Origin of the sequence: Streptomyces sp. enrichment culture, from assembly GCF_964272895.1 — a bacterium.
In the GTDB taxonomy this organism is placed as follows: domain Bacteria; phylum Actinomycetota; class Actinomycetes; order Streptomycetales; family Streptomycetaceae; genus Streptomyces.
Genome location: NZ_OZ186832.1, coordinates 5,723,645 through 5,838,987 on the forward strand (window position 1 = coordinate 5,723,645; position 115,343 = coordinate 5,838,987).

A 115,343-nucleotide genomic window follows, 5' to 3' on the forward strand; every position below is an offset into this window, starting at 1 on the left:
CTTGACCGGGATGCCCTCCGGGGTCTCCCACAGCAGGTCGTCCCCGCCGGCCGCCTTCTTCACCGCCGTACGCCACTCGTCGGCGCTGCCGTGCGCGGCGGGCGTGCCCAGCTCGATCCGGGAGAAGTCGGGGATGCTCATCGGGACACTCCCATGCGGTCGAGGGTGGCGGACAGGACGGCGACCGCGTCACAGCCCGCGAAGACGTAGGAGTCGACGCCCGCGTACGGGCCGGGACGGCCCGCCAGGAACACGTGCGAGGCGCCCGCCGACCGCAGTTCGGCCGCGACGGCCTCCGCCTGCTCCTCGTACAGCGTGTCGCTGGAGCACAGGCACACCTCGGTGGCCCCGCTGTCCTCGAACGCGCCCTCGGTGACGGGCTCGATGCCGCCCGCCTGGAAGAGGTTGGCGGCGAAGGTGAGCCGGGCCGTGTGCGCGGCGGCCGGGCCGAGCGCGGCCAGGTAGATCCGCGGCCGGGCGCCGGTCGCGGCCAGATGCGCGTCGGAGCGGGCGCGCAGCTCCTCGTACGCCTCGTCGCGGCGCACGCGCGGCAGGCCGCCGGTGCGCGCCTCGGGCACCGGCTGCCGCTGCACGGGCTTCTCCGCCAGGTGCGGGAACTCGCTGACGCCGGTGACGGGTTCGCGCCGCTTGGCGAGCTTGCTGCTGCGGGCCGCCCAGGTGTTGGCGAGGTCCTGCGCGAGGCGGCCCGAGCGCAGGGCGGCCGCCTGTCCGCCGATCCGCTCGATCCACTGGAAGAACTCCCAGCCCGCGCGGGCGAGTTCGTCGGTGAGCCGCTCCACGTACCAGGAGCCGCCCGCCGGGTCGATGACCCGCGCCAGATGCGACTCCTCGATGAGGATCGTGGAGGTGTTGCGGGCGATCCGGCGGGCGAACGCGTCCGGCAGGCCCAGCGCGTGGTCGAACGGCAGCACGGTGACCGCGTCGGCGCCGCCCGCGCCCGCGGCCAGCGTGGCGATGGTCGCGCGCAGCATGTTCACCCACGGGTCGCGGCGCGTCATCATCACCGGCGAGGTCACCACGTGCTGGAGCTGCGCTCCCGCCGCCGGAGCCCCGCACGCCTCGGCGACGCGCGCCCACAGCCTGCGGGCGGCCCGCAGCTTGGCGATCGTCAGGAACTGGTCGGCGGTCGCCGCGTACCGGAACTCCAGCTGCGCGCAGCCCTGTTCGACACTCAGCCCGGCCTCGGTCAGCCGACGCAGATACGCCACACCGGTGGCCAGGGAGCAGCCCAGCTCCTGGGCGGCCGAGCCGCCGGCCTCGTGATAGGGCAGCGCGTCCACGGTCAGGGCGCGCAAGCGCGGGTACCGCTCGGCGCACAGCCGGGCGAGCGCGGCCACCGGGGCGGTGTCGTACGGCTGTCCGGTGCGGGCCTCGTGGCCCAGCGGGTCGGCGCCCAGGTTGCCGCGCACGGCGTCGTCGGCGACGCCCCGCTCCGCGTACACCCGCAGCAGCTCCCGTGCGGCCGGCTCGGTCTCGTCACCGGCGTCCAGGACGACCGGCGCCAGGTCGAGGTAGACGCCCTGAAGGGCCGCGCCGAGCGACGGCACCGGGATGCCGCCCTCGCCGGCGACCAGCCACAGGGAGGTGACGCCGTTCTCCAGGTCGGTGAGGACCGCGTCGCCGTCGGCCGTCGTGTGCCGCTGGCGCACGTCCCAGCCGCCCACGGTGTTGCCCTCGGCCCGGCCGCCGCGCACAAAGGGCGCGAACCCCGGGAGACCCGGCTCGGGCGCGGCATCGCGCGCGGTGTACAGAGGGCGGGTGCGCAGCCCGTCCTCCAGCGCGGTGGACAGGGCTTCCTCGGCGGCCTCGTCCTCGACGTCCTTGCCCGACTTGCGCAGGACACCCGCCACGAGGCGCTGCCACTGCTCGTGGGTCACGTCAGGGAACTCGGCGGCCAGCTCAAGCCCGTCGTCAGGCAGGACCGTCATGCTCGGATGCTAGGCCAGAGCCGCGCGGGAGCAGCAGAGGGTGCGGCTGTGACCTTGCCCTCGCCGAAGCTGTGACCCCGCTCTCGCCGCCGGTCAGACCGGACAGCCGGAGTCGGCGATCACATAGTGGCCCGGCGCGGACTGCCGGAGCGTATGCGTGACGGACGTGTTCCAGAGTCCCATGGCCTGCCCCGAACCGCGGGCGTAGGTCTGCCCGCCGCTGTGGTAGGCGCGTCCGGCGACCGTGTGGCCGTAGTTGCTCGCCGTGTGGCAGGTGGGCGTGAAGCCGGTGGTGGTCGCGGTCACCGCCGAGGAGACCGCACCCGCCGCACCGGCCGCGTCCACGGCCGCCACGGTGTAGCGGTACGCCGTGCCGGTCGCCAGGCCCGTGTCGGTGTACGAGGCCGACGTCGTGCCGCCGGCCTTCGTACCGTCGCGGCGGACCTCGTAGGCGACCGCGCCGGGCACCGGGTCCCAGCGCAGGGCGACCGTGGTGTCGGTGGTGCCGGTGACCGTCAGCCCCGTGGGTGCGGGCAGGGTACCGGTGTCCTGGCCACCGATGCCCCAGAAGCGGACGCTGTGGTGGGCGGAGCAGAGGGCGGCCAGGTAGTAGGTGCCGGTGCTGCCGCACCGGTCCGGGCCGTCGCCCGGGTCCACGGCGAGGCCGTGGCCCATGCCGGAGACGGAGTACACCTCGACCGCGGGCCGTCCGGAGGCGTCGTCGTAGACGCTGCGGGTGGTGGTGCCCCCGAGGGTCTCGGTGCGGGAGGGCGTCTGGCCGATGCCCCACACATCGGTCCACTGGTCGCGCAGTTCGGCCGCGTTGGCGGGCCGGACCGTGGTGTCGGCGGTGCCCTGCCAGATCGCGACGCGGGGCCAGGCGGCGGTGCCCGCGGGGGCGGCGGAGCGCACCAGGTCGCCCCACTGGTCCGGGGTCCGGTCCGGTGGGCTGTACATGCAGGTGTGGGCGGCCGGGAGGCTGGTCGCGCAGTGCGCGGGCAGTCCGGAGTGGACGGCGCCGCCCGCGAAGACGTCGGGGTAGGCGGCGAGCAGGTTCGCGGTCATGGCGCCGCCGGCGGACAGGCCGGTGACGTAGATCCGGCGGGCGTCGCTGCCGTACCGCGCGACGGCCGCGTCGACCATCTGCCGGACGGACAGCGCCTCGCCGCGGCCGCGGGTGCTGTCGCCCGGCTCGTACCAGGTGAAGCAGGAGTTGGGGTTGTTGGCGCCGCTCGTCTGCGGATACACCACGGCGAAGCCGTGGCGGTCGGCGAGCTCCGGCCAGCCGGAGTGGGCGTGGTAGTCGCTCGCGCTCTGGGTGCAGCCGTGCAGGGCGACCACCAGCGGGGCGCCGGGCGGGAGGGTGCCGGGCGCGTAGGTGTACATGGCCAGGTTGCCGGGGTTGGTGCCGAAGCCGGTGACCTGGGTGAGGCCGGCGGCAGAGGTCTGCGGGGCGGTGGTGCGGGTGGGGGTGGGGGTTGTTGCGGTGGTGGTGCCGGTGGGGGTGGGGGCTGCTGTGGTGGGGGTGAGGGCTGTTGCTGTGGGGGTGAGGGCCGCCGCTGCGGTGGTGGTGACGCTGGTCAGGGCGAGGGCCGCCGCCGTGGCGGTGATCCAGCGGTGGGCCCGGGCGAAGCGGTGCCGAGCGCGAAGGCGCGGGTGCGAGCGTGCCATGGGGCTGCCTTTCGAGGGGGGGGCGACTCGTCGTCCACCGACGCCGGGCCGGGCCGCCCGCGCATCGGTGTGGCGGCATCATCGGGCGGTTGGCGCCCGCGTCGTCATAGGTGCGGCAACCAGACCGGGCGGCGGTCCTGTGGTGGCCCGACCCATACAAAGGGGCCGAGGGGCGCCATAGCCTCCCGCGCATCGGTGCACACGATCCCGGAGGCACACAGATGCGCCCCAGCCCGACTCGCTTCCCCCGCGCGGTCCTCGCCCACGCCCTCGCCCTCGCCGCCCTCACCCTCACCGTCACCCCCGCCACGGCCGCACCCGCGGCCCCCGCCGACCGCTGCACCCAGGTGCGCGTACCCGGCGCCGAACACCAACAGACCTCCTGCCTGGCCGAGTTGACCACGGCGGGCACGGTCGCCTCCGGGCACACCGACCCGGCCGACTGGGCCGGTCTGACCCCCCAGGACCTGCCCGTGCCCACGGGCGTCCCCGGTGTCCAGATCGACGGCTACTTCCCCGACACCTCCACCACCAACACCAACCACGGCTGGCGGCACGACGCCCAGTTCGTCATCCGCCTGCCCGACCGGTGGAACGGCTCCCTGGTGGTCGCGGGCACCCCCGGCAACCGCGAGCAGTACGCGAACGACCGGGCCGTCGCCGACTGGGTGCTCTCCCGCGGCTACGCCTACGCCGCCACCGACAAGGGCAACACCGGTCTCGCCTTCCACCGGGACGGCACCGCACCCGGCGACGCCATCGCCGAGTGGCACGACCGGCTCACCCAGCTCACCCGCGCCGCCCGCGCCACGGTCGCCCGGCACTACCACCGCGCCCCGGCCCGCACCCTGGTGACCGGCATCTCGAACGGCGGCTACCTGGTGCGCTGGCAGCTGGAGAACCACCCCGAGCTCTACGACGGCGGCGTCGACTGGGAAGGCACCCTGTGGCGGGCCGACGGCCCCACCCTGCTGGACTTCCTCCCGCAGGCCCTGCGCCACCACCCGGTGCACGCGGCCGGCGGCGAGGGCGCCGGGCGGGCCCGCGAGGCGCTGCACGCCGCCGGGTTCCCGGCCGGGTCGGAGTTCCTGTGGCCGTACCACTACCAGGTCTACTGGGACCTCACCCAGCGCCTCTACCGCGAGGAGCTGGACCCCGGCTACGACGGGCCGACCGAGGCGGGCACCCCGTTCTGCGCGACCGGGACCCCCGGCTGCGACACCGACTACGACTACGCGACCCGCCCCGAGGAGGTCCGGCGGGCCGTGCAGAGGATCGCGCTGACCGGGCGCATCGGCAAACCGCTGATCACCCTGCACGGCACCCTGGACGTGCTGCTGCCCATCGGCCGGGACTCCGACGTCTACGCCCGTATGGTCCGCGAGGCCGGCCGCGGCGCCCTGCACCGCTACTACCGCATCGAGGGCGGCACCCACACCGACGCCCTGGCCGACGCCTTCCCGGACCGGCTGCGCCCGCTCACCCCCTGCCACCGCACGGCGTTCACGGCGCTGGAGGCATGGCTCGGGGCCGGCCGGCGCCCGCCCGCCTCCCACACCGTCGCCCGGCCCACCGGGACGGACCCCGCCACGCTCCGGGACACCTGCCCGCTCGGCGACCGATCCGGGTGAACCGCGCCACGGGGGGCAGGAGCATGCCGTCGGGCGCCAAGCCGTCGCGGACCGTGTCGCTGTTGGGCCGAACGGGTGACTTGGCGTAAGAATTGGCTGGTGCAGGCGATGAGTGCGAGTCAGATCGGGGGGAGCCGGTGAACAGCCACGACGTCACCGATGAACAGTGGGAAGGGCTCGCCCAGGTCGTGCCGCTCCGCGGGCGTGACGCCTGGCCGTCGTCCGTGGGCCATCGGGCGCTGCCCGAGGCGGAGACCGAGACGCGGCGCCGGTTCGTGGTCCTGCGGGTCAATGTCTTCGCCGACGCCCGCGAGGTCGCCGAGACCCTGATGGCGGGCATCCCGGTCCTGCTCGACCTGACCGGCGCGGAGGGCGAGGTCGCCAAGCGCGTCCTCGACTTCAGCACCGGCGTCGTCTTCGGCCTCTCCAGCGGTATGCACCGCGTCGACCGCAATGTCTTCCTGCTCACGCCCCCGGGCACGGAGGTCCAGGGCCTGATGGCGAGCGCGGGCGTTCCGGGCGTCTGAGGCGGGGCCGTCGGCGCCGGGTGCCGCGGGGTCGCCCGTTCGTAGGAAAGGTGTCCGGAGGGAACGGTTCGCCCGAGGACCGGAGTCCTACGGTCCGCCTATGGCCGTACCACCCGGGTCCTCCGCCCCGACGTCCCGCAGGGCACGTCCCGAATCCGTCCCGCCCCCGCGCGAGCCGCACGGCGAGCCGGAGCGGGCCCCTGTGCCCTCTCCCGGCTTCGTCCCGTTTCCCGCGTCCGCCCCGCACCCCGGCTCCGCCCCGCCGTCCGCCGGTCCGGACCGGCCGACCGGTGCCGGGCGGCCCCGGATCACCGAGCTGAGGCTGTCCGCGTTCGCCCGGCACCGGTCCGTCGCACTGCCGCTCGCCCCGGTCACGCTGCTGGCGGGGCCCAGCGGCAGCGGGAAGACCACCGCGCTGCGCGCGTACGAGGCGCTGGTGCGGCTCGGCGGCGGGGCGGGGCTGTACGAGGTGTTCCCGGAGCCGGAGGCGTACGTGCCCGAGGGTGCCCGGCCCGACGCCCAGCGGCGCCGCGGCTTCCGGATCGGGTGCACCGCCGACGGCCCCCGCGGTCCCGTGCGCCTCGACGTCGCCGTACAGGCCGAACCGGAGCTGCGCATCGTGGGCGAGCGGCTCACCGCCGACGGGGTGGTGCTGCTGGAGACCGCCCTGCGCGACCCGGCCCGGCCCGTGGTGGACGCCGCCTGGCACACCGCGGGCAGCGCGCCCGTCACCCGCGCCCCGCTGCCCGACGACCGGCTCGGCACCGCCCTGCTGCCGTTGCGCGTGGCCGGCAAGACCGACGGGCAGCGGCAGGTGCTGGCCGCCGCCGAACAGATGGTCGTCGCCCTGCGTTCGGTCTTCGCCTGCGATCCCGAGCCCGGCCGGATGCGCGAGCCCGTGCCCACCGGTTCCGGCCGGCTGCTCCCCGGCTGCGACAACCTCGCCGATGTGCTGTGGCGCACCCGCGCCGAATGCGGCCGACGGCACGCCCGGTTCGTCGCGGCGGTGCGCGCCGCCGGCACCGGACCGGTCCTGGACGTCGTCGCCCGGCCCGACGGCCGCGGCGGTGTGCGGGGGCTGATCGACCGGGGCGGCGGGCTGCGCACGGAGTTCGGCCGGCTCGGTGACGGCGAGCTGCGCCACCTCGCTCTCGCCCTGGTGCTGCTCACCGGGCCCGGTGTGCTGGACATCGACGTGCCCGGCGAGGTGCCCTCCGCGATGCGGGCGCTCACCGTGCTCGCCGACGGCCTCGACCGGTCGCTCGATCCCCGGCAGCGCCGCGAACTGATCCGGCTGGCCGCAGACATGGCCGACCACGGGCACATCCGCTGCGTCGGCACGGTGAGCGACGCGTCGTGGGCGGCGGGGACGCCCGGAGTCACCGTGGTACACCTGGACGGATGACAGAAGATCCGCGGCCGCTGGACGTGGCCGGACTCCAGCGCAGGCTCGCCGCGTTCGCGGCCGCCCGCGACTGGCAGCCGTACCACACCCCCAAGAACCTCGCCTCCGCGCTCAGCGTCGAGGCGTCCGAACTGGTGGAGATCTTCCAGTGGTTGACGCCGGAGGAGTCGGCGCGGGTGATGGACGACCCCGACACCGCGCACCGCGTCACCGACGAGGTGGCGGACGTGCTGGCGTATCTCCTGCAGCTGTGCGAGGTGCTCGGCATCGACGCGCTGGCGGCCCTGGACGCGAAGATCGACCGCAACGAGCGCCGTTTCCCGGCCCCTTGAGCCGTCACGGGGCCGTCGCGAGCCTCACCGCGGGGTGCTCCGGGCAGCTGAAGCCGGGAGTCCGTTATTACTCTCCGCAGTCGAAATCGGGCCCGAATCCGAATTGTTGTCCACAGATTTCCGTCTTCCTCTAGCTTTTCGTCGCAGAGAGCTTCACTCTGGGTAGTGGACAAGGGAGTTCGGGAGACGGGGGCAGCGCATGGACGCGGTGCGGCTCATCCTGACGAGCAGGCGAGCCCTGGCGGGCAGCGGCGAGGTGCCGCAGATCATGGCGGAGGTATGGCAGGCGCAGTCGCTCGCGCAGGCCATCGGCAGCAGACTCGCGGTCTTCGGCCCGCCCCAGCTGCGCGGCGAGGCCCTGGGTCTCACCGAGCTGGCCGGCCGCGGCTGCGGTGTCCTCGACGAGCCCGACCTCGGCCCCGGCGAGCTGCGCGCCGCCCAGCTCACCGAACTGGGCGACGCCCGCCAGGCCCTCCTCGGCCTCGGCGGCCTCCTCGGCGAGGTCGGCATCGCCCTCGTCGGCGTCGCCAGCGCCGCCGACGACGAAGGCACCTACTGGCAGTGCATGGAGGCCATCGACGCGGCCGACGAGTCGAGGGACAGGGTCCTGGAGATGCTCAGACGCCTGGCCGACGGAGAAGGGGCGCTGGCCGCAGCGCTCGAAGGAGCGTGAGGGCACCCCCAGGGGCTCAATCCACCGACGCCGGACCCTCCTCGGACGAGCCCCGCCCCAAGACCCCCGAACCCTGAAGATCCGCATCCAGCGCGGAAAGGTCCGCGTTCAACGCCGCCATCAGCTCCTCCATCTGCTGGAGCAACCCCTTGGGCGCGGTTTCCTCGGACATGGACGACCCTCCTAGACCAGGCGCGGACGCCGGACGCACGCGCTCCGCCCGAGCCAACGATCATCACCGGTGCCGGTCACGGTGCAGGATGGACGTATGGATCTCCGCATCTTCACCGAACCGCAGCAAGGCGCCACCTACGACACCCTCCTCACCGTGGCCAAGGCCACGGAAGACCTCGGCTTCGACGCCTTCTTCCGCTCCGACCACTATCTGAAGATGGGCTCCGTCGACGGCCTCCCCGGCCCCACCGACGCCTGGATCACCCTCGCCGGTCTGGCCCGCGAGACCCGGCGGATCCGCCTGGGCACCCTGATGACCGCCGCCACCTTCCGGCTCCCCGGCGTCCTCGCCATCCAGGTCGCCCAGGTCGACCAGATGTCCGGCGGCCGCGTGGAACTCGGCCTCGGTGCGGGCTGGTTCGAGCAGGAGCACACGGCCTACGGCATCCCCTTCCCGAAGGAGAAGTTCGGCCGTCTGGAGGAGCAGCTGGAGATCGTCACCGGGCTGTGGGCCACCGAGCCCGGCAAGACGTACGACTTCCGCGGCACCCACTACGAACTCACCGACTCGCCCGCCCTGCCCAAGCCCGCCCAGCAGAAGATCCCGGTCCTCATCGGCGGCCACGGGGCCACCCGCACTCCGCGTCTGGCCGCCCGATACGCGGACGAGTTCAACATGCCGTTCTCCTCGGTCGAGGACACCGCACGCCAGTTCGGCCGGGTCCGCGCCGCCGCCGAGGCCGCCGGGCGCGCGGCCGACGACCTCGTCTACTCCAACGCCCTCGTCGTCTGCGTCGGCAGGGACGACCAGGAGGTCGCACGCCGCGCCGCCGCCATCGGCCGCGAGGTCGAGGAGCTGAAGACCAACGGACTGGCCGGCTCCCCGGCGGAGGTCGTCGACAAGATCGGCCGGTACGCCGAGATCGGCACCAGCCGCATCTACCTCCAGGTGCTCGACCTGCACGACCTGGACCACCTGGAGCTCATCTCCGCGCAGGTCCAGTCCCAGCTGGGCTGACGCACCGCCTCACACGATGTGCCGGCCGCCGTCCACCGTGAGGACGTCGCCGGTCGTGTACGCCGCCCGGGTCAGGTGGACGACGGCCTCGGCCACGTCCTCGGGGGTGCCGACCCGGCGCAGCGGCGTGTGCTCGCTCACCCAGTCGCGCGAGCTCTCCCAGACGGCGTCGGCCTCGTCGTACCAGGGAGTGTCGATCAGGCCCGGAGCGACGGCGTTCACCCGGATCTCCGGGCCGAGCTGGGCGGCCAGCAGCCGGGTCATGTGGTTGAGCGCGGCCTTGCTCACCGCGTAGGGCACGGAGCTGCCGAGGGCGCGGGTGGCGGAGACGGACGAGATGTTGACCACCGAGGCCGACCCGGCCGCGCGCAGATGCGGGACCGCGGCGACGGTGGTCTGCCAGGCGCCGATGACATTGACGTCGAAGATCTCCCGCCACACCGCGGCGCTCGCGGCCTCCAGGTCGCTCATCGGGATGAAGCGGGTGACGCCCGCGTTGTTCACGAGGATGTCGAGGCGGCCGCAGGCGTCGACGGCCGCCTGGACGATCCGGCGGGCGTCACCGGGATCGGCCACGTCACCCCGTACATAGACGGCGTCCGGCAGCTGAGCCGCCAGCCGGCGGCCCGCCTCCTCGCTGCGGGCGGAGTTGACCACCACCCGCGCGCCCTCCGCGGCCAGCCGCCGCGCGACCGCGGCGCCGATCCCGGACGACGAACCGGTGATCAGTGCGACACGTCCCTTGCTCATCCCATCCCCTGTCCGGCCGGCCTATGGAGAGGGGACCATACTTTATCGAGTAGCGGAATGTGTATTCCGCAATGCGGAATCAAGGTCCGAAAAATCGAACGCGCTGGTCATACGCCGTGTGGGAAAGTGAGGCATGTTCCTGACGATCACGACCACCGGCACGACCGAACGCCCCGCCACCGACCTCGGCTTCCTGCTGCACAAGCATCCGGACAAGGCGCAGGCGTTCTCCACCTCCTACGGCACGGCCCACGTCCTCTACCCCGAGGCGGAGCCTCAGCGCTGCACGGCGGCGCTGCTGCTGGAGGTCGACGCGGTGGCACTGGTCCGCAGGGGCAAGGGCCGCGGCGGCGCACCGGACGCCGCGCTCGCGCAGTACGTCAACGACCGCCCCTACGCGGCCTCCTCGCTGCTCGCGGTCGCGCTGAGCGCCGTCTTCTCCAGCGCCCTGCGGGGCGTCTGCAAGGCCCGCCCCGACCTGCCGGAGCAGCCGCGCCCGCTGCGGATCGAGGTGCCCGCGCTGCCCGCCCGGGGCGGCCCCGACCTCGTACGCCGGCTCTTCGAACCGCTCGGCTGGGCGGTGACCGCCGAACCCGTGCCGCTGGACAGCGAGTTCCCGGAGTGGGGCGACTCGCGGTACGTGCGTCTCGTGCTGGAGGCGGACACGCTCACCGTCGCCGAGGCCCTGCGCCACCTCTACGTCCTGCTGCCGGTCCTGGACGACGCCAAGCACTACTGGGTCGCCCCGGACGAGGTGGACAAGCTGCTGCGCGTCGGCGAGGGCTGGCTGCCCGGGCACCCCGAGCAGAAGCTGATCACCAGCCGCTACCTCTCCCGCCGCTGGTCGCTGACCCGGCAGGCGCTGGAGCGGCTGGAACTGGTCCGGCTGGCCGAGGCCGACGACAGCGAGGTCGAGGAGCTCGACAACGCGGTCGAGGCCGAGACGGAGACCGAGGAGAAGCCGACCCCGCTGGCCGTGCAGCGGCGGGACGCGATCCTCGCCGCGCTCCGCGAGTCCGGCGCCGCGCGAGTGCTCGACCTCGGGTGCGGGCAGGGCCAGTTGGTCCAGGCGCTGCACAAGGACGTGCGCTTCACCGAGATCGTCGGCGTGGACGTGTCCCTGCGCGCGCTGGCCATCGCCGCCCGCCGGCTGAAGCTGGACCGCATGGGGGAGCGGCAGGCATCGCGCGTACGGCTCGTCCAGGGCTCGCTCGCCTACACCGACAAGCGGCTGGCGGGCTACGACGCCGCCGTGCTCAGCGAGGTCGTCGAACACCTCGACCTGCCGCGGCTGCCCGCCCTGGAGTACGCGGTGTTCGGCGCCGCCCGCCCCCGGACGGTGCTCGTGACCACCCCGAACGTGGAGTACAACGTCCGCTGGGAGTCCCTCCCGGCCGGACACGTCCGGCACAGCGACCACCGCTTCGAGTGGACCCGCGCGGAGTTCCGCGCCTGGGCCGGCGAGGTCGCCGAACGGCACGGCTACAGCGTGGAGTTCAGACCCGTGGGACCCGACGACCCCGAGGTGGGCCCGCCCACCCAGATGGCCGTCTTCGTACGCGCCGACAAGGAGGAGAAGGCCGCATGACCGAGACCACCGGCACCCCGGCACTGGGGCGCACCCTGCCCGTCACCGACCTCTCCCTCGTGGTCCTCGTCGGTGCCACCGGCTCGGGCAAGTCCACCTTCGCCCGCCGCCACTTCAAGCCCACCGAGGTCATCTCCTCGGACTTCTGCCGCGGCCTGGTCAGCGACGACGAGAACGACCAGAGCGCCACCAAGGACGCCTTCGACGTCCTGCACTACATCGCGGGCAAGCGGCTCGCCGCCGGCCGCCGTACGGTGATCGACGCCACCAGCGTCCAGTCGGACGCCCGCAAGCAGCTGATCGCCCTGGCCCGGCAGCACGACGTGCTGCCCATCGCGATCGTGCTCGACATACCCGAGGAGGTGTGCGCCGAGCGCAACGCCGCCCGCACCGACCGGGCCGACCTGCCCCGCCGGGTCATCCAGCGGCACATACGCGAGCTCCGCCGCTCGCTCCGGCACCTGGAGCGCGAGGGCTTCCGCAAGGTGCACGTGCTGCGGGGCGTGCAGGAGGTCGACAACGCCACCGTCGTCACCGAGAAGCGCTTCAACGACCTGACCCACCTCACCGGACCCTTCGACATCATCGGCGACATCCACGGCTGCTCGTCCGAACTGGAGTCCCTGCTCGGCAAGCTGGGCTACGTCGACGGCGTGCACCCCGAGGGCCGGACCGCCGTCTTCGTCGGCGACCTCGTCGACCGCGGCCCCGACAGCCCCGGCGTGCTGCGCCGCGTGATGGCGATGGTGAAGTCGGGCAACGCGCTGTGCGTGCCGGGCAACCACGAGAACAAGTACGGCCGCTTCCTCAAGGGCCGCAACGTCCAGCACACGCACGGGCTCGCCGAGACCATCGAGCAGATGGAGGGCGAGAGCGAGGAGTTCAAGGCCGAGGTACGGGAGTTCATCGACGGACTGGTCAGCCACTACGTCCTCGACGGCGGACGCCTGGTCGTCTGCCACGCCGGTCTGCCGGAGAAGTACCACGGCCGCACCTCCGGCCGGGTGCGCTCGCACGCCCTGTACGGCGAGACCACCGGCGAGACCGACGAGTTCGGGCTGCCGGTGCGCTACCCCTGGGCCGAGGACTACCGGGGCCGCGCGGCCGTGGTCTACGGCCACACCCCGGTCCCGGAGGCCACCTGGCTCAACAACACCATCTGCCTGGACACCGGCGCCGTCTTCGGCGGCAAGCTCACCGCGCTGCGCTGGCCGGAGCGGGAACTGGTCGACGTACCGGCCGAGAAGGTCTGGTACGAGCCGGCGAAGCCGCTGCGCTCCGAGGCGCCCGGCGGGCACGACGGGCGGCCGCTGGACCTGGCGGACGTGCACGGCCGGCGGGTCGTGGAGACCCGGCACCACGGGCGGATCGCCGTCCGCGAGGAGAACGCGGCCGCGGCCCTGGAGGTCATGAGCCGGTTCGCGGTCGACCCGCGGCTGCTGCCGTACCTGCCGCCGACGATGGCGCCCACGGCGACCTCGACGGTGGACGGCTACCTGGAGCACCCGGCGGAGGCATTCGCCCAGTACGCCGGGGACGGCGTCGAGCGGGTCGTGTGCGAGGAGAAGCACATGGGCTCGCGCGCGGTCGCGCTGGTGTGCCGGGACGCGCAGGCCGCGCGCAAGCGGTTCGGCGTCGACGGGCCGACCGGGTCCCTCTACACCCGCACCGGACGGCCGTTCCTGGACGACGAGACGGTGACCGAGGAGATCCTCGACCGGGTGCGCACGGCGATCACCGGGGCCGGTCTGTGGGACGAACTCGACACGGACTGGCTGCTGCTGGACGCCGAGCTGATGCCCTGGTCGCTGAAGGCGTCGTCGCTGCTGCGCTCGCAGTACGCGGCCGTCGGCGCCGCCTCCGGGGCCTCCTTCCCCGGTGCGCTCGCCGCGCTGGAGGGCGCCGCCGCGCGGGGCGTCGACGTGACCGGCCTGCTGGACCGGCAGCGGCAGCGCGCCTCGGACGCGGCCGCGTTCACGGCGGCGTACCGGCGCTACTGCTGGAGCACCGACGGCCTGGACGGCGTCCGCCTGGCACCGTTCCAGATCCTGGCCGCCCAGGGCCGCAGCCTGGCCGCACTGCCGCACGACGAGCAGCTCGCCCTGCTGGACCGGCTGGTGGAGCACGACGCCACCGGCCTGCTCCAGACCACCCGGCGCCTCTATGTCGACACCGGGGACCCGGAGTCGGTGCGGGCGGGCGTCGACTGGTGGCTGGAGATGACCGGGCGCGGCGGCGAGGGCATGGTCGTCAAGCCGGTCGGCGCCCTCGTCCGCGACGGCAAGGGGCGGCTGGTGCAGCCCGGCATCAAGTGCCGGGGCCGCGAGTACCTGCGGATCATCTACGGTCCGGAGTACACGCGCCCCGACAACCTCGCCCGGCTGCGGCAGCGGTTCCTGAACCACAAGCGTTCCCTGGCGGTCCGCGAGTACGCGCTCGGGCTGGAGGCCCTGGACCGGCTGGCCGAGGGCGAGCCGCTGTGGCGGGTGCACGAGGCCGTGTTCGGCGTGCTGGCCCTGGAGTCGGAGCCGGTCGACCCCCGGCTGTGAGCCGGCGGACCCGTCAATTCCGGCCAGGTTCGTCCCCCGCGGGGCGAACCTGGCCGACAGGGCCATGACGTTCCCGTTCGTCCCTGGTTAACCGCTGGTTGCCGTGCTAACTTCGCTGGTCGGTCAGGCAGGCGTACCGACTCAGGGGGAAAGTCGGTGGAGACAGGTGCGGTGTTAGGCGAGCCCGAGGGCGGCATCGGGCAGAGCAGGGGCCTTGAGCTGCTGTTACAGCTGACCGACGCACTGTCCCTGCTGGGCTGCATGGAAGACGCCCCCGGCCGGGCGCAGTTCGCCGCGATGCTCGCGGACCAGTTGCAGCGGCCGGTCGACCTGCGCGGCGTCAGACTCCGCGAGGACGTGGCGGCCCTGGTGCGCGCCGCGCTGAACGTGGCGGGCGGCGAGCGCGTACTGGTCGGCGTGGTCCGCGTCCTCGAAGGCAGCGCCGCCGGTGACGAACTCGACCGTCTGCTCGAACCGTCGGTGGTTCCCGAGGCCGCCTCCGGCATCCCGCTGGGCCCGCTGTCCCCGGGCGAGGAGGCCGACGCCCGCGCCCTCCTCGCCGGAGGGGAACTGCCCGCCGCCCGGCTGCGGGACGACCTCGTCGAGGAGCTCAACGGCCTCGACCTGCCCGCCGGACTCTCCCCCGAACAGCTCTTCGCGCACGTCCTCGAATGGAACACCCAGCCCGACGGCCTGCCGCCCGCCGTCCTCCTCCTCGACCGCGCCGCCCGCCTCGCCGCCACCCGCACCCACCGTGCCGCACTCACCGACTGGGTCGACGACTGGGCGCAGCGCTCCGGCCTCACCCGCGAACTCAAGGAACGCCGCAGCGCGGCCGTCGAACCGGCGTCCGACCCCGACATCCCCCGCTGTCTGATCGTCGCCGTGGAACCCGCCCGCGACGGCACCGGCGAGGTCGTCGTACGCCCCTGGCTGAACACCACGCACGGCCACTGGGACCCCCTGCCGGGCGACCCGGTCACCACCACCCTGGACGGCCTCGGCCCGGCCGTCGAGAGCGCCCTGCGCCAGGGCGCCCGGCTGTGGTCGGTGCCGCGCGAGCCGGATCCGGGAGGCCGCCTGCAGCCCCCGCCGTACATCGAGTTCGTCCTTCCGTACGACCTCCTCAACCACGACGTGGCGGGGCTGACGTACCAGATCGGCGACGGCCGTCCGCTGCCGCTCGGACTGAAGTACGGGGTGCATCTGCGCAGCCTGGAACGCATGCGCACGGACGACGCCGTGGTACAGGAGCAATGGCGGGAGCGCTGGCTCGCGCTGCGGCGGCACGGGGTCACCGTGCACGGCTGGAGCGAGGGGGACGGCTGCAACCTCGACGCGTGGCAGGCCGCGCTCGCCGGGGAGAGAAGGAGTACGGCCGTGGTGCTCGACGCGCCGGACGACGTACCGGCGCTGGAGGCGCTCAAGGCCGCCATCGCGGAAGGGATAGGGCTTGCGATCTGGGACCGCAGGGGAGTGTTCGACGACGAACGCCGGGAGGTGGTGACCGCCGTGTTCGCGTCCGTGCAGACACCGGCCCAGATCCCGCTGGCCATCCACCGGCTGCGGCAGAACGCCGTGCTCCACGCCAAAGGTCCGGGGCGCTTCCTCGGCCGGCACATCGGTTTCCTCTGGGACGACCCCAACCGCGTCGTCGACCTTCACACCCTCGACCCGGATCTCGCAGGCCAGGAGGCATCGGCATGAGTGCTCAGGAGCAGACGGCCACCGACGGATGGCGGGTCTTCCACGCCACCGGCCGGGCACCGGACGCCCCGCCACCGCTGCCGGAGGCCCCGCCCTGGCGCCGGTTCAGCGGCGGCCCGGCCCAGCCCGCCCCGCCGGACGACCCCGCGGCCGCGCTGCGCCGCCTGGGCCCCGGCGACATCGCCCCGCAGCTCGGCGCCGACGACATCGACACCGTCAACGCCGCCCTGCTGCTGCGCCGGCCCCTGCTGATCACCGGCGCGCCGGGCGTCGGCAAGTCCACGCTCGCCTATGTCATCGCCCGGGAACTGGGCCTCGGGCGGGTCCTGGAGTGGAACATCGTCAGCAGGACCTCGCTGCGGGACGGCCTGTACGTCCATGACGCCATGGGCCGCGCCCAGGCCATCGCCGCCTGGCAGGCCGGCCTGCGCAACGGGGCGGTCACGGACCCCGATCCGGAGGGAGCCGAGGCGGACGTCAACCCGACGTCCTCCTTGAGTGAGCGTCAACTTCCGCCGGTTCTCGGGGACTTCATCACTCTGGGACCCCTCGGAACCGCTCTGCTGCCCTACGATCGTCCGCGGGTGCTCCTCGTCGACGAACTCGACAAGAGCGACATCGACCTGCCGAACGATCTGCTGCACGTCCTGGAGAACGGAAGTTATGAGATCCCGGAACTGGTGCGGGACGCCGCCGACGCCGCGCGCGTGCACACCAGTGACCCCGGCGGCCGTGCGGAGCTGCGCAACGGACGGGTCGAGTGCCGGGAGTTCCCGGTCGTGGTGATCACCAGCAACGGGGAGCGGGAATTTCCCGCGGCCTTCCGCCGGCGCTGTCTGCCGCTGGAGATGCGCACCCCCGGCAGGGAGCAGCTTCTGGCCATGGTCGAAGGGCACCTCGGCGTCCTGCCGCGGGGCGCCGAGAACCTGGTCGACCTGTTCGTCCAGCGGGTCCAGGCCGGCGGCACCCACTCCCTGGACCAGTTGCTCAACGCCGTCCAGTTGACCACCGCGGGTGGTTTCCAGGGTGACGGCGACGGACGTAAACTGGTGGAAATGCTCCTCCGCGACCTCGCGAAGGGCCGCTGAATGACTCCCAGGGAGCACGCATCCGGGCTCGGCGACAGGGACCCCGTTCCGGGGCCGTCGCCCGCTTCGGCGATCCCGGATGCCGGTGGGCACGCGCGTGAGCACGGAGCGACGCTGCCCGGCGCCCTGGAGCACCACCCCCACCCGGCCGACGCCGAGGAGGGGTTCGCCCCGCACTGGCAGGAGCTCGCCGACGCCGTCTGGCTCGCCGCCCACTGGGACCGCCACGGCGGCCCGGCCACCGCCCGGCCGGCACCGGACACCGGCGGCCCCCGCACCGCCCGGCCGAACGACCGTCAGGATCCGCCCGCCGAGCGCCCCGAGCCCGCCGCCGCGCCCGACCCGTCCGCCGACACCGGCAGCCGGCCCACGCCGCTCCCGCCGCCCGTGCCCCCCGGCCCGGCCGAGCCCGCCGACCCGGCCGCGCCCGCCGGCCGTCCCGTGCCCGCGGGCCGCCTCGCCCGCCCCGGCGAACGTTCCGTCCCCGCCCGGCTGTTACCCGACCCCGAGGGCCCCTTCGACGTACGCGTCGGACAGCCGCTGCTGCCCGCCGAGGAGCGCCCGGGACCCGGACCCGGCCGCGCCACCGCGCTGCTCGCCCGCGCCCTGCACCAGCTGGCCCGGCGCATCCCCTCACGGGACACCCTGGAGCTGGACGAGGAGGCCACCGCCGAGCAGGGCGTGGTGGACGGCATGTGGATGCCGTTCCTGCGTCCGGCCCGCACCTCGGCCTTCGACCTCGTCCTGCTCGCCGACGCGGCCCCCACCATGCGGATCTGGGAGGAGACCGTCGCCCGGCTCGCCGAGGCCGCCGAGCACAGCGGTGCCTTCCGGTCGGTGCGCACGGTCCAGGTGCAGGTGCCGCGCACCGGCACCGCCACCCTGCGCTGGCCCACCGGACGCACCGCCGGCGACCCCGGCGAACTGCTCGACGGACGCGGCGGCCGGGTCTTCCTCGTCGTCACCGACGGGCTCGCCCACGGCTGGGCCGCCGCCGCGGCCGACGACCTGCTCGGTCGGCTCGCCCACGCAGGCCCCACCGCGCTCGTCCATCTGCTGCCGCCGCACCTGCGCCACCGCTCGTCGCTCTACCCCTACCCGGCGGTCCTGGAGGCCGGCGGCTTCGGCGCCCCCAACCACAGCCTCGGCCACTGGGCGCCGCCCGGCGGCCCCGACCCGCTGCGGCCGCTGCCCGAGGCCGGCGACGGCTCCCCGCCCGTGCCCGTGCTGTCCCTCAAGGCGGGCTCCCTCGCCGCCTGGGCCGACCTGGTCACCGGCGAACGCGGAGTGCGCCGCGCACTGCCCGTCGTGCTGGCCGGCACCCTCACCAAGGGCGCCCCGGCGCCCGGACTGCGCGCCCCGCGCTTCGCCCGCGCCGCCCCCGCCGCCGTCCGCCGCTTCTTCACCCTCGCCACCCCGGCGGCCCGCCGCCTGGCCACCCAACTGGCCGCGGTGCCCTTCGAGTTCGACCTCGTCGAGCAGCTGCGGCGGCGCACCATGCCGGAGACCGGCCCCGGCCATGTCGCCGAGATCCTGATGGGCGGGCTGATCGACTGGAACAGCGGCGGCGAGGGCCGGCCGGAGTTCGCCGACGGGGTCCGCGAGGCGCTGCTCGCCACCACCACCCGCAGCCAACTCGCCCGCACCGTCGCCCTGGTGGGCGAGCTGCCCGCCGCGGGGGAGCGGGGCGTGCGGCTGCGGGCCGCGCTGCGCGACCCGGTCGGCACCACCCTGCCCGACCCCGCCGAGCGCGGCTGGGTGCGCAGCGAGCTGGCCGTGATGCGGGCCCTGTCCGGACCGTACTCCGAACGAGCCAAACGCCTCGAACCGAACCTCTCCCCCCGCACCGCGGGTGCGGCCGAGCGGGTGAACCACGCGGGCGACGAGGGATCTTCCGGCGACGCAGAAGGCAGTGTTCCAGCGTCGAGCGTCCCCGACGAGCCTGGAGTACCCGTGCCTCTGCTGACCGATGCCAACCGACCCGAAGCCCCGGAGGCTGAGCAGCTCATGACGAGCACCACGACCACCGCATCGCCGGCCCTACTGGTGAACGTGCCCCTGCGGAACACCTCGTTCGTCGGCCGCCAGGCGCTGCTGAGGGCCGTGGAGGAGCAGCTGGCCGCCCAGGACACCACGGCCGTGCTGCCGAACGCGCTGCACGGGCTCGGCGGTGTGGGCAAGTCCCAGCTGGCACTGGAGTACGTCTACACCCACCAGCACGACTACAAGGTCATCTGCTGGATCCCGGCCGAGCGCGAGACCCTGATCCTGGCCGCCCTCGCCACCCTGGCCGGACAGCTCGGCGTCGCCCCGACCGGCCAGGACAGCGCGGGCGCCCCCGCCGCCAACACCGCCGTGCCCGCCGTCCTGGAGGCGCTGCGCACCGGAGTCCCGTACGACAACTGGCTGCTGGTCTTCGACAACGCCGAGGACATCGAGGCGGTACGGCAGTTCTTCCCGACCAACGGGCCCGGCAAGGTCATCGTCACCTCCCGCAACCGCGCCTGGGAGAGGGTGGCCACCTCGCTGCCGGTCAACGTCTTCGAGCGCGAGGAGTCCATCGAACTGCTCCAGAAGCGCTCGCCCGACCTGAGCACGGAGGATGCCGGCCGGCTCGCCGAGGCCCTGGGCGACCTGCCGCTGGCCGTCGAGCAGGCCGGCGCCTGGCGGGCCGTCACCGGGATGCAGGTCGACGAGTACCTGGACCTGCTCGCCCAGCGCAGTCCCGAGATCCTCGAACTCGACCCGTCGCCCGACTACCCGGTCTCCGTCGCCGCCGCCTGGGACATCTCCCTCGGCCGGATCCTGGAGAACAATCCGGGCGCCCGGCAACTGCTCGACATCTGCGCCAGCATGGCCCCCGAGCCCATCCCGCGGTCCGTGCTGCGCGGCAGCCGCGGGGTGAACATCACGCCCGAGGTGGACCCGCTGCTGCGCGAGTCGATCAAGCTCAACCGTGCCGTCCGTGACCTCAACCAGTTCTCGCTGGTCAAGGTGGACCCCCGGTCCGACACCCTCCAGATGCACCGCCTGCTGCAGACCGTGCTCCTGGCCAAGCTCGGCCCGGAGGAGCGGGAGCGGATGCGGGACGCCGCCCACCAGCTGCTGTCGGCCGCCAAGCCGGGCGCTCCGGGCTCCTCCCTGGAGTGGCGCGCCTACCAGGCGCTGCTGCCCCACGTCCTCACCTCGCAGGCGGCGACCAGCACCGACACCTATGTGCGCGACATGGTGTTCGACACGGTGTGGTTCCTGTACTACTGGGGCGACCACGAGGGCGCCGCGCGCCTGGCCCGGCAGGCGTGGAACGCCTGGATCGCCTCCTCCGGCGAGGAGAACATCCACGTCATCCGGATGGCGCAGTGCCTGGCGTTCCTGCTGCGCCAGATCGGCCAGGTCCCCGAGTCCATCCCGCTCACCGAGAAGGCGCTGGAGATCTCCCGCCGGATCGAGGTCGAGCCGGAGGAGATGATCGACGCCCTGTGCGAGATGGCCGACGCGTACGGCTACCAGGGCCGGGTCTACGAGGCCCGGGACCTGACCCAGGAGGCCAGAGACCTGGCGCGGTCCCTGTTCGGCCCGGACGACCCCATCACCCTGCGCGCCACCCACGCCTACGGCCGTGACCTGCGGCTGTGCGGGCAGTTCCGGGAGGCGCTGCCGCTGGACCAGGAGAACGCGCGCCAGCGTGACCTGCTGTTCGGCCCGGCCAGCTTCTTCACCCTGAACACCCTCAACGCCCTGTCCATCGACATGCGGGAGTCCGGCGACTACCCCGGCGCCCGCGACTTCCAGGAGGACGCCTACCGCCGGGCGCGCAGCACCCTGGGCGAGGAACACCCGCTGACCCTGCGCATCGCCCGCAACCTCGCGGTGTGCCGGCGGCGCGACGGGGCGCTGGCCGAGGCGGCCAAGCTCACCGAGGAGACGCTGCGGAAGTTCATCAACCGCTACGGGCCCGACCACTTCGACTCGCTGGCGACGGCGACCAACCTGTCCGTCGACCACCGGCTGGCCGGCGACCACGAGGCATCCCGTGAGCTGGCCGAGGTGACCGTGCGGCGCTTCGAGCAGCGTCTCGGCGAGAACCACGTCTACACCCTGCTGACCAAGGCGAACCTGGCCGCCACCATGCGGGCCCTCAGCGCTCTGGACAGCGCGCAGGAACTGGAGGACGACGCGGCGCGGCGGCTCGCCGACTCGGTGGGGGAGCGGCACGTGACCGCGCTCACCGTGGCCATCGGGCAGGCCAACACGGCGTACGCGCGACTGGACTTCGACCGGGCGCGCGAGATCGACGAGGCCAATGTGCCGCTGCTCGCCGAGGTCGCCGGACCGAAGCATCCGCTGACCCTCGCCTGCACCGCCAACCTCGCGCTCGACCTGCGAGGTCTGGGCCGGGGGGCCGAGGCGGACGAGCTCCAGCGCACGGCGGTGGAGGGCTTCACCGCCGTGGTGCGCGCCGACCACCCCTGGCTGCTGGCGGCCCGCCAACGGCGGCGCATCGAGTGCGACATGGCCCCGATGCCCCTGTAACGAACCAGCACCAGGGCGGGCCCCCACGGCACCCGCCCCGGCCACCACGCCCCCACGGCCCGCCCTGGGCCGACCCCCAGTGCAGGGGCCTTGCCCGGCAGCGGCCCCTGTTCCAGGGGCCGTCCCGGCCGGGTCCCTGCTCCACGCCCGTCATGGGCGGGCCGGCAGGCAGTTCATGGGTCTCGCCTGCGGGCAGCCCCGGCATCCCACGGCTCGTCCCGGCGGGGTCCGCAGTGCGGGGGTCTTGTCTGGGAGCGGTCCGTGTTCCGGGGCCGTCCCGGCAGGGTCCGTGCTCCACGCCGTCATGGGCGGGTCGGCAGTTCATGGGTTTCGCCTGCGGGCAGCCCCGGCATCGCACGGCCCGTCCCGGCGGGGTCCGCAGTGCGGGGGTCTGCCTGGGAGCGGACCGTGTTCCGGGGCCGTCCCGGCCGGGTCCCTGCTCCACGCCCGTCATGGGCGGGCCGGCAGGCAGTTCATGGGTCTCGCCTGCGGGCAGCCCCGGCATCCCACGGCCCGTTCCGGCGGGGTCCGCAGTACGGGGGTCTTGTCCGGGAGCGGGCTCGTGTTCCGCGGCCCGTCCCGGCCTCGCCACGCACCCACGGCCCGTCCTGGGCAGGCCCGCACCCCGTGGGCCATGCCCGCGGCCGGGCCCCTACCCCACGACCCCTCCCAGGTCGGGCCCCTCGCGAGCTGCCGGTCCCCAGTGCCCGGCCCCTCGCGAGCTGTCGGCCCCCACTGGACGTTCCCGGCCGGGCCCCGCTCCGCCGCTCGTCCCCGGTGGAGCCGGCCGGCGTCAGCCCACGTCGGCCGCGGGAGTCGCCGGGGCGCCGTCCTGGTCGGTGTGGGGTGGGCGGGGGCGGTCGGGGGGTGGGGGGAGGGCGTTGTCCGGGTGGCCGGTCAGGCGGTGGACGAGGAGGAGCAGCGGCTGGGTGAGGAGTGTGGTGGCCAGCGCCATGAACACCAGGACGGTGTAGAGCGGTCTGCTCAGCAGGCCGGCCTGGTAGCCCGCGTTCAGGGCGATCAGCTCGGTGAGCCCGCGGGTGCTCATCAGGATGCCGATGGTCCACGCGTCGCGGTGGCCCAGCCCGCTCAGCCGGGCCGCCGCCGTACCGCTGCCGATCTTCGTCGTGACCGCCAGCACCGTCACCACCGCCAGCACGGCCCAGCCGGCGCCGTCCAGGCTGCCCAGGGCGACGGCCTTGCCGGAGACGACGAAGAAGAACGGCACCAGCAGATGGCTGACGGTGTGCAGCGCGCGCAGCAGGTCGGGATCGAGCGTGCCGTCCTCCTCGCGCGGGGTCACCACCCCCGCGAGCAGCGCCCCGAAGATCACATGCAGCCCGAGGGCGTGGGTCACGACGGCCGAGCCGACGGCGAAGCTGGTCAGCAGCGCCAGCCGCAGTGAGGGCTCCATACGGGTGCGCCACAGCAGCCGCCGCAGCACGGGCCGGGCCCCGAGCAGCATCAGGGTGATGAAACCCGCGCTCAGCAGCGCCCGCCACCACCAGTTCAGCTCCTGCTCGCCGTTGTCGCTGCCCAGCAGCGCCCCGGCCAGCACGGTCCACCCCAGCACATCGAGCAGCCCGGCCGCGGAGACGGCCACCACCCCGGAGACCGTGCGGGACATGTCGTTCTCCCGCACTATGGCCGTCAGCACCGGCACCGCGGTGATCGACAGGGCGACCCCGGCGAACACCACCTGCGCGACGCTCAGCTCCGGCATGCCCAGGCCCCGCAGCTGATCCTGGAACAGCAGCGCACAGCCGCTGCCCACGGCCATCGGCACCACGAACGAGGCCGCCGCCACGGCCACCGCCGAGCGCGCCCGGTCGCCCAGGACCTTCAGATCCAGCTCGTAGCCCACGGCGAACAGGAACACGACGAGCGCCAGCTGCGCGAACCCGGTCAGCGCCGTGTCGATCTCGGTGGGGAACAGGACGTCGTGCCCGCCCGGCCACACACTGCCCAGCAGCGACGGCCCGAGGGCGATGCCCGCGGTCAACTGGCCCACGATGTACGGCTGCTTCAGCCGCTGCGCCGCCCAGCCCGCCGCATGCGCGATCACCAGGATCAGGGCTGTGGCCAGCAGGATGTGCATGACCGTCTCATCAGGGCTCACGACGACTCCCTGTTCTTCCCGGTACGGAGGCCGGCCCTCCGGCCCGTGACAGGTCTCGCAAGTTTGCTCGATCCCAACTTGCTTATGATACTGGTAAGTTGACTTTGCGACGGCAGTCGTACAGGAGGCTTCACAGGGGTCACGGGGGGCACATGACGACGGTCGTCTTCCTTCATGGCACAGGTGTTCGCGAACCCGGCTGCTCCGCGCTGGCCGGGCGTGTCGCGGCGGGACTGACCGCGCTGCGCGGGGGACTTCGCATCGTGCCCTACTCCTGGGGAGACACGCACGGCGCCACGCTCGCCGCCGGCGGCGGCAGCCTGCCCCCGCTCGCGGGCACCGCCCGTGGCCTCGCCGAGACCCCGCCCGCACCGGAGACCGGCGACGACACGACGTCGGCCTGGGCCGCACTCTACGCCGACCCGTACGCCGAACTCGCCCTCGCCGCCGCCGCGGGCGAGCCCCAGGGGGAGCGCCCACCCGGCTACGCGCCCCCCGAACAGCCCCTCCAGGCACGCCTGGCCGCCCTCGCCGCCGAGGGCGACGCGCCCGCCGCCGACCTGGGCCCCGGACTGGCCCGTGCCGCGACCGAGCTGGCCGCCCATCCGCTGCTCGCCCCCGCCGCGCAGGCGCTGGATCCGGCCGAACTCGCGGCCCTCGCCGCCCGCAGCCTGGCCGCCCGCGTCATCGCCGGCGCCCTCGACGCGGACACCCCTCTCGCCCCGGTCGGCGACACCCGTGACGCGGTGGTCGACCGGCTCGCCGAGACACTGGGAGCACCGCCCCGGGGTACGGAACGCGGCATGCGCTCCCTGCTGCTGCGGTTCGCCGGGTCGGCCGCCTCCCGTGCCGTCGTACGCCGCCGGCGCGCCCTCACCGAGGCCGCGCACCCCGCCGCCGGGGACATCCTGCGCTACCTCACCCGCGGCGCCGCCCTCCGGGACGATCTGCGCGCCCTCCTCGCCGGGCTGGAGCCGCCCGTCGCGCTCATCGGGCACAGCCTGGGCGGCATCATCGCCCTGGACACCCTGATCTCCGCCCCGCTGCCCCAGGTCCGGCTGCTGGTGACGGCCGGCTCCCAGGGGCCGTTCCTGTACGAGTCGGGCTCCCTGCCCACCCTGGAGCACCCCGCCCCGCTGCCGCCCCACGTCCCCGACTGGCTGAATCTGTACGACCCGCGCGATCTGCTCGGCTACGTCGGCGCGGGCCTGTTCCCCGGACGCGTGACGGATGTCGCGGTCGACAGCCGCCAGCCGTTCCCGGCCGCGCACAGCGCCTACTGGACCAACCCGGCCGTGTACCGGCACATCGTGGACCGCCTGCCGTGACCGCCCAGGCCCCTTCGCGGCGACCCGTCGCACCGCAGCGCGTCCACGCCCTGATCGTCGGCGTCGAGTCCTACGACGCCGGCCCCGCCTGGGACCTGCCCGGCCCCGCCCGGGACGCCGTGCGCCTGTACCGGCTGCTGCGTGCCACGGGCGTACCCGAGGACCAACTCCGGCTGCACCTCGCCCCGTTGCCGCCGTACGTCCCGGAAGTGCCCTACGCCCCCGCCGACCACGCCACGCTGCGCCGCGCGCTGGTCCGCGAACTGCCGTCGGCGCAGGGCGACATCCTGTGGGTGTGGTGGGGCGGGCACGGCGTCCTCGACCGCTTCGGGCACCTCAGGCTGTTCTGCGCCGACGCGACCACCGCCGACAAGCTCGGCATCGACCTGGACTCCGCGCTCGACCGGTACGCCGGGGACGCGGTGCCCGGCTTCGCCGAGCAGCTGTGGGTCGTGGACGCCTGCGAGACCTTCGAGGAGGCTCTGGGCTTCGCCGAGCAGCTGCCGCCCGACGCGCTGCCCGTGGGCCGGCGCAATCTCGCCCACCGGCAGACGGTCCTGCGCGCGGCCGGCCGGGGCCGGGCCGCCGCCAACGACCCCGCGCGCGCCACCGGGCTCTTCTCGGACGTCGTCCTCGGCCTGCTCGCCGACCGGGCCGCCGCACTGCCCGCCCCGCCCGATCCGGAGGAGCTGTTTCCCGCCGTCCGGGCACGCATCGGGGCCCTCAGGGACGCGGGCCGTACTCTGCAGTATCCCGAGATCCGCCTGCTGAGCCCCGAGCGCAGTGAGACGCTGCCCGCCCCGGCACCGCGCCCGGCGCCCCGTCCGCTCGCGCCCCTGCAACGGGCGGTCGACGCGCTGATGGCCTATCCGCTGATGGCCGACCCCGCCGAACGACAGGCGGTGATCAGCGCGTTGAACCCGCGGGACACCGGGACGCTCGCCCGTCACACCAAGGCCCGCACGGACGCCACCAATCTGCTCACGCACCTCGGCAGGCGCCGCCCGCAGGCGCTGTGGGAGCTGTACGACGCCGTGGTGTCCGTCGACGACGACCCCGCGCGCAGGGACGAACTGGAGGCGGCGCTGCGGCAGTTCGAGGACATCTCGGAGTGCCCGCGTGATCGGGGATGATCGGGTGGCGTGATCGTACGGTTTTCGACCCGCGCCGGAATGGCCATGATGGAGAGGGACACGGGGAACCACGTGCCACCGTTTCGTGAAGGGGGGAGCACCTTGGACCAGCCGCCCGCTCGGCTGCACGCCGAAGCCGCCGTCCGTGAGCCGGCCGTGGCTGTCGGGACCGACTACTGGGAGGCGGATCTGGCCGATCTCACCGGGCTGCCCCTGGCCGCGGTGGACGAGCTCGCACCGCTGCGCCCGACGGCCCGTCTGCTGACCGAGGTCCTGCGCGCCCGCAGCAGCATGCGGGCCGGGAACGAGGGGGGTGGGGGCGGCGCGCGGGCCGAATAGCCGATCCGTCCGCACGGCAGCGCCCGCACGAGGTCTCCGCCCGCCCTGTGGGGGCCGCGTACGCCCTGTCCGTACGACCGGAGGTCCCCGTCCATGACGCGTGAGCCGCGCACCGCTCCCTTCCGCATGCCCGAACGCCTCTTCGCGGAGCTGGCCGAGGGCGGCGGCTCGGCGGAGGCCCTCGCCTTCCTGGAACGGGCCGAGCGGGCGCGCCGCCTGCTGCTCCTGCGCACGCTGCTGGACCGGCTCGACGGGCTGGCCACCCCGCTGACCCCGCCCGCCGACGCCTGGCGGGTCGTCAAGGACGCCGCGCGCCCGGCGCCCGGCCCGGTGGACCGGCTGCTGCTCGCCCCGGCGACCGGCGGCTGGCTCGCCCATCTGCTGCGCCGGGTGCACGGCACCGCCTCGGGACCGCCGCTGTGGGTGGAGGCGGGTCATCTGTGCGCCCTGGCGGTGACGGCGTCCCTGCACGCGGGCACCGAGGCGGAGCTGTGTGTCCCGCTCCTCGACGGCGCGCTCGCCCTGCCCGGCCTCGGGCAGGCCCGGCTCCCGCACGCGGCACCGGGCCGCACGGTCGGCGTGGCCACCACCCGCCGGGGTGTGCTGACCCTCACCGGTCCGGGGCGGCACGCCGGGACGGTGTCCCTGACCTGCCGCCCGGCCACGGCCCCGCTGCGCAGCCGCAGAACGGCCCCCGTCACGGTGCCCGGCCCCAACGGGCCGGCGGGCGCGGACCCGCACACCTGGTGTCCGCTGCGCACCCTCACCCACATCGGCGAGGGCGGGGTCACCGCCATCCCCCTCGACGACCTCGACCCGTATCGCGACCTCGACGACCCCGTCCCGCCCGCCCGGCTCGACCCGGACGAGGCGCAGGAGTGGCAGCGCCTGTTCGACGAGGCGGTCGGCATCCTCGCCGCTCCCGGCGGCGCCGGACCGGGCCGGGTGGACCCCGCGGCGATACGGGCGGTCGTGCCGTTCGGCCGTACCGGCGTCCTGCCGCCCGCGCCGCCCGCCGTCCCGCTGTCCGGTTCCAGCGGCGACTCCTACGGTGCGATGGTGATCGCCCGCCCGGGATCGGCGCTCGCCCTCGCCGAGACGCTCGTGCACGAGTTCCAGCACAGCAAGCTCGCCGCGCTGCTGCACCTGTTCCCGCTGCTCGACGACGACCGCGAGGAGCGCTACTACGCCCCCTGGCGCGCCGACCCCCGCCATCTGACCGGACTGCTGCACGGCGCCTACGCGTTCACCGGTGTCGCGGGTTTCTGGCGGGACCGGCTGGCCGCCGGGGGGCACGGCGAGGAGGCCGGGTACCACTTCGCGCTGCGGCGCCTGCAGAGCCGCCTCGTGGTGCGCTCCCTGCTGACCAGCGGCCGGCTGACCGCGCAGGGCCGGGCCCTGGTCGCGGGGCTCGCCCGCACCCTGGACGGCTGGCTGCGCGAACCGGTCCCCGGCGCCGCCCTGGCCCGCGCCCGCACGGCGGCCCTGCTGCACCGCACGGAGTGGCGGCTGCGCAACGTGGCCCCCGACTCCCCACGGGACGCGCCGCGGTTCCGCCCCGACCGGACCCTGTGGCCCGACCCGCGCACCCAGGCCCTCGCCGTCCCGCCCGCCGTCCCGCGCACGGCCGACGAGCACCTCGCCGCCGGCGACCCGGCCGCCGCGCTCGCCCGCTACGCCGAGGCGCTGGCCGACGACCCGGCCGACCCGCACACCCTGGCCGGCTGGATCGTCGCCCGCGCGGCCCTGGCACCGGGCCCGGCGGCCCGCCGTATGCTGGCCCGCCCGGAACGGGTGCCTCACCCCACCAGCCGCAGCCGCTGCGCGCACACCCCCACCGCCACCGACTGACCCCACGTCAGCTCCAGCGCGTCGGACTCCATCCCGTCCCCGAACGCGACCAGCCGCTCGCACTCGACGGTGATCCGCAGCCGCCGCCCGCCGGACAGCTCCCCCGCCACCAGCGAGGTCCCCGTGGCGGGCGAGGGCCACGCCTCCCGCACGAACCACAGCAGCCGCTCCTCCACGGGCGCGGGCAGCGGCAGCCGGTCGGCCCGCTCCTGCCACACCGACCGGATCCACCCGCTCGCCCCGGTCCCGGTCCCCACCAGCACCCCGGACGATGCCTGGGCCTCGACGGCACCCCCGTCGCCGTCCAGGCCCAGGCGGTAGCGGGCGGTCTGGTGACCGGCGGCCCCCAGGTAGATCTCGTTCAGGGCGACCAGGCGCTGGGTGTCGTCGGCGACGGCCTCGACCATGGTGAGCTCGTCGGCCGACGTGGCGGTGAGGAGAGCGGCGGTGTCCTCGGGGCGGTGGCGGACCAGGACGCCCGGGTTGCGGCCGGGGTCGGTGTCGATGCCGATCACCGGCTGCCCGGCCAGGTACTTGGCGGTGTTCGCCACCAGGCCGTCCTGGCCGACGACGACCACCACGTCCTCCGGCGCGAACAGGAAGCGGTCCAGATCGGCGCGCTCCACCCGCGCCTGACGCCAGGTCAGCGGAACGGCGGCGGTCACCCGGGCGAGGGCCCGGCGGGTACGCCGGTGCCGCTCGGCGACCTCCTCGATGTCCCGGCCGCGGGAGGCGAGGAAGAAGGCGGCCTGGCCGTGGGTGCCGTGCCGGGCCACCAACTCCTCGTACTCCGTGGTGCGGTGGACCAGCACGGCCCGTGGTGCGAGGCTCACGGGCGCTCCTGGACGCCCAGCCTGGCGAGCAGCCCGGTGAGCACGTCGGGGGAGACGGTCACGCTGTCGATGCGCGGCAGGTTCTCGGCGAGCCGGGTGCCGGTGAGGGCGTGCAGGGTGGCCACGTCCACCTCGGCGTGCACCCGCAGCCAGGCGGCCTGCGCCTGTGCACGGGCCTCACCGACCTCGCGGGCGCCCTCGGCCTCGGCCCGGGCGAGCCGCACCGAACGGATCGCCTCCGCCTCCGCGAGCTTCGTGGACCGCGCGGCCTCGGCCTCCGCGAGCCGGAGCGACCGTGCCGCCTCGGCCTCCGCCAGCTTCGTCGAGCGCGCGGCCTCCGCGTCCGCCAGTTTCAGCGAGCGCGCCGCCTCCGCCTCCGCCAGCGTGACCGTGCGCTCCGCCTCCGCGCGGGCCCGTACCGCGTCCGCGGCCGCGCTCTCCTCGGCCTCGCGGCGGGCGTTGGTGCCGCGCTGTTCGACCAACTGCTCCTCGCGCCGGGCGAGTTCGATCTGGCTGGCCAGTTCGTTCTCGGCGATGGCGCGCTCGCGTTCGACGGCCACGGCCCGGCGTTCGTAGGTGGCGCGGTCGGCCTCCTGCTGGATCTGCTCGCGGGCCGGGGTGCGCAGGGCGCGCTCGACCTCCGGTTCGGGGCGCAGGGCCATCACACGGACGGCGACGACCTCGATGCCGGTGGCCGGCAGCCGGGGCTCGGCGGCGAGGCCGGCCGCGACCCGTTCGCGCACCGCCGTCACCCCGTCGACGAGGGCCGCCGACAGCGGCGTACGGGCCAGGACGTCCAGCGCGTGCTGCTGGGCGGTCTCCGTCAGCAGCGTCCCGAGCTGCTCCAGGGGCGTGCCCCGCCAGGCGCCGGTGTCCGGGTCGACGGAGAAGTCCAGGCGGGCGGCGGCCAAGGCCGGGTCGGCGATCCGGAAGGTGACGGTGGCCTGCACGGACACGTCCTGGAAGTCGGAGGTGCGGGCGTGGAAGGTCATCGCCAGCTCGCGGTCGTCGACCGGGATCTCGGACAGGGCGGCGGTCAGCGGCCGGAACCAGAAGCTGAGGCCGGGACCGTCGTGCACCAGCCGGCCCGAGCGGTGGTGGCGGATGTGCGCGGTGGGCGTGCCCCGCAGATGGCGCATGCCGAAGCGCCGGGTGATGTCGGCCATGAGAGCCCCCTTTTCGTCGTATCGACGATAAAGGGGGATGCCGGTTGTCGTCAAGGCGACGAAAACAAGGAGGTGCGGAAACGGGCGAGAAGGGGGTGAAGCCGGTCGCCGATGGTCAGGATGGAGGCATGGGATTCCATGTCGACTCCGAGGCCGGGCGGCTGCGCCGCGTCATCCTTCACCGGCCGGATCTGGAGCTCAAAAGGCTCACCCCCAGCAACAAGGACGCCCTGCTCTTCGACGACGTGCTCTGGGTGCGCCGGGCGCGCGCCGAGCACGACGGGTTCGCCGATGTGCTGCGCGACCGCGGCGTGGCCGTGCACCTGTTCGGTGACCTGCTCGCCGAGGCCCTGGAGATCCCTCAGGCCCGCGCGCTCGTCCTGGACCGCGTCTTCCACGAGAAGGAGTACGGACCGCTCGCCACCGACCACCTACGGGCCGCCTTCGACGCGCTGCCCGTCCGGGAGCTCGCCGACGCGCTCGTCGGCGGCATGACCAAGCGGGAGTTCCTGGAGGGCCACGCCGAGCCGACCTCCGTGCGCTTCCATGTCATGGATCTCGACGACTTCCTGCTGCGTCCGCTGCCCAACCACCTCTTCACCCGCGACACCTCCGCCTGGATCTACGACGGCGTCTCCATCAACGCGATGCGCTGGCCGGCCCGGCAGCGCGAGACCGTGCACTTCGAGGCGATCTACCGCCACCACCCGCTCTTCCGCGACGAGCCCTTCCACCTCTGGTCGGAGGGCCAGGCCGACTACCCCTCCACCATCGAGGGCGGCGACGTGCTGGTCATCGGCAACGGCGCCGTCCTCATCGGCATGAGCGAGCGCACCACCCCGCAGGCCGTCGAGATGCTCGCGCACAAGCTGTTCGCCGCCGGCTCGGCGCAGACGATCGTGGCCCTCGACATGCCCAAGAGGCGCGCGCTGATGCATCTGGATACCGTGATGACCATGGTCGACGGCGATGTCTTCACCCAGTACGCCGGCCTCGGCATGCTCCGCTCCTACACCATCGAACCGGGCGCCGCCGACAAGGAGCTCAAGGTCACCGACCATCCGCCGGAGCACATGCACCGCGCGATCGCCGCCGCCCTCGGCCTCAGCGAGATCCGCGTCCTGACCGCGACCCAGGACGTGCACGCCGCCGAGCGCGAGCAGTGGGACGACGGCTGCAACGTGCTCGCCGTCGAACCCGGTGTGGTCGTCGCCTACGAGCGGAACTCCACCACCAACACCCATCTGCGCAAGCAGGGGATCGAGGTCATCGAGATCCCGGGCAGCGAACTGGGCCGGGGCCGCGGCGGGCCGCGCTGTATGAGCTGTCCCGTGGAGCGAGACGCCGTATAGCTCGTCGCATGGCTCGCCGTATAGAAATTCTGGACATCGTATAGACTTCCACTGTCCTACGACGTCCCGTCCTGTCTCGTATCCCTGGAGCGCCCCTCATGGCGACTGTCCCGACCGCCCTCGCCGGCCGCCACTTCCTCAAGGAGCTCGACTTCACCGCGGAGGAGTTCCGCGGCCTGGTCGAGCTGGCCGCGGAGCTGAAGGCCGCCAAGCGGGCCGGGACCGAGCGGCGGCGGCTGACCGGCAGGAACATCGCGCTGATCTTCGAGAAGACCTCGACGCGCACCCGCTGCGCGTTCGAGGTCGCCGCCGCCGACCAGGGCGCCTGCACCACCTATCTCGACCCGTCCGGCTCCCAGATCGGGCACAAGGAGTCGGTGAAGGACACCGCGCGCGTGCTCGGGCGGATGTTCGACGCCATCGAGTACCGCGGCGACAGCCAGGCGAAGGTCGAGGAGCTGGCCGCCTTCGCCGGGGTCCCCGTCTACAACGGCCTCACCGACGACTGGCACCCCACCCAGATGCTCGCCGACGTGCTCACCATGACCGAGCACCGCGCCGGGCCCCTGGAGGAGATCGCCTTCGCCTACCTCGGCGACGCCCGCTTCAACATGGGCAACTCCTACCTGGTCACCGGCGCCCTGCTCGGCATGGACGTACGGATCGTCGCGCCGAAGGCGTACTGGCCCGCCCAGGAGATCGTCGACCGGGCCCGGGAGCTGGCCGCCGTCAGCGGGGCCCGCGTCACCCTCACCGAGGAGGTCGCCGAGGGCGTCGCGGGCGCCGACTTCGTCGCCACCGACGTCTGGGTGTCCATGGGCGAGCCCAAGGAGGTCTGGAAGGAGCGCATCGCCGCCCTGTCCCCGTACGCGGTGACGATGGACGTGCTGCGCGCCACCGGCAACCCGGACGTGAAGTTCCTGCACTGCCTGCCGGCCTTCCACGACCTGGGCACCAAGGTCGGCCGGGAGATCCACGAGGCGTACGGCCTGGACTCGCTTGAGGTCACCGACGAGGTCTTCGAGTCCGCCCACTCCGTCGTCTTCGACGAGGCCGAGAACCGCCTGCACACCATCAAAGCCGTCCTGGTGGCCACGCTGGCCTGACCCGAGCCCGGCAGCCCCTGGGGACCCCGCTCGAACAGCCCTCAGGGACCCGGTCCGAACGACCCTTAGGGACCCGGCCTGATCAGGGCTTATGCTGTCCGGCGACCCGGAGCCACCCCTTCCGTGGTCGTCGCGCGCCCCCACCCGGGCGCACCCCGTCCCCAGAAACGAGCACCACCCGCAATGCCCCGCATCAAGTCCCCCGCCCTCCTGGTGGCCGAATCCGGCGCCGACCGCGAGGGTCACGGCCTTCGTCGCACGATGGGCCTGTTCCAGCTGATCTGCTTCGGCGTCGGCGCGATCGTCGGCACCGGTATCTTCGTCGGCCTGTCCGACTCGGTCGCCCAGGCCGGTCCCGCGGTCGTCGTCTCCTTCGTCCTCGCCGCGATCACCTGCGTGTTCACCGCGTTCGCGTTCGCCGAGCTGGCCGGTGCCATCCCGGTCTCCGGATCCTCGTACTCCTTCGCCTACGCCAGCCTCGGGGAGTCCACCGCCTTCCTCGTCGGCTGGTGTCTGCTGCTGGAGTACGGCGTCTCCATCTCGGCCGTCGCGGTCGGCTGGAGCCAGTACGTCAACGAGCTCCTCGACAGCGTCCTCGGCGTGCAGCTGCCCGCCGCGCTGTCCGCCGGACCCGGTGAGGGCGGCGTGGCCAACGTCCCCGCCGTGATCGTCATCGCGATGGCCGCCGTCCTGCTGGTGCGCGGCGTGCGCGAGAGCGCGCGGGCCACGGCCGCCATGGCCGTCCTGAAGATCGCCATCCTGCTCGCCTTCTGCGCGATCGGCTACAGCGCGTTCAAGGACGGCAACCTCAGCCCCTTCACGCCGGCCGGCCTCGGCGGCATCGGCGCGGGCACCACGGCCGCGTTCTTCTCCTACATCGGCTTCGACGCGATCACCACCACCGGCGAGGAGGCCAAGAACCCGCGCCGGGACGTGCCCGTCGCGATCCTGGTCTGCATGGGTGTCGTCACCCTGCTCTACTGCGCCGTCGCGCTCGCCGCGATCGGTGCCGTCGGCGCCGACGAGGTCGGCGGCCGCCCCGCGGCCCTGTCCTACGTGGTCAACGAGGTCACCGGCGCCACGATCGGCGGCGGCATCGTCGCCTTCGGCGCGGTCGTCGCCATCGCCTCGGTGGTGCTCGCCGTGATGTACGGCCAGACCCGCATCCTGCTGTCCATGTCCCGCGACGGCCTGATCCCGGCCGTCTTCGAGAAGGTCTCGCCGCGCACCGCCACACCGGTGGCCGGCACCCTGATCGTCGCGGCGGTCTTCGCGCTCCCGGCGGCCTTCGCCTCGCTGGACGCGGTGATGAACCTGTGCACCATCGGCACGCTCGCCATCATGGCCGCCGTCAACATCGCGGTGATCGTCCTGCGCCGCCGCGAGCCGGAGCTGCCGCGCACCTTCCGGGTGCCGTTCTCCCCGGTCTTCCCGCTGCTCGGCGTCGGCTTCTGCCTGTACCTGATGTACGAGACCGGCTGGCGGACCTGGGTCCAGTTCGCCGTGTTCCTCGCCGTGGGCCTCGCGATCTATCTGGCCTACGGCCGCCGCAACTCGCGGCTGACGGCGACGCCGGTCACTCCGCCGGACGAGGCCGCCGCTGAGCCGGTACCACAGGCAGTCTGAACCACACCGCCTTGCCGGACTCGGTGGGGCGGTGCCCGCAGGACGAGCTGAGGGCGCGGATCAGCAGCAGCCCGCGCCCGCCCTCCTGCCACGGGTCGGGCACGCTGTCCGCGGCGTGGGCGAGATCGCCGGGCGGCGCCGGGTCGGGGTCGTGCACCTCGACCTGGCAGCCGGTCGGCAGCAGCCGCACGACCAGCTCTATCGGGTCGGGTCCGGCGGTGTGCTCCACGGCGTTCGCGACCAGCTCCGCGGTCAGCAGCTCCGCGGTGTCGCGGTCCGCGCCGTGCTCCGCCTCGGTCAGCGCGTTGCGCACCAGGGCGCGCGCGACGGGCACGGCCGCGGTGGAGTGCGGCAGCGCGATACGCCAGGAGGCGGCGGAGGCGGGGAGTTCGTGCAAGGCGAGTCCGTTCATGGCGCAGGTCGTCCCGAGGACGTCATCAGGCTGTCCTGCTTTCAACCGTAGGAATGGTACGGCGCCCCCGGCGGAGTCGCACGACGGGCGCCGCACGGGGCGCCCTCGCCCCGCTACGAGGCGCATACCCACCCCGAGGACGGCATTCGCACGGGTGCTCCCCTCGTTACGCCGCCGTCGAGGACCCATGGCGCGCCGGTGACGGATGTGACAGCTGCGGCTCACTCGACCCCGTTCCGTATGTCGCGCTCTCGTGACGACGGTCACGAAGCAGTGATAACTTCATGGGGTAGAGCTCAGTGAGGCAGTGCCCGCCCGAGGAGGCCGCACGTCATGAGTCCCTTCACCGGCTCCGCCGACCGCACCGCCGACTGGCGCCATCTGCGCCTCGACATCACCGACGGGGTCGCCACCGTCACTCTCGCCCGCCCCGCCAAGCTCAACGCGCTCACCTTCGGCGCCTACGCCGACCTGCGCGACCTGCTCGCCGAGCTGTCCCGCGAGCGGGCGGTACGGGCGCTGGTGCTGGCCGGCGAGGGGCGCGGCTTCTGCTCGGGCGGCGACGTCGACGAGATCATCGGCGCCACCCTGTCGATGGACACCGCCCAGCTCCTCGACTTCAACCGCATGACGGGCCAGGTGGTCCGGGCGATCCGGGAGACCCCGTTCCCCGTGATCGCCGCCGTCCACGGCGTCGCCGCGGGAGCGGGAGCGGTCCTGGCCCTCGCCGCGGACTTCCGGGTCGCCGACCCCACGGCCCGCTTCGCCTTCCTCTTCACCCGCGTCGGCCTCTCCGGCGGCGACATGGGCGCGGCCTACCTGCTGCCGAGGGTCGTCGGACTCGGCCACGCCACCCGCCTGCTGATGCTGGGCGAGCCGGTACGCGCCCTGGAGGCCGAGCGCATCGGCCTCATCAGCGAACTCACCGAGGAGGGCCAGGTTGACGACCGCGCCCAGGCCCTCGCCCGCCGCCTCGCCGAGGGCCCGGCGTTGGCGTACGCCCAGACGAAGGCCCTCCTGACGGCCGAGCTGGACATGCCCCTGGCGGCGGCCGTGGAGATGGACGCCTCGACACAGGCCCTGCTGATGACCGGCGAGGACTACAAGGAGTTCCACGAGGCGTTCACGCACAAGCGCGCTCCGAAGTGGAAGGGGCGGTGAGGATGCCCACCTCAGGGGCGCGGGGAACTGCGCGACCAGCCACGACGAACCCGCAGTCGCCGACGGCGAGGAACCACCCCCGGCGCATCGCGATCATCGGCGGCGGCCCCGGCGGCCTCTACGCGGCCGCGTTGCTCAAACGCCGGGACCCCACCCGGGACGTGACCCTCTGGGAACGCAACGCCCCCGACGACACCTTCGGCTTCGGGGTCGTCCTCTCCGACGAAACCCTCGGCGGCATCGAACACGCGGACCCGGAGGTCTACGCGGCCCTCCAGCACCACTTCACCCGCTGGGACGACATCGACATCGTCCACCGAGGCACCCGCCACACCTCCGGAGGACACGGCTTCGCCGCCCTGGGCCGAAAACGCCTCCTCCAGATCCTCCACGCCCGCTGCCAAGAGCTCGGCGTCACCCTCAACTTCCGCACCGAGGCCCCGCCCGGCCTGAAGGACGCGTACGACCTCGTCATCGCCGCCGACGGGGTCCACAGCACCACCCGCGCGACCCACGCCGAGATCTTCCGCCCCAGGGTCGACACCCACCGCTGCCGCTACATCTGGCTGGCCGCCGAGTTCCCCTTCGAGGCGTTCCGCTTCGAGATCGCCGAGACCGAGCACGGCGTGATGCAACTGCACGGCTACCCCTACGCCGACGACGCCTCGACCGTGATCGTCGAGATGCGCGAAGAGGTCTGGCGGGCCGCCGGGTTCGACGAGATGGACACCGCCGACTCCATCGACCGCTGCGCCAAGATCTTCTCGGAAGCGCTCCGCGGCCGGCCCCTGCACTCCAACAACTCCACCTGGACGACCTTCCGGACGGTCGTCAACGAGCACTGGTCCCACGAGAACCTCGTCCTCCTCGGCGACGCCGCCCACACCGCCCACTTCTCCATCGGCTCCGGCACCAAGCTCGCCGTCGAGGACGCCCTCGCCCTGGTCGCCTGTCTGGAGGAACAGCCGGACACCGCGAGCGCCCTCGCGGCGTACGAGGAGGAGCGCCGGCCCGTCGTGGCCTCCACCCAGCGCGCCGCCCGCGCCAGCCTGGAGTGGTTCGAGAACCTCGCCCTCCATCTCGACCAGCCGCCCCGCCAGTTCGCGTTCAACCTGCTCACCCGCAGCCGGCGCGTCACCCACGACAATCTGCGGCTGCGCGACGCGCACTTCACCGAGGCCGTGGAGCGGGAGTTCGGCTGCCCGCCCGGCACGCCCCCGATGTTCACCCCGTTCCGGCTGCGCGGACTGACCCTGCGCAACCGGGTCGTGGTCTCACCGATGGACATGTACTCCGCCAAGGACGGCGTCCCCGGCGACTTCCACCTGGTGCACCTCGGCGCGCGGGCGCTCGGCGGGGCCGGGCTGGTGATGACCGAGATGGTGTGCGTCAGCGAGGAGGGCCGGATCACGCCGGGCTGCGCGGGCCTGTACACCGGCCGGCAGGGCGAGGCGTGGCGGCGGATCACCGACTTCGTGCACGCGCAGTCGCCGGGCACCGCGATCGGCGTCCAGCTCGGCCACTCCGGCCGCAAGGGCTCGACCCGGCTGATGTGGGAGGGCATGGACGAGCCGCTGCCGGACGGCAACTGGCCGCTGGTGGCCGCCTCGCCACTGCCGTACAAGCCGGGCAGCCAGACCCCGCGCCAGCTGTCCCGCGCCCAACTCACGGACATCCGCGAGCAGTTCACAGCGGCCGCCGGGCGGGCCGCCCGCGCCGGGTTCGACCTGCTGGAACTGCACTGTGCGCACGGCTATCTGCTCTCCGGCTTCCTGTCCCCGCTGACCAACCGGCGCACCGACGCCTACGGCGGCTCGCCGGAGCGCCGGCTGCGTTTCCCGCTGGAGGTGTTCGACGCCGTCCGCGCGGTGTGGCCCGAGGAGCGGCCGATGACCGTGCGGATCTCGGCCACCGACTGGGCCGAGGGCGGCAACACCGCCGAGGACGCGGTGGCGATCGCGCGGGCCTTCGCCGCGCACGGCGCCGACGCGATCGACGTCTCGACCGGGCAGGTGGTCGCCGACGAGCGGCCGGAGTTCGGGCGGTCGTACCAGACGCCGTTCGCCGACCGGGTCCGCCACGAGGTGGGCGTCCCGGTGATCGCGGTCGGCGCGATCTCCTCCTGGGACGACGTCAACTCCCTGATCCTGGCGGGCCGCACCGACCTGTGCGCGCTCGCCCGCCCGCACCTGTACGACCCGCACTGGACGCTGCACGCGGCCGCCGAGCAGGGCTACGAGGGGCCGGGCGCCGTCTGGCCCGCCCCGTACCGCGCGGGCAGCCGCCGCCCCCACACCGGCCGCACGGACGCCCCGAAGCCGCGTCTCAGTCTCTGACGCCGGCGAACTCGGCGCCCGCGTCCCGCAACCGCTCGTGCAGCCCGCGGAACACGGCCGCCGAGCGGGCGCCCGGCCAGTCGCCGGGCAGCAGGTGCGCGGGCAGTCCGGGGTCGGTGTAGGGCAGATGGCGCCAGGAGTCCAGCGCGAGGAGGTAGTCGCGGTACGCCTCCTCGGGCGGGGTGTCCGCGCGCTCCTCCCAGGCGCGCAGCACACGCGCGTGGCGGTCGAGGAACGCCTCGTGCTCCTTGGCGATCGCCGCCAGGTCCCACCAGCGGGCCACGGACTCGCCGGTCGGCGCGAAGCCCAGGTGCTCGCCGCGGAAGAAGTCGACGTACGGGTCCAGACGCAGCCGCTCCAGGGTGTGCCGGGTCTCCTCGTACAGCCGGGCCGGGGCGATCCACACGCCGGGCGCGGCCGTGCCGAAGCCGAGCCCGGCCAGGCGGGAGCGCAGCACGTGCCGCTTCTGCCGCTCCGACTCCGGTACGGAGAACACGGCCAGCACCCAGCCCTCGTCGCCGGGCGGGTCGGTGGCGTACACCCGGCGGTCGCCGTCCTGAAGCAACTGGCGGGCGTCCGGGGAGAGTTCGTAGCCGGCCGCGCCCTCGGCGGTGCGGGCCGGGACGAGCAGGCCGCGGCGTTTGAGCCGGGACACCGACGAGCGCACCGAGGGCGCGTCCACGCCCACCGCGGCGAGCAGCCGGATCAGCTCGGCGACGGGCACGGGGCCGGGGAAGTGACGGCCGTACGCACCGTAGAGCGTGACGATCAAAGACCGTGGAGCATGCTGGTCGGACACGTTGATCATCTTAGGTCGTCGGCATCACTGCTGGTCACCCTCGGTGCGCAGACGGAAGCGCTGGAGCTTGCCGGTGGCGGTGCGCGGCAGCGCGTCCAGGAACACGATCTCGCGCGGACACTTGTACGGCGCCAGCTCCCGCTTGACGAAGGCGCGCAGGGCGTCCGGGTCCCGCGGGGCGCCTTCGCGCAGCACGGCGAAGGCCACGACGACCTGGCCGCGGTCCTCGTCCGGCCGGCCCACCACCGCCGCCTCGACGACGTCCGGGTGGCGCAGCAGCGCCTCCTCGACCTCGGGGCCCGCGATGTTGTACCCGGCCGAGATGATCATGTCGTCGGCGCGGGCCACATACCGGAAGTAGCCGTCGGGTTCGCGGACGTAGGTGTCGCCGGTGATGTTCCAGCCGCCCCGGACGTAGACGCTCTGGCGGGGGTCGGCGAGATAGCGGCAGCCGACCGGGCCGCGCACCGCGAGCAGTCCGGGCTCGCCGTCGGGCACCGGGTCGCCGTTCTCGTCCTGTACCCGCGCCTGCCAGCCGGGCACCGGGACGCCGGTGCGGCCGGGACGGGCGGCGTCGTCGGCGGCGGAGATGAAGATGTGCAGCAGCTCGGTGGCGCCGATGCCGTTGATGATCCTGAGGCCGGTGCGCTCGTGCCAGGCGTGCCAGGTGGCCTCGGGCAGGTTCTCGCCGGCCGAGACGCAGCGGCGCAGGGAGCCGAGGTCGTGGCCGTCCGCCTCGGCGAGCATGGCCCGGTAGGCGGTGGGGGCGGTGAACAGCACCGAGACGCGGTGCTCGGCGATCGCGGGCAGCAGCTGGCGGGGCCCGGACTGCTCCAGCAGCAGGGCCGAGGCGCCCGCGCGCAGCGGGAAGACGACGAGTCCGCCGAGCCCGAAGGTGAAGCCGAGCGGGGGACTGCCCGCGAACACGTCGTCCTGGTGCGGCTTCACCACATGCCGGGAGAAGGTGTCCGCCGTCGCCAGCACATCGCGGTGGAAGTGCATACACCCTTTGGGGCGCCCCGTGGTGCCCGAGGTGAACGCGATCAGCGCCACGTCGTCGGCCGCGGTGTCCACGGCCCGGTACGGGGTGTCCGGCGCCGGGCGGCGCAGCAGGTCGTCGGGGCCGTCACCGCCGTACGTGGTGATGCGCAGGCCGGGCACCTCGGCCTTGGCGAGGTCGTCCACCGCCCGTATGTCGCACAGGGCGTGCTGCACACGGGCCATCTCGCCGATCGTGCGCAGCTCGTGCGGCCGCTGCTGGGCCAGCACGGTGACCGCGACCGCGCCCGCCTTGAGCACCGCCAGCCAGCAGGCCGCCAGCCACGGGGTGGTGGGGCCGCGCAGCAGCACCCGGTTGCCGGGCACCACGCCCAGCTCGCCGGTGAGGACGTGCGCGATCCGGTCGACGCGGGCGCGCAGTTCGCCGTACGTCCAGGTCTCTTGCGGGGTGTGGAACACCGGGCGGCCGTCGGGCGGGCCGTGCAGCAGTTCGGCGGCGCAGTTCAGCCGTTCGGGGTAGTCCAGGTCCGGCAGGTCGAAGTGCAGCTCGGGCCACTGTTCGCGCGGCGGGAGATGGTCGCGCGCGAAGGTGTCGCGGTGGGCCGACTCGTTCATGGCGGTTCGCCCCCTAGGTGTGGGTGGCTCGCGCACGGCTCGGGTGGGCAGCGCCTTTGGAGCGTATCGCCTTGGTGACGGCAGTCAAGGGAGCGCGATATGGTCGAGGGGAGCCTGGAAGAGGGGACCGGCGATGACGGCATTCTCGCTCGAACCGGCACAAACCGCCTGGTGTGCGGAGCTGCGCACCCTGGCGGCCGACCACCTGCGCCCGCTCGCCGAGAAGGGCGAGGAGGGGCACGTCAACCGCGCCCTCGTCGCCGAGCTGGGACGACTCGGGCTCCTGGAGCGCCTGTTCACCTCCGGCGCCCTCGACCTCTGCCTGATGCGCGAGTCCCTGGCCTACGCCTGTACGGAGGCGGAGACCGCGCTCGCGCTCCAGGGCCTCGGCGCCCACCCGGTGCACGCCCACGGCACCCCGGCCCAGCGCGCACGCTGGCTGCCACGGGTCGCCGACGGCTCGGCCGTGGCCGCCTTCGCGCTCACCGAACCCGGCGCGGGCTCGGACGCCGCCGCGCTGTCCCTGGCCGCCGAACCCGACGGCCCCGGCCACTGGCGGCTCACCGGCGACAAGTGCTGGATCTCCAACGCCCCCGAGGCCGACTTCTACACCGTCTTCGCCCGTACGGCCCCAGGACCGCACGGCGTCACCGCGTTCCTGGTCCCCGCCGACCGCCCCGGCCTCACCGGCACACCGCTGGACATGCTCTCCCCGCACCCCATCGGCGCCCTCGCCTTCGACGCCGTACCGGTCGGCGCCGGCGACGTCCTCGGCGAGGAGGGCCACGGACTGCGCGTCGCCCTCGGCACCCTCACCCTCTTCCGGCCCAGCGTCGGCGCCTTCGCCGTCGGCATGGCCCAGGCCGCCCTCGACGCCAGCCTCGCCCACACCGCCGAACGGCAGGCGTTCGGCGGCCCGTTGAGCGACCTCCAGGCCGTCTCCCACCGGATCGCCGAGATGGCCCTGCGCACCGAGGCCGCCCGTCTGATGGTCTACGCGGCCGCCTCGGCGTACGACCGCGGCGACCCCGACGTCCCGCGCCGCGCGGCGATGGCCAAGCTGCTCGCCACCGAGACCGCGCAGTACGTCGTCGACGCCGCCGTCCAACTGCACGGGGCGCGTGCGCTGCGCCGCGGGCACCTGCTGGAGCACCTGTACCGGGAGGTGCGGGCGCCGCGCATCTACGAGGGGGCGAGCGAGGTGCAGCGGGGGATCATCGCCAAGGAGACGTACCGGGGAGCGAGGGGGCCGGTCGGATGAGCCTGGAGCGTGTCAATCCGGCCGAGCTGTCGCCGCCCACCGGCTTCTCGCACGCCGTCGTCGCCGCCGGGTCCCGCGTGGTGTTCCTCGCCGGGCAGACGGCGCTCGACGCCGACGGCAAGGTGACCGGGCAGACACTGGTCGAGCAGTTCGAGGCGGCACTGGGCAATCTGCTCGCCGCCCTCGCCGCGTGCGGCGGCACCCCGGCCGACCTGGCCCGGGTCACCGTGTACGCCACGGACGTCGCCGAGTACCGGGAGAACGCCGCCGAACTCGGCCGCGTATGGCGGCGGCTGGCCGGGCGGGAGTACCCGGCGATGGCCGTCGTCCAGGTCGTACGGCTGTGGGACGAGGCGGCGCGGGTGGAGCTGGACGGCTTCGCGGTGCTGCCGTAGGGGTGCACAGCCCCAGGTCAACACGCCGACAGGAGTGACGGTCACCGTCCCCGGCCCGGCCGCCCGGTACCTGTGGAAACCCCCCACATCAGGAGGTTTCCCATGAAATACCGCTCCCTCCTCGGCGCCGCGGCCGCGGCCGCGCTGCTGCTCGCCACGCCCGCCGGGGCCGCGGCGGCCGACCCCTCCGAGTCGGTCACCGTCGACGCGGTCGGCACGATCGCCGCCGACGGCACGGTCACCCTGTCCGGCACCTACCGCTGCCACGGCAACAGGGGCCCGGTGTACGTCAGTTCCTCCCTCGGCCAGAGCCGGCCGAACGTGCGGTACGGCATCGGCGGCACGAGCGCCGTCTGCGACGGGGCCGAGCACCGCTGGACGAACACCGGCAAGCCGATGCCCGGCGAGGTGAAGCCGGGCGCCGCCCGGGTCGAGGCCACCGTGATGGAACTCGACCCCTCGGCCGGCCTGCCGCTGCCCCGCTTCCACGCGCTGCAGCAGCAGGAGATCACTCTCGTCCAGGGCTGACCCGCCGCCCGGCGGCCGTCGCTCAGGCGGCCGCCGGCGCCCCGGCGGCGGGCAGCCGCTCCAGCCCGCGTGCGAACCGCCGCAGCAGCAGCACCGCCGTGGTCGCCAGGCCCGTCAGCAGCCCCAGCCACACCCCGAGGGTGTCCAGGCCCGCGGCGAAGCCCAGCAGCGCAGCCGCCGGCAGGCCGACGAGCCAGTAGCCGACCAGGGTCACCCGGAAGCCGCCCTTGGTGTCGTCGAGTCCGCGCAGCAGCCCGACCCCGATGTTCTGCGTGCAGTCGAAGAACTGCATCACCGCGGCCACCAGCAGCAGTTGGACCGCGATGTCGGTCGCCTTGGCGTCCCCGGTGTCGAAGAACGGGGCCAGCACCAGCTTCGGCACCACCGCGTAGACCAGCGCGACCACCGCCATCACCGCCGCGGCGCAGGCCAGCGCCGTCTGCTGCAGGCGCCGCGCGGCGGCCGTGTTGCCGAGCGCCAGCTCCCGGCTGACGCCCAGGGAGGCGGCGTGGGAGAGGCCGACGGCGATCTGGAAGACGATGTAGACCAGCTGGTTGACGGCCGTGTGCGCGGCGAGCGCCGCCGTGCCGAAGCTGCCCACCAGCAGCGCGACGACCGAGAAGAACCCGGCCTCCGAGCCGTAGGTCGCGGCGATCGGCGTGCCCAGGGACGTCAGCCGGCGCAGCGTGGCCGGGCGGGTCTTCCACACGCTCAGCGACAGCAGCGGCGCGAGCCGCTCGTCGCGCCGGGCGGAGGCGTACAGCGCCAGGAACGACAGGGCGTACACCGACGACGTGGCGATCCCGATGCCCGGCAGGCCCAGTTCCGGGAAGAACCAGGTGCCGTGGATGAACACCCAGTTCAGGCCCGCGTTGACGGCGATCGAGGCGAGGGTGATGCGCAGCAGCGCCTGCGGGCGGCGCATACCGACGGTGAACTGCCGGATGGCCTGGAACCACAGACAGGGCAGCAGCCCCGGCGCCATCGCGTACAGCACGGGCTTCGCCGCGTCGACGACGTCCGGGTCCTGTCCGAGCCAGACCACGGCGTGCCCGATGAGCACCATCAGCACCGCGCCCGCCGCCCCGGCCAGGGTGGCCAGCAGCAGGCTCGCGCGCACCAGGTCGCGCAGCTCCGCCACGGCCTCCTCGGAGCCGTCCTTCTCCCGCCGCGCGTCGGCGGCGGCGACCTGGTTGCCGACGGCGGTCACCAGGCCGACGCCCATGGTGCGCAGCTGATTGAAGATCACCATCGCCAGACCGCCCGCCGCGAGGGCCTCGGTGCCGATGAGGCCCATCATGACGGTGTCGGTGGTGGTGAGCGCGACCTGGGCGAGCTGGGTCAGGGCCAGCGGCACGGCGAGCGTGGCCAGGGCGCGGCTGTCGGTGAGCAGACGGGAAAGAGCGGGCGGCATCAGTTCATTTCCTGCGAGTCGTCCTCCGGGCTGCGGCGGATCCTGTCCGGTGTGTCCCACCCCGGGCGGTGCTTGGCGAGCAGCGCGTCGACCTCGCGCTCCACATCGGCGTCGATGAGGTCGCGCGCGGCCATCCACTCGTCGTCGAACACCGTGTCCAGGTACTTCTCCCCGCCGTCGTTGACCAGCGCGACCATAGTCGTTCCGGGTCGCAGGGACGACAGCCGGGTGAGCGCCTCGTACACCACCCCGCCCGCGGAGCCGCCGATCAGCAGCCCGGTGCGGCGGGCCACCACCCGGGCGGTGGCGAACGCCTCGACGTCGCCGACCTTCACGCCCTCGTCCAGCAGGTCGTAGTCCACCATCGTGCCGATGATGGCGCCCTCGGGGGTGCCGGTGCCGGACTGGTAGTAGTCGTGCGCCGGCGGCCCGAAGGCGATGGATCCCTTCGGCTCCACGCCGACGATCCGTACGTCCGGCACGGTCCGGCGCAGCGGGGCCCCGGTGCCGAACAGCCCGCCGCCGGTGCCGACCGCGCCGATCAGGATGTCGATACGGCCGTCCAGGGCCGCGTACAGCTCGGCGGCCACCGGGTGGTAACCGACGCCGTTGGCCGGGTTGTTGTGCTGCTCGGTGAAGTAGGCGCCGGGTGTCTCGGCGGCCAGCTTCTCGGCGAACTCCTCGCGGGCCGCGGTGTTCAGCTCCTCGTCCCCGTCGTCGGCGACGTAGATCAGCTCGGCGCCCAGCGCCTTCATCGCGCGCAGCTTGTCGGCGGCCGCGTGATGGTCGACGACGGCGGTGAAGGTGTAGCCGCGCTCGGCCGCGACGACCGCCAGCCCGAGCCCGGTGTTGCCGGAGGTGGACTCCACGATCCGGCCGCCCGGCTTCAGCAGACCGCGCTCCTCGGCGTCGATCACCATCTGCCGGGCCATCCGTATCTTCGCGGTGCCGGTCGGGTTGAACTGCTCCAGCTTCAGCAGCAGACGGACGTCGTCCTGGGTGCGGCACAGCTCGAACAGCGGTGTCGCGCCGATCAGTTCGGAGACCTGGCGCACGACGGGCGGGCGGTGCAGGGGATGGTTCATGTGCGTTGTCTCCCTACGGATGACGGTCGAGACGCCAGCGGGGCCGGGCCGGGCCGGGACCGGACTCGATCACGACCTTGGGCGGCAGCGGCAGTTCATGGAACGGGGACTCGTTGGAGTCCATCTGGTATCCGGCGGTGTTGAGATAGACCAGCAGGTCACCGACGTCCGGCCGGTGCGGGAACGGCACCGTGCGCCAGGTGAGCATGTCGGACTCCAGACAGGTCGCCGCGCCCACGCAGGCCGCGTACGTCCGCACCTCGCGCGGCCCGGCCGGCACCAGCACCGGGTCCGGCAGGAACTCGCTGTCGAACCACTGCTCCGACAGGCTGAGGCTGCTCCCGTCGACGGTCAGGATCCCGTGCCCGTCCCGCTCCTTGACGCCCTGCACCCGGAACACGGTGACCCCGGCCTGGTCCAGCAGCGCCCTGCCGGGTTCGACGAGCAGGCCCACCCCGGCGTCCCTCAGCAGCGCGGCCAGGGGCGAGCTCTCGCCCGCGGGCACGGTCGCGAGGATCGCGCGCAGGGCGTCGGCCCCGGCGACGGGGGAGTGGTAGGGGTAGAAGCCCCCGCCGAAGGTCTTCTGGGCGTGGAAGTGCTCGGGCCGCCGCTCCTGCCGGAACCGTGCCCAGTCCTCCCCGGAGACGTAGTCGACGGCGAACCCGCCGCCGATGCTGATCCGGTCGGCCCGCAGGCCCAGGTCGCGCGCCTCACGGCACAGGCGCACCAGCTCGCCGGCCAGATCGGCGCGGGCGGTGACCTCGTAGCCGGAGAGGTGGAAGCTGAAGCCCTCCATGTCGAGCGGCCCGGCGGCACAGCGCCGCAGTGCCACGGCCAGCTCGTCCGTGTCCAGCCCGAACCGGCTGTGCGGCTGGCCCGGCGGCAGCCGGCGCAGCAGCACCCTGGCCGTGCGCCCGAGTTCGGCGGCCGTCCCCGCGACGCGGTCCAGTTCGTCGAGGGCGTCCACCGCCACCAGGGCGTCCTGGAGCAGGGCGACCCGCAGCAGGGCGTCCGCCTTGGCGGGACCCGTCACCACGACGTCGTGGCCGCGCACCCCCGCCGCCAGCGCCTCCCGGAGCTCCCCGTGGCTCGCCACGTCCACCCCGAGCCCCAGCACGGCGGCCCGCTCGGCGAACACCGCGGCCTTGTTGGCCTTCTTGGCGAAGTACACCTTCCCCGTGACCCCGGCCTCTTCCAGGGCCGCGGCGAAGGCCGCCGCGTTGGCGTCGAACCGTGAGGGGAACAGGGCGTGATACGGCCCGCCCAGCCCATGGCTCAGCTCGGCCGCGAGCGCCGCCGCGTCGAGGAACTCCCGTGTCTCCTCGGCGACATGCGACGGCAGCGACGGCGGAGCCGCGATCGTCGTCGTCACCGCCACAGCGGCACCACCGTACCCAGCCCCTGGGCGATCGCCAGCTCGGCGAAGCGGTGCCCGAGCGCGATGTCGGTGACGACGAGACCGCTGTTGTACGCGAAGATCCGCTGCCCGGCGTCGGTGCGCCCGGCCGCCCGTCCCGCCAGCACCTCGGGGAACTCCGCGTCCACCTCGCGCAGTTCGCCGGAGGCATCGGCCATGTCGGTCCCGGTCACCCGCATCTGGGCGGCACTGGTGGCGATGACCCGGTCCGCCCGGTGCAGCGTGGAGGGCGCGATGCCGTAGCCGACCAGCACGGACAGCGCGGCCGGCTTCAGCCACTCAGCGTCCACGGAGGCGGGCGTGTTGGGCCCGGCGGTGGCCAGCACGATGTCCGCGGCCTCGGCGGCGGCCCGCAGATCGGTCACCACCTCCAGCTCGCGGTCCGGGAAGTGCTCGGCCAACCGCTCCCGCACGGCCCGGATGCCGTCGGGGTGGGTGCCGAACAGCATCAGGCGCTCCAGCTGCGGCATCGTGGTCAGCAGGAACGGCAGGGCCAGCCGCCCCTGTGTGCCCGTGCCGATCACCAGCGCGCTGCGGCTGCCCGGTGCGGCCAGTTCACGGGCGAGCAGCGCGGAGACGGCCGGGGTGCGCAGGGCGCCGATGCGGCCGCAGTCCATCATGGCGACCGGCAGCCCGGTGGCGTCGTCGTAGATGGTCAGCGTCGTGTAGTAGTGCTGCTTGTCGCGCTCCTCGTGCAGGCCGTACTTGTACGACGTCTTGATCGCGACGACGCCGCGCTCCCCGTCCCGGCCGAGCATCGCGTAGGCGACCGAGTGGCCGTCCTGCGGTTTGACGGTGAGCTTGCGCGGGTTGTCGGAGCGGCCGTCGGCGAGGGTGCCGTACGCCTGCTCGACGGTGGCGACGACATCGGCGAGGGAGATGTCGATGCCGGCGACGTCGCTGGTGCTCAGGACGCGCAGGGTGGTGTCCGAAGCGTGGATGTCGGTCATGCGTAGGCCTCCAGAACCTTCTGCCCGTAGCCGTGTTCGAAACGTTCCGCCTCGGGGCGGGTCCTACGCCCCGGCACCCGCACAGAGGAACGTTTCAGCCAGCGGTCCGTGCCGTCGTAGCGGGCCTGGAACGGGACCCGTCCGTGGACCACGAGGTCGTTGTCGACGACCAGCACCTCGCCGGGGGTGAGGCTGACCGCCACGGAGACGCGTTCCAGCTCCTCCTCCAGGCGGCGGTAGGCGGCACGGTGGTCCTCGGGCGCCTGCTCCAGCGGGGTGTAGGCGGGATCGAAGCGCAGGGTAGGGCCCTCCTCGGACTCGAACACCGTGGGCACGGCCGGCGCCTCGCCCTGGTAGGACTGCGCCTCGGCGTAGGCGTCGTCGGGGAGGATCGGCAGCACCGGACGGCCGAGCAGGTCGCGGTCGGCGTCGGAGAGTTCGATCCGGCGGACGCTGGCCGCCGTGGTGGCCACCGCGTCGTGGTTGCGCATGCAGGACAGCAGCAGCAGATGGGCGCGCTGCGGGTGGAAGGCGTCCTCGGTGTGCGGGCTGAGCAGCACACTGCTGCTCGCGCCGGTCTGTTCCTGCTCATGTCCGGGCGAGGGCACGATGTTGTGCACGAAACGCCCCTCCTGCTGGCCGGCCCAGGCGATCGGCTCGCCCATCGCGGCCGAGAGCAGCAGCAGGACCACGTCGTGCAGGGCACCCGCGTCACCGACGCGGGACCAGTGGGCGGGGGTCGGGCCGACGGCTTCGTCGTCGACCTCCGTACCGCGCAGGACGTAGAGGCCCTCGGGCGTGTCGACGGGGCGGCAGGCGTGGCGGACCTCGTCGCTCAACGCGGCCACCCGGTCGGGCAGTTGGCTGAGGATCCACGGGTCGGTGGCCGATCCGCCGGTCTGGCTGAGCAGCTCCCGGGCCACCGCGGTCAGCTCGGCGGCGGCGTGGGGGGAGAGCGTGCGTACGGGTATGGCTCCCGTCGGCATGGGTCTGTTCCGTCCGTTCCAGTGCGGGGTGGATGCGGGCGTGTCGGGGCGCACGGGGGCGCCTGAGTACGGGTCATGCGCGGGCACAGAGAAGCGACTTCGGGGCGATCGCGGTCCGTGACCGCCCCGTAGCTGTTCAGAAACATAGCCACCCCGTAGGGTGCAGGCAAGGCTTACCTAACCTTGTCGAAGATCACAGTCGGTGCGGTCTTGTGTCCGAGCCGTGAGACAGGGTAGGCAAACCTCAGTAAGTCTCCCGCGCAGCGAAAACGAGGACCACCGTGGACCTGACGAGACGTCAACTGCTGTGGGCCACCGGTGCCCTGAGCGCCGCCGGCCTGATCACCGCCTGTGGAGGCGGCAGCGACGACAAACCCGCCGGGTCCGGCGCGGGCAAGCCCCGCAGCGGCGGCACCCTGCGCGTCGGCGCCCTCGGCCGCGCCGGCGCCATCACCCGCGACCCGCACGGCACCCAGGCCAACGAGAGCGACTACCTCATCCTCAGCCTGGTCTACGACACCCTCACCGTCCCCGGCGTCAAGCCCAACACCGCCCCCCGCCTCGCCGCGAGCTGGCAGCCCTCCGCCGACCTGAAGACCTGGCGGTTCACCCTCGCCAAGGGCGCCACCTTCCACGACGGCAAGCCCGTCACCGCTGAGGACGTCGTCTTCTCGCTGCGCCGCCTGCGCGCCACCCCCTCCGGCGCCTCCCGCCTGCCCGGCATCCAGGAGAAGAACATCACCGCCGACGGCGACACCATCGTCCTCGTCTCCGACTACCCCAACGCCGAACTGCCCCAGCTCACCCGCCTCACCACCTTCGTCGTCCCCAAGGGCACCACCGACAAGGGCATAGCCGAGGCGCCCGGCACCGGCCCCTTCAAGCTGGAGTGGTTCCGCGGCGGCAACGCCCGCCTGGTGCGCAACGACACGTGGTACGGCGGTGACGTCCTCCTCGACGCCATCGAGGTGAAGATCTTCGAGAGCCCGCAGGCCATGGCGAACGCCCTGCTGTCCGGGCAGATCGACCTCGCCTCCAACGTCGGCGCCGTCGCCGCCCGGACCGCCGAGGGCCGGGGGGACATCCAGACGATCCGCCGCCCCAACGACATGGCGATGCCCCTCGTCATGCGCACCGCCGACGGCCCCTTCGCCGACCCCAGGGTCCGCGAGGCCCTGCGCCTGGCCGTCGACCGCGACGCCATGGTCAAGCAGGTCCTCTCCGGCTACGGCACGGTCGCCAACGACATCCTCGGCACCGGCGACCCCGCCTACGCCAAGGACATCCCGCAGCGCACCCGCGACCTCGCCAAGGCCAAGCAGCTGCTGAAGGAGGCGAAGTTCGACACCTCCAAGACCTACGAACTGCTCACCACCGAGGACATCTCCGGCCTCGCCGAATCCGCCACCCTCTTCGCCTCCCAGGTCCGCGAGGCCGGGGTGAAGATCAAGGTCGTCAAGCAGGAGTCCGCCGTCTTCTGGGAGAAGACCTGGCTCAAGGGCGACCTGTACACCACCTACTGGGGCACCAACGACTCGGTCGTCTTCTTCGCCAGCAAGGTCCTGCTCTCCGACAGCGGCCAGAACGAGTCCGGCTTCAAGGACAAGGCGTTCGACACCGCCTACGAGAAGGCCATGGGCACGGCGGACGCCGCCGAACGCGCCGCGCTGCTCAAGGAGCTCCAGCAGATCCAGTACGAGCGCTCCGGCTATCTGCTGTGGGGCATGGCCGACGGCATCGACCTGGCCGGACCCAAGGTGCACGGGCTGCCCACGCTGCCCGGCTACGGACGCGTCCAGCTTGAGCGGGCATGGCTGGCCCGTTGACCGCGGACACCGCCGCGCCGTCCGGGAAGACCCGGCCGGCGCGGCCCGTCGTGCTGTCCGTGCTCACCCGCACCGGGCTGGTCCTGCTCAAACGCGCCGCCCTGCTGGCGCTGCTGCTCGCCCTGGTCTTCGGCACCGTCGAACTGCTGCCCGGCGACGCGGCGAACGCCACCTCCGAGCGCGGCGAGAGCGCCGCCGACATCCAGCAGCGCCGCGAACTGCTCGGCCTGGACCGCCCCGTCCTGGAACGCTTCTGGGACTGGATGTCCGGCCTGCCCACCGGCGACCTCGGCACCTCCGCCCGCGGCGAACCCGTCAGCGACCTGCTCTCCACCGCCTTCCCCAACACCCTGCTGCTCGGCGGCATCGCGCTGCTGCTGACCGCGGTCCTCTCCCTCGCGCTCGGCTGCTGGGCCGCCCTGCGCCCCGGCGGACGTGCCGACCGGGCCGTCTCCGGTACGGCGACCGCCGTACTGGCGCTGCCCGAGTTCGTCGTGGCCGTCGCCCTCGTCCTGGCCTTCAGCCTGTGGACGGGCTGGCTGCCCGCCGTCACCCTCACCGACGCCGACGGCGACCCCGACTCCTGGACCATGCTCGTCCTGCCCGCGCTCGCCCTGACGATCCCGCAGACCGGCTGGAACACCCGGATCGTGCGCGCCGCCCTCGCCGACGAGGCGCGCGCCCCGCACGTGGAGACCGCCGTCCTCGACGGCCTGCCCCCGCACCGGGTCCTCACCCACCATGTGCTGCCCGGCGCCCTGCCCACCATCGCGGCCGGCCTCGCCACCTCCACCGGCATGCTCCTCGGCGGCGCGGTCGTGGTGGAGACCATCTTCAACTACCCCGGCATCGGCTCCGTCCTGGCCTCCGCCGTCACCGACCGCGACAGCCCCGTCATCGCCGGGGTCACCGCGCTCGCCGGCGCGGTCATCACCGCCGTCCTGCTGCTGGCCGACCTGATCCGCGACACGATGGCGGGAGTACGACGATGACGACGGCCGCGGCCAAGCCCGCGCAGCCCGCGAAGCGGGCCCGGCGCGCCAAGGGAACCGTCTGGCGGGTGCTGCCCGCCCTGCTGCTGACCGCCCTCGCCCTGGCCGGCCCCTGGCTCGCCCCGCACGCCATCGACACACCGGTGACCGCCCCCTACGCCGAGCCCGGCGCGGACGCCGTCCTCGGCGGCGACCAGCTGGGCCGGGACGTGCTCAGCAGGCTCCTGGCCGGCGGCCGCGACCTGGTCCTGTCCTCCCTCCTGGTCGCCGTCCTGGTCACCGCGACCGCCGCCGTCCTCGGCGCGATCGGCGCGGTACGCCCCCTGGTCGGACGGGTCGTCGAGCGGATCGCGGACGTGCTGATGCTGCTGCCCGCCGTCCTCGGCATCCTCCTCGTCACCCTCTCCTGGCCGGACGGCGGCCGCCTCGCCGTCATCGCCGCCGCCGTCGCCCTCGGCGTGCCCTACGCCGTCCGGCTCACCGCCGGCGCCGCCGCGCCGCTCGCCGCCACCGGCTATGTGGAGGCGGCCCAGGCCGGCGGCGAACGGCTGTGGTACCTCGTCGTACGCGAGATCCTGCCCAATCTGCGCGCCACGCTGCTGGCCCTGTTCGGGCTGCGCTTCGTCGCCGCCGTGTACCTCGTCGCCACCGCCGGGTTCCTCCAGGTCGGCCCCCAACCGCCCGCCGCCGACTGGGCGCTGATGATCCGCGAGAACTCCCCCGGCATCCTGCTCAACCCCTGGGCCGTGGTCGCCCCCAGCGCCGCCATCGGCCTGCTCGCCCTGAGCGTCAACCTCGCGGCGGCCGCGCTCGCCCCCCAGACCGGCCGGAAGGCGGTGCCCGTCCTGTGAGCCACGATCCCCGCTACCGGTCGGAGAACCCGGCACACCCCGAACACGCCGACGAACCCGCCGCCCCGGCGCCCCCCGCCCCCGACGACACCCCCTCCGTCCGGGTCACCGGCCTCACCGTCACCGCCCCCGACGGCCGCCTGCTGATCGAGGACGCCGGCCTCACCCTCCGCCCCGGCCGCGTCACCGCCCTCACGGGCCCCTCCGGCTCGGGCAAGACGACCCTGCTGCGCGCCGTGACCGGCCTGCTGCCCCCCGGCACCACCCGCACCGCGGGCACGGTCGAGGTGTTCGGCGCCGATGTACTCGCCCTGCCCGAACGGGAGTTGCGCACCCTGCGGGCCGAGCGACTCGCCTACGTCGGCCAGGACCCCGGCTCCGGCCTCAACCCCCGGATGCGGGTCCGCACCCTCGTCCGTGAACTGGCCGCCGACCGGACGCGGGACACCGTCGCCGCCCTTCTGCGCGAAGTCCGCCTCCCCGACGACAGCGGCCGCCTCGCCGCCCGCCGCCCCGCCGCCCTCAGCGGCGGCCAGCAGCGCCGGGTCGCCCTCGCCCGCGCCCTCGCCCGCCGCCCCGACATCCTCCTCCTCGACGAGCCGACGGCCGGCCTCCACCCCGAACTCCGCGAGGAGATCGGTGATCTGCTGCGCCACCTCGCCCGCGAGCACCGCCTCGCCGTCGCCCTCTCCTGCCACGACCCGGAGCTCGTGGAACGCATCGCCGACGACGTGGTGCCCCTGGACGGCCACCTCCCGCGCCCCCGCCGCGAGCCCGCGGCCGCCGGACCGCGCGGGCGAACGGACACCCCGCCCCCCGTCCCGCCCGGGCCCGCCGGAGCGACAGCCCCGCGGCCCGGCACGGACACCCCGCCCCTGCTCGACGTCCGCGGCCTGTGCGTGTCCTTCGACCGTCGCACCCTCGCCCTGGACGGCATCGACCTCACGGTCGCCCCCGGTGCGGCCACCGGCATCGTCGGGGCCTCGGGCTCGGGGAAGACCACGCTGGTGCGGGCCGTCGTCGGGCTGCAGAAGACCACGGGCGGCACGATCAGCCTCGACGGCCGCGCCCTGTCGGGAGGGCTGCGCGGCCGGGGCCGGGAGCAGCGCCGCAGGGTCCAGCTCGTCACCCAGAACCCGCTCGGCGCCCTCAACCCCAGCCGCACGGTCGGCTCGGCCGTCGGCCGCCCGCTGCGGCTGCACCGCCGCTGCGCCCCCGCCGAGATCCCGGCGCGCGTCGCCGACCTCCTGGAACAGGTCGGCCTGCCCCCCGCCTTCGCCGACCGCTACCCGCACGAACTCTCCGGCGGTCAGCGGCAGCGCATCGCCATCGCCCGCGCTCTGGCGGCCGACCCGGACGTGCTGATCTGCGACGAGGTCACCTCCGCGCTGGACGCCGCCACCGCCGAGGCGATCATGGACCTGCTGGCCGGGCTGCGGGAACGCCGGGGCACGGCGCTCGTCCTGATCAGCCACGACCTGCCGCTGATCGCCGACCGCACCGAGACGGTCACCGTCCTGCACGAGGGCCGGGTACGCGCCTGCGGGCCCACCTCGGAGGTGCTCGGGGGGCACACCGCGAGCCGGCTGCCGGGCGGGAACAAGGTGACGAGGTAGCCGCCGGGGGCGCGCCACGGCGGGGGACCGTACGAACCGGTACGGGCCCCGCACCGCCGACCGTTCCGGGAGAAGGGCCGACCTCGCGCACCCGTCGGCCGTCACCCGCCCCGCGGCCGACCGGTACCGTCCGGAGCATGCTGGATCACCCCGTGCGCCCCGGCCCCCGCCTCGCCCCCCGCTCCGGCCTCCGCTCCGGCCACGCCTCGGCTCCCGCGCATCACGGAGAGCTGCTCCAGGGCGTCTTCACCCACCAGGGCCGGCTCGTGCGGGGCCTGGTCACGCTGCCCTGCCCCCTGCACAGCACCCGTGCGGCCTTCGTCCCGTCCGCCGACACCCCGGCCCTGACCGTCTCGCCCGTCTGGAAGACCAAGGCGGCACGCGCCGCCCGGCTCGCGGTGGAGGCATGTACCCGGCCCGGTGAGGCGCCCGTCGGCGGCCGTCTGACGCTGACCGGTGACGTGCCGCTGCGCCGCGGCTTCGGCTCCTCCACCAGCGATGTGCTGGCCGCGGTGGGGGCGGTGCAGGACGCCCTGTCGGTGCGCCTGCCGCCGCAGGCGGTCGCGAGGATCGCGGTGCGTGCGGAGACCGCCTCCGACTCGCTGATGTTCCGGGACAGTTCGGTGCTCTTCGCGCAGCGCGAGGGCGAAGTCGTCGAGGACTTCGGCCACCCGCTGCCGGCGCTGCGGGTCCTCGGCTTCGGCTCCCGTCCCGAGCACGCCGGCCGGGGCGTGGACACGCTGGCCCTGCCGCCCGCGCGCTACGACAGCGCCGAGACCGGCGCCTTCGCCGAACTGCGGGCGCTGCTGCGGGAGGCCGTGCAGACCAAGGACGTCGCCCTGATCGGCGCGGTCGCCTCGGCCAGCACCGACATCAACCAGCGCCATCTGCCCATCGCCCGCCTGGACGCCCTGCACGCCATCGCCCGCGAGACGGGCGCCCTGGGCCTCCAGACGGCCCACACCGGGGACATCGCCGGTCTCCTCTACGACCGGGACACCCCCGACGCCCCGGCCCGCACCGCCCACGCCGCCCGTCTGCTCCGCACCATCGGCATCCACGAGCAGTGGCTCTTCACCACCGACGACCACCCGGCATGACGAACCTCCGCCCCGCCCCTTCACGGGCAGAGCGGAGGTCGTCGGGACCGGTGAGGTCCTGAGTGCGGGCCAATTCCCCCTGACCCACTGTGCGAGGGGAGGGGAGGCGGACTCCTAGGACGTCTTCTTCAGGGTGACCTTGCCGGCCTTCTTGGTGAGCAGGGCGCCGCCCGCGCTCATGGAAATGAGCAGGTTGTAGCGTCCGGCGGGGAGGTCCGACACATCGATGCCGTCGGCCTCGGTGGTGAAGTAACCGGCGTCGTAGGTGCCGAAATCGCCCTGCGGCACGAGAGGCCGCACCCGCGTGGCGTTCTTCTTCGCCGACAGCAGGTAGGAGTACGTCGTCGACTTCCCCTGGAGGACGAGGTAGTAGGCGGCGTGCATCTCCCCCTCGGCGTTGCGGCCCGGCAGGAAGAAGACGCCTTCCGTGTGGATCCTGCGGTCCTGGTGCTCGGCCTTCACCAGGGAGAAGACCGCGCCCGCCGAGTCGACTCCGACGATGTCCCTCTTGAGGACCTTCAGGCCGGCCCCGCCGCCGCGGAAGACGACCTCCGAGTCACCGAAGGGCAGGCGCCGGTCGATCACCTTCTGCGAGGTCAGCCGGGTCCTGCGGGATATTCCCTCGGCCTCGCTGGACACACAGACGGACACGTCGAAGGTGCCGCGGGGCAGGGAGGTGAAGTCGAGGCCGTCCTCCGTGGCGAATTCACCGTCGGCGTATTCGCAGAAGTACTCCTCGAAATACTCCCGGTAGAGCTTCTTGCCCGGCCGCGAGTCCAGCGGGTAGACCCAGGTCTGTCCCTTCTCCTGAAGGACGAGCTGCTTGGTCTCCGTCGTCGGCCCCTGCGCAGACACACCCGGCAGGAAGGCGTGGCCCTTCAGATGCAGTTTTCCGTCGAGGCGCACCGCGCCGGTGAGGGTGGCCACGACCGTGTCGCGCCGGCGCAGTTCGGCGAGGAACGCGGACGCCTTCTCCGGGTCCTGCGCACCGGCGCCGATCGTGACCTCCCCGATGCGGGGGGTGAAACCCTCCGACAGGGCGTGGACGATGCTCCAGACCGACGGCAGCGCCTGCCGCGTCACCTGGTAGTGCTCCTGGACGGTGGGCGAGTCCAGGAACAGGAAGTTGAAGTTCTCGTACGCCCGCAGCGCCGGCAGGTAGTGCTTCACTTCCTGCTCGTACTGGTAGTCGTTGGGGGACGAGATGAGGTAGATGTTCCGCTTGAAGTCCACCTCCTTGTCGAGGAGGTCCTTCATCACGGAGTCCATGATGGCGACGTTCTCGTCCGACTGCCCTTCACCGAGGACGGCGTCGCCGAGCTGGCCGTGGCCCTTCGAGTAACTCCCCAGGAAGTACTGCGGTGTCGACGACACAATGTTCTTGTAGTCGTACTTCAGGCCGTAATAGAGCGCGGCCGCGCCGCCCTTGGAGGTGCCCAGGAGGGTCACTTCGTCCTTGGTCAGGCCCAGGCGCCGCATATGGTCCTCGATGAGTTCCTGGATCGAGTCCGAGACACTGAAGTCCATATTGCGGGCCACATAGTAGGAGGCCCCGTCGTCGAAGTGGTCCCGAATACGCAGGACATTGCAGAGAACGCCGTCGAGTGCGGCGCCGAACCCGTACCGGCTGTCGACCGAGGAGAACACCACGAGCAGGTGCCGGTGGTCACCGTGGGCCGGGCGGAACTGGAACTGGACGGGCCACTTTCCATATACCTCCACATGCTCCTTGGCGACGCGGGACCTTTCCTTCGCGTAGTTAGGAGACAGGGGAGGAAGCGGATTATTCATGAGGACATGAAGACTCTCTGCGCGGCTGCTCGGGCGGTGGGGGGTCGGCACAGTATACGGAGCAGCCGTCCGATAGCCATACAGAAGTACGACCTGAACACCTCGGTGTGAGTTGAGTCGGTGTGCGCTCTTCAGTGGATCTTCAGTATTTCTGCCGATCAGAGACGGAGATGTGGCCGAGTGCGCGTCTGAGGCACGGCGTTTCCGGCGATTCCGGCGATGTGGGGGATTCGCCGCCGCCTGCCGGTATCTGCGGATTTCTGCCACCGCGAGCCGAGGTCCGGCCGGCTCCCCTCCTGACCCGTGCGGCCGCGGCCAGGAGGGGAGTATCAGCGTTTTTCCGAAAACGCTCAGATGTCCCGGAAGATCTCGATCTGGGCGCCGATCGAGTTCAGCCGCTCCGCGAGATCCTCGTAACCGCGGTTGATGACGTACACGTTGCGCAGCACGGACGTGCCCTCGGCGGCCATCATGGCCAGGAGGACGACGACGGCGGGGCGCAGGGCGGGCGGGCACATCATCTCGGCGGCGCGCCAGCGGGTGGGGCCCTCGACCAGGACGCGGTGGGGGTCCAGGAGCTGCAGGCGGCCGCCGAGGCGGTTGAGGTCCGTGAGGTAGATCGCGCGGTTGTCGTAGACCCAGTCGTGGATCAGCGTCTTGCCGGACGCGACGGCCGCGATGGCCGCGAAGAACGGCACGTTGTCGATGTTGAGGCCGGGGAACGGCATCGGGTGGATCTTGTCGATCGGCGCCTCCAGCTTGGAGGGGCGGACCGTCAGGTCCACCAGGCGCGTACGGCCGTTGTCCGCGAAGTACTCGGGCGTGCGGTCGTGGTCGAGACCCATCTCCTCCAGGACCGCCAGCTCGATCTCCAGGAACTCGATGGGCACCCGGCGCACCGTCAGCTCCGACTCGGTGACCACCGCGGCGGCCAGCAGGCTCATCGCCTCGACCGGGTCCTCGGAGGGGGAGTAGTCGACGTCGACGTCGATGTCCGGCACACCGTGCACGGTGAGCGTGGTGGTGCCGATGCCCTCGACCTTGACGCCGAGCGCCTCCAGGAAGAAGCACAGGTCCTGGACCATGTAGTTGGAGGAGGCGTTGCGGATGACGGTGACGCCGTCGTGGCGGGCGGCGGCCAGCAGCGCGTTCTCGGTCACCGTGTCGCCGCGCTCGGTCAGCACGATCGGGCGGTCGGGGCGGACCCCGCGGTCCACCACCGCGTGGTACTGGCCCTCCGTCGCCGCGATGTCCAGGCCGAACCGGCGCAGCGCGATCATGTGCGGCTCGATGGTGCGGGTGCCGAGGTCGCAGCCGCCGGCGTAGGGCAGCTTGAAGCGGTCCATGCGGTGCAGCAGCGGGCCGAGGAACATGATGATCGAGCGGGTGCGGACGGCCGCCTCCGCGTCGATGGCGTCCATGTCGAGGCCGGCCGGCGGCACGATCTCCAGGTCGACGCCGTCGTTGATCCAACGGGTGCGCACGCCGATGGAGTTCAGCACCTCCAGCAGCCGGTAGACCTCCTCGATGCGCGCGACCCTGCGCAGCACCGTGCGGCCCTTGTTGAGCAGCGAGGCGCACAGCAGCGCCACGCACGCGTTCTTGCTGGTCTTGACGTCGATGGCACCGGACAGCCGACGGCCGCCGACCACCCGCAGATGCATCGGACCCGCGTAACCCAGCGAGACGATCTCGCTGTCGAGGGCTTCACCGATACGAGCGATCATCTCAAGGCTGATGTTCTGGTTGCCGCGCTCGATGCGGTTGACGGCGCTCTGGCTGGTTCCGAGCGCCTCGGCGAGCTGCGTCTGCGTCCAGCCCCGGTGTTGCCGGGCGTCGCGGATGAGCCTGCCGATGCGTACGAGGTAGTCGTCTGCCATGAGATTGAGGTTATCTCAGATATGAGATGACGCTCGCCGGAGGGTCCGTTCGGGTGACGCCCCGTCAACGCCGCCTGGGGTTACGCGTACGACGCCACCCGAAAGGTCCGGGCAAATCCATCGATGTCGTACGACGTCCGGAGCTGCTGTAGGTGTGACGCGGGCCATGTCCACCGCCCGTCGTCAGCGACCAGGAACGCCGGTTGATGTTCAGTCGCACGCCCGGCAGGATGCGGAAACTCTTGCGGAACGTGAGCGGCATCGGTCCTCCCTTTCGTCCGTTTCCCGGTCAAGTACCCCGTTCGTGCCGCCCAAGCCCTCGGCCTTGACGCCGACGGCGCGGTCGTGGAGGAGCCGGCGCGCGTGCGCGAGGCGGTGACGCGGCTCACGGGCGCGACGGCCCGGACCGTCCGCGCCGGGGCGTCCGGGTGGCGTGCTGCATTCGGCCGAAGGGGGTCGTGCGGCGGTTCAGCGGGGTCAGGGCATGACCAGGCCGCCCCCATGTACTAGAGTTATCTCGACATCGAGATATCTGCCGAGGCGTACCGCGGCCGTCATGTGAGTAAGGCTTACCTAACTTAGCCATACCTTAGCGGATCGGCCCAGCCGACGTGGCGGCAGGATGCGGTGGTACGCGCACATCAATGAAGGAGACTGTCGTGTCGGCGAACAGCTTCGACGCCCGCAGCACGCTGCAGGTGGGCGACGAGTCGTACGAGATCTTCCGGCTGGACAAGGTCGAGGGCTCCGCGCGCCTTCCCTACAGCCTGAAGGTGCTGCTGGAGAACCTCCTCCGCACCGAGGACGGCGCGAACATCACCGCCGACCACATCCGCGCCCTCGGCAACTGGGACTCCCAGGCCCAGCCGTCGCAGGAGATCCAGTTCACGCCGGCCCGCGTGATCATGCAGGACTTCACCGGCGTGCCCTGTGTCGTGGACCTCGCCACCATGCGTGAGGCCGTGAAGGAGCTGGGCGGCGACCCGGCGAAGGTCAACCCGCTCTCCCCGGCCGAGCTGGTCATCGACCACTCCGTCATCGCCGACAAGTTCGGCACCCACGACGCCTTCGCGCAGAACGTCGAGCTGGAGTACGGCCGCAACCGCGAGCGCTACCAGTTCCTGCGCTGGGGCCAGACCGCCTTCGACGACTTCAAGGTCGTCCCGCCGGGCACCGGCATCGTCCACCAGGTGAACATCGAGCACCTGGCCCGCACGGTCATGGTCCGAGGCGGCCAGGCGTACCCCGACACCCTCGTCGGCACCGACTCGCACACCACCATGGTCAACGGCCTCGGTGTGCTCGGCTGGGGCGTCGGCGGCATCGAGGCCGAGGCCGCGATGCTCGGCCAGCCGGTCTCCATGCTGATCCCGCGCGTCGTCGGCTTCAAGCTGACCGGCGAGCTGCCCACCGGCACCACCGCCACCGACCTGGTGCTCACGATCACCGAGATGCTGCGCAAGCACGGCGTGGTCGGCAAGTTCGTCGAGTTCTACGGCGAGGGTGTGGCGGCGACCAGCCTCGCCAACCGCGCCACCATCGGCAACATGTCGCCGGAGTTCGGCTCCACCGCCGCGATCTTCCCGATCGACGACGAGACCATCAAGTACCTCAAGCTGACCGGCCGCTCCGAGCAGCAGCTCGCGCTCGTCGAGGCGTACGCCAAGGAGCAGGGCCTCTGGCTGGACCCGAAGGCCGAGCCGGACTTCTCCGAGAAGCTGGAGCTCGACCTGTCGACGGTCGTGCCCTCCATCGCCGGCCCGAAGCGCCCGCAGGACCGTATCGTCCTCGCCAACGCCGCCGAGCAGTTCAAGCTCGACGTCCGCAACTACGTCGACGTCGTGGACGAGGCGGGCCAGGAGTCCTTCCCGGCCTCCGACGCCCCGGCCGTCGCCCCGAACGGCGCCCCGTCCAACCCGGTCACCGTGACCGCCCCCGACGGCTCGACGTACGAGATCGACCACGGTGCCGTCACGGTCGCCGCGATCACCTCCTGCACCAACACCTCCAACCCGTACGTCATGGTCGCCGCCGCGCTGGTCGCGAAGAAGGCCGTGGAGAAGGGCCTGACCCGCAAGCCGTGGGTCAAGACCACCCTCGCCCCGGGTTCCAAGGTCGTCACCGACTACTTCGACAAGGCGGGCCTGACCCCGTACCTGGACAAGGTCGGCTTCAACCTCGTCGGCTACGGCTGCACCACCTGCATCGGCAACTCCGGCCCGCTGCCGGAGGAGGTCTCCAAGGCCGTCAACGACCACGACCTCGCGGTCACCTCGGTCCTCTCCGGCAACCGCAACTTCGAGGGCCGGATCAACCCCGACGTCAAGATGAACTACCTGGCCTCCCCGCCGCTGGTCGTCGCCTACGCCATCGCGGGCTCCATGAAGGTGGACATCACCAAGGACGCCCTGGGCACCGACCAGGACGGCAACCCGGTCTACCTCAAGGACATCTGGCCCTCCGAGGCCGAGGTCAACGACGTCGTGGCGAACGCCATCGGCGAGGACATGTTCTCCAAGTCCTACTCCGACGTCTTCGCGGGCGACGCCCAGTGGCAGGCGCTGCCGATCCCGACCGGCAACACCTTCGAGTGGGACCCGCAGTCCACCTACGTCCGCAAGCCCCCGTACTTCGAGGGCATGACCATGGACCCGGAGCCGGTCTCGGACATCTCCGGCGCCCGTGTCCTGGCCAAGCTGGGCGACTCGGTCACCACCGACCACATCTCCCCGGCCGGTGCCATCAAGGCCGACACCCCGGCCGGCAAGTACCTCACGGAGCACGGCGTCGAGCGCCGCGACTTCAACAGCTACGGCTCCCGCCGCGGCAACCACGAGGTCATGATCCGCGGTACGTTCGCCAACATCCGCCTGCGCAACCAGATCGCGCCGGGCACCGAGGGCGGCTACACGCGTGACTTCACGCAGGAGGGCGGCCCGGTCGCCTTCATCTACGACGCCTCGCGCAACTACATCGAGCAGGGCATCCCGCTGGTCGTCCTGGCCGGCAAGGAGTACGGCTCCGGCTCGTCCCGCGACTGGGCGGCCAAGGGCACCGCGCTGCTCGGCGTCAAGGCCGTCATCGCCGAGTCCTACGAGCGCATCCACCGCTCGAACCTCATCGGCATGGGCGTCCTGCCGCTCCAGTTCCCCGAGGGCGCCTCGGCCCAGTCCCTCGGCCTGACCGGCGAGGAGACCTTCTCCATCACGGGCGTCGAGGAGCTGAACTCCGGCACCACCCCGCGCACGGTGAAGGTCACCACCGACACCGGCGTCGAGTTCGACGCGGTCGTCCGCATCGACACCCCCGGCGAGGCGGACTACTACCGCAACGGCGGCATCATGCAGTACGTGCTGCGCAGCCTGATCCGCAAGTAGGCGCAGGCGCACGGCACCGCGAGGGCCGCATCCCCGTCCAGGGGGTGCGGCCCTCGGCCGTACCGGCCCGCGCCCCGCCCGGCCTGTGCGCAGGCACGAGCCCGGCCCTTCCCGAGGCACCCCGCCTCTGTCATGATCCGCGCATGTCCCACCCCGCACCCCCGGTCTACGAGGCCCGCTTCGGCTTCGACCGCCGCACTTGCACCGTGCTGCTCGTCTGCGCCGCGTTCTGCGCCGGCGCGCTGCTCCCCGGCATGCCGACCGCCGCGCGGATCGCCGTCCTGGCGCTGTTCGGAGGCGGCGGCCTGGTCCTGGCCGTGGGCCCGCTCACCCGCAAGGCCGCCCTGCGCGTCGACGAGACCGGCGTCCTGCTCGGCGGGTCCCCGCTGCGCTACCGGGCCACCACCGCGCACGTCCCGTGGGGGCACATCGAGGCCGTGGCGCTGTGGAGCCAGCAGTTGCCGGCCGGCGAGATGCCGTACATCGGCCTGGTACGCCACGAGGGCGCACCCCCGCTGCCCGGCCCGCGGGGGCGGATGGCGCAGGCGATCGGCGACGCCCTCACGCCCGTACCGTTCGAGGTCCTGATGGCCTCCCGCGCGGTCAACGGCTGGCGTCTGGACACCGCGCGGCTCACCGCCGCCGTCACCCACTTCGCCCCGCAGGTACGGATCGTGGGCACCCACTGACCCCTGGGGCACCCCCGGCTCCTCGTTCCCCGAAGGCGGCCGTCCGGGCAGCGGTCCCTCCTCCGGGCGGACCCGGTGACCCGAGCCATGGTCACCGGGCCCGCGAGCCGGACGGGCCGGGGGAGGGGCGCCCGTCCGGATGGTGCGATGGCTTGTGCCGACACCGTGCGCGTGCGACAACGTTGTCGAATGGTCTGGACAAGACTCTACCGCCTCAACGGACAGCCACGTCAACCCAGTTGGCCCATCGCCCTCCGCATCCGTTGATCCGTCCAGGTGGCCGACCCGCGCGCCCCGCCGCGGCACGCGGTCTTCCGTGGTAGCGGTGGTGCACGCTACTGTCCGTGCGGCTTGTGCGACCCGTGGCGCGCGACCCGTCCGAAGGAGGAGGGGCCGCGTCATGCGTTTCCGTCCCGTGTCCCTGCTGCTGGCCGCCGTGCTCGCGGCCACCGGCACCCCGCCCGCGCTCGCGGCGTCCGCCGGGGCGCCCGACCTCGTCAAGGATCCGACGGCGTACGTCGATCCGCTGATCGGCACCCGGAACGGCGGCAATGTCTTCCCCGGTGCCGTCACCCCGTTCGGCATGTTCTCCTTCAGCCCCGAGAACACCCGAGGCGACGCCACCCGCACCCCCGCGCCCGGCGGCTACCACTACGACGCCCCCCGCGTCCGGGGCTTCAGCCTCACCCATATGTCCGGCACCGGCTGCGCCGGGGGCAGCGGGGACATCCCCTTCTTCCCGCACGCCGGACAGGTGACGTCCTCCCCGGCGAGCGACACCAAGGACGCCGTCTACGCGGCCGGGTTCCGCCACGCCGACGAGACCGCCGAACCCGGGCGCTACACGGTGGGCCTCGACTCCGGCGTCACCGCCGATCTCACCGCCACCGCACGCACCGGCTCGGCCCGCTTCGCCTACCCCGCCGGCAAGCCCGCCTCGCTGCTGATCCGTACCGCCAACTCCCAGGTGGGCTCGGTCGATTCGGAGGTCAGCATCGACCCGGCGACCCGGACCGTCTCCGGCTCGGTGACCTCCGGCAACTTCTGCGGCTATCTCGACCCCGAGGGCCGACGGGCCTACTACACCCTGTACTTCACCGCCCGCTTCGACCGCCCCTTCGCCGCGCACGGCACCTGGCGGGACGACCGGCTCGACCCCGGCTCCCGGCACACCTCCGGCGGTACCGGCGGCTTCGCGCACGGCGGGCGGCCCGTCGCCGGAAAGGGCGCCGGCGGCTATGTCGAGTTCGCGCCCGGCACCGGCCCGGTGAACGTCAAGGTCGGCATCTCCTACGTCAGCCGGGAGGGCGCCGAGGCCAACCTCGCGGCCGAGAACCCGCCCGGCCGCTCCTTCGACGACGTCCGCGCGGCAGCCCGCCGTGCCTGGCGCGACCGCCTCGACGCGATCCGGGTCGGCGGCGGCACCGAGGCCGAGCGCACCACCTTCTACACCGCGCTCTACCACTCCCTGCTGCACCCCAACGTGATCAGCGACGCCGACCGCCGCTACCGGGGCGCCGACGGCGAGGTGCACCGGGTGGAGCCGGGCCGGCGTGCCCAGTACGGCACCTTCTCCGGCTGGGACGTCTACCGCGACCAGGTCCAGCTGGTGACGCTGCTGGAACCGCGCACCGGCTCCGACATCGCCCAGTCGCTGTACGTGCTGGCCCGGCAGAACGGCGGCGTCTGGGACCGCTGGCTGCACGGCGCGAGCGGCACCCACGTCATGAACGGCGACCCGTCCCCGATCGCGCTGGCCGGCATCCATGCCTTCGGCGGCACCCGCTTCGACCTGCGCGGCGCCCTCGCCTCACTCGTGCGCGCGGCGACCGTCCCCACGGCCCGGGACCTGTCCCCGGCGGGCAAGCCGGTGATGTCCGTCGGACAGCGGCCCTCCCTGGACACGTACCTGGATCACCACTACATGCCGTCCGTCTCCCATGCCTGGGGCGGCGCCGCCGAGACCCTGGAGATGTCCGGCGCCGACTTCGCGCTCGCCGAACTGGCCCGTGCGGCGGGGGAGAAGGACACCGCCGCCGCGTTCGCCCGGCGCGCCCAGTGGTGGCAGAACAACTTCAACATCGCCGCCACCCCGGACGCCGGGTACATCGCCAACCGCAAGGCCGACGGCAGCTGGGTCACCGGCTTCACCCCGGCCACCGGCAACGGCTTCGTGGAGGGCACGGCCGCCCAGTACACCTGGATGGTCCCGCACAACCCTGCGGGCCTGTTCGCCGCGATGGGCGGGCCGGAGAGGGCCGTCGAGCGCCTGGACGCCTTCTTCCACGACGCCGACGGCGACTGGGCGTTCACCGCGGCGGGCGGCGAGAAGGCCGAGCTGGACAACGAGCCGTCGATCAACGTCCCCTACCTCTACGCCTACGCGGGCGCGCCGTACAAGACGCAGGCGACCGTACGGGCGGCGATGCGCGCCCTGTGGTCGACGGCCCCCGGCGGCATCCCGGGCAACGACGACCTGGGCGCGATGTCGTCCTGGTACGTCTTCTCCGCGCTCGGCATGTATCCGCAGGTGCCCTCCCGCGCCGAACTCGTCCTCGCCTCCCCGCTGTTCGAGCGCATCGAGATCGACCGCCCGTACGGCAACGACCTCTCGATCCGCGCGCGGGGCGCCGCCGCCGACGCGCCGTACATCCGCTCCCTGAGGGTCGACGGCCGTCCCCATGACCGCGCCTGGCTCCCGGCGTCCCTCGTCCGCGACGGCGGCCGGCTCGACTACGTCCTCTCCGCCACCCCCGACCCCGGCTGGGGCACGGCCGAGGCGCCGCCGTCCTTCCGGGAGGGCGAGCGGCCGTACCAGATCGGCGTCGGCCCCACGACCGCGACCCTCGCGCCGGGCGAGAGCACCGGCGTGGACGTCCGCGCCCTGTCCCTGCGCGGCGGCAGCGGCCCCGAGGTCCGCTTCCGGGTCGACACCCCCGCCGGCATCACGGCGGCCCCCGCCGAGGGCACGGTCACGGGCGGCACCCGGCGGATCACCCTGACCGCCGCCGACGGGCTCGCCCAGGGCTTCTACGCGGTCCGGGTCACCGTGACCTCGGACGACACCTCGTACGCACAGCCGGTGGCCCTGACCGTGGCCGCGCCCGGCACGCTCCTCGCCGCCTACGACAACACCGGTGTCTCCGACGACGGCGGGGACCACGCCGAGGCCGACTACGACGGCGGCGGCTGGAGCTACTCCCGGCAGGCCCTCGGGGCGGCGGGGCTGACCCCGGGCGGCCGGGGGACGGTCGGCGGGCTCGCCTTCACCTGGCCCGCCTCCCCGAGCGGCCGCCCCGACAACGCCACCGGCGCCGGGCAGACCGTGCGACTCGCCGAGCCCGCCACCCGGTTGGCGTTCGTCGGCAGCGCGGTCAACGGCAACCGGCGCGCCGAGGCCACCGTCACCTACACCGACGGCAGCACCGGCACCACCGAACTCGCCTTCAGCGACTGGACGCTGGGCGGGGGCGGCGGCAGCGTGCAGTACGGCAACGAGGTCGTCGCGCGGACGCCGTACCGCAATGTCGCGGGCGCCGGCCGCGATCCGGTGGCGACGTACGTCTTCGCCACCAGGCCGTTCACGGCGCCGGAGGGGAAGCGGATCGCGGCCGTGACGCTGCCGCGGGACGGCGATCTGCACGTGTTCACGCTCGCCGTCGGCTGAGTCCGGGCCGGGCGGCGTGACCGTCACACCCCCTGGTCCAGCAGCGCGTCCTCCTCCACGCAGCCCGGCACCGGCACGGGGCTGCCGGCGCAGTTGGCCGGCTCGTTGTCCTCCACGTGGCTGGAGACCAGGGCGACGACGCCGGTGTTGTAGATGCCGCCCGGTGCCGTGGTGGCCTCGTTGCCGGTCACGCCGCTCTCCCTGAGCGTCGCGGTCGCCGGGGCGGGCAGCAGCGGCGCCACGTTCGCGATGCCCGCCCCCTGGCCGTCCGGGCCGATCGCCTCGTTGTCCTCGACGAAGCCGTGGTCCAGGGTGAGCCGCGCGGCGTTGCGGATGCCGCCGCCGAGGCCGCCGGTGCCGGTGGTGCCGGCGGTGTTGTCCTCGACGCTGCTGTACTCGAGCGTGGCCGTGACGCCGGCGCCGGCGCGGACGTCGATGCCGCCGCCGTTGGCCCCCGCCCGGTTGTCCTCGACGGTGGTCAGGCCGAGCAGCGACAGGGTGCCCTTGCTGCGGATGCCGCCGCCGTCGCCCGTGGCCGTGTTCCCGGTCACCTCGGTGAGGGAGTCGAGGACCGCGGTGCCCCCGGCGTCGGCGTCGGTCCGGCCGCGCATGTTCAGCCCGCCGCCGTGCTGCGCGGAGTTGCCGGACAGCTCGGTGGCGCTCAGCACGACCGTGCCCCCGTCGTTCTCGATGCCCCCGCCGGTCTGCGGCGCGCTGTTGCCCTCGACACCCCCCTCGGTGACCGCGAGCCGACCACCGTCGTGGACCCAGATCCCGCCGCCCACGTCCGGCGCCCGTCCCCCGCGTACGGTCACCGAGGTCAGGGCGAGGTTCCCCCGTTCGCCCGCCACCTCGAAGAGGCGGAAGTCGGGTGCGGTGGCCGCCCGTTGGACGACACTGCCGATGCCGGTGACGGTGATCGGCCGGGTGACGACCGGCAGTCCGGTGCCGCCGCCGGCGGGCGTGGTGATCGTGTACGTGCAGCCCGGGGCGAGGAGCACCGTGCCGCCCACCTCGCTCTGGCCGGCCTTCGCGATGGCGTCCTTGAGGTTCTGTTCCCGCTGCGCGTCACACGGAACGAAGGTCTGCGCGTGCGCGGAGGTGGACGGTACGGCGAGGGCGCCCGCGGTCAGGGCGGCGCCGAGGAGGACACGGACTCGGTGCATGGGTGCCTGCTTTCACATGAGGTGATCGTGGGTCCGCCCCTGCTGCGTACCGTAGGGAGGCCGTGCGCCCGGCACACCCCCACCAGGGCATTCGGGCTAAACGACGGCCACGGCGTCACCCCCGCGGGCCAGTCCCGCGCGTCGCGGTCCCGCGGCCCGGCCGGACCGCGGCCTCAGTGGATCCGGCGCCCCCGCGCGTCCGGCACCCCCGACTTGCGGAAGAAGTAGCTGTTCACCTGGTCCCGCCACTCCCGCGCCGACCGCACCTGCTCCTCCAGCCGCTGCGCCACCCGCGCGTACCGCGCCGGATCGACCAGACCGGCGAGCCCCGCCCACACCCGGCGGGCCTCCACCACCTCCTCGACGCCCTCGAAGTGGGTGTCGTAGATGTGCTGGATCACGGTCTTCCCGCTGTGCAGCACATGCCCGTAGGGCACATGGTGGAAGAACAGCAGCAGCTCGTCCGGGCAGGTCTCCGGCGACTCGTACACCTCGGCCCACGGCTTGCCGTACTGCCCCGCGTACCCGGTGCCGGTGGCCCGGCTGCGGTCCACGCCCACACCGTCGCGGTCGGCGAAGTGGTACGTCCCCCACGGGCTGTACTCGTACCCGTCCACGCTCGGCCCGTAGTGGTGCCCCGGCTGCACCATGAAGCCCACGCCCAGCGGAGCCGTGTACTTCTCGTACGTCCGCCAGGAGCCGTCGAGCACCGCGCGCAGCCCGTCGGCCAGCCGCGCCGGGGCGTGCGGGAAGGTCAGCCGGATCCACTCGTCGAGCAGCGCCCGCGGATCGGCGTCCGGCCGCCAGGCCAGCCGCCCGAAGGTGTAGAGGTTGGCCTGCGCCAGCGGATGCCCCGTCCAGAACGGATCGTCCCCGGCGTTGGACACCGCGACCAGCCCGCCGCGCGCCAGCTCCCCGACGGGCACGCCCGCCTTCGCCGGGAACCGCAGCACCTCGCTCCACATCGGACCCAGCCAGCACACATGCCGCTGCTGCCCGGTGTACTCCTGCGTGGCCTGCACCTCCACCGCCAGCCGCGTGGCCGGCATCGCCCCGATCAGCGGCGACACGGGCTCGCGCACCTGGAAGTCCATCGGCCCGTGCTTCACCTGGAGCACCGCGTTGTCCGCGAACCGCCCGTCCAGCGGCACGAAATGGTCGTACGCGGCCCGCGCCCGGTCGGTCGAGCGGTCCCGCCAGTCCTGGCGGTGGTCGTAGACGAACGCCCGCCAGTGGACCGTACCGCCGAACGGGGCCAGTGCCCCGGCCAGCATGTTCGCGCCGTCCGCGTGGGTGCGGCCGTAGGCGAACGGGCCCGGCTGCCCCTCCGAGTCGGCCTTCACCACGTACCCGCCGAAGTCGGGTATCGCGGCGTACACCTCGGCGGTCGTCCGGGCCCACCACTGCCGCACTCCGGCGTCCAGCGGATCGGCCGTGTCCAGGCCGCCGAGCACCAGCGGCGCCGCGAACGTCACCGACAGATGGGTCCGGATGGCGTAGGCCCTGAACACGGCGGCCAGCTCGGCCACGTCACCGATGCGGTCGGTCAGCAGACGTGCCTCGGCCGCGTGCACATTGACGTTGTTCACGGCGACGGCGTTGACCCCGCAGGCGGCGAGCAGCCGGGCGTAGGCCCGCACCCGACCGAGGTCGCGGCGGGCCCGGCCGTCCGCCCAGAACAGCGACCCGCCCGCGTACCCGCGCTCCACCTGCCCCATCACCGGGTGCACGGCCACGTTGTCCCAGTGGTCCAGCATGCGCAGGGCGAGCGCCGGGCTGTGCACCTCGCGCGGCAGCGCCCCGCGGAAGGCGTCCTCGCCGAGCCGTACGACGTGGAAGAGGCCGTACAGCAGCCCGGACGGCCCGCTCGCGGTGACGGTCGTCCGGCCGCCGGCGCGCTCGCGGACGAACGCCTCGGACGGGCCGGTGCCGGTCGCCTCCAGCACCAGGTCGTACGGGCCGGGGGCCGCGTCGCGCTCGACGCGGCCCCCGAACCGGGCGCAGGCGGCGGCCACTTCGCCGTGCACGGTGTCCACCAGGGGGCCCGCGCCGCGGATCAGCGTCCGCCGGGTGCCGATCGGCCGGAACACCTCGTCCGGCAGCCAGGCCGGATCGACACCCTGCATCGGACCTCCACCGGGCCTGCTCAGGCGAGCAGTTCGACCTCCGAGAGCACCGCCTGCCCCGTCAGCACCAGGCGGTACCTGTCGTACCTACCCGGCTCGGCCACGGAGAACGCCCTGAGCTGCCGGTCCCAGCGGAAGGTCTCACCGGAGCGCTCGTCCAGCGTCTTCCACGTGGTGCCGTCGTCCGAGCCCTGGAGCGTCCAGCCGGCCGGCGCCCTGCTGCGGTCGGCGGGTGAGGTGAGCGTGTACTGCACGGCCCTCGCGGGCCCCGGCACCGGCAGGTCGACCGTGGTGACGGCGGCCTCCGTCGCCGAGGTGTCGTCGAAGAGCGCCCCCGGCCCCCGCACGACGTCCGCCCGAGGCGTCGGCACCGCGTCGCCGTGGGTGAGGGAGGTCGGCGCGGCGAAGCGTCCCGTGCCCCACGACGACGGCCGGGGACCCATCTCGAACTCCAGCTCGCCGCCCCGCGCGATCAGCGCGTGGGGGAGTGCGGTGGACCTCCACTTCACGCCGTTGAACCGCACGTCCTGCACATACACATTGCGGGCGCTGTTCCGCTTCGCCTTGACGACCAGGTCCCGCCCGTTCTCCAGGTGCACGGTCGCCTTGGTGAACAGCGGGGAGCCGATGGCGTACTCGCCGCTGCCCATCACCAGCGGATAGAAGCCGAGCGCGGAGAACAGGAACCAGGCCGACTGCTCGCCGTTGTCCTCGTCGCCGTGGTAGCCCTGGCCGATCTCGCTGCCGACGTACAGCCGGGACAGCACCTCGCGGACCTTCTCCTGCGCCTTCCAGGGCTGACCGGCCGCGTCGTACATGTAGATCGCGTGATGGGCGACCTGGTTGGAGTGCCCGTACATGCCCATCCGCACGTCCCGCGCCTCCGTCATCTCGTGGATGACACCGCCGTAGGAGCCGACGAACTCCGGCGAGGCGGTCTCGGGCGTCGCGAAGTACGCGTCGAGCTTGTCCGCCAGCCCCTCGCGCCCGCCGTAGAGGTTGGCCAGGCCCCGGCTGTCCTGCGGCGCGGTGAAGGCGTAGCCCCAGCCGTTGGTCTCGGTGTAGTCGTGGCCCCACACCCGCGGGTCGTACTTCTCCGACGGCACGCGCCAGTTGCCCTTGGTGTCCCGGCCCTGGAAGAAACCGGCCTTGGTGTCGAAGAGGTTGACGTAGTCGCGGGCCCGGTCGAGGAAGTACGCCGACTCCTCCCGGTAGCGCTTCTCGCCGGTCTGCCGGTACAGCACCTGGCCCATCCGTGCGATCCCGTAGTCGTTGAGGAAGCCCTCCAGCGCCCAGGACAGACCCTCGTGGGTGGCGGTGCTGGTGTAGCCGAGGAAGGGCGAGGTGGCCATGCCCTTGCGGCCGACACCGGAGGACGGGGGCACCACGGTGGCGTTCTTCACCGCCGCGTCGTACGCCGCCCGCGCGTCGAAGTCGACCCCCTTGACGTAGGCGTCGGCGAACGCCACGTCCGAGGAGGTGCCGGTCATCAGGTCGGCGTAGCCGGGGGAGGACCAGCGCGAGGTCCAGCCGCCGTCCTTGTACTGCTGCACGAACCCGTCGACCATCTCGCCCGCCTGCTTCGGCGACAGCAGGGAGTAGGCGGGCCAGGTGGTCCGGTACGTGTCCCAGAAGCCGTTGTTGACGTACACCTTGCCCTCGACGATCTTCGCGCCGGTGTGCGTCGGGGTGTCCGGTCCCGGCATCGGGGAGAACGGCGAGGCGTACTTGTAGGTCGAACCGACCTTCTCGAAGCCCGAGTTCGGGTACAAGTACAGCCGGTAGAGGCTGGAGTACAGGGTGGTCAGCTGGTCCGGCGTGGCGCCCTCGACCTCCACCTTGCCCAGAAGGCGGTCCCACTGCCGCTGGGCGCGGGAGCGGACCTCGTCGAAGGCGGTGCCGTCCGGGATCTCCTGGCGGAGGTTGTCCTTGGCCTGGTCGATGCCGATCAGCGAGGTGGCGATCCGCAGGGTGACGGTCCGGTCGGCCCCGGCGTCGAAGCGCAGGTAGCCCTTGACGCCGCTCGACGAGCCCTCCTTCACCGGCCGGTCGAACTCGCCGTACACGAACAGCCGGGTCGCGCCCGTGGACAGGCCGGACTTCACGTCGGAGTAGCCGGTGAAGGTGCCGCTCGCCGCGTCCAGGGTCAGACCGGCCTGGTCGGTGACGTTGTCGAACAGCACGCTCGCGTCGTCGCCGGGGTAGGTGAAGCGCAGCATCGCCGCGTGGTCGGTCGGCGTCATCTCGGCCTTGAGGCCGTTCTCGAACCGCACTGCGTAGTGGTGCGGCCGCGCGGTCTCGTTCTCGTGCCGGAACGCCAGTTCGCGCGCCTCACGGCCCAGCTCCGGAGTGCCGGCGGCCGCCGAGGGCATCACCTGGAAGGTCTGCCGGTCGCCCATCCAGGGGCTCGGCTCATGGCTGGCGCTGAACGCCTGGATCCTCGGCAGGTTGTCCGCGTTGTTGGCGCGCGCGTAGTCGTAGAGCCAGCTCAGCGAGCCCGCGTTGGTGACCGGCGTCCAGAAGTTGAAGCCATGGGGCACGGCCGTCGCGGGGAAGGTGTTGCCGCGGGAGAAGCCGCCGCTGGAGTGGGTGCCGCGGGTGGTGACGGCGTAGTCCGACAGATGGGCCTTCGGGCGCTCCGGGGCCACCCGCGCGAGGCGCACGTCGTCGATCCAGCCGCGGAACTTCGCCGGACCGCGGGGGGAGTCGTAGGCGAGGAGGATCCGGTCGACGGTCCTGCCCGCGGCGACCGAGCCGATCCGGGAGACGACGTTGTTCCACTGGTTGACGTAGAGGATCTTCGCCGCGCCCTGTCCGCGCGGGCTGAGCGCGAACCCGTGCTGGTCGGTCGCCCCCAGATCGCTCAAGTAGGTGCCGTCGGTGAAGGCGAGGTCCACGGAGACATGGGTGGCGTCGTAGTCGAGGTCGCCGTCCGCCATCGACGGGAAGATCCGGTACGACAGCTGGGTGTCGCGGCCGACGGCCACGTCCACGTCGAAGACCTTGTTGTACGAGTAGGCCCGCCCGTCCGCGGTGTGCCGGCCCGCGTAGCGCAGGGCCCGCTTGCCGGTGAAGCCCATGCCCGCCTTGGCGGTCGGCGAGCCGATCGGGCCCCGGTCGACCAGGCTCAGCATGTCCTGGGGGACCGGGCCGTCGCCGCCGCCGACGGAGAACTGGACGTCCGCGAGCTGGGTGATGGTGAGGGCGCCGTTGTTACGGGTGACCTCCAGCCGGAAATAGCGGTATTCAGCCGGTTCGGCGAGATCGTAGGTCTTCGTCTGGAAACGCTCGGCGAAGGATTCACCGGTGCGAGTGTCGAGGGTCTTCCAGTCCGTCCCGTCGGCGGAGCCTTTCAGCGTCCAGTCGCGGGGGTCCCGCTCGGCGTGGTCATTGGCGGATGTGAGGGCGTATGTCACGAGCTTCACCGGTTTGTCGAGCTCGAATTCGGCCCATCCGGTGGGCTGGAACACCAGCCATTTGGTGCTGGGTTCGCCGTCGACGAGGTTCTCCTTCACCTCACCGGCTCCGGCGTTCTCGCCGCTGGCCCGGACATCGGTGACACGGTCGGTCACATTGCCCGGAATGCCGCTGCTGTAGCCGCCGTCGACGCCGGAGGCACGCCTGGTGCCGTCGGGTGCGGTGTCGACGGTGTTCAGCCAGTCCGGTGCCGGCTCGCCCGCCTCGAAGGAGGAGGCGAACTCCCCGGCGGCGGCCTCCGCGTTCCGGGGCAGGGCCACCGCAGCCCCCTGCGAGCCCACCGTCAAGGCGAAGACGGCGGCCAGCGCGGCCGCCGGACCCCATCTGTGCCGAACTCTGTGCACAAGCCCTCCCTGCACCTCGGACAACGTTGTCAGCTTGAGTGCGCAGGGTCCAGTAGGGGCTCAAGTGCGGAGCCGTGTCAAGGGTGTTGGCTGTGGCGTCCGGGCGTATTGCCGGGGATTTTTCCGGCAAGGATCCCACGGTCGGCGGATATTTCCGCGAGGTCTCAACTCGGAAAAGACCGATGGCCAACCTTGCATTCGATCTTGCTCCGTCGGCCGGAAGTGGACTATACCTGTCGGCGATCCCGGACCTTTCCCTGAGCTCCGAACAGAACGGGAGTCCGATCAGCTCGCGGCGAGCGTGCGTGCCAGGCGTCGCGAGCCGGGGGCCCGTTCTGTTCGCAGCTCGAGTCCCGGAACGCTTCGTTGCACGACCCAGCTTGACCTACCCGCGGTGCCGGCGAAGGATCCGGTTCACCGCCTGAGTCCTGGAGAAGGCGAGGACTTGAGCATGGGATCCACTTCCGCCGAGAACGAATACGGTTCCTCGGGTGTCGGCCGCCGCGACCTGATGAAGCGGTCCGCCGCGCTCGGCCTGGTCGCCGTGCCGTCGATGGGCTTCCTGTCCGCGTGCGCGAGCGGCGGCGGGGGCGACGACTCGGGTGAGGACACCCAGGGCAAGACGTCCAAGGACAACCCGTTCGGCGTCAAGAAGGGCAGCAAACTCGACGTCGTCATCTTCAAGGGCGGCTACGGCGACGAGTACGCCAAGGCATGGGAGGCGAACTTCCAGCAGAAGTGGGGCGTCACCTCCACCCACACCGGCACCCAGGAGATCACCGGCAAGCTCCAGCCGCGCTTCAACGGCGGAAACCCGCCGGACATCGTCGACAACTCCGGCGCCCAGAAGATCAAGATCGACGTCCTCTACAAGAACGGCCAGCTCCTCGACCTCGCCGAGGTCCTCGACGCGCCGAGCGTGGACGACCCGTCGAAGAAGGTGCGCGACACCGTCATCCCCGGCACGCTCGACCCGGGCCTGCAGGAGGGCAAGGTCGTCGCCCTGAACTACATCTACACGGTGTGGGGCCTGTGGTACTCCGGCAAGCTCTTCGAGGAGAAGGGCTGGCAGGCGCCGAAGACCTGGGACGACTTCCTCGCCATCTGCAAGGACGCCAAGGCGCAGGGCATCGGCGGCCTCGCCCACCAGGGCAAGTACCCGTACTACATCAACGTCGCCATCATGGACCTGATCGCCAAGAAGGGCGGTCTGGACGCCATGAAGGCGATCGACAACCTCGACCCCAAGGCGTTCGTCGGCTCCGACGCGGCGCTGGCGGCGGTCGAGGCGGTCTACGACGTGGTCGAGAAGGGCTATCTGATGCCCGGCACCAACGGTCTGACCCACACCGAGTCGCAGACCCGCTGGAACCAGTACAAGGCCGCGTTCATCACCTGCGGCTCCTGGCTGGAGAACGAGCAGATCAAGCAGACGCCGGCCGACTTCGACATGAAGTTCCTGCCGATGCCGCCGCTCGAGGGCAGCGAGATGCCGTTCGAGGCGATCCGCGCCGGTTCCGGTGAGCCGTTCATCATCCCGGCCAAGGCCAAGAACCTGCCCGCGGCCAAGGAGTTCATGCGGATGATGCTGTCCAAGGAATGGTCGACGATCTTCGCCAAGGAGGCGAACTCGCTGACCATCCTGAAGGACGGCGTGGACCCGAGCGTGCAGCTGCGGCCGGGCACGCAGTCGACGGTCGAGGCGTCCAAGGCGGCCGGCGACAACACCTTCCGTTTTCTGTACACCGAGTGGTACAGCGAGATGGACACGGCGATCCAGAACGCGTCCAACGAGCTCATGGCGAAGCGGATCCAGCCGAAGGAATGGCTGAAGCGGGCGCAAGCGGCTGTGGACAAGGCCGCGAAGGACCCCGCGTCCAAGAACAACCGTCGGGAGTAGTTTCCGGGTTTCGCCGTGCGGGTGCGGTGGACTGCGGGGTGCCGGCCGTTCATGGCCGCTCGCGCAGTTCCCCGCGCCCCTTGGGGACGACAGGGGCAGGGACGTTCAATGTACAAAGGGCAGTACCGGTTCGTCGCGGGGTTTCTCTTTGCCCCGGTCGCGCTCTATCTCGTCTTTGTGATCTGGCCTTACATCCAGACGATCGGCTATTCGCTGACCGACTGGAAGGGGCAGTCGCAGACGTTCAAGTTCGTCGGTCTGGACAACTACAAGGAGTTGTTCCAGGACGACATCTTCATGGGGGCCATCTGGCACAACATCCTGTTCCTGGTGTTCATCCCGGTGATCACCATTCTGCTCGCGCTGTTCTTCGCGTTCATGCTGAACGCGGGCGGCCGCAGCCGGGCCGGCGGGGTGTCGGGGGTCGCCGGGTCGAAGTTCTACAAGGTCGTCTACTTCTTCCCGCAGGTGCTGTCGATGGCGATTCTCGCGGTGCTGTTCGGCGCCGTGTACCGCAGTGACAGCGGCGGCATGCTGAACGGCCTGCTGATGAAACTGGGCCTGGTGGACGAGGCCAGCCCGGTGGAATGGCTCAATGAGCCGAACATGGTGCTGTGGATGCTGATCCTGGTCGTGGTCTGGCACGGGGTCGGCTTCTATCTGGTGCTGTTCTCCGCGGCCATGCAGTCCATTCCGCGGGACATCTACGAGGCCGCGCTCATCGACGGCGCGGGCCGCGCCCAGTCGTTCTTCCGCATCACCCTGCCGCTGCTGTGGGACTCGGTGCAGACCGCGTGGGTCTACCTCGGTATCGCGGCGATGGACATGTTCATCCTGGTGTCCACCATGACCGCCGGTGAGTTCGGCGGCGGCCCCGACCACCACAGCGAGGTCATGGCGACCGTGATGATGCGCAACTTCCTCATCTACGGCAAGAGCGGCTACGCCTGCGCCATGGGCGTGATCATGCTGCTGCTCACCCTGATCCTGTCCGTGGTCATGCTGCGCGCCACCCGCCGCGAGCGCATCGAGTTCTGAGCGGGAGAGAGACGACCGACATGAGCGCACCCATCGAGGACACCCCCGTGAAGGAGGCCGTGCCCGTGCAGCGGCCCGTCGGCAAGGTGCCCGTACGCCCCGGCGACACCCGCAGCGAGGGCGTCGTCCTGAACGTCTTCTCGCACGGCTTCCTCGCCGTCTGGGCCCTGCTGATCGTGCTGCCGCTGCTGTGGCTGGTGCTCAGCTCCTTCAAGACCGACGCCCAGATCGGCGGGTCGGCCTTCGGCTGGCCGCAGAACTGGTCCCTGGACGTGTTCTCCCGCGCCTGGGACAAAGGCATCGGCGACTACTTCCTCAACACCGTCATCGTGCTGGCCTTCTCGGTCCCGCTGACGATGCTGTTCGGCTCCATGGCGGCGTACGTGCTGGCCCGCTACCCCTTCTGGGGGAACCGGTTCCTGTACTACTTCTTCGTCGCCGGCGCGATGTTCCCGGTGTTCCTCGCCCTGGTCCCGCTGTTCTTCATGGTCAAGCGGCTGGACATGCTGAACACCTACCAGGGCCTGATCCTGGTGTACGTCGCCTACTCGATGCCGTTCACGGTGTTCTTCATGCACGCCTTCTTCCGGACCCTGCCGACGGCGGTGTTCGAGGCGGCGATCCTGGACGGGGCCTCGCACTCCAGGACCTTCTTCCAGGTGATGCTGCCGATGGCCAAGCCGGGCCTGATCAGCGTGGGCATCTTCAACACGCTGGGGCAGTGGAACCAGTTCATCCTGCCGACGGTCCTGATGCAGCCGCAGAGCGGCGACGATCCGGAACGCTATGTGCTGACCCAGGGCCTGATCCAGCTCCAGCAGCAGCAGGGCTACGCCACCGACCTGCCCGTGCTCTTCGCGGGCGTCAGCATCGCCATGGTCCCCATGCTGGTCGTGTACCTGTCGTTCCAGCGCCAGGTGCAGGCCGGACTGACCTCCGCGACCTTGAAGTGATCCGCCGCCCGATCGTGAAGTGACCCAGCGCGCTCACCCGTACGCACGCCGTTCCCGCCCCTGGGAGCGGCGTGCGTCGTTGTGTCCCTGGTCGCGGAAAGTGTTCAACCTCTTGACGAGAGTCACCCCGAACGGCTCAGCTTAGAGTTCACTAGTTGGACATGAACGGGGCCTCACTGAAGCGGCCCCGCGCGCAGGAGGTCGTCGTGGAGACTCCGGGGTCGCAGTCGTCGCTGCACCGAGCCAACCTGGAGCGCGTGGTCCGCGCCGTACGGCTGGCCGGTTCCCTCACGCAGGCGGAGATCGCGAGGACGACGGGCCTGTCGGCGGCGACGGTCTCCAACATCGTGCGCGAGCTCAAGGACGGCGGAACCGTCGAGGTCACGCCCACCTCGGCGGGCGGCCGACGGGCTCGCAGCGTCTCCCTGAGCGGGGACGCCGGCATCGTCATAGGCGTCGATTTCGGCCACACCCACCTCAGGGTGGCCCTCGGCAACCTCGCCCACCAGGTGCTGGCCGAGGAGTCCGAGCCGCTGGACGTGGACGCCTCCGCCGCACAGGGCTTCGACCGGGCGGAAGAGCTGGTCAGCCGTCTGATCGCGGTCACCGGCGTGGACCGCTCCAAGATCGCCGGTGTGGGTCTGGGCGTGCCCGGCCCGATCGACGTGGAGTCCGGCCAGCTGGGCTCGACCGCCATCCTGCCGGGCTGGGGCGGCACCCGTCCGGCCGAAGAGCTGCGCGGCCGTCTGGGCGTCCCCGTGCACGTGGACAACGACGCCAACCTGGGCGCCCTCGGAGAGCTCGTCTGGGGCGCCGGGAAGGGCGTGCGCGACCTGGCGTACATCAAGGTCTCCAGCGGTGTCGGCGCCGGTCTGGTCATCGACGGGAAGATCTACCGCGGCCCCGGTGGCACTGCGGGAGAAATCGGTCATATTACTCTTGATGAATCCGGCCCGGTCTGCCGCTGCGGAAACCGCGGCTGCCTGGAGACCTTCGCGGCGGCGCGCTATGTGCTGCCGCTCCTCCAGCCCAGCCACGGCACCGACCTGACCATGGAGGGTGTCGTGCGGCTGGCCAGGGACGGTGACCCGGGCTGCCGTCGGGTGATCGCCGACGTCGGCCGACACGTCGGCAGTGGAGTCGCCAATCTCTGCAACTTGCTGAACCCGAGCCGGGTCGTCCTCGGCGGTGATCTCGCCGAGGCCGGAGAGCTCGTCCTCGGGCCGATCAGGGAGTCCGTCGGCCGCTACGCCATTCCCAGCGCGGCGCGCCAACTCTCCGTTCTCCCGGGGGCACTTGGGGGCCGTGCGGAGGTGCTCGGAGCGCTCGCCCTCGCCCTCAGCGAGATGGGCGATTCGACGCTTTTGGACGGCACGCTGCATCGCGCCGCGCCTGCCTTCACTTAGAGAACGGATGGCACCGTTGCCATCTCGTTAAGGATTTACTTCTTGACGTCGCACGTGTGGCCGAGTTGACTTCCAGCCACCTCGGCCGCAACGACGCGGCCTCGTCAGGGAGGTTTTAGAAGTGAACACGCGTATGCGTCGTGCCGCCGTGGCCCTCGCCGCCAGTGCGATGGCCGTCTCTCTCGCCGCCTGTGGCAGCGCTGAGGAAGCCGACGGCGGCAGCGACAACACCAAGACCGCCGCCAAGGGCGACGACATCAAGGTCGGTCTCCTGCTCCCGGAGAACCAGACCGCGCGCTACGAGAAGTTCGACCGGCCGCTGATCGAGAAGAAGATCAAGGAGCTGACGAACGGCAAGGCGACGATCGACTACAACAACGCCAAGCAGGACGCCAACCTGCAGGCGCAGCAGGTCGACACCATGATCACCAACAAGGTGGACGTCCTGATCCTGGACGCCGTCGACGCCAAGGCCATCAAGAACTCCGTGCAGAAGGCCGTCGACGCCGGCATCAAGGTCGTCGCCTACGACCGCCTCGCCGAGGGCCCGATCAGCGCCTACACGTCGTTCGACAACGTCCAGGTCGGCAAGACCCAGGGCGAGGCCCTGCTCCAGGCGCTGGGCGACAAGGCCAAGAGCGGCCAGATCGTCATGATGAACGGCTCCATCACCGACCCGAACGCCGCCCAGTTCAAGCAGGGCGCGCACTCCGTCCTCGACGGCAAGGTGAAGATCGGCAAGGAGTACGACACCAAGGAGTGGAAGCCGGAGAACGCCAACTCCAACATGGAGGCGGCCATCTCCGCGCTCGGCAAGAACAAGATCGTCGGCGTCTACTCCGCCAACGACGGCATGGCGGGCGGCATCATCACCGCCCTGAAGGCCGCCGGCATCGGCAACATCCCGGTCACCGGCCAGGACGCCGAACTCGCCGCCGTGCAGCGCATCGTCGCCGGCGAGCAGTTCATGAGCGTCTACAAGCCGTACGCCCCCGAGGCCGAGGCCGCCGCCCAGATGGCCGTCGCGCTGGCCAAGGGCGAGGACCTGGGCGCCATCGCCAAGGACAAGGTCTCCAGCGGCAGCGCCAAGGACATCCCGTCCGTCCTGGTCGACGTCACCTCGCTGACCAAGGACAACATCAACGACACCGTCATCAAGGACGGCGTCTACACCGCCGCCGAGATCTGCACCGGCAAGTACAAGGCCGCCTGCGACAAGCTCGGCATCAAGTAGCCGACGCGCGGTCTTCCAGGCTCCTCCGGCGCCCCGCGCCTACACAGCCCCGCAAGCTCGTGCGGGGCGCCGGACGGAACACACCCCCCTTTCTCTGCACAACCTTCCGCCGGGTCAGGCGGCGAAGGAGATGGTTCACGTGTCCGCTACGCCCGTGCTGGCGTTGCGCGGGGTCTCCAAGCGGTTCGGTGCCGTCCAGGCGCTCACCGACGTAGAGCTTGAGGTCCACGCCGGTGAGGTCGTCGCCCTGGTGGGCGACAACGGCGCCGGAAAGTCCACGCTGGTCAAGACGATCGCCGGCGTGCACCCCATCGATGAGGGCGTCATCGAATGGGAAGGCAAGTCCGTCACGATCAACAAGCCGCACGACGCCCAGGCCCTGGGCATCGCGACCGTCTACCAGGACCTCGCGCTGTGCGACAACATCGACGTCGTCGGCAACCTCTTCCTCGGCCGTGAGCTGAAGAAGCGCGGAGTCCTGGACGAGGTCGAGATGGAGCGCCGCTCCCTCGAACTGCTGAAGACGCTGTCCATCCGTATCCCCAGCGTGCGCATCCCGATCGCCTCGCTCTCCGGCGGTCAGCGCCAGACGGTGGCCATCGCCCGCTCCATGCTCGGCGAGCCCAAGCTGGTCATCCTGGACGAGCCCACCGCCGCACTCGGCGTGGAGCAGACCGCCCAGGTCCTCGACCTGGTCGAACGGCTGCGCGAGCGCGGCCATGCGGTCATCCTCATCAGCCACAACATGGCCGACGTCAAGGCCGTCGCCGACAAGGTGGCGGTGCTGCGCCTCGGCCGCAACAACGGTGTCTTCGAGGTCAAGACGACCTCGCAGGAGGAGATCATCTCCGCCATCACCGGCGCCACCGACAACGCCGTGACCCGCCGTGCGGCGCGCACGACCGGGGAGGTTTCCAAGTGAGCATCGACAAGACCTCCACCGCAAAAACGTCTCCGCAGGACACCGTGGAGAACCCCGAGGCCGCGTCCGCCGCGGTCACCGCGGTCGACCCGCGCCTGCTGGTGCAGGAGCAGGGCCTGGCCGGCTACATCGGCGAGTTCAAGCGCAAGCTGAAGGCCGGTGAGCTCGGCTCCCTGCCGGTCATCCTCGGCCTGGTCGTCATCTGCATCGTCTTCCAGAGCCTGAACTCGGCGTTCCTCTCCGCCGAGAACATCAACAACATCACCATCACGATGGTCGGCACCGGCATGATCTCGGTCGGCATCGTGTTCGTGCTGCTGCTCGGCGAGATCGACCTGTCCGTCGGCTCGGTCAGCGGCGCCTCCAGCGCCATCGCGGCCGTCCTCGCGGTCAACCAGGGCTGGCCCGAGTGGGCCGCGGTGCTCTTCGCGGTCGCCGCGGGCGCCGCCATCGGCGCGCTGCACGGCTTCTTCTTCGCCGTCCTCGGCGCCCCGGCGTTCGCCGTCACCCTGGCGGGTCTGCTCTTCTGGCTCGGCTTCATGCTCCAGACGCTGGGCGAGAACGGCACGATCAACCTCGACAGCGACGGTCTGATCGGTCAGCTCACCACGTACTACTTCTCCGACGTCGCCGCCGCGTACGGCCTGGCGGCCGTGGTGACCGGCGTGTTCTTCCTCACCTCCTTCCTCGGCAACCGCCGGCGCGAGGCGGCGGGGATCCCGTCCCGGCCGCTGAGCGACACGCTGCTGCGCACGGGCCTGCTGGCCGTGGTCTCCTTCGCGGCGGCGGCCATGTACAACCAGTACAAGGGCCTGCCGCTGGCCACCGTGATCTTCCTGGTGTTCCTGGTGGCGACGGACTTCGTGCTGCGGCGCACCTCGTACGGCCGCAAGGTCTTCGCCCTGGGCGGCAGCGTCGAGGCATCGCGGCGCGCGGGCATCAACGTCACCGCCGTCCGGATCTCGGTGTTCGCGATCTCCGGTGGCTTCGCGGCGATCGGCGGTCTGTTCCTGGCCTCGAAGATCGCCTCGGCCAACCAGAGCGCCGGTACCGGTGACCTGCTGATGAACGCCATCGCGGCGGCCGTCATCGGTGGTACGTCGCTCTTCGGCGGCCGCGGCCGCACCTGGAACGCGCTGCTCGGTGTGCTGGTCATCGTGTCGATCCAGTACGGCCTCCAGCTGGAGTCCATCGCCGAACCGGTGAAGTACATGATCACCGCGGGTGTGCTGCTCACCACGGTCGTCATCGACTCCATCACCCGCAAGACCCAGAAGACCGCCGGCCGGGCATAACGCCTGACGCCACAGGGGCGCGGGTGGACTGACGACTGCCGCTACGAGTGCGGCGGGTCGCGCAGTTCCCCGCGCCCCTTTGCGGCGTTGTCGCCGCGGAACATTAGACTCGACGAACCCGGCAACAGCTCGAGAGCTCTACTGCAAGGAGGCACGGGTGCCGCTGCTGACCCGCATCAGGGGACCGCGCGATCTGGACCGGCTCAGCCTGGAGCAGCTGGACGAGCTGGCGGAGGAGATCCGGACCTTCCTCGTCCAGGAGGTCTCCAAGACCGGTGGGCACCTCGGCCCCAACCTCGGTGTGGTGGAGCTGACCATCGCGCTCCACCGCGTCTTCGAGTCGCCGAAGGACAAGGTGCTCTGGGACACCGGCCACCAGTCCTATGTGCACAAGCTGCTCACCGGGCGCCAGGACTTCTCCCGGCTGAAGATGAAGGGCGGCCTGTCCGGCTACCCCTCGCAGGCCGAGTCCGAGCACGACGTCATCGAGAACAGCCACGCCTCCACCGTGCTGGGCTGGGCCGACGGCATCGCCAAGGCCAACCAGCTACTCAAGCGCGACAGCCATGTCGTCGCCGTGATCGGCGACGGGGCGCTGACCGGCGGGATGGCCTGGGAGGCGCTGAACAACATCGCCGACGCCAAGGACCGCCCCCTCGTCATCGTCGTCAACGACAACGAGCGCTCCTACTCCCCGACCATCGGCGGCCTCGCCAACCACCTGGCGACCCTGCGCACCACCGACGGCTACGAGCGCTTCCTGGCCCGCACCAAGGAGGTCCTGGAGCGCACCCCGGTCGTCGGCAAGCCGCTCTACGGCACCCTGCACGGCGCCAAGAAGGGCCTGAAGGACTTCATCGCCCCGCAGGGCCTCTTCGAGGACCTGGGCCTGAAGTACGTCGGCCCGATCGACGGCCACGACATCGAGGCCCTGGAGTCCGCGCTGGCCCGCGCCAAGCGCTTCGGCGGCCCGGTCATCGTGCACTGCCTCACCGAGAAGGGCCGCGGCTACCAGCCCGCCCTCCAGGACGAGGCCGACCGCTTCCACGCCGTCGGCAAGATCCACCCCGACACCGGCCTGCCCATCGCCACCTCCGGCGCCGACTGGACCTCCGTCTTCGGCGAGGAGATGGTCAAGCTGGGCGAGGAGCGCGAGGACATCGTCGCCATCACGGCCGCCATGCTCCACCCGGTCGGCCTCGACAAGTTCGCCAAGCGCTTCCCCGAGCGGGTCTACGACGTCGGCATCGCCGAGCAGCACGGCGCCGTCTCCGCGGCCGGCCTCGCCCACGCGGGCGTGCACCCCGTCTTCGCCGTGTACGCCACCTTCCTCAACCGCGCCTTCGACCAGGTCCTCATGGACGTCGCCCTGCACAAGTGCGGGGTGACCTTCGTCCTGGACCGGGCCGGCATCACCGGCACCGACGGCGCCTCCCACAACGGCATGTGGGACATGTCGATCCTCCAGGTCGTCCCCGGCCTCAGACTCGCCGCCCCGCGCGACGCCGACCAGGTGCGCGCCCAGCTCCGCGAGGCCGTCGAGGTCAAGGACGCGCCGACCGTGGTGCGCTTCTCCAAGGGCGCCGTCGGCCCCGCCGTACCGGCCGTCGGCAAGGTCGGCGGCATGGACGTGCTGCGCGAGCCGGGCACCGGCACGCCCGACGTGCTGCTGGTGTCCGTCGGCGCGCTGGCCCCGATGTGCCTGGAGATCGCGGACCTCCTCGACAAGCAGGGCATCTCCACCACCGTCGTCGACCCCCGCTGGGTCAAGCCCGTCGACGAGGCCATGGCCCCGCTCGCCGAGCGGCACCGCGTGGTCGTCACCGTCGAGGACAACTCCCGCGTCGGCGGCGTCGGCTCCGCGATCGCCCAGGCCCTGCGCGACGCGGGCGTGGACGTGCCGCTGCGCGACTTCGGCATCCCGCCGCGCTTCCTCGACCACGCCTCCCGCGCCGAGGTCATGGCCGAGATCGGCCTGACCGCGCCCGACATCGCCCGCCAGGTCACCGGCCTGGTCTCCACGATCGACGGCCGGTTCGACCGGGAGAGCGCGGACGAGGCCGAGCCCGCCCGCGACTGACGGGACGAACACGCCCGAACGGGCCGGTTTCACCACTGCGAGAGTGGAGAAACCGGCCCATTCGCGTGAAACCGCTCGTGCCGGGGCATACGTGGGACACCCCCTCTCGATCATGTCGGGGACGACAAGTGGGAGGTAAGCCCGTGAGCAGTTCCCTCTTCCGGACGAAGAAGGTCGAGCAGTCCATCCTCGACACCGAGGAACCCGAGCACGCGCTCAAGAAATCGCTGTCCGCCCTGGACCTGACCGTCTTCGGCGTCGGTGTGATCATCGGCACCGGCATCTTCGTCCTCACCGGCACGGTGGCCAAGAACAACGCCGGCCCCGCGGTGGCCCTGGCGTTCGTGGCGGCCGGCGTCGCCTGCGCGCTGGCCGCGCTCTGCTACGCCGAGTTCGCCTCCACGGTCCCGGTCGCCGGGTCCGCGTACACGTTCAGTTACGCCTCCATCGGTGAACTGCCCGCCTGGATCATCGGCTGGGACCTGGTCCTGGAGTTCGCGCTCGGTACGGCGGTGGTGGCCGTCGGCTGGTCCGGCTACATCCAGTCGCTCATGGACAACGCCGGCTGGACCATGCCCGACGCGCTGGGCAGCAGAGAGGGCGCCGACGCGTTCGGCTTCGACATCCTCGCCGCCGCGCTGGTCCTCGTCCTCACCTTCATCCTCGTCCTCGGCATGAAGCTGTCCGCGCGCATCACCTCGCTCGTCGTCGCCATCAAGGTGACGGTCGTGCTGACGGTGATCGTCGCCGGTGCCTTCTTCATCAAGGGCGACAACTACGACCCGTTCATCCCGAAGGCGCAGGAGGTCCCGGCCGGTGACAGTCTCCAGTCACCGCTCATCCAGCTGATGTTCGGCTGGGCGCCCTCCAACTTCGGTGTGATGGGCATCTTCACCGCCGCCTCCGTCGTCTTCTTCGCCTTCATCGGCTTCGACGTCGTCGCCACGGCCGCCGAGGAGACCCGCAACCCGCAGCGCGACATGCCCCGCGGCATCCTGGGCTCCCTGTTCATCTGCACCGCGCTCTACGTCGCCGTGTCCATCGTGGTCACCGGCATGCAGCACTACAGCGAGCTGTCCGTGGACGCCCCGCTCGCCGACGCCTTCAAGGAGACCGGCCACCCCTGGTTCGCCGGCTTCATCAGCTTCGGCGCGGCGGTGGGCCTGACGACGGTCTGCATGATCCTGCTGCTGGGCCAGACCCGCGTCTTCTTCGCGATGAGCCGCGACGGACTGCTGCCCCGCTTCTTCTCCCGCGTCCACCCGCGCTTCAAGACCCCGCACCGCCCGACCATCCTGCTCGGCGTGGTCATCGCGATCCTCGCGGGCTTCACCCCGCTCACGGAACTCGCCGCCCTGGTGAACATCGGCACCCTGTTCGCCTTCGTGGTGGTCGCGATCGGCGTCCTGGTCCTGCGCCGCACCCGCCCCGACCTGCACCGCTCCTTCCGCACCCCCTGGGTGCCGCTCGTCCCGATCCTCTCGGTCTGCGCCTCCCTCTGGCTGATGCTCAACCTCCCCGCCGAGACCTGGATCCGCTTCGGCATCTGGATGGCCGCCGGCTTCGTCGTCTACTTCCTCTACGGCCGCGGCCACAGCCGCCTGGGCAAGGAGCAGGAGACGACGGTGGGAGACGTCCTCAAGCCGCAGCGGGGCGAGGAGGAATAGCCGGGGTCCGTCTCTCGGAGGGCGCGGGGACGAACAGACGGTCCTGCCGGGGAACTGCGCGACCGGCCACGACGGACCGCAGAACGCCGCACGACCGCACCCGACACGGCGACCGGCGCTCAGTCCCCGCCCCCACGCACCGTCCGCGGCCCCGCGACCTCCGCCCCCAACTCCGCAACCCGCCGCCGCAGTTCGCGGTCAGCCGTGACCACCAGACACGACCGCCCCGCGGCACCGGCGACGAGCTCCACCATCCGGTCGTCCCCGCTCCCGTCGGCGGACTCCACCCGCACCCCCGGCACCGACGCCACCCCCCGTGCCGCCCCCTCCACCACCAGCACGATCTCCACGGGCCCCGCCCGTCCCGGCACCCCCTGCGCGGCCAGCCGGTCCCGCAACCGCTCCGCCGCCCCCCGCCGGTCCCGCCACCACCCGTCCGGCACCGACCCGACGACATTCGCGGCATCGACGATCACCAGCAACGCCTCACTCATGCCCTCAGCGTCCCACGCCCCCGGACGAGGCGACCCCCGCCCCCACGGCTAGAGTGGCCCCGTGTCGATGGTCCGTACAGTGAACGGCAGCTGGTTCGTACGAGGCCGGGACGGCCGGCTCAGTGTCTACCTGCCTACCGACGACGCGGTCCTGTGCCGCGCCGAACGCGTCCCCGGCGGCCCCTGGGAGGACGCCCCGCGCAGGGCAGGGGGCGACCAGCGGCTGCACGGCGGCTTCGCCGTGGGGCAGGGACCCGACGGCTACGCCCACCTGGTCGCCTGGCGGCCCACCCGAACGGGTGAATTCGAGCTGGTCCACTCCACACACTTCCGGCCACTGCTCGCCCCGCTCGACTGGACCCCGTTCGGCCACCCCAACAAGCAGGGCGAGTGCACCGGCGACCCCGTCGTGGCCGTCGACGTCGAGGGCCGGGCCCACCTCTTCGTCCGCAACCGCGGCAAGGGCGTGTCGATGCGCAACCAGAAGGAGCGCGGCGGCCTGAACTCCTGGCACGACCTGCGCGGCTGGGGCGTGCACGACCTGCTCGCCGTGACGGGCGCGTCGGGCCGCATCGAGGTGTACGCGAGCAACCCCAACCGCATCCTGCGCTGGTTCCAGCAGAAGCCGGGCCTGCGCCCGGTGGCCGCCGATCCGCTGCTCGTCACCATCGAGCCGGGCACGCTGGCCGCGCTGCCGACCTCCAAGGAGCACACCACGCTCTTCTACGCCGACCCCGAGGGCATGCTGTACGCCTGGCGGCCGGGCGGCGATCCCAAGCCCCTGCTCGCGGCGGCCGGCCCCGGCCCGGTGGCCGTGCTGCGCTGCGACATAGACGGCCACGACTGCACCGTCCTCGCCCAGCGCTCCGCCTCCGGCCGCGTCGCGTTCGCCGCGTACCCCACCGAGGAGGAGTCGGCCGGTCTGTGGTGGACGGAGTCCGGCCCCCAACTGCCCTTGGGCACCCGTGTGGGCCTCGCCCAGGACGCCGACGGGCGGGTCGTCGCGGCCTCCCTCACCCCGGACGGCACCCTGCGCCTGGCGCGGCGCAAGGAGGAGCCGGGGCTGGCGCTGGAGGCATGGCGCGAGGTGTGACCGTACGTCACCCACGCACCCGGACGAGCGTGACCGTACGCACCCGCGCGCCCGAGCACGCTCCTCACCCCTGAGGACACGGAGAAGGGCCCCCGCGTCGAGCGGAGGCCCTTCTCCCGTGCGCTGTGCGGCGGTTACGCCGGGACGCTCGCCACGCCCTGCGGCAGGAACCGCTTGCCGTTCACCCGCTCGGAGACGCCCTCACGGTCCAGGTACGGCGTGATGCCGCCCAGGTGGAAGGGCCAGCCGGCGCCGGTGATCAGGCACAGGTCGATGTCCTGGGCCTCGGCGACGACGCCCTCCTCGAGCATGAGCCCGATCTCCTGCGCCACCGCGTCGAGGACACGGGCCCGGACCTGCTCCTCGGTCAGGACGACATCGCCCTGCTTCAGCAGCGCCGCGACCTCCGGGTCCAGCTCCGGCTTGCCGCTGTCGTAGACGTAGAAGCCGCGCTTGCCGGCCTCGACGACCGCCTTGAGGTTGGGGGAGACCTTGAAGCGGTCCGGGAAGGCCCGGTTCAGGGTCTCGGAGACGTGCAGACCGATCGCGGGGCCGACCAGCTCCAGCAGGACCAGCGGCGACATCGGCAGTCCGAGCGGCTCGACGGCCTTCTCGGCGACGGCGACCGGGGTGCCCTCGTCGATGACGTTCTGGATCTCGCCCATGAAGCGGGTCAGGATGCGGTTCACGACGAACGCCGGGGCGTCCTTCGTCAGCACCGCGGTCTTCTTCAGCTTCTTGGCGACGGCGAAGGCCGTGGCCAGCGAGGCGTCGTCGGTCCTCTCGCCGCGGACGATCTCCAGGAGCGGCAGGATCGCGACCGGGTTGAAGAAGTGGAAGCCCACGACCCGCTCGGGGTGCTGGAGCTTGGACGCCATCTCCGACACCGACAGCGAGGAGGTGTTGGTGGCGAGGATCGCGTGCGCCGGGGCGACCGCCTCGACCTCCGCGAACACCTTCTGCTTGACGCCCATCTCCTCGAACACGGCCTCGATGATGAAGTCCGCGTCCGCGAAGCCCTCGGCCTTGTCCAGGACACCGGTGACCAGCGCCTTGAGGCGGTTGGCCTTGTCCTGGTTGATCCGGCCCTTGCCGAGCAGCTTGTCGATCTCGGCGTGGACGTAGGCAACACCCTTGTCGACGCGCTCCTGGTCGATGTCGGTCAGCACGACCGGCACCTCCAGGCGGCGCAGGAACAGCAGGGCCAGCTGGGAGGCCATCAGACCGGCGCCGACGACACCGACCTTGGTGACCGGGCGGGCCAGGTTCTTGTCCGGGGCACCGGCGGGGCGCTTGCCGCGCTTCTGCACCAGGTTGAACGCGTAGATGCCCGCGCGCAGCTCGCCGCCCATGATCAGGTCCGCGAGGGCCTGGTCCTCGGCGTCGAAGCCCTTCTGCAGGTCGCCGTCCTTGGCGGCCTCGATGATGTCGAGGGCGCGGTAGGCGGCCGGGGCGGCGCCGTGCACCTTGGAGTCGGCGACGAAGCGGCCCTTGGCGACGGCCTGGTCCCATGCCTCGCCGCGGTCGATCGCCGGGCGCTCGACGACGATCTCGCCCTTGAGGACGGAGGCCGTCCAGATCAGCGACTGCTCCAGGAAGTCCGCGCCCTCGAAGATCGCGTCGGCGATCCCGAGCTCGTAGACCTGCTTGCCCTTGAGCTGCTTGTTCTGGTTGAGGCTGTTCTCGATGATCACCGAGACGGCCTTCTCGGCGCCGATCAGGTTCGGCAGGATCGTGCAGCCGCCCCAGCCCGGGACCAGTCCGAGGAAGACCTCGGGCAGCGAGAACGCGGGCAGTGCCGCGGACACCGTGCGGTAGGTGCAGTGCAGGCCGACCTCGACACCGCCGCCCATGGCCGCGCCGTTGTAGTACGCGAAGGTCGGGACCGCGAGGCCGGAGAGCCGCTTGAAGACGTCGTGGCCGCCCTTGCCGATGGCGAGCGCGTCCTTGTGCTCCTTCAGCAGCTCGACGCCCTTGAGGTCGGCGCCGACGGCGAAGATGAACGGCTTGCCGGTGATGCCGACGCCGACGATCGCGCCCTCGGCCGCCTCCTTCTCGACCTGGTCGACGGCGGTGTTGAGGTTCGCCAGCGACTGGGGGCCGAAGGTGGTCGGCTTGGTGTGGTCGAAGCCGTTGTCCAGCGTGATGAGCGCGAAGCGCCCGGCGCCGAACGGCAGGTCGAAGTGGCGGACGTGCGCCTGCGTGACGACCTCGTCCGGGAAGAGCTCGGCCGCGCCCTTCAGGAGCTCAGCGGTGGTGCTCACTTGTTGCCTCCGTCGAAGTGCGGGTTCTCCCAGATGACCGTCGCGCCCATGCCGAAGCCGACGCACATGGTGGTCAGGCCGTAGCGGACGTGCGGCTGCTCCTCGAACTGGCGGGCCAGCTGCGTCATCAGCCGGACGCCGGAGGAGGCCAGCGGGTGGCCGAAGGCGATGGCGCCGCCGTACTGGTTGACGCGCGCGTCGTCGTCGGCGATGCCGTAGTGCTCCAGGAAGGCCAGGACCTGGACGGCGAAGGCCTCGTTGATCTCGAAGAGACCGATGTCGGAGATGTCCAGGCCCGCCTTGGCGAGCGCCTTCTCCGTCGCCGGGATGGGGCCGTAGCCCATGACCTCCGGCTCCACGCCCGCGAAGGCGTAGGAGACCAGGCGCATCTTCACCGGGAGGTCGTGCTCGCGGGCGAAGTCCTCGGAGGCGATGATCGAGGCGGTGGCGCCGTCGTTCAGACCGGCCGCGTTACCGGCGGTGACCCGGCCGTGGACACGGAACGGCGTCTTCAGCCCGGCCAGGCTCTCCAGGGTGGTGCCCGGACGCATCGGCTCGTCGGCGGTGACCAGGCCCCAGCCGGTCTCGCCGCCCTCGGGGTTGGTGCGGCGCACCGAGATCGGCACCAGGTCCTGCTGGATCTTGCCGTTGGCGTACGCCTTGGCGGCCTTCTCCTGCGAGCGCACGGCGTACTCGTCGGCGCGGAGCTTGGTGATGGTCGGGTAGCGGTCGTGCAGGTTCTCCGCGGTCATGCCCATGAACAGGGCGGACTCGTCGACCAGCTTCTCGCTCACGAACCGCGGGTTCGGGTCCACGCCCTCGCCCATCGGGTGGCGGCCCATGTGCTCGACGCCACCGGCGATGACGGCGTCGTAGGCACCGAAGGCGATGGAACCGGCGACCGAGGTCACGGCGGTCAGCGCACCGGCGCACATACGGTCGATCGAGTAGCCCGGCACGGACTGCGGCAGGCCGGCGAGGATGCCCGCCGTGCGGCCCAGCGTCAGACCCTGGTCACCGATCTGCGTGGTCGCGGCGATGGCGACCTCGTCGATCTTCTTCGGGTCCAGACCGGGGTTGCGGCGCAGCAGCTCCCGGATCGCCTTCACGACCAGGTCGTCGGCGCGGGTCTCGTGGTAGATGCCCTTGGGGCCCGCCTTGCCGAACGGGGTGCGGACGCCGTCGACGAAAACGACGTCCCTGACGGTACGAGGCACGATGGCTCTCCTCCAGGGTGCGGGATGGCACTGCTGCGACACGCTGCACTGAGCGCGCGCTCAGAACCCATGCTACTTACGAGTAACGTAGCTGCACAGTCCCCACGGCCCAAGCGGCGAAGGTCACACGGAAACCGGGGCTCGGGGGAGGCTGCCAAGGGCCGCGGGACACGGCGGGGCAACCACCCGGCGACCCGCAGTCACCGGACGGCCTCACCCCGGCGGCGGAGCCGTGGACCCCCGAGGCACCAGCACCGGGGTGGCCACGGGATGCGACCCCACCCCCTCCCCGCCGATCACCCCGAACAAGGTCCGAGCCACCTCCGCCCCGAACGCGTGCACGTCATGGCTCATCGCGGACAGCGTCGGCCGGGTCAGCCGGCACAACTGCGAGTCGTCCCACGCCAGCAGGGAGACATCCCCAGGTACGGACAGCCCCATCTCCGCGGCCACGGACAGCCCCGCCACCGCCATGATGTCGTTGTCGTACAGGATCGCCGTCGGCCGCTCACCCGCCGACGCCGTCAGCAGCGACCGAGTGGCCCGCGCCCCTTCCTCCCCCGAGTAGTCCGTGGTCGCCTGCCACGCCGCCGCCAGGGCCAGCGCACGCGCCGCCTCGTCGAAGGCCGCCGCCCGGATCGCCGTGTGCCCGAGCGCCGCCGCGCCCCCCACCCGGGCGATCCGCCGGTGCCCCAGGGCGGCCAGATACCGCACCGCCTCCCCGACGGCGCCGGCGTCGTCGGTCCACACGGACGTCAGCCCCCCGGTGAGCGAGGGGTGCCCGACGGCCACCGCCGGCATCCCGAGCCGTTCGGCCGCCGCCACCCGCGGATCGCCGGGCCGGAAGTCGACGAGGATCGCCCCGCCGATCTGCCGCCCCCGCCACCAGGTCTCCTGGACGGCGACCTCCTCCTCCACGCTCCGCACCAACCGCAGCAGCAGCGCCGAGGAGTGCTCGGTCAGCACGCTCTCCACCCCGGAGACGAACTCCATGTAGAACGGCTCAAGGCCCAGCAGCCGCGCCGGCCGGCAGATCGCCAGCCCCACCACGTCCACCCGCGACCCGGCCAGCGTCCGCGCGGTGAGATGGGGCGCCCAGCCCAGCTCGCGGGCGGCCCGGAAGATCCGGTCGCGGGTCGCCTCCGACAGCCCCGGCTTGCCGTTGAACGCCAGCGACACCGCTCCCTTGGACACCCCGGCCCGCGCGGCGACGTCCTTGATGGTGACGCGCGAGTCCGTCATCGACCGGGCCCCAGGCAGTACAGGGCCGACCGGGCGGCATCCGCGTCGGGAGCCTCCCAGCCGCTGACACCGATCGTCACCGCTTCCCCGGGCAGGAGGGTCACCAGCCCCCGATCGGCCCGCGCCCCCGGGTCCAGCCGATCGGCCTGCAGCAGCAGATCCCGTACGAGACTCCGGGCCGTCACCGTCACCGAGCCCGGCGCCACCGCCACGTCGAAGTCCGGGTGGGGGTAGGCGACTTCGCGGTCCGGCACGGGAAAGTGCAGCGCCCGCAGCCCGTCGGCGTCCGCGACCAGGAACTCCTGCGCGCCCACCGGCTCCAGCCCCCGAGGCACACCGACGAGGGCCACCGCCCGCCCGGCCGCCGCGAACCCCACCGGCGTCTCGCCGAGCACCGCGCCGTCCACGGACATCCGCCGCAGCCGCACCTCACCCGCCCACTCCCCGGCGGCCTGATTGACCACCGCCACAGTCAACGCCCCGTCCCGCACCTGCAAGGACAGCAGCCGGTCGGCGTACAGCCGCCGCAGCTCGTGGTACAGCGGCTTGAACCGCCCGTCCCCGTCGATCGCCGACCAGGACGTCACCGGCCAGCAGTCGTTGAGCTGCCACACCACCGTGCCCGCGCACACCGGCCAGTGCGCACGCCAGTGCTCGATCCCCGCCGCGATCGCGCGCGCCTGGTTGACCTGGGTGAGGTAGTGCCAGCGGTCGAAGTCCCCTTCGGGGAAGGCGAAATGCCGCTCCAGCCCCCGGCGCAGTTTGCCGTTGCCGTCGTCCGCCTTCTGGTGGTGCAGCATGCCGGGGGAGTCCGCGGCGAGCTCCTCGCCCGGCAGCGCGCGCCGCAGCGTGGCGTACGCGGGCGGCGCCTGCCAGCCGAACTCGGCCACGAAACGCGGGACGTCCGCGCGGTAGTCCGCGTAGTCCGCCCGGTTCCACACCTCCCACGAGTGATGCGTGCCGTGTGCCGGATCGTTCGGGTGATGCCGCCAGGACCCGGACCAGGGACTGCCCGCCGTGTAGGGCCGCGTCGGATCCGACTCGGCCACCACCCGCGGCAGTACGCCCAGGTAGTACCCCTCGCCCCAGGAGTCCCCGGCGAGCCGCCGCTCCCAGTCCCAGTCCCGGAACCCCCACAGGTTCTCGTTGTTGCCGTTCCACAGCACCAGCGAGGGATGCGGCATCAGGCGTACGACGTTCTCCCGCGCCTCGGCCTCCACCTCCCCGCGCAGCGGCTGCTCCTCGGGGTAGGCGGCGCAGGCGAAGGGGAAGTCCTGCCAGACCAACAGGCCCAGTTCGTCGCAGGCGTCGTAGAAGTCCTCGCTCTCGTAGATCCCGCCGCCCCACACCCGCACCAGGTCCACCCCGGCCGCGGCCGCCTGTGCCAGCCGCTCCCGGTAGCGCTCGCGCGTCACCCGTGACACGAACACGTCGTCCGGGATCCAGTTGACGCCGCGCGCGAACAGCCGTTCGCCGTTGACGACCAGGGTGAAGCCGGTGCCGTGGGCGTCGGGCGAGGTGTCCAGCTCGACCGTGCGGAACCCGATCCGGCGCCGCCAGCGGTCCAGGGGTGCCTCGTGCAGGAGCGTCAGCTCCAGGTCGTACAGCTCCTGTCCGCCGTAGCCCCGAGGCCACCACAGCCGCGGCTCGGGCACCTCGAGGCGTACGGTGCCGTGGGTGCCGTGCACCTCGGCGCGGGCCGTCCGGCCGTCCAGGCGGGCCTGAAGGGTGAGCGGGGCCTCGACGCGGGTGCGCTCGACCTCGACGTGCACCTCGACCACGCCGCGGCCCTGTTCGACGGTCACCAGCGGGCGCACCCGGGCGATCCGCGCGGTCGACCAGCGCTCCAGGCGCACCGGCCGCCAGATCCCGGCCGTCACCAGCGTCGGCCCCCAGTCCCAGCCGAAGGAGCAGGCCATCTTGCGGACGTACTGATAGGGCTCGGCGTAGGCGGCCGGCCGCTCGCCCAGCGTGCCGCGCACGGCCTCGGCCTCGGCGTAGGCGGAGGCGAACCGCACCGCGAGCCGCCCGCTCAGCCCCGTCACGTCGAAGCGGTACGAGCGGTGCATGTTCCGCGTCCGGCCCAGCGGCCGGCCGTCCAGCAGGATCTCGGCGACGGTGTCCAGCCCGTCGAAGACGAGGTCGGTCTGCTCGTGCCCGGACTCCCCGCCCACCAGCTCCCGTTCGTAGGTCCACTCCCGCCGCCCCACCCAGGCGACCTCCTTCTCGGCCAGCCCGAGGAACGGGTCCGGGATCAGCCCCGCCGCCAGCAGATCCGTGTGCACCGACCCCGGCACGGCGGCCGGCAGCGCCCGCCCCTCGTGCCGCAGGATCCAGCCGTCCCCGAGCGGTATGGCCTCCAGCATGGGCGGACTCCTTAACCGGTCTACTGGGCAAGAACCAAGGATTCTGGCGTCGTTGGCGCGATAGCGACTTTACCGGTTGAGAAAGCGCTGTCAGAGTTCCGAACCAGCCAACCCGCACGTGCCAGGCCCGGGGAACGTCCCACGAACGGAGCTGATGCACATGAACCGCCGTACCGTCCTCGCCCTCGCCACGGGCGCCGCCCTGCTGCTCTCCGCGTGCACCGGCACCGGAGGCTCGGCCAAGGGCGCCGACGCCGACGCGCCCACCGATCCGGCCGAGGTGAGCGGAACCATCAAGGTCCTCACCGTGCGCACCGACCTGGTGCAGGACGGCACGATGGACCGCTACGCCGCCGAGTTCCGCACGGTCTATCCGAAGGTGAAGGTCGAGTTCGAAGGGCTCACCAACTACGAGTCCGAGGTCAAGATCCGGATGAACACGGAGAACTACGGCGACGTCCTGCTGATCCCCGCGGTCATCGAGAAGGACGACTACCCGAAGTTCTTCGCCTCGCTGGGCACGGTCGAGGAGCGCGCGAAGAAGTACCGCTTCACCGACTTCACCGCCGTCGACGGCAAGGTCTACGGCCAGAGTCCGGTCGGCGTCACGCCGGGCTTCGTCTACAACAAGCGGGTCTGGCGCGAGGCCGGCGTCACCGAATGGCCCACCACCCCGGCCGAGTTCCTCACCGCCCTGAAGGCGATCAAGACGCGGACCGACGCCGTGCCCTACTACACCAACTTCGCCGCGGGCTGGACCCTGACCTCCTGGACGTACGTCAACGGCTCGGTCCGCTGCGACCCCGAGGCCACCACCAGGCTCGCCCAGGGCGACCCCTGGGCCGAGGGCGCCGATCTGCGCGTCGGTGACACCCTGCTGCACGACATCGTGCGGCAGGGCCTGGCCGAGAAGGACCCGACCACCACCAACTGGGAGCAGTCCAAGCCCCGTACGGCCAAGGGCGAGATCGCCACCCAGTGGCTCGGCAGCTGGGCGATCGTGCAGTTCCGGGACGCCGCGAGGAAGGCCGGGGCGAACCCCGACGACATCGGCTTCATGCCCTTCCCCGCGCAGACGGACGGAACGTTCTGCGCGGTCGTCGCCCCCGACTACCACCAGGCCGTCAACGTCCACTCCGAGCACAAGGAGGCCGCCCGCGCCTGGATCGACTGGTTCACCGACAAGTCCGGCTACGACAAGGACAATCTGGCGATCTCCCCGCTGAAGGACGCCCCGCTGCCCGAGGTGCTGAAGCCCTACGAGGACGCGCAGGTGAAGTTCATCGAGGTGAACGACGCCCGGGGCGCCGAGGTCAAACGGATCGACAACGAGTCGGAGACCGGCATCTACGCCCCCGAGTACCGCCAGAAGCTGGTGGACATCGCCCGAGGCGCCACCAAGGGCAGCCTGGAGGACTTCTTCGCCGGCCTCAGCAGGCGCTGGACCGAGGCACAGCGCTGATGGCCGCTCTCGCGCGCAGGGCGACCCCCTGGCTGTTCCTGATCGCCCCGCTCACCCTCCTGATCGTCTTCACCTACGCGCCGATCGTCAACATGATCGCCTACAGCTTCACCGACTGGGACGGTGTGAGCCCCGAACTGCACTACACGGGCGCGGAGAACTACGTCGAGATCTTCACCCGCGAGGATCTGTTCCGGGTGTTCTTCGTCAGCGGCTACTACCTCGGGGCCTCGGCGGTGCAGATCGCGCTGGCCCTCTACTTCGCGACCGTGCTGAGCTTCGACGTCCGCTTCCGGAACTTCTTCAAGGGCGTGCTCTTCTTCCCGTACCTGATCAACGGGGTCGCGATCGGCTTCGTCTTCCTCTACTTCTTCCAGGACGGCGGCACCCTGGACTCGGTGCTGAGCCTGCTCGGCGTGCACACCGACCACGCCTGGCTGGGCACCTCGGCCTCCGCGAACACCTCTCTGGCCGGCGTCTCCGTGTGGCGCTACACGGGGCTGAACTTCGTGCTGTTCCTGGGCGCGATCCAGTCGATCCCCGGGGAGCTCTACGAGGCGGCCGAACTGGACGGCGCGAACCGCTGGCACCAGTTCCGGTACATCATCGCGCCCGGCATCAAGCCGGTGCTGAGCCTGACGGTGATCCTGTCCGTCTCCGGCTCGCTGTCGGTCTTCGAGATCCCGTACATCATGACCGGCGGGGCGACCGGCACCGAGACCTTCGTCATCCAGACCGTGAACCTGGCCTTCCGCTTCAACAAGACGGGGCTCGCCTCGGCCGCGGCGATCGTGCTGCTGCTGATCATCCTGCTGGTCACCTGGGTCCAGCGGCGCCTCGTCCCGGACGACAAGGTGGACCTCGTATGACACGCCGTGTGCTCGCCCGCACCTTCGTCCGGCTGTCGCTGATCGCGGCGACGGTGGTGGTCCTGCTCCCGCTGCTCGTCGTCCTGCTGACCTCGCTCAAGACCGAAGAGGAGATGGCGGACGGCGGCGGGGCCCTGTCCCTGCCCGGCAACCCGTTCAACTTCGACAACTACGTGACCGCGTTCCAGGACGGCCACATGCTCGGGGCGTTCGCCAACACCGCCCTGATCCTGGCGTTGGCCGTCGGCGGCACGGTGCTGATCGGGTCCATGACGGCGTACGCGATCGACCGCTTCCGCTTCCGGTTCAGAAAGGGCGTGCTCGCCCTCTTCCTCGTCGCCGCCCTGGTCCCCGGCGTCACCACCCAGGTGGCGACCTTCCAGATCGTCGACAGCCTCGGCATGTTCGACACCCTGTGGGCGCCGGTCGTGCTCTACATGGGCACGGACATCGTCTCGATCTACATCTTCCTGCAGTTCATCCGGTCCATCCCCGTCTCCCTGGACGAGGCGGCCCGCCTGGAGGGCGCCGACGCCTTCACCATCTACCGCAGGATCATCTTCCCGCTGCTCAAGCCCGCCACGGCGACGGTGGTGATCGTGAAGGGGATCACCGTCTACAACGACTTCTACATCCCCTTCCTCTACATGCCCTCCGAGGACCTGGGCGTCATCTCCACGTCGCTGTTCCGCTTCCGGGGCCCCTACTCGGCCCACTGGGAGACGATCTCGGCGGGAGCGATCCTGGTGATCCTCCCGACCTTGATCGTCTTCCTGTGCCTGCAGCGGTTCATCTACAACGGCTTCACCAAGGGTGCGACCAGATGAGCGCCCCCGAAGGGCGCGGGGCCGTGGCCGCGATCAGGCGGACAGGGCCCCCACCAGCACCGGCGTCACCTGCTCGATCTGCCAGGGCCGGGCCCCGAGAGCGGCCAGCGCCCGGGAGACGGACTCGGTGTCGACCACCTGCGGCGGCTCCCAGCAGATCCTGCGCACCGTGTCCGGCGTGATCAGGTTCTCCTGAGGCATGTTCAGCCGCTCGGCCAGCGCCGTCACGGCCGCCCGCGCCGCGGACAGCCGGGCCGCGGCGTCGGGATCCTTGTCGGCCCACGCCCGCGGCGGCGGCGGTCCCGCGACCGGCTGGCCCGGCTGCGGCAGCTGCGACTCCGAGAGCGCCTTCGCCCGGTCGACGGCCGCCTGCCAGGTCTCCAGCTGACGCCGCCCCATGCGCTGCCCGAACCCGTTCAGCGCGGCGAGGGCGTGCACATGGGCCGGCACCGCCAGCGCGGCCTCCACGATGGCCGCGTCGGACAGCACCTTGCCGGGCGAGACGTCCCGGCGCTGGGCGATGCGGTCGCGGGTCTGCCACAGCTCGCGGACCACGGCCAGCTGCCGGCGCCGCCGCACCTTGTGCATCCCGGAGGTCCGCCGCCAGGGGTCCTTGCGGGGCTCGGGCGGCGGGGCCGAGGCGATCGCGTCGAACTCCTGGCGGGCCCACTCCAGCTTCCCCTGCCGGTCCAGCTCCTTCTCCAGCGCGTCGCGCAGATCGACCAGCAGCTCGACGTCCAGCGCCGCGTAGCGCAGCCAGGGCTCGGGCAGCGGGCGGGTGGACCAGTCGACGGCGGAGTGGCCCTTCTCCAGGACGAAACCGAGGACGGACTCGACCATCGCGCCGAGGCCGACCCGCGGGAACCCGGCGAGACGCCCGGCCAGCTCGGTGTCGAACAGCGTCTCGGGCACCATCCCTATCTCGCGCAGACAGGGCAGGTCCTGGGTGGCGGCGTGCAGCACCCACTCGACGCCGGACAGCGCCTCGCCGAGCCCCGACAGATCGGGGCAGGCCACGGGGTCGATCAGCGCGGTCCCGGCGCCCTGGCGGCGCAGCTGGACGAGGTAGGCGCGCTGTCCGTAGCGGTAGCCGGAGGCGCGCTCGGCGTCGACGGCGACGGGGCCGGAGCCGGCGGCGAACGCGGCGATCACCTCGGCGAGCGACGCCTCGTCCGCGATCACGGGCGGTATGCCCTCGCGGGGTTCGAGCAGGGGGGTCGGCGCCCCTTCAGCAGAAGATCCGTCGTCGTCCGGAGGGGCGCCCCCGGTGGTTCGCAGTGGTGTGTCTGCTGCGGTCTCTTGGGCGTCGGTCACCTGTCAAGGGTATCCATGTGCGGACAGAGCCCGCCGACGGAACGTTCCGTCGACGGGCACCCTGGGGTCGTAAACCAGTCACCTCGGTGAAACATCCGGTTCACGGGGGTTCGGTGCGGTTCATGACGGGGCGGACGCGGATGCTTGGGGAATCAGCGGCCGGTCCCGGTCAGGTCCGTCCCTGTCGGCTCAGTGGATGATCCCGGTCCGCAGGGCCACCGCCACCATGCCGGCGCGGTCGCCCGTGCCGAGCTTGCGGGCGATGCGGGCGAGGTGGCTCTTGACGGTGAGGGCGGACAGGCCCATGGAGACGCCGATCGCCTTGTTCGACTGGCCCTCCGCGACCAGCCGCAGCACCTCGACCTCGCGGCCGGAGAGCTCGCGGTAGCCGCCGGGGTGGCTCGGGGCGCCCGGCGGGCGGCGGTGCAGCCGGGCGGCGGCCGCGCCGATGGGGGCGGCGCCGGGCCGGGTGGGGAGGCCCACGTTGGTGCGGGTGCCGGTGACGACGTAGCCCTTGACGCCGCCTGCGAGGGCGTTGCGCACGGCGCCGATGTCGTCGGCCGCGGACAGGGCGAGGCCGTTGGGCCAGCCCGCGGCACGGGTCTCGGACAGCAGGGTCAGGCCGGAGCCGTCGGGGAGGTGGACGTCGGCGACGCAGATGTCGCGGGGGTTGCCGATGCGGGGACGGGCCTCGGCGATGGACGATGCCTCGATGACGTCCCGCACCCCGAGCGCCCACAGATGGCGGGTGACGGTGGAGCGGACGCGCGGATCGGCGACGACGACCATGGCGGTGGGCTTGTTGGGGCGGTAGGCGACCAGGCTTGCGGGCTGCTCGAGAAGAACGGACACCAGGCCTCCTGGGGAGCGGGACGGCTTTGAAGGTCACAGTCGTCTTCGGCAGCAAACCCGGCGCCCTTTAGAGAATGATCACGATCTAGTGAGTAACAATTAGTGCAATTCGGACAGGCGATCGATCGTTCGGTGACCAAATCGGTTCGTTCGATTGACTGCTCCTGACTGAAAGTGGCCGTATCGACAAAACGACGGCCGTGGAGCAGTCATCGAGAACCCTCCGGGAGACCCCCTCAGCGGGACTGCGGGCCGCGCCGCTGCGGCAGCGTCACCACCGACGCGTCGCCCGGACCCGCCGGCGGAAGGCCCGCGACCTGGGCGAGCAGATCGCACCAGGACGCCAGGTGCGCCCCCGTGTCCGGCACGCCGCCCAGCCCCTCCCGAGGGGTCCAGGACGCCCGGATCTCGATCTGCGAGGCCGCCGGGCGCGCCGACAGCCCCCCGAAGTGATGGGAGCTCGCCCGCGTCACGGTGCCGCTCGGCTCGCCGTACGTCAGCCCGCGCGCCTGCAGCGCGCCCGTCAGCCAGGTCCAGCACACGTCCGGCAGCAGCGGATCGGCCGCCATCTCCGGCTCCAGCTCCGCGCGCACCAGCGTCACCAGCCGGAACGTCCCGCGCCAGGCGTCGTGCCCGGCCGGGTCGTGCAGCAGCACCAGCCGGCCGTCGGCCAGCTCCTGCTCGCCGTCCACGACCGTGGCCTCCAGCGCGTGGGCGTACGGGGCCAGCCGCTTGGGGGCGGGGGTGGGGTCCACCTCGATCTGCGGGCGCAGCCGGGCCGCGCGCAGGGCGTCGACGGCGGCCCTGAACGCCGTCGGCACCGCTGTCGCCGTATGCCGTTCCGCCTCGTTGGAGTTCTTTGCCTCGTCCATTCCGCCAGCGCCGTCCGACAGTCGTCCCTGAGCCGCAGCCATGCGGGGAAGGGTAAGGGGAACACAGGCCGCGCGCAGGGCAAGACACCCGCTGGGGCGCGGGCATGTCCGCCGCGGCGTCGTGCGAGACTTTCCGACGTGAGTGCCAACGGAAGCCCTGCGGGCCAGCAGCCGACAGCCACCTACGACTCCGCCTTCCTCAAGGCGTGCAGGCGCGAGCCCGTGCCGCACACGCCCGTGTGGTTCATGCGGCAGGCCGGCCGCTCGCTGCCGGAGTACCGCAAGGTCCGCGAGGGCATCCCGATGCTCGAGTCCTGCATGCGCCCGGAGCTGGTCACCGAGATCACCCTGCAGCCGGTGCGCCGGCACGGCGTGGACGCGGCGATCTTCTTCAGCGACATCGTCGTCCCGCTCAAGGCCATCGGCATCGACCTCGACATCAAGCCCGGCGTCGGCCCGGTCGTCGAGCGCCCGATCCGCACCCGAGCCGACCTCGACCAGCTGCGCGACCTGACCCCCGAGGACGTCCCCTACGTCACCGAGGCCATCGGGCTGCTCACCCGTGAGCTGGGCTCCACCCCGCTGATCGGCTTCGCGGGCGCCCCGTTCACCCTCGCGAGCTACCTCGTCGAGGGCGGTCCGTCACGGACGTACGAGAACGCCAAGGCGATGATGTACGGCGAGCCCGAGCTGTGGGCCGACCTGCTGGACCGCCTCGGGGAGATCACCTCCGCCTTCCTGAAGGTGCAGATCGAGGCGGGCGCGAGCGCGATCCAGCTGTTCGACTCCTGGGCCGGCGCCCTCGCCCCCGCCGACTACCGCCGCTCGGTCCTGCCCGCCTCCGCGAAGGTCTTCCGGGCGGTGGAGTCCTACGGCGTCCCGCGCATCCACTTCGGCGTCGGCACCGGTGAGCTGCTCGGTCTGATGGGCGAGGCCGGCGCGGACGTCGTCGGCGTCGACTGGCGCGTGCCGCTCGACGAGGCCGCCCGCCGCGTCGGCCCCGGCAAGGCGCTCCAGGGCAACCTCGACCCGACGGTCCTGTTCGCCACGCCCGAGGCGGTCGAGACCAAGACCCGGGAGGTCCTGGACGCGGCCGCGAGCCTGGAGGGCCACGTCTTCAACCTCGGTCACGGCGTGATGCCGTCCACCGACCCCGACGCGCTGACCCGTCTCGTGGACTACGTCCACACACGGACCGCCCGCTAGCGGCCGCTCACCACGTGTGCCGGGGGCGTGCCCGCCTGCCGAACAGCAGGCCCCCCGGCTCCGGTGGCGGTGGGGTCCCCGGCCGCAGCGGCCAGGCCAGCAGCATGCCGGCCACGAACCCCACGATGTGCGCCGCGTACGCCACCGTGCCCGCGTCGGAGACGCCCTGGCCCGACGAGTACACGGCCTGGAGCGCGAACCAGAAGCCCAGCACGAGCCAGGCCGGCAGGCGCAGCGGCAGGAAGATCAGGAACGGGACCAGCACCCACACCCTGGCCCGCGGATAGAGCACCAGGTAGGCGCCCAGCACCCCGGCGATCGCGCCGGACGCGCCGATCAGCGGTTCGCCCGAGTCCTCGTTGAGCAGCGCGAAGCCGTAGGTCGCCGCGTAGCCGCAGACGCCGTAGAACAGGGCGAAGCGCAGGTGGCCCATGCGGTCCTCGATGTTGTTGCCGAAGATCAGCAGGAACAGCATGTTGCCCAGCAGATGCAGCCAGCCGCCGTGCAGGAACATCGCCGTCAGCACGCTCAGCTCCGGCGACTTGTCGTAGTCGGGCGGCGCGACCAGGCAGCCCGCTCCCTGCGGGCCCAGGCCCACGTCGCCGGTGGGCACCAGCCGGGGCATCCGGTGGTGGATCAGCTCCTGCGGCACGGCCGCGTACTGGTCCAGGAACGCCTGCATGGGGCAGAGCTGGGCGAGGCCGCTTCCGCTCCAGGGCATGAACAGGAACACGACGACGTTCACGGCGATCAGGCCGTACGTCACCCATGGGGTGCGGCGCGCCGGGTTCACGTCATGGACGGGGATGACCACGTGTGTCTACTGCCCCGGATCCGTGCGGCGAACCGGTGAACGCGGCCGGTCGGCGGAGCGTATGACTCGGCATGGCGATGAACGAGCGAGTCAGTCCAGTGATGCACGCCCTGCCCGACGGTGAGGCGGAGATCGCTCTCGTGGTGCGGCTGCCCTGGGAGGACGTGGCACGGCTGGGCCAGGAGGCCGGGCGGCTGGCCACGCAGATGCAGCGGCCGGTGACGCTCGACGAGGCGGTCAGCCACCGGCTGCGCTCCCGCCCGGCGGTGGCGGCGCACGCGCGGCCCGCGGACCAGCAGGGGGGCGCCGCGGTGTCCGCACTGCCGCGGCTGAACGGGTCGGCCTAGCGAGACACCCCTGAGCCCCCGCGATATCGGGTGATCCGGACGGCAGGGCCTGGGGACGCCGACCCGGAGGGGTTGAGTACCCGTACTCATGTGCGGCGGCGATCTTGGGCGGAGGCTGTGCACATGCCACGCATCACTGCCCTGACGGGTACCTTCGCCCTCGCGCTCGCCGCCGTGTCGCTCACCGCCTGCGGCACCCAGAAGACCGCCGACGCCGACTCGGCCGGCCGAGCCGCCGACGCCGTCGGCGCCCGGCACACCGAGGCCCCGGACGTCTCCGCCGAACAGGCCGCCTTCCGCGCGATGCTGGACGAGGTCGCGCGGTCCTGCCCGCCGGCCGGCACCCCGGCCTCCCCGCCGCCGGTGCCGTCGCCCGTCGGCGATCCGGCGATCGAGGCGGACGTGGAGCCCGTCGCCCCCACGTCGGGCCCGGAGGTGGAGCTGGACACACGCGACTGGTGCGCCAAGGCCCTCCACGAGGAGCGCATCGCCCGGGCGCTGTGGGATCTGGCCGCCCCGACGCCGGCCGAGGTCAGGACGATCCTGAACGGGCTCGGCTACACCGACGAACGCATCCACGGCCTCGAGGGCGCGCCCCCGCGCTTCCTCATCGACCTGCGCGACCGGGGCAGCCGGCTCTGCCTGGACGGCACGGCGGCCGGCGAGCAGACCGTCGTCGAGGGATGCGTGGCCCCCGAGACCGGCCCCGTGGCCGTGCCGTCCCCCTAGCTCGGCCGGACCCTGGCTCGGCCGGGACCCTGGCTCGGCCGGACCTCAGCTCTCCCGGACCTTGGCCGCCGCCTTCCTCGCCGCCACCAGCACCGGGTCCCACACCGGGCTGAACGGCGGGGCGTAGCCCAGGTCCAGAGCGGTCATCTGATCCACCGTCATGCCCGCGGTCAGGGCGACGGCCGCGATGTCGACGCGCTTGCCCGCGCCCTCGCGGCCGACGATCTGGACACCCAGGAGACGGCCGGTGCGGCGCTCGGCGAGCATCTTCACCGTCATCGGGGAGGCACCGGGGTAGTAGCCGGCCCGGCTGGTGGACTCGATGGTGACCGTCTCGTACTGGAGCCCCGCCCGGCGTGCGTCCTTCTCGCGCAGGCCGGTGCGGGCGATCTCCAGGTCGCACACCTTGCTGACGGCGGTGCCGACGACTCCGGGGAACGTGGCGTAGCCGCCGCCCACGTTGGTGCCGATCACCTGGCCGTGCTTGTTGGCGTGGGTGCCGAGGGCGACATGGCGTTCGCGGCCGGCGACCAGGTCCAGGACCTCCACGCAGTCGCCGCCCGCCCAGATGTTCTCGTACCCGCGCACCCGCATCGCCAGGTCCGTCAGCAGACCCCCGTGCTCACCGAGCGGCAGCCCCGCCGCGCGCGCCAGGGACGTCTCCGGGCGCACGCCGATACCGAGCACCACCACGTCGGCCGGGTACTCGGCGTCCGCGGTGGCCACCGCCCGCACCCGGCCGTCCGGCCCGGTCAGCACCGCGGTCACCTCGGCGTCGTCGACCATGGTGATGCCCATGCCCACCATCGCCTTGTGCACCAGGCGGCCCATGTCCGGGTCGAGCGTGGACATCGGCTCGCTGCCCCGGTTGACGACCGTCACCTCGTAGCCGCGGTTGATCAGCGCCTCGGCCATCTCCACGCCGATGTACCCGGCGCCGACGACCACCGCGCGCCGCCCGCGGGTGCGCTCCAGGGTGTCCAGCAGCGCCTGCCCGTCGTCCAGCGTCTGCACGCCGTGCACGCCGGGCGCGTCGACGCCGGGCATCTCGGGGCGGACCGGGCGGGCACCGGTGGCGATCACCAGGAAGTCGTACGACGTCCAGGACGCGGCGCCGGAATCCACGTCACGCGCGCGTACCCGCTGCCCCGCCACGTCGATCTCGGTGACCTCGGTGCGCATCCTGAGGTCGATCCCGCGCGCGCGGTGCTCCTCGGGGGAACGGGCGATCAGCTCGTCCCGGTCGGTCACGTCCCCGCCCACCCAGTACGGGATCCCGCACGCCGAGTAGGAGGAGAAGTGACCGCGCTCGAACGCCACGATCTCCAGTTCGCCGGGGCTCTTCAGCCGCCGTGCCTGCGAGGCCGCCGACATGCCCGCCGCGTCGCCGCCGATCACGACGAGCCGCTTCTTCCCGTTCCCCGTGCCACCGTTCATGGTCATGCGAACACGCTACGGGGACAGGGCATTTCAGTCCTGCTCCGCCTCCTCCTGCCGACCGGGCGCGCGGGCCGCCGGCAGCGGGCCGAGCGTGGTCGTGGCGGGGGCGTGCCCGGAGCCGCCCGCGGACCGGCGGGGCAGCCGGGGCCGCACGACCCGCAGCCACAGCAGCACCAGCAGGCCCAGGGCCGCGGCGAACGGCAGCACCGCGCCCAGCACCAGCGCGATCCAGCGCAGTGTCGTCAGGAAGGCGTCCCAGCCGCCCGACAGGGCGTCGGCGAAGCCGGGGTCGTCGTCCTCGGCGGCCCGCTCGCTGGGCGTCCCGGTCAGCGACAGCGTGATCGTCGCCAGGCTCGTACGGTCCTTCAGGGACGCCTGCCGGGCCAGCAGCGCCTCCAGGTCGGCCTGGCGGGTGCTCAGCTCGCCCTCCAGCTGCACCACGTCGCTGAGTCTGGTCGCCTCGTCCATCAGCGCACGGATCCGGGCCACGCTGGCGCGCTGCGTCCTGATGCGGCTCTCGACGTCGACGACCTGCTCGGTGACGTCCTCCGCCTGCGCAGAGCGCTCCAGCAGCGTGCCCGCGCCCTCCAGGTCCTTCAGCACCTCCTCGTAGGCGTCGGACGGCACGCGCAGCACCACGCGCGTGTGCTCGCGGCCCTCGGCGTCGCGGGAGGTGGTCTCCCGGCCGACGTAGCCGCCCGCCGCGCCGGCGGCCGCGCGGGCCTCGTCCAGGGCCTTGGGCACGTCCCTCACCCGCACGGTCAGTGAGGCGGTGCGGATGATGTGCGGGGCGGCCGCCACGGCGCCCGGCTCGCGGCCGGCGGAGTCGCGGGCGCCCGCCCCGGAGGCCCCGGCCTCCTGCGCGGATTTGTTGCCCGCCCCGCTGTCCCCGCCGCTGTCCGCGGCGCCGCCGCTGCACCCGGTCAGCACCACGGCCGCGGTGAGCAGGAGCCCCGCGAGGGACTGCGTGGAGCGGACGGTTCTCGAACGTGTGTGCATGGACATACCCCCGGTGTCACGGCTGACCCTCTTCGGCTGCTCCTTGGACGCCGCGGCCCCGGCCGGACGTTCGGCGGTCCCGGTCCCGATGCGGTCACGGTCGGGACTCGACCGGGCCACGAGGCCCCGGGCCGAGTGTCGGTGGCGGATGAGAAGGTGGGGGTCATGAGCGCACGTGGCATCCACAGCAGGCAGGTCGTCGTCATCGGCGGCGGCATCGCGGGGCTCGCGGCCGCCCACCGGCTGCTGGAGCGCGGCGCTGCCGTGACCGTGCTGGAGGCGTCCGGCCGCGTCGGCGGCAAGCTGCTGCCCGGCGAGATCGCGGGCGCCCGCGTCGACCTGGGCGCCGAGTCGCTGCTGGCCCGCCGCCCCGAGGCCGTCGCCCTCGCCCGCGAGGTCGGCCTCGCCGACAGCCTCCAGCCGCCCGCCACCGCCACCGCCTCGATCTGGACCCGAGGCGCCCTGCGCCCCATGCCCAAGGGCCACGTCATGGGCGTCCCCGGCACCGCCGCCGCCCTCGCCGGCGTCCTGTCCGAGGAGGGCCTGAAGCGCATCGAGGCCGACGCCCACCTGCCCCGCACCGAGACCGGGGACGACGTGGCGGTGGGCGAGTTCGTCGCCGCCCGCCTCGGCCGGGAGGTCGTCGACCGGCTCGTCGAACCCCTGCTCGGCGGGGTCTACGCGGGCGACGCCTACCGCCTCTCGATGCGCTCGGCGGTCCCCCAGCTGTTCCAGGCCGCCCAGCGGCACACCTCCCTCACCGAGGCCGTGCGCGACCTCCAGGCAAAGGCGGCGGCCGCCCGGCAGACCGGGCCCGTCTTCATGGGCGTCGCCGGAGGCGTGGGCCGCCTCGCCCTCGCCGTCGCCGACTCGGTGCGCGCGCGGGGCGGCGAGATCCGCACCGGCACGCCCGTCACCGAGCTGCGCCGCGAGCCGGCCGGCTGGCGCGTGGTCACCGCCGACCGCGTCCTCACCGCCGACGCGGTCGTCGTCGCCGTCCCCGCGCCCGCCGCCGCGACCCTGGTGCGCCCCGAGGCCCCGGCGGCCGCGGCCGAGCTGGCCGCCGTCGAGTACGCCTCCATGGCCCTGGTCACCCTCGCCTACCGCCGCGCCGACGTCCGCCTCCCCGAAGGCAGCGGCTTCCTGGTCCCGCCGGTCGACGGCCGCACCATCAAGGCGTCCACGTTCGCCTCCCAGAAGTGGGGCTGGATCGCCGACGAGAACCCGGACGTGGTCGTGCTGCGCACCTCCGTCGGCCGCCACGGCGAGACGGAGATCCTCGACCGCCCCGACCCCGACCTCGTCGAGATCTCCCGGCACGACCTGCGCGAGGCGACCGGCCTGGACGCCCGCCCCCTCGACACCCGCGTCACCCGCTGGACCGACGGCCTGCCCCAGTACCCCGTCGGCCACCACGCGCGCGTGGCCCGTGTCCGCGCCCACATCGGCAAGCTCCCCGGGCTCGCCCTGTGCGGCGCGGTCTACGACGGCGTCGGCATCCCCGCCTGCATCGCGAGCGCCCACGCGGCCGTGGACCAGCTGGACGGCGACCTCACCGCTGTGCAGGAGCTCACCGCTGCCCCGGTGCAGAGTCTGCACGGAGGAGCAGGAGAATAGGGACCATGAGTGACGACGCCCCCACCAACAGCCCCGACCGGATCCCGAACAAGGGCAAGCTGGCCAAGGACCTCAACGAGGTCATCCGCTACACCCTGTGGTCCGTCTTCAAGCTGAAGGACGTGCTGCCCGAGGACCGCGCGGGCTACGCCGAAGAGGTCCAGGACCTGTTCGACCAGCTCGCCGCCAAGGACGTGACGATCCGCGGCACCTACGACGTCTCCGGCCTGCGCGCCGACGCCGACCTCATGATCTGGTGGCACGCCGAGACCGCCGACCAGCTCCAGGAGGCGTACAACCTCTTCCGCCGCACCAAGCTGGGCCGTGCCCTGACGCCGGTCTGGTCCAACATGGCGCTGCACCGCCCCGCCGAGTTCAACCGCTCGCACATCCCGGCGTTCCTCGCCGACGAGACGCCGCGCAACTATGTCAGCGTCTACCCCTTCGTGCGCTCCTACGACTGGTACCTCCTGCCCGAGGAGGACCGCCGCCGCATGCTCGCCGACCACGGCAAGATGGCCCGCGGCTACCCCGACGTCCGCGCCAACACCGTCGCCTCCTTCTCCCTCGGCGACTACGAGTGGCTGCTGGCCTTCGAGGCCGACGAGCTCTACCGCATCGTCGACCTCATGCGCCACCTGCGCGCCTCCGAGGCCCGCATGCACGTCCGCGAAGAGGTCCCGTTCTTCACGGGCCGCCGCAAGTCGGTCAGCGAGCTGGTCGCGGGTCTGGCGTAACGCTCACTCCTTGACGCCGGGGATCTCCGCGCCCCGTCAGGGGCGCGGGGCCCTGTCAATATGCGGCTCCGCCGCGTGGGCGCGAACAACCACGGACAACCCGCACCCGGCACCCGGCCTCAAGAGGCAGGACGAGGCTCCGCACGCCCCGCACAAGCCGCCCGCCTCGAAGGCAACCGCCCTTCCAACAGGTACGCCTCGAAGTGCCCGTTGACACACCGGTTCGGCCCCCCGGCCACCCCATGCGACCCGGCGTCCCGCTCCGTCACCAGCACGGACCCCGAAAGCCGCCGCCGCAACTCCAGCGCCCCGTCATAGGGCGCCGCCGCATCCCGCTCCGCAGCGAGGATCAGAACAGGCGGCAACTCACCCGGCCCCACCCGCACATCGAGCGGCTGCTGACGCGGCGCACGCCAATACGCACACGGCAGATTCGTCCACACGTTGTCCCACGTCTCGAACGGCGCCACCCGAGCCAGCCGGGTGTTGTCCCGGTCCCACACCTCCCACTCCGTCGGCCAGGGCGCGTCATTGCACTCGACGGCCGTGTACACCGCCCCCGCGTTCTCCGCCTCCGCCGCCGCCTCCCGCACCGGCGCGGCCACGTCGATCAGCAGCTGCGGGTCTCCCTTCAGGTACTCCGACAGCGCCCGCGCCCGCAGCGGCCAGTAGTCGTCGTAGTACCCGGCCTGCAGAAACGCCCCGTGCAGCTGGGCCGGCCCCACCTTCCCGCCCGCCGGTTCCGCCGCCAGCCGGGCCCGCGCCTTCTCGTAGCTGCGCCGCACCTTCTCCGCCGTGTCGCCGAGCCCGTACACCTTGTGGTGCTCGGCGATCCACTCCCGGAAGTCGGCCCAGCGGTCCTCGAACGCGGCGGACTGGGCGAGGTTGTTGCGGTACCAGATGCGCTCCGGGTCCGGGTTCACCGGCGAGTCGAACACCATGCGCCGCACATGGGAGGGGAACAGCGTGGCGTACAGCGCCCCGAAGTACGCGCCGTAGGAGGCCCCCATGAACGTCAGCCGGCTCTCCCCGAGCGCGGCGCGCAGCACGTCGAGGTCGCGGGCGTTGTTCAGGGAGTGGTAGTGGCGCAGGGCGCCGCCCGCCCGCTCGGCACAGCCGCGCGCGTACGCCTTGGCCTGCGCGATGCGCTCCTTCTTGTACGACGCGGAGGGGTGCGTCGGCGCGGGGGAGGGGCCCTTGAAGTACCGCTTGGGGTCCTGGCAGGACAGCGGCGCCGAGCGGCCGACGCCGCGCGGGGCGTAGCCGACCAGGTCGTAGGCGGCGCCGATGCGCTTCCACTCCGGGAGCAGGCCGATCAGCGGGAAGTAGAAGCCGGAGGCGCCGGGGCCGCCCGGATTGAAGACGAGGGCGCCCTGGCGGGGGACCTTGCGCTTGCTGTTGTGCGGGTCGCGATGCGTGGCCCGGACGCGGGAGACGCTGAGCTCGATCTGCCGGCCGTCGGGGCGGGCGTAGTCGAGCGGGACGGTGACGGTGCCGCACTCCAGGGTGCCGGGCGCCTCCTGGTCCTTGGCGCAGCGGCCGAAGTCGATGCCGGTGGCGCGGGCGCGGGCGGCGGCCACCGCGACGCCGTGCCGGGCGGCGACCGCCTCCGGCAGCGCGCCGGTCGAGCCACCGGCCGGGGCCGCGGCGAGGGTGGTCAGCAGCAGCGCTGCGGCCGACGCTCCGGCGGCCGTGTGTCGGGCGGCGGCTCTCATGGCGGATCCCTTCGGTGCACGGGCGCGACAGAAGGGATGTTTCGGTCGGCGGTGGGCGAAGGCAAGCACCGTCCGTCCGGTGTCGGCCGCAATGCTCCTTGTGCGCCCCCTGGCCGGCCGGTCCGTCAGCTGTCGCGGCCACGCTGCGGGGGCTGCTCCCGCGTCTGCTCCCGGTGATGTTCCCGGTGGGAGAAGGCCGCCCGCAGGTCCGGGTCGCCGACGGCCCCTATGCCGCGCAGCGCGACGGCGGTGAGGAACGCGCGGTCGTCGCCGGTACCGGTGTGCGGGGCGAGCGTGCCCAGCAGCCGGGCGCCGGCGGGGGAGGCCCAGCGGGAGACGGGGCGCACCTCGAAGCGGGCGATGGCCAGACAGCTGAGGGAGAGGACGAGCGGGAGCGCGAACCACATGGCCATCAGCCGGCGCGGGGTCCCGGCCGGGACGGGCAGCAGCAGCGCGACCGTGCCGAGCGCGGTCACGGCGACGGCGGCGGCCCGCACCTGCCGGGCCGCCGAGGCCACGCACGACCGGTCGTCCCCGGGCGCCGCGAGGCCCGCGCCGACCAGTCGCTCGGCCAGCTCGCGCACGGCGTCGGCGGCGGCCGCGGCGCTGCGCACCGGGGCGATGCGGGACTGGCCGCCGGGGCCGATCGCGGCGATCACCGAGCGCTCCATCTCGTCGCGGCCGCGCGGGTCCACGACGGTGGCCCAGCCGGTGCGGGCGAGCAGCAGCCTGCGCCGGCGGGCCATCGACACCAGCGTCAGATCGGCGACCCGGCGGGGGCCGCCGGACAGGAACGCCGCCTCGTAGAGGGTGAGCGTGCGGTCCGCGTCCGTGTCGGCCGTGGCCGCGTCCAGTTCCGCGGCGCGTACGGCGGCCAGGCACAGCCGGACGCAGGCCGCGCCGGCGACGGCCCAGGCCAGCAGCAGGAGGGGCACCCAGAACATGCCGCGTTTCTATGTCAACGGCCGCGCAAACGCTACGTCTTGTTCAGTATCCGGACGTGCGGTGGCGGACAGATGACGGCCGGCTGCCCGGTCCACTACGGCTCCGCGCCGGCCGGCGTCACCGGCACGGCGGGCGCGGGGTCCGCCGTCGGGCCGGGCGGGGCGGGGGAGGGGGTGATCGGCGGGGTGGTGCCGGCCGCCATGTCGCGGGCCAGCTGGTCGAAGTCGACGTAGCCGGTGGCCTCCAGGACCTTGATGTGGTCGAGGACGGTCGCGTTGGCGTCGTCGGCCAGCTGGCGCACCAGGGAGTTGCGGGTGCTCGCGCGGACCTGGGCGACCAGGCCGAAGACCTTGCCGTGCGCCAGCCGCAGGATGTTGGCGAACTGCCGGTCGTAGGTGGTGCCCTGGGCCGCGTCGAGGGTGTCGAGCCATGCCCGCTGCTGCTCGTTGGGCTCGTTCGGCAGCTCCAGGCCGAGCCGGGAGGCCACGTCGCGCACCCGGTCGTCCAGGAAGACATGCCCGTCGACCAGGTGCTGTCCCGCGGTGCGTACGGCCCGGGTGGTGCCCTTCTCCTGTGCCTGCTGCCCGGCCGGCAGCTCCCACAGGCCCGCGAGTCTGACCTTGGTGATGAACTCCCGGTCCAGGGCGGACAGCGGGCCGAACCTCGTCGACACGGACTGGGCCTCCAGCAGCGCCGGGCCGGTGCCCGAGCGGTCCGCGTAGGACCAGATCGGGAAGATCATGGCCAGCAGGGTCGCCGTCAGGCCCGTGACGATCAGTCCCGTGCCGCTGAACACGCCTCGGCCGGTGACGGGGGGTCGCGGTCGCATGGTGCCTCCTGTTGCGGCACCGCACGCCAGTGCGCTTCGGGTGCGGGCTTGGCATATTACTGCGGCCGCCACGCCAACTTCCCTGCGGGGGCGAAAGGTTCCACGTGCCCCGTGCCCTGGGCCCCGTGCCGCCCCGTGCCCGCGCCCGTCCGGCGTCAGCGGCGCAGCAGTACCTTGCGCGTGGCCCTGGCCAGCCGGGCGCGGGGGCGCGGCGCCGGGCCCGAGCGCTCCAGCCACCACGCGCGCAACTCCCGCCGGGCACGGGCGTTCGCCGGCTGCTCTCGGCGCAGCAGGTCCTCGGCGAAGGCCAGCGCGTCATGCCGGTAGCCGCCGGTCATGGGCTGCCGCTGGGCGTAGGCCAGGAAGGCGCGCCGGTAGGCGTCCCCCAGGATCACCGGCAGTTCCGGCGCCACCTTCGCCACGACGTCCGCCCGCTTCCCGGCCAGCGCCCGCGCCTGCACCCGCAACCGCGCCCGGTCGAACCCCTCCGGCACGGGTGTTCCGGCCACCAGCGCCGACAGCAACGCGGCCTGCGCGAGCCCCACCCGCTGCCGCGCGGCGTCCGCCGGTCGTGCACCGGCTCCGGCCCGCGCCCCGTCCGTCCCGACGGGCCCCGCCTCCGGCCCGCGCCCGGCGTCCAGCCGTACGCCGTCCCCCTGCGGGTGCCCCGTCCCCCGCCCGCGCCCGGCGCCGAGCCGCCCCCCGTCCCCCTCGGCCCGTGCCCGTGCCGCGGACCCCGATGCCACGGCCGCGCGTATCTCCGTGAGCTCCCGCCGCAGTTCGGCCGGCTCCGGGAAGTTCTCGTCCCTCTCCAGCAGGACCCCCGGAGGGGCGACGCGGGAGGCGAGGTCGGTGAGGATGTCGAGGACGGGGCGGGGCACCGGGTGGGCGTGGCTGTCGTGCCAGACGCCGTCGCGGGCGAAGCCGCCGGCGACATGGACGTAGGCGATGGCCTCCAAGGGGAGTTCGGCGAGCGCCTTGGCCGGGTCCTCGCCGCGGTTGACGTGGTTGGTGTGCAGGTTGGCGACGTCGATGAGGAGCCGGACGCCGGTGCGGTCCACCAGGTCGTAGAGGAACTGGCCCTCGGTCATCTCCTCGCCCGGCCAGGAGATCAGCGCGGCGATGTTCTCGACGGCCAGCGGCACCGGCAGCGCGTCCTGCGCGATCCGGACGTTCTCGCACAGCACGTCCAGCGCGTCCCGCGTACGCGGCACCGGCAGCAGATGACCGGCCTCCAGCCGCGGGGACGCGGTCAGCGGGCCACCCGCGCGTACGAACGCGATGTGCTCGGTGACCAGGGGCGCCCCCAGCGCCTCCGCCCGCTCGGCGAGCGCCGTCAGCCGCCCCTCGTCCGGCCGGTCCGCGCCGCCGAGGCCGAGGGCCACGCCGTGCGGGACGACGGTCACCCCGCGCCGGCGCAGCCGCAGCAGCGACTCGGGGAGATGCCCCGGGCACACGTTCTCGGCGACGACCTCGACCCAGTCGATGCCCGGCATGTCCTCCACGGCGTCCGCGATCTCCGGCCGCCAGCCGATCCCCGTCCCCAGCAGTGCCATCGTGTCCGTCCCCCTAGCGATCGGTGCTGGCGGGGGTATGGCCCCGTGGCCGCGGCCCCAACCCCGCCACGGCCACCTTCAGAGCAACATTTGAGCTTCGCCTACTGCAGGACGCCCTCCGAGTCCACGGGGTCCGGCCGGTCCGTGTTGACCGTGCCGGGTGCGCCCGGCGAGGGGCGGGAGGTGGTGCGGATGTCGCCGCTCGGCCCGGCGCCGGGCGCCGAGGGCACCGGCTGGCCCGGCACCGGCGGCGGCGGGCCGGTCGGGCTGGCGGTGGAGCCGTTCGCGGCCTCGTTGGCGATCGCGTCGAAGTCGACCTTGCCGGTCTTCTCCAGCACGGTGATGTGGTCGAGCACGGTCTGGTTCGCGTCGGAGGCGAGCTGCCGCACCAGTGTGTTGCGGGTGCTGTTGCGCACCGCGCCGATCGCCGGGAAGATCTTGCCGTGCGCGGAGCGCAGCAGGTTGGCGAACTTGTACTCGTACTCCTCGCCCGTCGCCGCCGTCAGCTCCTGCAGCCAGCCCTGCTGCTGCTCGTTCGGCTGGTTCGGCAGCGCGACGCCGAGCTGGGCCGCGACGATCCGCACGCGTCTGTCCAGATCGGTGTGGCCGACGATCAGATGGTCCGCCGCCTCCTTGATCGCCTCGCTCGGCGCCCGTTCCATCGCCTGCTGGCCGGCCGGCAGCTCCCACAGCCCGGCCAGCCGCACCCGCACGATCAGATCGCGGTCGGCGGCGGTCAGCGGTCCCCAGCGGGTGCTGACCGTCCCTGCCTCCATGTTCGCCTGACCGGTGCCCGACCGGTCCGCGTAGGACCACACGGGGAAAGCGAGCGCGCCGACGGTGGCGACGAGGGCCGCGATGATGAAGGCCGTACCGTTGATACGCCGCAAAGGAAGCCTCCCGGAAAAGCCGACTGGACGCTGGCGGGTGACGCACCACCAGCGCCCAGGGATACGGACGGCGTCCCCGGGATGTTCAGCGGGACGGGATCCCGGTCGGCAAGGGCGGAACCGGACGCCTCCGGCGTCTCAGCCGGTCAGTGCCGGATGTTCCGCCACCACCGTGCAACTGCCCGGCGCGATCTCCGTGAAGCCCGCGTCGCGGACCACCGGCAGGCCACCGGCGGTCAGTTCACGCCACCGGGCGGGGGCGGCCGTGCGCACGGCGAGCGGGTAGCCGGCGTCCCGCCAGGCCGCGCGCTCCTCGTCCGACAGCTGCCACCAGGCGAGTTGGGCTCCGTGCCCGGCCTGGGCCATCGCCTTGCCCGCCGACATCTCGACCTCGGGGCTCATCCACAGCACCGGCACGCCCGGGTCCGCGGGCGCCGGGGTCTG

General features: G+C 72.4%; 88 protein-coding genes (2 of these 88 running past the window's edge). 49 read left to right on the forward strand and 39 right to left on the reverse strand.

Annotated features, from left to right (window positions below; translation table 11 throughout):
- The 3 genes from scpA to ACSU6M_RS25845 all read right to left on the reverse strand — a co-directional run.
- On the reverse strand, positions 1-141 hold the start of the coding sequence (gene scpA, locus ACSU6M_RS25835; RefSeq protein WP_437072680.1) for a methylmalonyl-CoA mutase. 2,034 nt of this gene lie to the left of the window's left edge; the window shows 141 of its 2,175 coding nt (coding positions 1-141); its start codon is at positions 139-141; its stop codon lies off the left edge, out of view.
- On the reverse strand, positions 138-1,949 hold the full coding sequence (locus tag ACSU6M_RS25840) for a methylmalonyl-CoA mutase family protein (RefSeq protein ID WP_437072681.1): 1,812 nt from the start codon (positions 1,947-1,949) through the stop codon (positions 138-140). The genes scpA and ACSU6M_RS25840 overlap by 4 nt, the downstream gene beginning before the upstream one ends.
- Positions 1,950-2,042: 93 nt before the next feature.
- Complete coding sequence (locus ACSU6M_RS25845; protein WP_437072682.1) at positions 2,043-3,620, reverse strand: extracellular catalytic domain type 1 short-chain-length polyhydroxyalkanoate depolymerase; 1,578 nt, start codon at positions 3,618-3,620, stop codon at positions 2,043-2,045.
- Positions 3,621-3,841: 221 nt separating this feature from the next.
- Here ACSU6M_RS25845 and ACSU6M_RS25850 point away from each other — a divergent pair, with 221 nt between their 5' ends.
- From ACSU6M_RS25850 to ACSU6M_RS25870, 5 genes are all read left to right on the forward strand, one after another.
- Positions 3,842-5,251, forward strand: coding sequence for a tannase/feruloyl esterase family alpha/beta hydrolase (locus ACSU6M_RS25850; RefSeq protein WP_437072684.1), 1,410 nt, complete (start codon positions 3,842-3,844; stop codon positions 5,249-5,251).
- Positions 5,252-5,388: 137 nt separating this feature from the next.
- Positions 5,389-5,778, forward strand: coding sequence for a cell division protein SepF (locus tag ACSU6M_RS25855; RefSeq protein ID WP_437072685.1), 390 nt, complete (start codon positions 5,389-5,391; stop codon positions 5,776-5,778).
- Between the two features lie 100 nt (positions 5,779-5,878).
- Complete coding sequence (locus ACSU6M_RS25860) at positions 5,879-7,183, forward strand: ATP-binding protein (protein WP_437072687.1); 1,305 nt, start codon at positions 5,879-5,881, stop codon at positions 7,181-7,183.
- Complete coding sequence (locus ACSU6M_RS25865) at positions 7,180-7,515, forward strand: nucleotide pyrophosphohydrolase (protein WP_437072689.1); 336 nt, start codon at positions 7,180-7,182, stop codon at positions 7,513-7,515. Before ACSU6M_RS25860 ends, ACSU6M_RS25865 begins: the two co-directional genes overlap by 4 nt.
- A gap of 199 nt (positions 7,516-7,714) precedes the next feature.
- On the forward strand, positions 7,715-8,188 hold the full coding sequence (locus ACSU6M_RS25870; RefSeq protein ID WP_437072691.1) for a DUF6099 family protein: 474 nt from the start codon (positions 7,715-7,717) through the stop codon (positions 8,186-8,188).
- A gap of 16 nt (positions 8,189-8,204) precedes the next feature.
- Here the strand turns inward: ACSU6M_RS25870 and ACSU6M_RS25875 are convergent, their stop codons facing one another.
- Positions 8,205-8,360 carry a hypothetical protein gene (locus ACSU6M_RS25875; protein ID WP_437072693.1) on the reverse strand — a complete coding sequence of 52 codons (156 nt, stop codon included), beginning with the start codon at positions 8,358-8,360 and terminating at the stop codon, positions 8,205-8,207.
- Between the two features lie 96 nt (positions 8,361-8,456).
- Between ACSU6M_RS25875 and ACSU6M_RS25880 the strand changes: the two genes are divergently transcribed.
- Entirely contained in the window at positions 8,457-9,380 is a 924-nt protein-coding gene (locus ACSU6M_RS25880; RefSeq protein ID WP_437072694.1) for an LLM class F420-dependent oxidoreductase, read from the forward strand.
- A gap of 9 nt (positions 9,381-9,389) precedes the next feature.
- Here the strand turns inward: ACSU6M_RS25880 and ACSU6M_RS25885 are convergent, their stop codons facing one another.
- Positions 9,390-10,130: an SDR family NAD(P)-dependent oxidoreductase gene (locus ACSU6M_RS25885; RefSeq protein WP_437072696.1), complete on the reverse strand. Its 741-nt coding sequence runs from the start codon at positions 10,128-10,130 to the stop codon at positions 9,390-9,392.
- Positions 10,131-10,263: 133 nt separating this feature from the next.
- Between ACSU6M_RS25885 and ACSU6M_RS25890 the strand changes: the two genes are divergently transcribed.
- From ACSU6M_RS25890 to fxsT, 5 genes are all read left to right on the forward strand, one after another.
- A complete protein-coding gene (locus tag ACSU6M_RS25890; protein ID WP_437072697.1) occupies positions 10,264-11,718 on the forward strand; it encodes a 3' terminal RNA ribose 2'-O-methyltransferase Hen1 in 1,455 nt (484 codons plus the stop codon).
- Positions 11,715-14,267, forward strand: a complete 2,553-nt coding sequence (locus ACSU6M_RS25895) for a polynucleotide kinase-phosphatase (RefSeq protein ID WP_437072699.1) — start codon at positions 11,715-11,717, stop codon at positions 14,265-14,267. The genes ACSU6M_RS25890 and ACSU6M_RS25895 overlap by 4 nt, the downstream gene beginning before the upstream one ends.
- A gap of 171 nt (positions 14,268-14,438) precedes the next feature.
- A complete protein-coding gene (locus ACSU6M_RS25900; protein WP_437072701.1) occupies positions 14,439-15,974 on the forward strand; it encodes an effector-associated domain 2-containing protein in 1,536 nt (511 codons plus the stop codon).
- A complete protein-coding gene (locus tag ACSU6M_RS25905; protein ID WP_437072703.1) occupies positions 15,971-17,062 on the forward strand; it encodes a MoxR family ATPase in 1,092 nt (363 codons plus the stop codon). The genes ACSU6M_RS25900 and ACSU6M_RS25905 overlap by 4 nt, the downstream gene beginning before the upstream one ends.
- Positions 17,063-21,595: an FxSxx-COOH system tetratricopeptide repeat protein gene (fxsT, locus tag ACSU6M_RS25910; protein ID WP_437072705.1), complete on the forward strand. Its 4,533-nt coding sequence runs from the start codon at positions 17,063-17,065 to the stop codon at positions 21,593-21,595. It begins immediately after the preceding gene.
- Between the two features lie 793 nt (positions 21,596-22,388).
- On the opposite strand, the gene ACSU6M_RS25915 is transcribed toward fxsT, so the two are convergent.
- Positions 22,389-23,714, reverse strand: coding sequence for a cation:proton antiporter (locus tag ACSU6M_RS25915; RefSeq protein ID WP_437072706.1), 1,326 nt, complete (start codon positions 23,712-23,714; stop codon positions 22,389-22,391).
- Positions 23,715-23,866: 152 nt separating this feature from the next.
- On the opposite strand from ACSU6M_RS25915, the gene ACSU6M_RS25920 reads away from it, so the two are divergent.
- The 4 genes from ACSU6M_RS25920 to ACSU6M_RS25935 all read left to right on the forward strand — a co-directional run bounded on the left by ACSU6M_RS25920 (position 23,867) and on the right by ACSU6M_RS25935 (position 28,365).
- Positions 23,867-25,042, forward strand: coding sequence for a hypothetical protein (locus tag ACSU6M_RS25920; RefSeq protein WP_437072708.1), 1,176 nt, complete (start codon positions 23,867-23,869; stop codon positions 25,040-25,042).
- Positions 25,039-26,175 carry an effector-associated domain 2-containing protein gene (locus ACSU6M_RS25925; protein WP_437072709.1) on the forward strand — a complete coding sequence of 379 codons (1,137 nt, stop codon included), beginning with the start codon at positions 25,039-25,041 and terminating at the stop codon, positions 26,173-26,175. Before ACSU6M_RS25920 ends, ACSU6M_RS25925 begins: the two co-directional genes overlap by 4 nt.
- A gap of 102 nt (positions 26,176-26,277) precedes the next feature.
- Positions 26,278-26,514: a hypothetical protein gene (locus tag ACSU6M_RS25930; protein WP_437072710.1), complete on the forward strand. Its 237-nt coding sequence runs from the start codon at positions 26,278-26,280 to the stop codon at positions 26,512-26,514.
- A 93-nt stretch (positions 26,515-26,607) separates the two neighbouring features.
- Entirely contained in the window at positions 26,608-28,365 is a 1,758-nt protein-coding gene (locus ACSU6M_RS25935) for an HEXXH motif domain-containing protein (protein ID WP_437072712.1), read from the forward strand.
- Here the strand turns inward: ACSU6M_RS25935 and ACSU6M_RS25940 are convergent.
- Both ACSU6M_RS25940 and ACSU6M_RS25945 read right to left on the reverse strand, forming a co-directional pair.
- Positions 28,314-29,198, reverse strand: a complete 885-nt coding sequence (locus tag ACSU6M_RS25940; protein WP_437072714.1) for a hypothetical protein — start codon at positions 29,196-29,198, stop codon at positions 28,314-28,316. The genes ACSU6M_RS25935 and ACSU6M_RS25940 overlap by 52 nt on opposite strands.
- Positions 29,195-30,364: an SPFH domain-containing protein gene (locus tag ACSU6M_RS25945; RefSeq protein WP_437072715.1), complete on the reverse strand. Its 1,170-nt coding sequence runs from the start codon at positions 30,362-30,364 to the stop codon at positions 29,195-29,197. Before ACSU6M_RS25945 ends, ACSU6M_RS25940 begins: the two co-directional genes overlap by 4 nt.
- A 128-nt stretch (positions 30,365-30,492) precedes the next feature.
- Here ACSU6M_RS25945 and ACSU6M_RS25950 point away from each other — a divergent pair, with 128 nt between their 5' ends.
- From ACSU6M_RS25950 to ACSU6M_RS25960, 3 genes are all read left to right on the forward strand, one after another.
- A complete protein-coding gene (locus ACSU6M_RS25950) occupies positions 30,493-31,716 on the forward strand; it encodes an arginine deiminase (RefSeq protein WP_437072716.1) in 1,224 nt (407 codons plus the stop codon).
- A 98-nt stretch (positions 31,717-31,814) separates the two neighbouring features.
- Positions 31,815-32,822, forward strand: a complete 1,008-nt coding sequence (gene argF, locus ACSU6M_RS25955; protein ID WP_437072717.1) for an ornithine carbamoyltransferase — start codon at positions 31,815-31,817, stop codon at positions 32,820-32,822.
- A gap of 183 nt (positions 32,823-33,005) precedes the next feature.
- The gene (locus ACSU6M_RS25960; protein ID WP_437072719.1) at positions 33,006-34,448 is read left to right on the forward strand and encodes an amino acid permease; all 1,443 of its coding nucleotides are present in this window, start codon (positions 33,006-33,008) and stop codon (positions 34,446-34,448) included.
- Here ACSU6M_RS25960 and ACSU6M_RS25965 read toward each other — a convergent pair.
- On the reverse strand, positions 34,399-34,860 hold the full coding sequence (locus tag ACSU6M_RS25965; protein ID WP_437072721.1) for an ATP-binding protein: 462 nt from the start codon (positions 34,858-34,860) through the stop codon (positions 34,399-34,401). The two genes, ACSU6M_RS25960 and ACSU6M_RS25965, sit on opposite strands and share 50 nt — an antisense overlap.
- 333 nt (positions 34,861-35,193) lie before the next feature.
- Here ACSU6M_RS25965 and ACSU6M_RS25970 point away from each other — a divergent pair, with 333 nt between their 5' ends.
- Positions 35,194-36,021 carry an enoyl-CoA hydratase family protein gene (locus ACSU6M_RS25970; RefSeq protein ID WP_437072722.1) on the forward strand — a complete coding sequence of 276 codons (828 nt, stop codon included), beginning with the start codon at positions 35,194-35,196 and terminating at the stop codon, positions 36,019-36,021.
- Positions 36,022-36,023: 2 nt separating this feature from the next.
- On the forward strand, positions 36,024-38,357 hold the full coding sequence (locus ACSU6M_RS25975; RefSeq protein WP_437072724.1) for a bifunctional salicylyl-CoA 5-hydroxylase/oxidoreductase: 2,334 nt from the start codon (positions 36,024-36,026) through the stop codon (positions 38,355-38,357).
- Here the strand turns inward: ACSU6M_RS25975 and ACSU6M_RS25980 are convergent.
- A complete protein-coding gene (locus ACSU6M_RS25980; RefSeq protein ID WP_437072725.1) occupies positions 38,347-39,165 on the reverse strand; it encodes a PaaX family transcriptional regulator in 819 nt (272 codons plus the stop codon). The two genes, ACSU6M_RS25975 and ACSU6M_RS25980, sit on opposite strands and share 11 nt — an antisense overlap.
- Positions 39,166-39,180: 15 nt before the next feature.
- Positions 39,181-40,854 carry an AMP-binding protein gene (locus ACSU6M_RS25985; protein WP_437075344.1) on the reverse strand — a complete coding sequence of 558 codons (1,674 nt, stop codon included), beginning with the start codon at positions 40,852-40,854 and terminating at the stop codon, positions 39,181-39,183.
- A 49-nt stretch (positions 40,855-40,903) separates the two neighbouring features.
- Between ACSU6M_RS25985 and ACSU6M_RS25990 the strand changes: the two genes are divergently transcribed.
- The 3 genes from ACSU6M_RS25990 to ACSU6M_RS26000 all read left to right on the forward strand — a co-directional run bounded on the left by ACSU6M_RS25990 (position 40,904) and on the right by ACSU6M_RS26000 (position 42,954).
- Positions 40,904-42,031, forward strand: coding sequence for an acyl-CoA dehydrogenase family protein (locus ACSU6M_RS25990; RefSeq protein WP_437072727.1), 1,128 nt, complete (start codon positions 40,904-40,906; stop codon positions 42,029-42,031).
- Positions 42,028-42,426, forward strand: coding sequence for a RidA family protein (locus ACSU6M_RS25995; RefSeq protein ID WP_437072728.1), 399 nt, complete (start codon positions 42,028-42,030; stop codon positions 42,424-42,426). Before ACSU6M_RS25990 ends, ACSU6M_RS25995 begins: the two co-directional genes overlap by 4 nt.
- 102 nt (positions 42,427-42,528) lie before the next feature.
- Positions 42,529-42,954: a DUF6299 family protein gene (locus ACSU6M_RS26000; protein ID WP_437072730.1), complete on the forward strand. Its 426-nt coding sequence runs from the start codon at positions 42,529-42,531 to the stop codon at positions 42,952-42,954.
- Positions 42,955-42,976: 22 nt separating this feature from the next.
- Here the strand turns inward: ACSU6M_RS26000 and ACSU6M_RS26005 are convergent, their stop codons facing one another.
- Genes ACSU6M_RS26005 through ACSU6M_RS26025 form a run of 5 tightly spaced genes read right to left on the reverse strand, consistent with a single transcriptional unit; the run spans position 42,977 to position 48,806 of the window.
- The gene (locus ACSU6M_RS26005) at positions 42,977-44,368 is read right to left on the reverse strand and encodes an MATE family efflux transporter (RefSeq protein ID WP_437072732.1); all 1,392 of its coding nucleotides are present in this window, start codon (positions 44,366-44,368) and stop codon (positions 42,977-42,979) included.
- Positions 44,368-45,453 (reverse strand): cysteine synthase family protein, encoded by a 1,086-nt coding sequence (locus ACSU6M_RS26010; RefSeq protein ID WP_437072734.1) that lies wholly within the window; start codon positions 45,451-45,453, stop codon positions 44,368-44,370. The genes ACSU6M_RS26005 and ACSU6M_RS26010 overlap by 1 nt, the downstream gene beginning before the upstream one ends.
- Before the next feature lie 13 nt (positions 45,454-45,466).
- Entirely contained in the window at positions 45,467-46,825 is a 1,359-nt protein-coding gene (locus tag ACSU6M_RS26015; protein ID WP_437072735.1) for an alanine racemase, read from the reverse strand.
- The gene (locus ACSU6M_RS26020; protein ID WP_437072736.1) at positions 46,822-47,820 is read right to left on the reverse strand and encodes an ornithine cyclodeaminase family protein; all 999 of its coding nucleotides are present in this window, start codon (positions 47,818-47,820) and stop codon (positions 46,822-46,824) included. Before ACSU6M_RS26020 ends, ACSU6M_RS26015 begins: the two co-directional genes overlap by 4 nt.
- Positions 47,817-48,806, reverse strand: coding sequence for a TauD/TfdA family dioxygenase (locus ACSU6M_RS26025; RefSeq protein ID WP_437072737.1), 990 nt, complete (start codon positions 48,804-48,806; stop codon positions 47,817-47,819). The genes ACSU6M_RS26020 and ACSU6M_RS26025 overlap by 4 nt, the downstream gene beginning before the upstream one ends.
- A 281-nt stretch (positions 48,807-49,087) precedes the next feature.
- Between ACSU6M_RS26025 and ACSU6M_RS26030 the strand changes: the two genes are divergently transcribed.
- The 5 genes from ACSU6M_RS26030 to ACSU6M_RS26050 all read left to right on the forward strand — a co-directional run bounded on the left by ACSU6M_RS26030 (position 49,088) and on the right by ACSU6M_RS26050 (position 55,191).
- Complete coding sequence (locus ACSU6M_RS26030; protein WP_437072738.1) at positions 49,088-50,632, forward strand: ABC transporter substrate-binding protein; 1,545 nt, start codon at positions 49,088-49,090, stop codon at positions 50,630-50,632.
- The gene (locus tag ACSU6M_RS26035; protein ID WP_437072739.1) at positions 50,617-51,624 is read left to right on the forward strand and encodes an ABC transporter permease; all 1,008 of its coding nucleotides are present in this window, start codon (positions 50,617-50,619) and stop codon (positions 51,622-51,624) included. Before ACSU6M_RS26030 ends, ACSU6M_RS26035 begins: the two co-directional genes overlap by 16 nt.
- Complete coding sequence (locus ACSU6M_RS26040; RefSeq protein WP_437072740.1) at positions 51,621-52,475, forward strand: ABC transporter permease; 855 nt, start codon at positions 51,621-51,623, stop codon at positions 52,473-52,475. The genes ACSU6M_RS26035 and ACSU6M_RS26040 overlap by 4 nt, the downstream gene beginning before the upstream one ends.
- The gene (locus tag ACSU6M_RS26045; protein WP_437072741.1) at positions 52,472-54,091 is read left to right on the forward strand and encodes an ABC transporter ATP-binding protein; all 1,620 of its coding nucleotides are present in this window, start codon (positions 52,472-52,474) and stop codon (positions 54,089-54,091) included. The genes ACSU6M_RS26040 and ACSU6M_RS26045 overlap by 4 nt, the downstream gene beginning before the upstream one ends.
- Positions 54,092-54,228: 137 nt before the next feature.
- The gene (locus tag ACSU6M_RS26050) at positions 54,229-55,191 is read left to right on the forward strand and encodes a GHMP family kinase ATP-binding protein (protein ID WP_437072743.1); all 963 of its coding nucleotides are present in this window, start codon (positions 54,229-54,231) and stop codon (positions 55,189-55,191) included.
- Between the two features lie 114 nt (positions 55,192-55,305).
- On the opposite strand, the gene ACSU6M_RS26055 is transcribed toward ACSU6M_RS26050, so the two are convergent.
- The 3 genes from ACSU6M_RS26055 to ACSU6M_RS26065 all read right to left on the reverse strand — a co-directional run bounded on the left by ACSU6M_RS26055 (position 55,306) and on the right by ACSU6M_RS26065 (position 59,124).
- Entirely contained in the window at positions 55,306-56,913 is a 1,608-nt protein-coding gene (locus ACSU6M_RS26055) for a hypothetical protein (protein WP_437072745.1), read from the reverse strand.
- A gap of 419 nt (positions 56,914-57,332) precedes the next feature.
- Complete coding sequence (locus tag ACSU6M_RS26060; RefSeq protein ID WP_437072747.1) at positions 57,333-58,862, reverse strand: helix-turn-helix domain-containing protein; 1,530 nt, start codon at positions 58,860-58,862, stop codon at positions 57,333-57,335.
- 64 nt (positions 58,863-58,926) lie between these two features.
- Positions 58,927-59,124: a DUF4236 domain-containing protein gene (locus tag ACSU6M_RS26065; RefSeq protein WP_437072749.1), complete on the reverse strand. Its 198-nt coding sequence runs from the start codon at positions 59,122-59,124 to the stop codon at positions 58,927-58,929.
- 397 nt (positions 59,125-59,521) lie between these two features.
- On the opposite strand from ACSU6M_RS26065, the gene acnA reads away from it, so the two are divergent.
- The 3 genes from acnA to ACSU6M_RS26080 all read left to right on the forward strand — a co-directional run bounded on the left by acnA (position 59,522) and on the right by ACSU6M_RS26080 (position 66,595).
- Positions 59,522-62,239: an aconitate hydratase AcnA gene (acnA, locus tag ACSU6M_RS26070; protein WP_437072751.1), complete on the forward strand. Its 2,718-nt coding sequence runs from the start codon at positions 59,522-59,524 to the stop codon at positions 62,237-62,239.
- Positions 62,240-62,382: 143 nt separating this feature from the next.
- A complete protein-coding gene (locus ACSU6M_RS26075) occupies positions 62,383-62,928 on the forward strand; it encodes a hypothetical protein (protein ID WP_437072753.1) in 546 nt (181 codons plus the stop codon).
- Between the two features lie 400 nt (positions 62,929-63,328).
- Positions 63,329-66,595 carry a GH92 family glycosyl hydrolase gene (locus ACSU6M_RS26080; protein ID WP_437072754.1) on the forward strand — a complete coding sequence of 1,089 codons (3,267 nt, stop codon included), beginning with the start codon at positions 63,329-63,331 and terminating at the stop codon, positions 66,593-66,595.
- A gap of 23 nt (positions 66,596-66,618) precedes the next feature.
- On the opposite strand, the gene ACSU6M_RS26085 is transcribed toward ACSU6M_RS26080, so the two are convergent.
- The 3 genes from ACSU6M_RS26085 to ACSU6M_RS26095 all read right to left on the reverse strand — a co-directional run bounded on the left by ACSU6M_RS26085 (position 66,619) and on the right by ACSU6M_RS26095 (position 73,651).
- Positions 66,619-67,761, reverse strand: coding sequence for a hypothetical protein (locus ACSU6M_RS26085; protein WP_437072755.1), 1,143 nt, complete (start codon positions 67,759-67,761; stop codon positions 66,619-66,621).
- Positions 67,762-67,934: 173 nt separating this feature from the next.
- Complete coding sequence (locus ACSU6M_RS26090) at positions 67,935-69,887, reverse strand: alpha-glucuronidase (protein WP_437072756.1); 1,953 nt, start codon at positions 69,885-69,887, stop codon at positions 67,935-67,937.
- Positions 69,888-69,907: 20 nt separating this feature from the next.
- Positions 69,908-73,651, reverse strand: coding sequence for a GH92 family glycosyl hydrolase (locus tag ACSU6M_RS26095; protein ID WP_437075345.1), 3,744 nt, complete (start codon positions 73,649-73,651; stop codon positions 69,908-69,910).
- Positions 73,652-74,159: 508 nt separating this feature from the next.
- Here ACSU6M_RS26095 and ngcE point away from each other — a divergent pair.
- The 9 genes from ngcE to ACSU6M_RS26140 all read left to right on the forward strand — a co-directional run bounded on the left by ngcE (position 74,160) and on the right by ACSU6M_RS26140 (position 86,203).
- Positions 74,160-75,608: an N-acetylglucosamine/diacetylchitobiose ABC transporter substrate-binding protein gene (gene ngcE / locus ACSU6M_RS26100; RefSeq protein WP_437072758.1), complete on the forward strand. Its 1,449-nt coding sequence runs from the start codon at positions 74,160-74,162 to the stop codon at positions 75,606-75,608.
- Between the two features lie 108 nt (positions 75,609-75,716).
- The gene (locus ACSU6M_RS26105) at positions 75,717-76,646 is read left to right on the forward strand and encodes a carbohydrate ABC transporter permease (RefSeq protein WP_437072760.1); all 930 of its coding nucleotides are present in this window, start codon (positions 75,717-75,719) and stop codon (positions 76,644-76,646) included.
- A 20-nt stretch (positions 76,647-76,666) separates the two neighbouring features.
- Positions 76,667-77,599, forward strand: a complete 933-nt coding sequence (locus ACSU6M_RS26110) for a carbohydrate ABC transporter permease (protein ID WP_437072761.1) — start codon at positions 76,667-76,669, stop codon at positions 77,597-77,599.
- A 206-nt stretch (positions 77,600-77,805) separates the two neighbouring features.
- Positions 77,806-79,005 carry an ROK family transcriptional regulator gene (locus ACSU6M_RS26115; RefSeq protein ID WP_437075347.1) on the forward strand — a complete coding sequence of 400 codons (1,200 nt, stop codon included), beginning with the start codon at positions 77,806-77,808 and terminating at the stop codon, positions 79,003-79,005.
- Positions 79,006-79,138: 133 nt separating this feature from the next.
- Positions 79,139-80,239, forward strand: a complete 1,101-nt coding sequence (locus tag ACSU6M_RS26120) for a sugar ABC transporter substrate-binding protein (RefSeq protein WP_437075349.1) — start codon at positions 79,139-79,141, stop codon at positions 80,237-80,239.
- 130 nt (positions 80,240-80,369) lie between these two features.
- The gene (locus ACSU6M_RS26125; RefSeq protein ID WP_437072763.1) at positions 80,370-81,161 is read left to right on the forward strand and encodes an ATP-binding cassette domain-containing protein; all 792 of its coding nucleotides are present in this window, start codon (positions 80,370-80,372) and stop codon (positions 81,159-81,161) included.
- Complete coding sequence (locus ACSU6M_RS26130; RefSeq protein ID WP_437072764.1) at positions 81,158-82,456, forward strand: sugar ABC transporter permease; 1,299 nt, start codon at positions 81,158-81,160, stop codon at positions 82,454-82,456. Before ACSU6M_RS26125 ends, ACSU6M_RS26130 begins: the two co-directional genes overlap by 4 nt.
- Positions 82,457-82,613: 157 nt before the next feature.
- Positions 82,614-84,536, forward strand: coding sequence for a 1-deoxy-D-xylulose-5-phosphate synthase (gene dxs, locus ACSU6M_RS26135; RefSeq protein WP_437072766.1), 1,923 nt, complete (start codon positions 82,614-82,616; stop codon positions 84,534-84,536).
- A 143-nt stretch (positions 84,537-84,679) separates the two neighbouring features.
- Entirely contained in the window at positions 84,680-86,203 is a 1,524-nt protein-coding gene (locus tag ACSU6M_RS26140; RefSeq protein ID WP_437072767.1) for an amino acid permease, read from the forward strand.
- A gap of 119 nt (positions 86,204-86,322) precedes the next feature.
- Here ACSU6M_RS26140 and ACSU6M_RS26145 read toward each other — a convergent pair whose 3' ends face one another.
- On the reverse strand, positions 86,323-86,697 hold the full coding sequence (locus ACSU6M_RS26145; RefSeq protein ID WP_437072768.1) for an NTP pyrophosphohydrolase: 375 nt from the start codon (positions 86,695-86,697) through the stop codon (positions 86,323-86,325).
- A 67-nt stretch (positions 86,698-86,764) separates the two neighbouring features.
- Here ACSU6M_RS26145 and ACSU6M_RS26150 point away from each other — a divergent pair, with 67 nt between their 5' ends.
- A complete protein-coding gene (locus ACSU6M_RS26150; protein WP_437075350.1) occupies positions 86,765-87,790 on the forward strand; it encodes a hypothetical protein in 1,026 nt (341 codons plus the stop codon).
- Positions 87,791-87,924: 134 nt separating this feature from the next.
- Here the strand turns inward: ACSU6M_RS26150 and ACSU6M_RS26155 are convergent, their stop codons facing one another.
- The 4 genes from ACSU6M_RS26155 to ACSU6M_RS26170 all read right to left on the reverse strand — a co-directional run bounded on the left by ACSU6M_RS26155 (position 87,925) and on the right by ACSU6M_RS26170 (position 94,879).
- Positions 87,925-90,054: a 3-hydroxyacyl-CoA dehydrogenase NAD-binding domain-containing protein gene (locus ACSU6M_RS26155; protein ID WP_437072770.1), complete on the reverse strand. Its 2,130-nt coding sequence runs from the start codon at positions 90,052-90,054 to the stop codon at positions 87,925-87,927.
- Positions 90,051-91,271: a thiolase family protein gene (locus ACSU6M_RS26160; protein WP_437072772.1), complete on the reverse strand. Its 1,221-nt coding sequence runs from the start codon at positions 91,269-91,271 to the stop codon at positions 90,051-90,053. The genes ACSU6M_RS26155 and ACSU6M_RS26160 overlap by 4 nt, the downstream gene beginning before the upstream one ends.
- Positions 91,272-91,484: 213 nt before the next feature.
- On the reverse strand, positions 91,485-92,513 hold the full coding sequence (locus tag ACSU6M_RS26165) for a LacI family DNA-binding transcriptional regulator (RefSeq protein ID WP_437072773.1): 1,029 nt from the start codon (positions 92,511-92,513) through the stop codon (positions 91,485-91,487).
- The gene (locus ACSU6M_RS26170) at positions 92,510-94,879 is read right to left on the reverse strand and encodes a glycoside hydrolase family 2 protein (RefSeq protein WP_437072775.1); all 2,370 of its coding nucleotides are present in this window, start codon (positions 94,877-94,879) and stop codon (positions 92,510-92,512) included. The genes ACSU6M_RS26165 and ACSU6M_RS26170 overlap by 4 nt, the downstream gene beginning before the upstream one ends.
- 160 nt (positions 94,880-95,039) lie before the next feature.
- Between ACSU6M_RS26170 and ACSU6M_RS26175 the strand changes: the two genes are divergently transcribed.
- From ACSU6M_RS26175 to ACSU6M_RS26185, 3 genes are read left to right on the forward strand one after another with little or no spacing between them, the layout of a single operon-like run.
- Positions 95,040-96,341, forward strand: a complete 1,302-nt coding sequence (locus ACSU6M_RS26175) for an ABC transporter substrate-binding protein (protein WP_437072777.1) — start codon at positions 95,040-95,042, stop codon at positions 96,339-96,341.
- Positions 96,341-97,210 (forward strand): carbohydrate ABC transporter permease, encoded by an 870-nt coding sequence (locus ACSU6M_RS26180; protein WP_437072779.1) that lies wholly within the window; start codon positions 96,341-96,343, stop codon positions 97,208-97,210. Before ACSU6M_RS26175 ends, ACSU6M_RS26180 begins: the two co-directional genes overlap by 1 nt.
- Positions 97,207-98,037, forward strand: coding sequence for a carbohydrate ABC transporter permease (locus tag ACSU6M_RS26185; protein WP_437072780.1), 831 nt, complete (start codon positions 97,207-97,209; stop codon positions 98,035-98,037). The genes ACSU6M_RS26180 and ACSU6M_RS26185 overlap by 4 nt, the downstream gene beginning before the upstream one ends.
- 33 nt (positions 98,038-98,070) lie before the next feature.
- On the opposite strand, the gene ACSU6M_RS26190 is transcribed toward ACSU6M_RS26185, so the two are convergent.
- The 3 genes from ACSU6M_RS26190 to ACSU6M_RS26200 all read right to left on the reverse strand — a co-directional run bounded on the left by ACSU6M_RS26190 (position 98,071) and on the right by ACSU6M_RS26200 (position 101,117).
- Positions 98,071-99,351 (reverse strand): HRDC domain-containing protein, encoded by a 1,281-nt coding sequence (locus ACSU6M_RS26190; protein ID WP_437072782.1) that lies wholly within the window; start codon positions 99,349-99,351, stop codon positions 98,071-98,073.
- Between the two features lie 189 nt (positions 99,352-99,540).
- A complete protein-coding gene (locus ACSU6M_RS26195; protein WP_003993737.1) occupies positions 99,541-100,203 on the reverse strand; it encodes a response regulator transcription factor in 663 nt (220 codons plus the stop codon).
- A gap of 236 nt (positions 100,204-100,439) precedes the next feature.
- Complete coding sequence (locus ACSU6M_RS26200) at positions 100,440-101,117, reverse strand: DUF3000 domain-containing protein (RefSeq protein ID WP_437072784.1); 678 nt, start codon at positions 101,115-101,117, stop codon at positions 100,440-100,442.
- 96 nt (positions 101,118-101,213) lie between these two features.
- On the opposite strand from ACSU6M_RS26200, the gene hemE reads away from it, so the two are divergent.
- Positions 101,214-102,281 carry a uroporphyrinogen decarboxylase gene (hemE, locus tag ACSU6M_RS26205; RefSeq protein ID WP_437072786.1) on the forward strand — a complete coding sequence of 356 codons (1,068 nt, stop codon included), beginning with the start codon at positions 101,214-101,216 and terminating at the stop codon, positions 102,279-102,281.
- A 7-nt stretch (positions 102,282-102,288) separates the two neighbouring features.
- Here the strand turns inward: hemE and ACSU6M_RS26210 are convergent, their stop codons facing one another.
- A complete protein-coding gene (locus ACSU6M_RS26210; RefSeq protein WP_437072787.1) occupies positions 102,289-103,095 on the reverse strand; it encodes a rhomboid family intramembrane serine protease in 807 nt (268 codons plus the stop codon).
- A 77-nt stretch (positions 103,096-103,172) separates the two neighbouring features.
- Here ACSU6M_RS26210 and ACSU6M_RS26215 point away from each other — a divergent pair, with 77 nt between their 5' ends.
- Together ACSU6M_RS26215 and ACSU6M_RS26220 are read left to right on the forward strand one after the other, a co-directional pair.
- Positions 103,173-103,442, forward strand: a complete 270-nt coding sequence (locus ACSU6M_RS26215; protein WP_437072789.1) for a hypothetical protein — start codon at positions 103,173-103,175, stop codon at positions 103,440-103,442.
- Positions 103,443-103,565: 123 nt separating this feature from the next.
- Positions 103,566-104,171 carry a hypothetical protein gene (locus ACSU6M_RS26220; RefSeq protein ID WP_437072791.1) on the forward strand — a complete coding sequence of 202 codons (606 nt, stop codon included), beginning with the start codon at positions 103,566-103,568 and terminating at the stop codon, positions 104,169-104,171.
- Positions 104,172-104,216: 45 nt separating this feature from the next.
- Here ACSU6M_RS26220 and ACSU6M_RS26225 read toward each other — a convergent pair whose 3' ends face one another.
- Positions 104,217-105,608, reverse strand: coding sequence for an FAD-dependent oxidoreductase (locus tag ACSU6M_RS26225; protein WP_437075352.1), 1,392 nt, complete (start codon positions 105,606-105,608; stop codon positions 104,217-104,219).
- 33 nt (positions 105,609-105,641) lie between these two features.
- Positions 105,642-106,610, reverse strand: a complete 969-nt coding sequence (locus ACSU6M_RS26230; protein WP_437075354.1) for a DUF4349 domain-containing protein — start codon at positions 106,608-106,610, stop codon at positions 105,642-105,644.
- 165 nt (positions 106,611-106,775) lie between these two features.
- Between ACSU6M_RS26230 and hemG the strand changes: the two genes are divergently transcribed.
- Positions 106,776-108,227, forward strand: coding sequence for a protoporphyrinogen oxidase (gene hemG / locus ACSU6M_RS26235; protein WP_437072793.1), 1,452 nt, complete (start codon positions 106,776-106,778; stop codon positions 108,225-108,227).
- A gap of 5 nt (positions 108,228-108,232) precedes the next feature.
- Positions 108,233-108,964, forward strand: coding sequence for a hydrogen peroxide-dependent heme synthase (gene hemQ / locus ACSU6M_RS26240; protein WP_437072794.1), 732 nt, complete (start codon positions 108,233-108,235; stop codon positions 108,962-108,964).
- 119 nt (positions 108,965-109,083) lie between these two features.
- Here hemQ and ACSU6M_RS26245 read toward each other — a convergent pair whose 3' ends face one another.
- The 6 genes from ACSU6M_RS26245 to ACSU6M_RS26270 form a co-directional block, all read right to left on the reverse strand.
- Positions 109,084-110,679: an alpha/beta hydrolase gene (locus ACSU6M_RS26245; protein WP_437072796.1), complete on the reverse strand. Its 1,596-nt coding sequence runs from the start codon at positions 110,677-110,679 to the stop codon at positions 109,084-109,086.
- Positions 110,680-110,804: 125 nt separating this feature from the next.
- A complete protein-coding gene (locus ACSU6M_RS26250) occupies positions 110,805-111,623 on the reverse strand; it encodes a TIGR04222 domain-containing membrane protein (RefSeq protein ID WP_437072798.1) in 819 nt (272 codons plus the stop codon).
- A 95-nt stretch (positions 111,624-111,718) separates the two neighbouring features.
- Positions 111,719-112,453 (reverse strand): DUF4142 domain-containing protein, encoded by a 735-nt coding sequence (locus ACSU6M_RS26255; RefSeq protein ID WP_437072799.1) that lies wholly within the window; start codon positions 112,451-112,453, stop codon positions 111,719-111,721.
- Positions 112,454-112,608: 155 nt separating this feature from the next.
- Positions 112,609-114,009 carry a DUF692 domain-containing protein gene (locus ACSU6M_RS26260; RefSeq protein ID WP_437072800.1) on the reverse strand — a complete coding sequence of 467 codons (1,401 nt, stop codon included), beginning with the start codon at positions 114,007-114,009 and terminating at the stop codon, positions 112,609-112,611.
- Between the two features lie 101 nt (positions 114,010-114,110).
- The gene (locus ACSU6M_RS26265) at positions 114,111-114,899 is read right to left on the reverse strand and encodes a DUF4142 domain-containing protein (protein ID WP_437072801.1); all 789 of its coding nucleotides are present in this window, start codon (positions 114,897-114,899) and stop codon (positions 114,111-114,113) included.
- 138 nt (positions 114,900-115,037) lie between these two features.
- Positions 115,038-115,343, reverse strand: the final stretch of a protein-coding gene (locus tag ACSU6M_RS26270) for a peptidyl-tRNA hydrolase (protein ID WP_437072803.1). 393 nt of this gene lie beyond the right edge of the window; the window shows 306 of its 699 coding nt (coding positions 394-699); its start codon lies beyond the right edge, outside the window; it ends in the stop codon at positions 115,038-115,040.

Excerpts from the sequence above, each read along its gene's own strand:
- ACSU6M_RS25840 (WP_437072681.1), bottom strand. The coding sequence starts at position 1,949 with ATGACGGTCCTGCCTGACGACGGGCTTGAGCTGGCCGCCGAGTTCCCT.
- ACSU6M_RS25845 (WP_437072682.1), bottom strand. The coding sequence starts at position 3,620 with ATGGCACGCTCGCACCCGCGCCTTCGCGCTCGGCACCGCTTCGCCCGG.
- ACSU6M_RS25850 (WP_437072684.1), top strand. The coding sequence starts at position 3,842 with ATGCGCCCCAGCCCGACTCGCTTCCCCCGCGCGGTCCTCGCCCACGCC.
- ACSU6M_RS25860 (WP_437072687.1), top strand. The coding sequence starts at position 5,879 with ATGGCCGTACCACCCGGGTCCTCCGCCCCGACGTCCCGCAGGGCACGT.
- ACSU6M_RS25865 (WP_437072689.1), top strand. The coding sequence starts at position 7,180 with ATGACAGAAGATCCGCGGCCGCTGGACGTGGCCGGACTCCAGCGCAGG.
- ACSU6M_RS25870 (WP_437072691.1), top strand. The coding sequence starts at position 7,715 with ATGGACGCGGTGCGGCTCATCCTGACGAGCAGGCGAGCCCTGGCGGGC.
- ACSU6M_RS25875 (WP_437072693.1), bottom strand. The coding sequence starts at position 8,360 with ATGTCCGAGGAAACCGCGCCCAAGGGGTTGCTCCAGCAGATGGAGGAG.
- ACSU6M_RS25880 (WP_437072694.1), top strand. The coding sequence starts at position 8,457 with ATGGATCTCCGCATCTTCACCGAACCGCAGCAAGGCGCCACCTACGAC.
- ACSU6M_RS25885 (WP_437072696.1), bottom strand. The coding sequence starts at position 10,130 with ATGAGCAAGGGACGTGTCGCACTGATCACCGGTTCGTCGTCCGGGATC.
- ACSU6M_RS25890 (WP_437072697.1), top strand. The coding sequence starts at position 10,264 with ATGTTCCTGACGATCACGACCACCGGCACGACCGAACGCCCCGCCACC.
- ACSU6M_RS25895 (WP_437072699.1), top strand. The coding sequence starts at position 11,715 with ATGACCGAGACCACCGGCACCCCGGCACTGGGGCGCACCCTGCCCGTC.
- ACSU6M_RS25905 (WP_437072703.1), top strand. The coding sequence starts at position 15,971 with ATGAGTGCTCAGGAGCAGACGGCCACCGACGGATGGCGGGTCTTCCAC.
- fxsT (WP_437072705.1), top strand. The coding sequence starts at position 17,063 with ATGACTCCCAGGGAGCACGCATCCGGGCTCGGCGACAGGGACCCCGTT.
- ACSU6M_RS25920 (WP_437072708.1), top strand. The coding sequence starts at position 23,867 with ATGACGACGGTCGTCTTCCTTCATGGCACAGGTGTTCGCGAACCCGGC.
- ACSU6M_RS25935 (WP_437072712.1), top strand. The coding sequence starts at position 26,608 with ATGACGCGTGAGCCGCGCACCGCTCCCTTCCGCATGCCCGAACGCCTC.
- ACSU6M_RS25945 (WP_437072715.1), bottom strand. The coding sequence starts at position 30,364 with ATGGCCGACATCACCCGGCGCTTCGGCATGCGCCATCTGCGGGGCACG.
- ACSU6M_RS25950 (WP_437072716.1), top strand. The coding sequence starts at position 30,493 with ATGGGATTCCATGTCGACTCCGAGGCCGGGCGGCTGCGCCGCGTCATC.
- argF (WP_437072717.1), top strand. The coding sequence starts at position 31,815 with ATGGCGACTGTCCCGACCGCCCTCGCCGGCCGCCACTTCCTCAAGGAG.
- ACSU6M_RS25960 (WP_437072719.1), top strand. The coding sequence starts at position 33,006 with ATGCCCCGCATCAAGTCCCCCGCCCTCCTGGTGGCCGAATCCGGCGCC.
- ACSU6M_RS25965 (WP_437072721.1), bottom strand. The coding sequence starts at position 34,860 with ATGAACGGACTCGCCTTGCACGAACTCCCCGCCTCCGCCGCCTCCTGG.
- ACSU6M_RS25970 (WP_437072722.1), top strand. The coding sequence starts at position 35,194 with ATGAGTCCCTTCACCGGCTCCGCCGACCGCACCGCCGACTGGCGCCAT.
- ACSU6M_RS25975 (WP_437072724.1), top strand. The coding sequence starts at position 36,024 with ATGCCCACCTCAGGGGCGCGGGGAACTGCGCGACCAGCCACGACGAAC.
- ACSU6M_RS25980 (WP_437072725.1), bottom strand. The coding sequence starts at position 39,165 with ATGATCAACGTGTCCGACCAGCATGCTCCACGGTCTTTGATCGTCACG.
- ACSU6M_RS25990 (WP_437072727.1), top strand. The coding sequence starts at position 40,904 with ATGACGGCATTCTCGCTCGAACCGGCACAAACCGCCTGGTGTGCGGAG.
- ACSU6M_RS25995 (WP_437072728.1), top strand. The coding sequence starts at position 42,028 with ATGAGCCTGGAGCGTGTCAATCCGGCCGAGCTGTCGCCGCCCACCGGC.
- ACSU6M_RS26000 (WP_437072730.1), top strand. The coding sequence starts at position 42,529 with ATGAAATACCGCTCCCTCCTCGGCGCCGCGGCCGCGGCCGCGCTGCTG.
- ACSU6M_RS26005 (WP_437072732.1), bottom strand. The coding sequence starts at position 44,368 with ATGCCGCCCGCTCTTTCCCGTCTGCTCACCGACAGCCGCGCCCTGGCC.
- ACSU6M_RS26010 (WP_437072734.1), bottom strand. The coding sequence starts at position 45,453 with ATGAACCATCCCCTGCACCGCCCGCCCGTCGTGCGCCAGGTCTCCGAA.
- ACSU6M_RS26020 (WP_437072736.1), bottom strand. The coding sequence starts at position 47,820 with ATGACCGACATCCACGCTTCGGACACCACCCTGCGCGTCCTGAGCACC.
- ACSU6M_RS26025 (WP_437072737.1), bottom strand. The coding sequence starts at position 48,806 with ATGCCGACGGGAGCCATACCCGTACGCACGCTCTCCCCCCACGCCGCC.
- ACSU6M_RS26035 (WP_437072739.1), top strand. The coding sequence starts at position 50,617 with ATGGCTGGCCCGTTGACCGCGGACACCGCCGCGCCGTCCGGGAAGACC.
- ACSU6M_RS26040 (WP_437072740.1), top strand. The coding sequence starts at position 51,621 with ATGACGACGGCCGCGGCCAAGCCCGCGCAGCCCGCGAAGCGGGCCCGG.
- ACSU6M_RS26050 (WP_437072743.1), top strand. The coding sequence starts at position 54,229 with ATGCTGGATCACCCCGTGCGCCCCGGCCCCCGCCTCGCCCCCCGCTCC.
- ACSU6M_RS26060 (WP_437072747.1), bottom strand. The coding sequence starts at position 58,862 with ATGGCAGACGACTACCTCGTACGCATCGGCAGGCTCATCCGCGACGCC.
- ACSU6M_RS26065 (WP_437072749.1), bottom strand. The coding sequence starts at position 59,124 with ATGCCGCTCACGTTCCGCAAGAGTTTCCGCATCCTGCCGGGCGTGCGA.
- ACSU6M_RS26075 (WP_437072753.1), top strand. The coding sequence starts at position 62,383 with ATGTCCCACCCCGCACCCCCGGTCTACGAGGCCCGCTTCGGCTTCGAC.
- ACSU6M_RS26080 (WP_437072754.1), top strand. The coding sequence starts at position 63,329 with ATGCGTTTCCGTCCCGTGTCCCTGCTGCTGGCCGCCGTGCTCGCGGCC.
- ACSU6M_RS26085 (WP_437072755.1), bottom strand. The coding sequence starts at position 67,761 with ATGCACCGAGTCCGTGTCCTCCTCGGCGCCGCCCTGACCGCGGGCGCC.
- ACSU6M_RS26090 (WP_437072756.1), bottom strand. The coding sequence starts at position 69,887 with ATGCAGGGTGTCGATCCGGCCTGGCTGCCGGACGAGGTGTTCCGGCCG.
- ngcE (WP_437072758.1), top strand. The coding sequence starts at position 74,160 with ATGGGATCCACTTCCGCCGAGAACGAATACGGTTCCTCGGGTGTCGGC.
- ACSU6M_RS26105 (WP_437072760.1), top strand. The coding sequence starts at position 75,717 with ATGTACAAAGGGCAGTACCGGTTCGTCGCGGGGTTTCTCTTTGCCCCG.
- ACSU6M_RS26110 (WP_437072761.1), top strand. The coding sequence starts at position 76,667 with ATGAGCGCACCCATCGAGGACACCCCCGTGAAGGAGGCCGTGCCCGTG.
- ACSU6M_RS26120 (WP_437075349.1), top strand. The coding sequence starts at position 79,139 with ATGCGTCGTGCCGCCGTGGCCCTCGCCGCCAGTGCGATGGCCGTCTCT.
- ACSU6M_RS26125 (WP_437072763.1), top strand. The coding sequence starts at position 80,370 with ATGGTTCACGTGTCCGCTACGCCCGTGCTGGCGTTGCGCGGGGTCTCC.
- ACSU6M_RS26145 (WP_437072768.1), bottom strand. The coding sequence starts at position 86,697 with ATGAGTGAGGCGTTGCTGGTGATCGTCGATGCCGCGAATGTCGTCGGG.
- ACSU6M_RS26150 (WP_437075350.1), top strand. The coding sequence starts at position 86,765 with ATGGTCCGTACAGTGAACGGCAGCTGGTTCGTACGAGGCCGGGACGGC.
- ACSU6M_RS26165 (WP_437072773.1), bottom strand. The coding sequence starts at position 92,513 with ATGACGGACTCGCGCGTCACCATCAAGGACGTCGCCGCGCGGGCCGGG.
- ACSU6M_RS26170 (WP_437072775.1), bottom strand. The coding sequence starts at position 94,879 with ATGCTGGAGGCCATACCGCTCGGGGACGGCTGGATCCTGCGGCACGAG.
- ACSU6M_RS26175 (WP_437072777.1), top strand. The coding sequence starts at position 95,040 with ATGAACCGCCGTACCGTCCTCGCCCTCGCCACGGGCGCCGCCCTGCTG.
- ACSU6M_RS26180 (WP_437072779.1), top strand. The coding sequence starts at position 96,341 with ATGGCCGCTCTCGCGCGCAGGGCGACCCCCTGGCTGTTCCTGATCGCC.
- ACSU6M_RS26185 (WP_437072780.1), top strand. The coding sequence starts at position 97,207 with ATGACACGCCGTGTGCTCGCCCGCACCTTCGTCCGGCTGTCGCTGATC.
- ACSU6M_RS26200 (WP_437072784.1), bottom strand. The coding sequence starts at position 101,117 with ATGGCTGCGGCTCAGGGACGACTGTCGGACGGCGCTGGCGGAATGGAC.
- ACSU6M_RS26215 (WP_437072789.1), top strand. The coding sequence starts at position 103,173 with ATGAACGAGCGAGTCAGTCCAGTGATGCACGCCCTGCCCGACGGTGAG.
- ACSU6M_RS26220 (WP_437072791.1), top strand. The coding sequence starts at position 103,566 with ATGCCACGCATCACTGCCCTGACGGGTACCTTCGCCCTCGCGCTCGCC.
- ACSU6M_RS26225 (WP_437075352.1), bottom strand. The coding sequence starts at position 105,608 with ATGAACGGTGGCACGGGGAACGGGAAGAAGCGGCTCGTCGTGATCGGC.
- ACSU6M_RS26230 (WP_437075354.1), bottom strand. The coding sequence starts at position 106,610 with ATGCACACACGTTCGAGAACCGTCCGCTCCACGCAGTCCCTCGCGGGG.
- hemG (WP_437072793.1), top strand. The coding sequence starts at position 106,776 with ATGAGCGCACGTGGCATCCACAGCAGGCAGGTCGTCGTCATCGGCGGC.
- hemQ (WP_437072794.1), top strand. The coding sequence starts at position 108,233 with ATGAGTGACGACGCCCCCACCAACAGCCCCGACCGGATCCCGAACAAG.
- ACSU6M_RS26245 (WP_437072796.1), bottom strand. The coding sequence starts at position 110,679 with ATGAGAGCCGCCGCCCGACACACGGCCGCCGGAGCGTCGGCCGCAGCG.
- ACSU6M_RS26250 (WP_437072798.1), bottom strand. The coding sequence starts at position 111,623 with ATGTTCTGGGTGCCCCTCCTGCTGCTGGCCTGGGCCGTCGCCGGCGCG.
- ACSU6M_RS26255 (WP_437072799.1), bottom strand. The coding sequence starts at position 112,453 with ATGCGACCGCGACCCCCCGTCACCGGCCGAGGCGTGTTCAGCGGCACG.
- ACSU6M_RS26260 (WP_437072800.1), bottom strand. The coding sequence starts at position 114,009 with ATGGCACTGCTGGGGACGGGGATCGGCTGGCGGCCGGAGATCGCGGAC.